The sequence below is a fragment of the Streptomyces sp. NPDC007264 genome (genome assembly GCF_042869095.1).
Lineage (GTDB): Bacteria > Actinomycetota > Actinomycetes > Streptomycetales > Streptomycetaceae > Streptomyces.
In genome coordinates this window covers 57,672-167,939 of the sequence record NZ_JBIAFD010000002.1, presented here as the reverse complement: position 1 = coordinate 167,939, position 110,268 = coordinate 57,672, and the positions used below count along the sequence as shown (strand labels likewise).

At 72.8% G+C, this 110,268-nt stretch carries 107 protein-coding genes and 3 pseudogenes (2 of these 110 running past the window's edge); 61 read left to right on the top strand and 49 right to left on the bottom strand.

Annotated features, from left to right (window positions below; translation table 11 throughout):
• Together ACFYMU_RS03485 and ACFYMU_RS03480 are read right to left on the bottom strand one after the other, a co-directional pair.
• Positions 1-60 carry the 5' portion of a globin family protein gene (locus tag ACFYMU_RS03485; protein WP_388367234.1) on the bottom strand. The gene continues 354 nt to the left of window position 1, outside the view, so only the first 60 of its 414 coding nucleotides appear in the window; it begins with the start codon at positions 58-60; its stop codon lies beyond the left edge, outside the window.
• Positions 61-289: 229 nt separating this feature from the next.
• Positions 290-1,087: an SAM-dependent methyltransferase gene (locus ACFYMU_RS03480; protein ID WP_388367232.1), complete on the bottom strand. Its 798-nt coding sequence runs from the start codon at positions 1,085-1,087 to the stop codon at positions 290-292.
• 176 nt (positions 1,088-1,263) lie between these two features.
• Here ACFYMU_RS03480 and ACFYMU_RS03475 point away from each other — a divergent pair, with 176 nt between their 5' ends.
• The 5 genes from ACFYMU_RS03475 (at position 1,264) to ACFYMU_RS03455 (ending at position 6,032) form a co-directional block, all read left to right on the top strand.
• Positions 1,264-2,448 (top strand): SMI1/KNR4 family protein, encoded by a 1,185-nt coding sequence (locus ACFYMU_RS03475; RefSeq protein WP_388367230.1) that lies wholly within the window; start codon positions 1,264-1,266, stop codon positions 2,446-2,448.
• 87 nt (positions 2,449-2,535) lie between these two features.
• Complete coding sequence (locus ACFYMU_RS03470; RefSeq protein ID WP_388367228.1) at positions 2,536-3,474, top strand: RimK family alpha-L-glutamate ligase; 939 nt, start codon at positions 2,536-2,538, stop codon at positions 3,472-3,474.
• On the top strand, positions 3,471-4,307 hold the full coding sequence (locus ACFYMU_RS03465; RefSeq protein ID WP_388367226.1) for a RimK family alpha-L-glutamate ligase: 837 nt from the start codon (positions 3,471-3,473) through the stop codon (positions 4,305-4,307). Before ACFYMU_RS03470 ends, ACFYMU_RS03465 begins: the two co-directional genes overlap by 4 nt.
• A gap of 172 nt (positions 4,308-4,479) precedes the next feature.
• Entirely contained in the window at positions 4,480-5,520 is a 1,041-nt protein-coding gene (locus tag ACFYMU_RS03460; protein ID WP_388367224.1) for an ArsR/SmtB family transcription factor, read from the top strand.
• A gap of 107 nt (positions 5,521-5,627) precedes the next feature.
• Complete coding sequence (locus ACFYMU_RS03455) at positions 5,628-6,032, top strand: hypothetical protein (protein ID WP_388367223.1); 405 nt, start codon at positions 5,628-5,630, stop codon at positions 6,030-6,032.
• Positions 6,033-6,154: 122 nt separating this feature from the next.
• Here ACFYMU_RS03455 and ACFYMU_RS03450 read toward each other — a convergent pair whose 3' ends face one another.
• The 5 genes from ACFYMU_RS03450 to ACFYMU_RS03430 all read right to left on the bottom strand — a co-directional run bounded on the left by ACFYMU_RS03450 (position 6,155) and on the right by ACFYMU_RS03430 (position 9,973).
• On the bottom strand, positions 6,155-6,805 hold the full coding sequence (locus ACFYMU_RS03450) for a TIGR04222 domain-containing membrane protein (protein WP_388367987.1): 651 nt from the start codon (positions 6,803-6,805) through the stop codon (positions 6,155-6,157).
• Between the two features lie 96 nt (positions 6,806-6,901).
• The gene (locus tag ACFYMU_RS03445; protein WP_388367221.1) at positions 6,902-7,150 is read right to left on the bottom strand and encodes a hypothetical protein; all 249 of its coding nucleotides are present in this window, start codon (positions 7,148-7,150) and stop codon (positions 6,902-6,904) included.
• A 183-nt stretch (positions 7,151-7,333) separates the two neighbouring features.
• The gene (locus tag ACFYMU_RS03440) at positions 7,334-8,257 is read right to left on the bottom strand and encodes a 2-hydroxy-3-oxopropionate reductase (protein ID WP_388367219.1); all 924 of its coding nucleotides are present in this window, start codon (positions 8,255-8,257) and stop codon (positions 7,334-7,336) included.
• A gap of 43 nt (positions 8,258-8,300) precedes the next feature.
• Positions 8,301-9,140 (bottom strand): TIM barrel protein, encoded by an 840-nt coding sequence (locus ACFYMU_RS03435; protein ID WP_388367217.1) that lies wholly within the window; start codon positions 9,138-9,140, stop codon positions 8,301-8,303.
• A 206-nt stretch (positions 9,141-9,346) separates the two neighbouring features.
• Positions 9,347-9,973, bottom strand: coding sequence for a copper resistance protein CopC (locus tag ACFYMU_RS03430; RefSeq protein WP_388367215.1), 627 nt, complete (start codon positions 9,971-9,973; stop codon positions 9,347-9,349).
• Between the two features lie 137 nt (positions 9,974-10,110).
• Here ACFYMU_RS03430 and ACFYMU_RS03425 point away from each other — a divergent pair, with 137 nt between their 5' ends.
• The 8 genes from ACFYMU_RS03425 to ACFYMU_RS03390 all read left to right on the top strand — a co-directional run bounded on the left by ACFYMU_RS03425 (position 10,111) and on the right by ACFYMU_RS03390 (position 16,338).
• Entirely contained in the window at positions 10,111-10,692 is a 582-nt protein-coding gene (locus ACFYMU_RS03425) for a copper chaperone PCu(A)C (protein WP_388367213.1), read from the top strand.
• Positions 10,692-11,978: a Dyp-type peroxidase gene (locus tag ACFYMU_RS03420; RefSeq protein ID WP_388367211.1), complete on the top strand. Its 1,287-nt coding sequence runs from the start codon at positions 10,692-10,694 to the stop codon at positions 11,976-11,978. Before ACFYMU_RS03425 ends, ACFYMU_RS03420 begins: the two co-directional genes overlap by 1 nt.
• A gap of 337 nt (positions 11,979-12,315) precedes the next feature.
• Positions 12,316-12,567 (top strand): hypothetical protein, encoded by a 252-nt coding sequence (locus ACFYMU_RS03415; protein WP_388367209.1) that lies wholly within the window; start codon positions 12,316-12,318, stop codon positions 12,565-12,567.
• Positions 12,564-12,932 carry a helix-turn-helix domain-containing protein gene (locus tag ACFYMU_RS03410; RefSeq protein ID WP_388367208.1) on the top strand — a complete coding sequence of 123 codons (369 nt, stop codon included), beginning with the start codon at positions 12,564-12,566 and terminating at the stop codon, positions 12,930-12,932. Before ACFYMU_RS03415 ends, ACFYMU_RS03410 begins: the two co-directional genes overlap by 4 nt.
• 104 nt (positions 12,933-13,036) lie before the next feature.
• On the top strand, positions 13,037-13,552 hold the full coding sequence (uraD, locus tag ACFYMU_RS03405) for a 2-oxo-4-hydroxy-4-carboxy-5-ureidoimidazoline decarboxylase (RefSeq protein ID WP_388367206.1): 516 nt from the start codon (positions 13,037-13,039) through the stop codon (positions 13,550-13,552).
• On the top strand, positions 13,549-13,950 hold the full coding sequence (uraH, locus tag ACFYMU_RS03400; protein WP_388367204.1) for a hydroxyisourate hydrolase: 402 nt from the start codon (positions 13,549-13,551) through the stop codon (positions 13,948-13,950). Before uraD ends, uraH begins: the two co-directional genes overlap by 4 nt.
• Before the next feature lie 8 nt (positions 13,951-13,958).
• On the top strand, positions 13,959-14,897 hold the full coding sequence (pucL, locus tag ACFYMU_RS03395) for a factor-independent urate hydroxylase (protein ID WP_388367202.1): 939 nt from the start codon (positions 13,959-13,961) through the stop codon (positions 14,895-14,897).
• A 61-nt stretch (positions 14,898-14,958) separates the two neighbouring features.
• On the top strand, positions 14,959-16,338 hold the full coding sequence (locus tag ACFYMU_RS03390; protein WP_388367200.1) for an 8-oxoguanine deaminase: 1,380 nt from the start codon (positions 14,959-14,961) through the stop codon (positions 16,336-16,338).
• Positions 16,339-16,377: 39 nt separating this feature from the next.
• Here ACFYMU_RS03390 and ACFYMU_RS03385 read toward each other — a convergent pair whose 3' ends face one another.
• Positions 16,378-16,986: an exonuclease gene (locus ACFYMU_RS03385; RefSeq protein WP_388367198.1), complete on the bottom strand. Its 609-nt coding sequence runs from the start codon at positions 16,984-16,986 to the stop codon at positions 16,378-16,380.
• Between the two features lie 45 nt (positions 16,987-17,031).
• The gene (locus tag ACFYMU_RS03380; protein WP_388367196.1) at positions 17,032-17,829 is read right to left on the bottom strand and encodes a helix-turn-helix domain-containing protein; all 798 of its coding nucleotides are present in this window, start codon (positions 17,827-17,829) and stop codon (positions 17,032-17,034) included.
• A 96-nt stretch (positions 17,830-17,925) separates the two neighbouring features.
• Here ACFYMU_RS03380 and ACFYMU_RS03375 point away from each other — a divergent pair, with 96 nt between their 5' ends.
• Entirely contained in the window at positions 17,926-18,780 is an 855-nt protein-coding gene (locus tag ACFYMU_RS03375; protein WP_388367194.1) for an SDR family oxidoreductase, read from the top strand.
• Between the two features lie 84 nt (positions 18,781-18,864).
• On the opposite strand, the gene ACFYMU_RS03370 is transcribed toward ACFYMU_RS03375, so the two are convergent.
• Positions 18,865-20,202, bottom strand: coding sequence for an MFS transporter (locus ACFYMU_RS03370; RefSeq protein ID WP_388367192.1), 1,338 nt, complete (start codon positions 20,200-20,202; stop codon positions 18,865-18,867).
• A gap of 206 nt (positions 20,203-20,408) precedes the next feature.
• Between ACFYMU_RS03370 and ACFYMU_RS03365 the strand changes: the two genes are divergently transcribed.
• Positions 20,409-20,810, top strand: a complete 402-nt coding sequence (locus ACFYMU_RS03365) for a winged helix-turn-helix transcriptional regulator (RefSeq protein WP_388367190.1) — start codon at positions 20,409-20,411, stop codon at positions 20,808-20,810.
• On the opposite strand, the gene ACFYMU_RS03360 is transcribed toward ACFYMU_RS03365, so the two are convergent.
• The 3 genes from ACFYMU_RS03360 to ACFYMU_RS03350 are packed head-to-tail and all read right to left on the bottom strand — an operon-like array spanning position 20,760 to position 22,132.
• Entirely contained in the window at positions 20,760-20,927 is a 168-nt protein-coding gene (locus ACFYMU_RS03360) for a hypothetical protein (protein WP_388367188.1), read from the bottom strand. The two genes, ACFYMU_RS03365 and ACFYMU_RS03360, sit on opposite strands and share 51 nt — an antisense overlap.
• A gap of 42 nt (positions 20,928-20,969) precedes the next feature.
• Positions 20,970-21,341 carry a MerR family transcriptional regulator gene (locus tag ACFYMU_RS03355; RefSeq protein WP_388367984.1) on the bottom strand — a complete coding sequence of 124 codons (372 nt, stop codon included), beginning with the start codon at positions 21,339-21,341 and terminating at the stop codon, positions 20,970-20,972.
• 29 nt (positions 21,342-21,370) lie between these two features.
• Complete coding sequence (locus tag ACFYMU_RS03350) at positions 21,371-22,132, bottom strand: SDR family NAD(P)-dependent oxidoreductase (protein ID WP_388367186.1); 762 nt, start codon at positions 22,130-22,132, stop codon at positions 21,371-21,373.
• Between the two features lie 407 nt (positions 22,133-22,539).
• Between ACFYMU_RS03350 and ACFYMU_RS03345 the strand changes: the two genes are divergently transcribed.
• The gene (locus ACFYMU_RS03345) at positions 22,540-23,250 is read left to right on the top strand and encodes a DUF4232 domain-containing protein (RefSeq protein ID WP_388367184.1); all 711 of its coding nucleotides are present in this window, start codon (positions 22,540-22,542) and stop codon (positions 23,248-23,250) included.
• A 401-nt stretch (positions 23,251-23,651) separates the two neighbouring features.
• On the opposite strand, the gene ACFYMU_RS03340 is transcribed toward ACFYMU_RS03345, so the two are convergent.
• The 4 genes from ACFYMU_RS03340 to ACFYMU_RS03325 are packed head-to-tail and all read right to left on the bottom strand — an operon-like array spanning position 23,652 to position 25,811.
• On the bottom strand, positions 23,652-24,074 hold the full coding sequence (locus ACFYMU_RS03340; RefSeq protein WP_388367182.1) for an acyl-CoA thioesterase: 423 nt from the start codon (positions 24,072-24,074) through the stop codon (positions 23,652-23,654).
• Between the two features lie 56 nt (positions 24,075-24,130).
• On the bottom strand, positions 24,131-24,757 hold the full coding sequence (locus ACFYMU_RS03335) for a hypothetical protein (RefSeq protein ID WP_388367180.1): 627 nt from the start codon (positions 24,755-24,757) through the stop codon (positions 24,131-24,133).
• A 26-nt stretch (positions 24,758-24,783) separates the two neighbouring features.
• The gene (locus ACFYMU_RS03330) at positions 24,784-24,990 is read right to left on the bottom strand and encodes a DUF397 domain-containing protein (protein WP_388367178.1); all 207 of its coding nucleotides are present in this window, start codon (positions 24,988-24,990) and stop codon (positions 24,784-24,786) included.
• On the bottom strand, positions 24,981-25,811 hold the full coding sequence (locus ACFYMU_RS03325) for a Scr1 family TA system antitoxin-like transcriptional regulator (RefSeq protein WP_388367982.1): 831 nt from the start codon (positions 25,809-25,811) through the stop codon (positions 24,981-24,983). The genes ACFYMU_RS03330 and ACFYMU_RS03325 overlap by 10 nt, the downstream gene beginning before the upstream one ends.
• Before the next feature lie 163 nt (positions 25,812-25,974).
• Here ACFYMU_RS03325 and ACFYMU_RS03320 point away from each other — a divergent pair, with 163 nt between their 5' ends.
• Entirely contained in the window at positions 25,975-26,430 is a 456-nt protein-coding gene (locus ACFYMU_RS03320) for an ATP-binding protein (RefSeq protein ID WP_388367176.1), read from the top strand.
• 59 nt (positions 26,431-26,489) lie between these two features.
• On the opposite strand, the gene ACFYMU_RS03315 is transcribed toward ACFYMU_RS03320, so the two are convergent.
• Together ACFYMU_RS03315 and ACFYMU_RS03310 are read right to left on the bottom strand one after the other, a co-directional pair.
• Complete coding sequence (locus ACFYMU_RS03315) at positions 26,490-27,368, bottom strand: aldo/keto reductase (protein WP_388367174.1); 879 nt, start codon at positions 27,366-27,368, stop codon at positions 26,490-26,492.
• A gap of 3 nt (positions 27,369-27,371) precedes the next feature.
• On the bottom strand, positions 27,372-27,929 hold the full coding sequence (locus ACFYMU_RS03310; protein ID WP_388367172.1) for a hypothetical protein: 558 nt from the start codon (positions 27,927-27,929) through the stop codon (positions 27,372-27,374).
• Between the two features lie 101 nt (positions 27,930-28,030).
• Between ACFYMU_RS03310 and ACFYMU_RS03305 the strand changes: the two genes are divergently transcribed.
• Positions 28,031-28,729 carry a TetR/AcrR family transcriptional regulator gene (locus tag ACFYMU_RS03305; RefSeq protein ID WP_388367170.1) on the top strand — a complete coding sequence of 233 codons (699 nt, stop codon included), beginning with the start codon at positions 28,031-28,033 and terminating at the stop codon, positions 28,727-28,729.
• Positions 28,730-28,945: 216 nt separating this feature from the next.
• On the opposite strand, the gene ACFYMU_RS03300 is transcribed toward ACFYMU_RS03305, so the two are convergent.
• Positions 28,946-30,154 carry a pyridoxal phosphate-dependent aminotransferase gene (locus tag ACFYMU_RS03300; RefSeq protein WP_388367168.1) on the bottom strand — a complete coding sequence of 403 codons (1,209 nt, stop codon included), beginning with the start codon at positions 30,152-30,154 and terminating at the stop codon, positions 28,946-28,948.
• Positions 30,155-30,241: 87 nt separating this feature from the next.
• Between ACFYMU_RS03300 and ACFYMU_RS03295 the strand changes: the two genes are divergently transcribed.
• Positions 30,242-30,868 (top strand): winged helix-turn-helix transcriptional regulator, encoded by a 627-nt coding sequence (locus ACFYMU_RS03295; protein ID WP_388367166.1) that lies wholly within the window; start codon positions 30,242-30,244, stop codon positions 30,866-30,868.
• 179 nt (positions 30,869-31,047) lie between these two features.
• On the opposite strand, the gene ACFYMU_RS03290 is transcribed toward ACFYMU_RS03295, so the two are convergent.
• Genes ACFYMU_RS03290 through ACFYMU_RS03280 form a run of 3 tightly spaced genes read right to left on the bottom strand, consistent with a single transcriptional unit; the run spans position 31,048 to position 34,674 of the window.
• On the bottom strand, positions 31,048-31,848 hold the full coding sequence (locus tag ACFYMU_RS03290) for a hypothetical protein (RefSeq protein WP_388367164.1): 801 nt from the start codon (positions 31,846-31,848) through the stop codon (positions 31,048-31,050).
• Positions 31,848-33,113 (bottom strand): VWA domain-containing protein, encoded by a 1,266-nt coding sequence (locus ACFYMU_RS03285; RefSeq protein WP_388367162.1) that lies wholly within the window; start codon positions 33,111-33,113, stop codon positions 31,848-31,850. The genes ACFYMU_RS03290 and ACFYMU_RS03285 overlap by 1 nt, the downstream gene beginning before the upstream one ends.
• Before the next feature lie 43 nt (positions 33,114-33,156).
• A complete protein-coding gene (locus ACFYMU_RS03280; protein WP_388367160.1) occupies positions 33,157-34,674 on the bottom strand; it encodes an IucA/IucC family protein in 1,518 nt (505 codons plus the stop codon).
• A 94-nt stretch (positions 34,675-34,768) separates the two neighbouring features.
• On the opposite strand from ACFYMU_RS03280, the gene ACFYMU_RS03275 reads away from it, so the two are divergent.
• Positions 34,769-36,265 carry an IucA/IucC family protein gene (locus ACFYMU_RS03275; RefSeq protein ID WP_388367158.1) on the top strand — a complete coding sequence of 499 codons (1,497 nt, stop codon included), beginning with the start codon at positions 34,769-34,771 and terminating at the stop codon, positions 36,263-36,265.
• A gap of 87 nt (positions 36,266-36,352) precedes the next feature.
• Here ACFYMU_RS03275 and ACFYMU_RS03270 read toward each other — a convergent pair whose 3' ends face one another.
• The 5 genes from ACFYMU_RS03270 to ACFYMU_RS03250 all read right to left on the bottom strand — a co-directional run bounded on the left by ACFYMU_RS03270 (position 36,353) and on the right by ACFYMU_RS03250 (position 40,560).
• Positions 36,353-37,006 (bottom strand): DUF4328 domain-containing protein, encoded by a 654-nt coding sequence (locus ACFYMU_RS03270; RefSeq protein WP_388367156.1) that lies wholly within the window; start codon positions 37,004-37,006, stop codon positions 36,353-36,355.
• Positions 37,003-38,220, bottom strand: coding sequence for an acyltransferase family protein (locus ACFYMU_RS03265; RefSeq protein WP_388367979.1), 1,218 nt, complete (start codon positions 38,218-38,220; stop codon positions 37,003-37,005). Before ACFYMU_RS03265 ends, ACFYMU_RS03270 begins: the two co-directional genes overlap by 4 nt.
• A gap of 144 nt (positions 38,221-38,364) precedes the next feature.
• Positions 38,365-38,985, bottom strand: coding sequence for a hypothetical protein (locus ACFYMU_RS03260; RefSeq protein WP_388367154.1), 621 nt, complete (start codon positions 38,983-38,985; stop codon positions 38,365-38,367).
• Complete coding sequence (locus ACFYMU_RS03255) at positions 38,982-39,626, bottom strand: RNA polymerase sigma factor (protein ID WP_388367152.1); 645 nt, start codon at positions 39,624-39,626, stop codon at positions 38,982-38,984. The genes ACFYMU_RS03260 and ACFYMU_RS03255 overlap by 4 nt, the downstream gene beginning before the upstream one ends.
• Positions 39,627-39,807: 181 nt before the next feature.
• The gene (locus tag ACFYMU_RS03250) at positions 39,808-40,560 is read right to left on the bottom strand and encodes a hypothetical protein (protein ID WP_388367150.1); all 753 of its coding nucleotides are present in this window, start codon (positions 40,558-40,560) and stop codon (positions 39,808-39,810) included.
• Positions 40,561-40,845: 285 nt separating this feature from the next.
• On the opposite strand from ACFYMU_RS03250, the gene ACFYMU_RS03245 reads away from it, so the two are divergent.
• The 3 genes from ACFYMU_RS03245 (at position 40,846) to ACFYMU_RS03235 (ending at position 48,151) form a co-directional block, all read left to right on the top strand.
• On the top strand, positions 40,846-41,376 hold the full coding sequence (locus ACFYMU_RS03245; RefSeq protein ID WP_388367148.1) for a hypothetical protein: 531 nt from the start codon (positions 40,846-40,848) through the stop codon (positions 41,374-41,376).
• Positions 41,377-41,534: 158 nt separating this feature from the next.
• Positions 41,535-44,657, top strand: coding sequence for a BTAD domain-containing putative transcriptional regulator (locus ACFYMU_RS03240; protein WP_388367146.1), 3,123 nt, complete (start codon positions 41,535-41,537; stop codon positions 44,655-44,657).
• A 314-nt stretch (positions 44,658-44,971) separates the two neighbouring features.
• The gene (locus tag ACFYMU_RS03235; RefSeq protein ID WP_388367144.1) at positions 44,972-48,151 is read left to right on the top strand and encodes a BTAD domain-containing putative transcriptional regulator; all 3,180 of its coding nucleotides are present in this window, start codon (positions 44,972-44,974) and stop codon (positions 48,149-48,151) included.
• On the opposite strand, the gene ACFYMU_RS03230 is transcribed toward ACFYMU_RS03235, so the two are convergent.
• Together ACFYMU_RS03230 and ACFYMU_RS03225 are read right to left on the bottom strand one after the other, a co-directional pair.
• Positions 48,079-48,765 (bottom strand): hypothetical protein, encoded by a 687-nt coding sequence (locus tag ACFYMU_RS03230; RefSeq protein ID WP_388367142.1) that lies wholly within the window; start codon positions 48,763-48,765, stop codon positions 48,079-48,081. The genes ACFYMU_RS03235 and ACFYMU_RS03230 overlap by 73 nt on opposite strands.
• Positions 48,766-48,830: 65 nt before the next feature.
• On the bottom strand, positions 48,831-49,010 hold the full coding sequence (locus ACFYMU_RS03225) for a hypothetical protein (RefSeq protein WP_388367140.1): 180 nt from the start codon (positions 49,008-49,010) through the stop codon (positions 48,831-48,833).
• A 224-nt stretch (positions 49,011-49,234) separates the two neighbouring features.
• Between ACFYMU_RS03225 and ACFYMU_RS03220 the strand changes: the two genes are divergently transcribed.
• Both ACFYMU_RS03220 and ACFYMU_RS03215 read left to right on the top strand, forming a co-directional pair.
• Positions 49,235-52,285: an NB-ARC domain-containing protein gene (locus tag ACFYMU_RS03220; RefSeq protein WP_388367138.1), complete on the top strand. Its 3,051-nt coding sequence runs from the start codon at positions 49,235-49,237 to the stop codon at positions 52,283-52,285.
• Between the two features lie 119 nt (positions 52,286-52,404).
• Complete coding sequence (locus ACFYMU_RS03215; RefSeq protein ID WP_388367136.1) at positions 52,405-53,358, top strand: HipA family kinase; 954 nt, start codon at positions 52,405-52,407, stop codon at positions 53,356-53,358.
• A gap of 69 nt (positions 53,359-53,427) precedes the next feature.
• Here the strand turns inward: ACFYMU_RS03215 and aceB are convergent, their stop codons facing one another.
• On the bottom strand, positions 53,428-55,050 hold the full coding sequence (gene aceB / locus ACFYMU_RS03210) for a malate synthase A (protein WP_388367134.1): 1,623 nt from the start codon (positions 55,048-55,050) through the stop codon (positions 53,428-53,430).
• Positions 55,051-55,244: 194 nt separating this feature from the next.
• Entirely contained in the window at positions 55,245-55,853 is a 609-nt protein-coding gene (locus tag ACFYMU_RS03205; protein WP_388367132.1) for an NTP transferase domain-containing protein, read from the bottom strand.
• Positions 55,854-56,065: 212 nt separating this feature from the next.
• Between ACFYMU_RS03205 and ACFYMU_RS03200 the strand changes: the two genes are divergently transcribed.
• Positions 56,066-56,353 (top strand): DUF5955 family protein, encoded by a 288-nt coding sequence (locus ACFYMU_RS03200; RefSeq protein ID WP_388367130.1) that lies wholly within the window; start codon positions 56,066-56,068, stop codon positions 56,351-56,353.
• A gap of 119 nt (positions 56,354-56,472) precedes the next feature.
• On the opposite strand, the gene ACFYMU_RS03195 is transcribed toward ACFYMU_RS03200, so the two are convergent.
• Positions 56,473-57,297 carry an IclR family transcriptional regulator gene (locus ACFYMU_RS03195; RefSeq protein WP_388367976.1) on the bottom strand — a complete coding sequence of 275 codons (825 nt, stop codon included), beginning with the start codon at positions 57,295-57,297 and terminating at the stop codon, positions 56,473-56,475.
• Between the two features lie 179 nt (positions 57,298-57,476).
• Between ACFYMU_RS03195 and allB the strand changes: the two genes are divergently transcribed.
• Together allB and alc are read left to right on the top strand one after the other, a co-directional pair.
• Positions 57,477-58,817, top strand: a complete 1,341-nt coding sequence (allB, locus tag ACFYMU_RS03190) for an allantoinase AllB (protein WP_388367128.1) — start codon at positions 57,477-57,479, stop codon at positions 58,815-58,817.
• A gap of 53 nt (positions 58,818-58,870) precedes the next feature.
• Positions 58,871-60,040 carry an allantoicase gene (gene alc, locus ACFYMU_RS03185; RefSeq protein WP_388367126.1) on the top strand — a complete coding sequence of 390 codons (1,170 nt, stop codon included), beginning with the start codon at positions 58,871-58,873 and terminating at the stop codon, positions 60,038-60,040.
• A 39-nt stretch (positions 60,041-60,079) separates the two neighbouring features.
• On the opposite strand, the gene ACFYMU_RS03180 is transcribed toward alc, so the two are convergent.
• A complete protein-coding gene (locus tag ACFYMU_RS03180; protein WP_388367124.1) occupies positions 60,080-60,286 on the bottom strand; it encodes a hypothetical protein in 207 nt (68 codons plus the stop codon).
• Positions 60,287-60,613: 327 nt separating this feature from the next.
• Between ACFYMU_RS03180 and ACFYMU_RS03175 the strand changes: the two genes are divergently transcribed.
• Positions 60,614-61,861, top strand: a complete 1,248-nt coding sequence (locus tag ACFYMU_RS03175) for a sensor histidine kinase (protein ID WP_388367973.1) — start codon at positions 60,614-60,616, stop codon at positions 61,859-61,861.
• A 226-nt stretch (positions 61,862-62,087) separates the two neighbouring features.
• On the opposite strand, the gene ACFYMU_RS03170 is transcribed toward ACFYMU_RS03175, so the two are convergent.
• On the bottom strand, positions 62,088-63,116 hold the full coding sequence (locus ACFYMU_RS03170; protein WP_388367122.1) for an aldo/keto reductase: 1,029 nt from the start codon (positions 63,114-63,116) through the stop codon (positions 62,088-62,090).
• Positions 63,117-63,324: 208 nt separating this feature from the next.
• Between ACFYMU_RS03170 and ACFYMU_RS03165 the strand changes: the two genes are divergently transcribed.
• Positions 63,325-63,996 (top strand): response regulator, encoded by a 672-nt coding sequence (locus ACFYMU_RS03165; protein ID WP_388367120.1) that lies wholly within the window; start codon positions 63,325-63,327, stop codon positions 63,994-63,996.
• Positions 63,997-64,170: 174 nt separating this feature from the next.
• On the opposite strand, the gene ACFYMU_RS03160 is transcribed toward ACFYMU_RS03165, so the two are convergent.
• Positions 64,171-65,181, bottom strand: a complete 1,011-nt coding sequence (locus tag ACFYMU_RS03160; RefSeq protein WP_388367118.1) for a Gfo/Idh/MocA family oxidoreductase — start codon at positions 65,179-65,181, stop codon at positions 64,171-64,173.
• A gap of 116 nt (positions 65,182-65,297) precedes the next feature.
• Here ACFYMU_RS03160 and ACFYMU_RS03155 point away from each other — a divergent pair, with 116 nt between their 5' ends.
• The 5 genes from ACFYMU_RS03155 (at position 65,298) to ACFYMU_RS03135 (ending at position 73,200) form a co-directional block, all read left to right on the top strand.
• On the top strand, positions 65,298-66,047 hold the full coding sequence (locus tag ACFYMU_RS03155; protein ID WP_388367971.1) for a GntR family transcriptional regulator: 750 nt from the start codon (positions 65,298-65,300) through the stop codon (positions 66,045-66,047).
• Positions 66,048-66,227: 180 nt separating this feature from the next.
• On the top strand, positions 66,228-67,373 hold the full coding sequence (locus ACFYMU_RS03150) for an ROK family glucokinase (protein WP_388367116.1): 1,146 nt from the start codon (positions 66,228-66,230) through the stop codon (positions 67,371-67,373).
• Positions 67,370-67,954 carry a sugar kinase gene (locus ACFYMU_RS03145; RefSeq protein ID WP_388367114.1) on the top strand — a complete coding sequence of 195 codons (585 nt, stop codon included), beginning with the start codon at positions 67,370-67,372 and terminating at the stop codon, positions 67,952-67,954. Before ACFYMU_RS03150 ends, ACFYMU_RS03145 begins: the two co-directional genes overlap by 4 nt.
• Positions 67,955-68,290: 336 nt before the next feature.
• Positions 68,291-71,095 (top strand): DEAD/DEAH box helicase, encoded by a 2,805-nt coding sequence (locus ACFYMU_RS03140; protein ID WP_388367112.1) that lies wholly within the window; start codon positions 68,291-68,293, stop codon positions 71,093-71,095.
• Positions 71,092-73,200: an SWIM zinc finger family protein gene (locus tag ACFYMU_RS03135; RefSeq protein WP_388367110.1), complete on the top strand. Its 2,109-nt coding sequence runs from the start codon at positions 71,092-71,094 to the stop codon at positions 73,198-73,200. The genes ACFYMU_RS03140 and ACFYMU_RS03135 overlap by 4 nt, the downstream gene beginning before the upstream one ends.
• Positions 73,201-73,648: 448 nt before the next feature.
• Here ACFYMU_RS03135 and ACFYMU_RS03130 read toward each other — a convergent pair whose 3' ends face one another.
• Positions 73,649-74,017, bottom strand: a complete 369-nt coding sequence (locus tag ACFYMU_RS03130) for a hypothetical protein (RefSeq protein WP_388367108.1) — start codon at positions 74,015-74,017, stop codon at positions 73,649-73,651.
• 143 nt (positions 74,018-74,160) lie between these two features.
• Here ACFYMU_RS03130 and ACFYMU_RS03125 point away from each other — a divergent pair, with 143 nt between their 5' ends.
• Together ACFYMU_RS03125 and ACFYMU_RS03120 are read left to right on the top strand one after the other, a co-directional pair.
• Complete coding sequence (locus tag ACFYMU_RS03125; RefSeq protein WP_388367106.1) at positions 74,161-74,691, top strand: DUF5819 family protein; 531 nt, start codon at positions 74,161-74,163, stop codon at positions 74,689-74,691.
• Positions 74,688-76,022 (top strand): HTTM domain-containing protein, encoded by a 1,335-nt coding sequence (locus ACFYMU_RS03120; RefSeq protein WP_388367105.1) that lies wholly within the window; start codon positions 74,688-74,690, stop codon positions 76,020-76,022. The genes ACFYMU_RS03125 and ACFYMU_RS03120 overlap by 4 nt, the downstream gene beginning before the upstream one ends.
• 218 nt (positions 76,023-76,240) lie before the next feature.
• Here the strand turns inward: ACFYMU_RS03120 and ACFYMU_RS03115 are convergent, their stop codons facing one another.
• Positions 76,241-76,648, bottom strand: a complete 408-nt coding sequence (locus tag ACFYMU_RS03115; protein WP_388367103.1) for a RidA family protein — start codon at positions 76,646-76,648, stop codon at positions 76,241-76,243.
• 139 nt (positions 76,649-76,787) lie between these two features.
• Here ACFYMU_RS03115 and ACFYMU_RS03110 point away from each other — a divergent pair, with 139 nt between their 5' ends.
• A complete protein-coding gene (locus ACFYMU_RS03110) occupies positions 76,788-77,168 on the top strand; it encodes a winged helix-turn-helix transcriptional regulator (RefSeq protein ID WP_388367101.1) in 381 nt (126 codons plus the stop codon).
• 14 nt (positions 77,169-77,182) lie between these two features.
• On the opposite strand, the gene ACFYMU_RS03105 is transcribed toward ACFYMU_RS03110, so the two are convergent.
• From ACFYMU_RS03105 to ACFYMU_RS03095, 3 genes and pseudogenes are all read right to left on the bottom strand, one after another.
• Positions 77,183-77,779, bottom strand: a complete 597-nt coding sequence (locus ACFYMU_RS03105; protein ID WP_388367099.1) for a GNAT family N-acetyltransferase — start codon at positions 77,777-77,779, stop codon at positions 77,183-77,185.
• A complete protein-coding gene (locus ACFYMU_RS03100) occupies positions 77,710-78,282 on the bottom strand; it encodes a hypothetical protein (RefSeq protein ID WP_388367097.1) in 573 nt (190 codons plus the stop codon). The genes ACFYMU_RS03105 and ACFYMU_RS03100 overlap by 70 nt, the downstream gene beginning before the upstream one ends.
• Positions 78,283-78,725: 443 nt before the next feature.
• Positions 78,726-79,117 (bottom strand): annotated as a pseudogene (locus ACFYMU_RS03095) (fatty acid desaturase family protein); the annotation flags it as partial.
• Between the two features lie 250 nt (positions 79,118-79,367).
• On the opposite strand from ACFYMU_RS03095, the gene ACFYMU_RS03090 reads away from it, so the two are divergent.
• The 5 genes from ACFYMU_RS03090 to ACFYMU_RS03070 all read left to right on the top strand — a co-directional run bounded on the left by ACFYMU_RS03090 (position 79,368) and on the right by ACFYMU_RS03070 (position 83,424).
• Positions 79,368-80,345: a magnesium transporter CorA family protein gene (locus ACFYMU_RS03090; RefSeq protein WP_388367095.1), complete on the top strand. Its 978-nt coding sequence runs from the start codon at positions 79,368-79,370 to the stop codon at positions 80,343-80,345.
• Between the two features lie 189 nt (positions 80,346-80,534).
• Positions 80,535-81,071 carry a DUF5994 family protein gene (locus ACFYMU_RS03085; protein WP_388367093.1) on the top strand — a complete coding sequence of 179 codons (537 nt, stop codon included), beginning with the start codon at positions 80,535-80,537 and terminating at the stop codon, positions 81,069-81,071.
• 6 nt (positions 81,072-81,077) lie between these two features.
• Positions 81,078-81,605 (top strand): hypothetical protein, encoded by a 528-nt coding sequence (locus tag ACFYMU_RS03080; protein ID WP_388367091.1) that lies wholly within the window; start codon positions 81,078-81,080, stop codon positions 81,603-81,605.
• A 423-nt stretch (positions 81,606-82,028) separates the two neighbouring features.
• A complete protein-coding gene (locus tag ACFYMU_RS03075; RefSeq protein WP_388367090.1) occupies positions 82,029-82,619 on the top strand; it encodes a DUF5994 family protein in 591 nt (196 codons plus the stop codon).
• Between the two features lie 385 nt (positions 82,620-83,004).
• Positions 83,005-83,424, top strand: a complete 420-nt coding sequence (locus tag ACFYMU_RS03070) for an STAS domain-containing protein (RefSeq protein WP_388367088.1) — start codon at positions 83,005-83,007, stop codon at positions 83,422-83,424.
• Positions 83,425-83,528: 104 nt separating this feature from the next.
• Here ACFYMU_RS03070 and ACFYMU_RS03065 read toward each other — a convergent pair.
• Positions 83,529-83,721, bottom strand: a pseudogene (locus tag ACFYMU_RS03065) (serine/threonine-protein phosphatase); the annotation flags it as partial.
• 687 nt (positions 83,722-84,408) lie between these two features.
• On the opposite strand from ACFYMU_RS03065, the gene ACFYMU_RS03060 reads away from it, so the two are divergent.
• Positions 84,409-84,897, top strand: a complete 489-nt coding sequence (locus ACFYMU_RS03060) for a GNAT family N-acetyltransferase (protein WP_388367086.1) — start codon at positions 84,409-84,411, stop codon at positions 84,895-84,897.
• Between the two features lie 144 nt (positions 84,898-85,041).
• On the opposite strand, the gene ACFYMU_RS03055 is transcribed toward ACFYMU_RS03060, so the two are convergent.
• Both ACFYMU_RS03055 and ACFYMU_RS03050 read right to left on the bottom strand, forming a co-directional pair.
• Positions 85,042-85,221 (bottom strand): hypothetical protein, encoded by a 180-nt coding sequence (locus tag ACFYMU_RS03055; protein ID WP_388368015.1) that lies wholly within the window; start codon positions 85,219-85,221, stop codon positions 85,042-85,044.
• A 35-nt stretch (positions 85,222-85,256) separates the two neighbouring features.
• Positions 85,257-85,475: pseudogene (locus ACFYMU_RS03050) on the bottom strand (ATP-binding protein); the annotation flags it as partial.
• Between the two features lie 192 nt (positions 85,476-85,667).
• Between ACFYMU_RS03050 and ACFYMU_RS03045 the strand changes: the two are divergent.
• The 3 genes from ACFYMU_RS03045 to ACFYMU_RS03035 all read left to right on the top strand — a co-directional run bounded on the left by ACFYMU_RS03045 (position 85,668) and on the right by ACFYMU_RS03035 (position 88,311).
• On the top strand, positions 85,668-86,219 hold the full coding sequence (locus ACFYMU_RS03045; protein ID WP_388367968.1) for a transposase: 552 nt from the start codon (positions 85,668-85,670) through the stop codon (positions 86,217-86,219).
• A gap of 89 nt (positions 86,220-86,308) precedes the next feature.
• The gene (gene pcaC, locus ACFYMU_RS03040) at positions 86,309-87,604 is read left to right on the top strand and encodes a 4-carboxymuconolactone decarboxylase (RefSeq protein ID WP_388367084.1); all 1,296 of its coding nucleotides are present in this window, start codon (positions 86,309-86,311) and stop codon (positions 87,602-87,604) included.
• 71 nt (positions 87,605-87,675) lie between these two features.
• Positions 87,676-88,311, top strand: coding sequence for an MBL fold metallo-hydrolase (locus tag ACFYMU_RS03035; RefSeq protein ID WP_388367082.1), 636 nt, complete (start codon positions 87,676-87,678; stop codon positions 88,309-88,311).
• 117 nt (positions 88,312-88,428) lie between these two features.
• Here ACFYMU_RS03035 and ACFYMU_RS03030 read toward each other — a convergent pair whose 3' ends face one another.
• Positions 88,429-89,304, bottom strand: a complete 876-nt coding sequence (locus tag ACFYMU_RS03030) for a LysR family transcriptional regulator (RefSeq protein WP_388367080.1) — start codon at positions 89,302-89,304, stop codon at positions 88,429-88,431.
• Positions 89,305-89,426: 122 nt separating this feature from the next.
• Between ACFYMU_RS03030 and ACFYMU_RS03025 the strand changes: the two genes are divergently transcribed.
• Positions 89,427-90,425, top strand: a complete 999-nt coding sequence (locus tag ACFYMU_RS03025) for an NADP-dependent oxidoreductase (protein WP_388367078.1) — start codon at positions 89,427-89,429, stop codon at positions 90,423-90,425.
• A gap of 11 nt (positions 90,426-90,436) precedes the next feature.
• On the opposite strand, the gene ACFYMU_RS03020 is transcribed toward ACFYMU_RS03025, so the two are convergent.
• Positions 90,437-92,479, bottom strand: coding sequence for an AAA family ATPase (locus ACFYMU_RS03020; RefSeq protein WP_388367965.1), 2,043 nt, complete (start codon positions 92,477-92,479; stop codon positions 90,437-90,439).
• A gap of 109 nt (positions 92,480-92,588) precedes the next feature.
• A complete protein-coding gene (locus ACFYMU_RS03015) occupies positions 92,589-93,266 on the bottom strand; it encodes a MarR family winged helix-turn-helix transcriptional regulator (protein ID WP_388367076.1) in 678 nt (225 codons plus the stop codon).
• A gap of 185 nt (positions 93,267-93,451) precedes the next feature.
• Here ACFYMU_RS03015 and ACFYMU_RS03010 point away from each other — a divergent pair, with 185 nt between their 5' ends.
• From ACFYMU_RS03010 to ACFYMU_RS02975, 8 genes are all read left to right on the top strand, one after another.
• On the top strand, positions 93,452-93,919 hold the full coding sequence (locus ACFYMU_RS03010) for a cupin domain-containing protein (protein WP_388367074.1): 468 nt from the start codon (positions 93,452-93,454) through the stop codon (positions 93,917-93,919).
• Positions 93,920-94,085: 166 nt separating this feature from the next.
• On the top strand, positions 94,086-95,030 hold the full coding sequence (locus tag ACFYMU_RS03005) for an NADP-dependent oxidoreductase (RefSeq protein ID WP_388367072.1): 945 nt from the start codon (positions 94,086-94,088) through the stop codon (positions 95,028-95,030).
• Positions 95,031-95,193: 163 nt separating this feature from the next.
• Positions 95,194-95,973, top strand: a complete 780-nt coding sequence (locus tag ACFYMU_RS03000) for an exodeoxyribonuclease III (protein ID WP_388367070.1) — start codon at positions 95,194-95,196, stop codon at positions 95,971-95,973.
• A gap of 60 nt (positions 95,974-96,033) precedes the next feature.
• Positions 96,034-96,474 (top strand): DUF6278 family protein, encoded by a 441-nt coding sequence (locus ACFYMU_RS02995; RefSeq protein ID WP_388367068.1) that lies wholly within the window; start codon positions 96,034-96,036, stop codon positions 96,472-96,474.
• 174 nt (positions 96,475-96,648) lie between these two features.
• A complete protein-coding gene (locus ACFYMU_RS02990) occupies positions 96,649-97,392 on the top strand; it encodes an amino acid ABC transporter ATP-binding protein (protein ID WP_388367066.1) in 744 nt (247 codons plus the stop codon).
• A 17-nt stretch (positions 97,393-97,409) separates the two neighbouring features.
• Entirely contained in the window at positions 97,410-98,318 is a 909-nt protein-coding gene (locus ACFYMU_RS02985; protein ID WP_388367064.1) for a glutamate ABC transporter substrate-binding protein, read from the top strand.
• Positions 98,319-98,329: 11 nt separating this feature from the next.
• Entirely contained in the window at positions 98,330-98,974 is a 645-nt protein-coding gene (locus tag ACFYMU_RS02980; RefSeq protein ID WP_388367062.1) for an amino acid ABC transporter permease, read from the top strand.
• Positions 98,971-99,861 (top strand): amino acid ABC transporter permease, encoded by an 891-nt coding sequence (locus ACFYMU_RS02975; protein WP_388367060.1) that lies wholly within the window; start codon positions 98,971-98,973, stop codon positions 99,859-99,861. Before ACFYMU_RS02980 ends, ACFYMU_RS02975 begins: the two co-directional genes overlap by 4 nt.
• Before the next feature lie 205 nt (positions 99,862-100,066).
• Here the strand turns inward: ACFYMU_RS02975 and ACFYMU_RS02970 are convergent, their stop codons facing one another.
• Positions 100,067-100,822, bottom strand: a complete 756-nt coding sequence (locus ACFYMU_RS02970) for a hypothetical protein (protein WP_388367058.1) — start codon at positions 100,820-100,822, stop codon at positions 100,067-100,069.
• A gap of 104 nt (positions 100,823-100,926) precedes the next feature.
• Here ACFYMU_RS02970 and ggt point away from each other — a divergent pair, with 104 nt between their 5' ends.
• Positions 100,927-102,723 carry a gamma-glutamyltransferase gene (ggt, locus tag ACFYMU_RS02965; protein ID WP_388367056.1) on the top strand — a complete coding sequence of 599 codons (1,797 nt, stop codon included), beginning with the start codon at positions 100,927-100,929 and terminating at the stop codon, positions 102,721-102,723.
• A 12-nt stretch (positions 102,724-102,735) separates the two neighbouring features.
• On the opposite strand, the gene ACFYMU_RS02960 is transcribed toward ggt, so the two are convergent.
• Positions 102,736-105,321 carry an ATP-dependent Clp protease ATP-binding subunit gene (locus ACFYMU_RS02960; protein WP_388367054.1) on the bottom strand — a complete coding sequence of 862 codons (2,586 nt, stop codon included), beginning with the start codon at positions 105,319-105,321 and terminating at the stop codon, positions 102,736-102,738.
• Positions 105,322-105,810: 489 nt separating this feature from the next.
• On the opposite strand from ACFYMU_RS02960, the gene ACFYMU_RS02955 reads away from it, so the two are divergent.
• The 4 genes from ACFYMU_RS02955 to ACFYMU_RS02940 all read left to right on the top strand — a co-directional run.
• A complete protein-coding gene (locus tag ACFYMU_RS02955; protein ID WP_388367052.1) occupies positions 105,811-107,442 on the top strand; it encodes a hypothetical protein in 1,632 nt (543 codons plus the stop codon).
• Positions 107,443-107,627: 185 nt separating this feature from the next.
• A complete protein-coding gene (locus ACFYMU_RS02950; protein WP_388367050.1) occupies positions 107,628-108,470 on the top strand; it encodes a nitrilase-related carbon-nitrogen hydrolase in 843 nt (280 codons plus the stop codon).
• The gene (locus ACFYMU_RS02945) at positions 108,467-109,753 is read left to right on the top strand and encodes an aspartate aminotransferase family protein (protein WP_388367048.1); all 1,287 of its coding nucleotides are present in this window, start codon (positions 108,467-108,469) and stop codon (positions 109,751-109,753) included. The genes ACFYMU_RS02950 and ACFYMU_RS02945 overlap by 4 nt, the downstream gene beginning before the upstream one ends.
• A 198-nt stretch (positions 109,754-109,951) precedes the next feature.
• A protein-coding gene (locus tag ACFYMU_RS02940) for a PucR family transcriptional regulator (RefSeq protein WP_388367046.1) crosses the window boundary here: on the top strand, positions 109,952-110,268 show its start. It continues 1,243 nt past the right edge of the window; the window shows 317 of its 1,560 coding nt (coding positions 1-317); the start codon lies at positions 109,952-109,954; the stop codon falls past the right edge of the window.

Sequence of the window (110,268 nt, the reverse complement as noted above, 5' to 3'; positions counted from 1 at the left end):
CGGCCCGTGGGGCTCGACGGCCGCGAAGCTGCTCCGGATGAGTGAGGGGTCTGCGGTCATGCGTGCCGACTGTAGCCAGACGCCCACGGGTCGAACAAGCTGGGTCCGAGAGGGCCGCACAGTGGTGCAGGCGGGGCCGGGCAGCGGCGGTAACCATGGCTGAAGCCACGACGAAGGCAATCCCAACCCGCCTGGAAGCGCACGCGAGTTGGGGAAAACCAGGGCGCTGTGACCTTTGCCATATAGGAATTGAGTGCGCCTCTTCGGCTACACTGCCGTGCCGACCGGGTCAGCCGGTCCTGCGCGCCACACCCCCGTAGAATCCGATCTCCTCGGATCCTGCGGGCGGCGGGCCGTCGGGGCGCCAGAACGGGACCTGGGCCAGGCCGGGTTCGACCAGCTGGAAGCCGGTGAAGAACCGCTCGATCTCGGCACGGGAGCGCAGGTTCAGGGTGGCGGTCGCCTTGTTGTAGACGGCCTGGGCGTCGCTGCGGTCGGCGAAGTCGTCCGTGGCGTGCGACAGCACCAGGAAGCTGCCGGCCGGCAGCGCGTCGCGCAGGGTGGCGACGATCCGGTCGGGGTTCTCCGCGTCGGTGAGGAAGTGGACGACGGCGACGAGGAGCAGGGCGACCGGCTCGTCGAAGTCGATGACCCGGCGGACGTCGGGGTGGTCCACGATGGACCGCGGGTCGCGCAGATCGGCGAGCACGATGCTGGTCGAGCCGGAGCGGCTGAGCAGCGCGTCGCCATGCACCTTCACGATCGGGTCGTTGTCGACGTACGCGACGCGCACGTCCGGCGCCACCTCGTGGGCGATCTCGTGCACGTTCGGCGAGGTGGGCAGCCCGGTGCCGATGTCGAGGATCTGGCGGACGCCACTGCCGACGACATGACGGACGGCACGCCGCAGGAAGGCGCGGTTGGCCCGCAGGCCCATCCGCACCTCGGGCGCGACGGCGGCGAGTTCGTCGCCCGCCCGCTGGTCCACCTCGTAGTTGTCCTTGCCGCCCAGCAGGTAGTCGTAGATCCGCGCGGGATGCGGCCTGCTGGTGTCGATGTCCTCGGCGCGAAAGCCGCCCTGTCTCACCCTGCGCTCCTCTCGGCACCCGCCACGGCCCACCGGCCCGCGAACGGCTGACGTCAGCTTCCCACATCAACTTCTGTACACGTGCCACCAGTTCCCGGCACCGGCACCGCGAGCGGCTCCCGCGCAGGCCGGCGGCGGTGGCAGCGCTGTCAGTGCCCGCGCCTAGGGTCCGGCGCATGACGACCGAACTGGTGGAGAGTTCCTGGGACCGCATCGACGGATGGCTGCGGGAGCACGCCCCGCGCACCCTCGCCTCGCTCGGGCCGCCCGCGGCGGACGAGGAGATACGGGCGGCGGAGCAGGAGCTGGACGTCGCCTTCCACCCCGACCTGGTCGCTTCGCTGCGCCGGCACAACGGTGCGCAGGACCGCCCGGAGGCATTCCGGTTCCCCACGTACGACCGACTGTCGGGTGTGCGGGAGATCGTCGAGGCGGCCCGGTTCCTGAGGGGCGTCGCCGCCGACCTGGACGAGGAGTGGGGCGAGGAGGACGAGGACGGCTCCGAACGCTACTGGCATCACGGCTACCTCAAGTTCGGCTCCTACGACGTCACCGCTGACGGCCTGACGATCGACTGCCGGCCAGGGAGCGGCTCGTACGGCGCGATCGGGCGGTTCTTCGACGAGAGCGGCACCAGCTTCGGACGCGCCGAGTCGCTGGGCGCCTGTCTGGCGGACGTGGCGGGCAGACTGGAGGGCGGCCCTGCGTTCCAGGGGCGCGGTGTGCGTCCGGTGACGTTCAACGGCCGGCTGATCTGGGCGGACGAGGGTGTCGCCCGTCCGGGATGGGGCAGCGCCGACGATCCGCTTCCCGCCGCCGGGGCGAAGATCCCCCGGCTGGATCTGCCCTCGGGCCCGCCTCAGCCGCTGAAAGCGGTCTACTTGCTCGGGCTGGAGGAACTCGGTGCGCTGGTCGCCACCCTGCCCCGGGAGCGGGTGGCCCGGGCGGCCCTGAGCCAGATGCGCAGGCTGGCCGTCGAGACCGGGCTGGCCAAGTACGCCGAGGTCACGCAGGCCCTGGATGCGGCGGAGCGGGGCGAGGCCGTCCCGATGGGCCAGGACGGTCCGCTGGGGCTGCGGTTGCGCGCGGTGATCGCTCAGGCGACGTCACTCCAGGACAGCCATCGGCGGTGGGCGGCCGAGGCCATGGTGGTCGCGATGTGGGGGTTGCCGCAGCGGGCGGTGGAGAAGATCGCGAGCTCACGCAGCGGTCTGAGCGCCGAGTGGCGCGACGAGCTGCTGGAGGACCTCGGCGGCCCACCCGTACCACCCGCGCCGGACGACCTGTTCTGGGCCGGGCTGCGCAACCCGGACATCGATGCCGGCTGGTACGCGGCGCGTCACCGCCCGGACGAGGACTGACGGGCGGTCCCTTTTTCCTTCGTGACATCCTGTGCTGTCACAGGATGCCGGACGGCGGGCAGAGTCCGGAGGTTACGGGGACGATGGATGAAGCTCTGCTTTCTGCTGGAGGAGCAGTACCGCCACGACGGCATGCCCGTCGAGGTGATCCGCCAACTGACCTCGTGGGGACACCAGGTGGACGTGCTGCGGCCGGGCGGTTCGCTGCTGCGCATGACGGAGGCGGTGCAGGCGAGCACCCATGACGCATGGGTCCTCAAGACGGTCTCCGGCGGCCCGGGGCTGACCCTGCTCGAAGCCGCGGCCTCGGCCGGGATGACGACGGTCAACGACGCCCGGTCCATCCGAGGCGTACGGGACAAGGCGCTGGCCGCCGCCATCGGCCGCAGCCGTGGGCTTCCGCTGCCGCAGACCTACGCGGCGGCACGGCCCGAACTGCTCGCCGAGATACCGGCGTCGGAGTACCCGCTGGTGGTCAAGCCCGCCGACGGCAGCGCGGGACGGGCCGTGCACCTGGTGTCGTCGCCCGACCGGCTCGCCACGATGGTCCCCGAACTGGGCGGGGAGGGCATGCTCATCGCCCAGCCGTACGTGGCCAACTCGGGTGTCGACGTCAAGGTGTACAGCGTGGGCGGCGAACTGTACGCGACCGAGCGCCGCTCACCGCTCCACCCGCACCGCGCGGTGCGGGAGCGCCGCGTGCCGCTGTCGGCGGAGGTGGCCGCGATGGTCGCCGAGGTCGGGGTGGTCTACGGTCTCGATCTGTACGGCGTCGACGTGGTGCTGGGACCGGACGGCCCCGTGGTCGTCGACGTGAACGACTTCCCCAGCTTCCGTCAGGTCCCCGACGCGGCGGCGCGCGTGGCACGAGCCGTGCTCGGGCTCGCCCGCCACGGCCGGCCGTCCGCCGCGGCCGAGGCGCCCTCCGCCCGCCCACCGCAACAGCGCGCCGCGGCCGGTGGTGCACCCCTGGCGCTCCGCCCGCACCCCGCGCAGCTCCCCGTGGCGATGGGCGAGAACGTATGAGGGTCGGCCTGATCACGCCGGATGCCGGCCATCCGCTGCTGGCCGCCACCGCGGCGCTGCTCACCCCCGGACATCACGTGGAGACCCTGGATCCGGGAACGGTGACGGAAGCCCCCGAGCCGCTCGCGGACGTCTACCTGCTGAAGTCCCGTACGCCGCGCGCCCTGTCCCTCGCCCGCGCCCTGGAGCGACGCGGCGCCCGGGTGGTCAACTCCGCGGCCGCCACCGCGCTGTGCCAGGACCGTGCGGCGATGGCGGAACACGCCCGGCGGGCCGGGCTCCCGTACGCCGCCACCCGCATGGTCACCACGCCCGCTCGACTGGCCTCCGGCCCACGGCTGTCCGGCCCCGTGGTGGTCAAGAGCCGCCACAGCCGACGGCACGACCTGGTGGCCCGCCTCGACGACGACACCCGGCTGCGGGAGATCGCCGCGACCTGGCCGCACGAGCCGGTCGTGGTCCAGGAGTTCGCGCCGAACAGCGGCTGGGACCACAAACTGTGGGCGATCGGGGACCGGTTGTTCGCCGCGCTGCGCCGCTCCGAACTCTCTCCCGGGGGACGGGGCCCCACCCTGCCGCTCGCCCTGGAGGGCCTGCCGCCCGGCTGGACCGCCCTGGTGCGCCGGGTCGGCGAGGTCTTCGCGCTGGACGTCTACGGCGTGGACGTCATCGACACGGGCGACGGCGCCCCGCTGATCGTGGACATCAACGCCTTCCCCGGAGTCCGGGGCCAGGCCGGCGCTCCGGAGGCCCTCGCGGCACTGGTCCTGTGCGGAGCCGGCCGGCCGTCCGCGGCCGACGGCCGGCCGGGCCACGAGAGCGAGGCGATCTGAGGGACGGTGGGGCGTCGGCCGTCCACCCCGGCCGATGCCGCCTCGGCCGTCCACCCCCGGCCGACGCCGCCGACCCCGGGCTCGGGCACGTCCTTCCCGGCGAACCGCCCCACCCTTCCCCGGCGTCCTCTCCCACGACGGCACGTCCATCTCGTCCACCGGGGGCGTACAGGTGCTGCGGATCCACTTCACCCGCGAGGACGTCGGACGTATCCGTATCGCCGCCGGTCCGGTGCCCGCCTGGGAGATGTTGCTGAGCCTGCACGCGCTGCGCGGGCCGGCCGGCCACGGCGTCTTCGGGCCGTGGCGCGCCAGGACGCTCGGCGCGCTGGACCCCTCCGCGCGCCTGCTCCTGCGGCTCGCCCCACCGCGGGGTTACTCCCCGGACTTCCTCACCCCCGCCGTCGGCGACGATGTCGAGAAGACCGTGGACGCGGTGCAGAGCACGGCCCGGGACAGGCTGCGCACGGATCTGGCACTGCTGGCGGGACAGCTCGGCACGGCGACCTCCTGGATGCGTCCGCTGGCCGACGGCGACCCGGAGGCGCTGCGCCGGGTGGGCGCCGCGATGCGCCGTTACCACCGACAGGCCCTGGACCCTGCCTGGGACGGCATCCGGGCCGTGGTCGCGGCCGAGCGGGCGGCCCGTGCGGCCGACCTGCTCCACGGGGGAGCGGAGCGCATGCTGAGCAGGCTGCACCCGCGGATCCGCTGGGAGCCGCCCGTCCTGTCGGTGGCCTATCCCGTCCCCAAGCAACTGCACCTGCGCGGCCGGGGACTGCTGCTCATCCCGTCCTACTTCTGCTGGGCCCGCCCCATCGCGCTGCGCGACACCCGGTTGGAGCCGGTGCTGGTCTATCCGGCCAACCGTGGCCTGCGGCGCCTGGGGGAGCCGGCGGACACGTCCGACGGCGAAGTCCTGGCCCGCCTGCTCGGGGCCACACGTGCCGCCGTGCTGGAGCAGATCGCCGCGGCCGAGGGGGCCACGGGCGCGGACCTCGTGCGGCGCCTGCGCATCTCGCCCGCCTCGGCGAGCGAACACGCCACCGTGCTGCGGGAGGCCGGCCTCGTCGTCAGCCACCGGATCGCCAACACGGTCGTCCACATGCCGACCCCTCTCGGCCGCGCGATCCTCGACGGCGGCGTCCGGACCCCTCCGTCCCACTCCGTGCTGTCAAGCTTCCCGCCCGCAACGGGGCGGTCTTTCGGCTGAGGCCGAACCCTGGTGCGGACGCGGAGCGCCCGGGGCAGGCTGGTCGGCGACCATCACGACGCCGGCGGCCCTGCACCGCGGCGTCACACCACCACAGGGGGAACACCATGAGGACATCGGCCCGCAGGTTCTCGGCCCGCAGGTTCTCGGCTCTCGTCACGGCCGGCATGTCACTGGCCGCGCTCGGCACCTTCTTCACCGGCACCGCGGAGGCGGCGAACCCCTGCTGGTGGAGCAGCGACGGCATGCACATGTACTGCAACAACGTCGTGGGGGCGAAGGTGTACGCCACCCCCGACACCAGCCACCCGGTGGGCATCATGTACTCGAATCCGAGCTGGTTCGAATGCCGCACCGACCACGGCGCCTACGTCGGCGGCCCGCACCCGTACCGATGGGAGTACACGGAGGCCGACAACGGCCAGTGGGGCTACATGAAGGACACCGACATCTACAGCGAGACCAACCCCCTGCCGGACACCATCGGCAACGGCATCCCCCAACCCTGCTGACACAGCGGCGGTGCGACCACCGACACCATTCACCACGGGGAAGGAACCATCGGCGTAGGCGACCTGCCGATCCCGGTTCCGCACGTCCGGGGCCGCGGACCCGTCCGGTCCGCGGCCCCGGATCACACCCCGGCGCAGCTGAGGCCGGCCCCGGCGCCGCCCTCGCCGCCTCCGCCCCAGGACTGCCGCTGGTCCCGCTCCGTGGTCCCGCCCCGCCCGACGAGCCCCGCCTCCCGGGTGAAGCGCGGTACGAGCGAGGTCAGGGCCCGGTCGCCGTACAGGGCGGCGGCGAGCAGGAGTTCGCCGTCCGGCAGGCCCTTCCCGGAGGCGGGCAGCGGGTGCCGGTCCCGCAGCGACCTCAGCGTGCGCCGGCCGGCCGCGGTGCGGCCCGGCGGGAAGCCGCGCAGCAGCCCCGCGGCCACGAGGTCACGGCGCAGCCCGGCCAGGGCGGCGCGCACGCCCCGCCGGTCGAGCAACTGCCGTATGCCCGCGGGGCGGTAGAGCGCGGAGTGCACCGCCTTCGGCAGGGCGGGCAGGGCCCGTCCCGCCCCGCTGGGCGCCCGCGTCGTCCGCAGCGTGCCCGCCCGGCCGGCTTCGACGGCTCCCCGCAGGTGCAGGGCGAGCACGGCGACCGTGACGGCGGCGCGGGGACCACCCCGCAGAAAGGCGATGTCGTGCGGCTCCAGCCGGTCCGTCGCCGTGTCGTCCATGAGGGCCCCCGAACGAGAAGGGGCCCGCCGCCCCCGTGCCGGCGGGCCCCGTGTGCCGAGGATGGGCCCGTGCCCGGGGGGAGTTGAAGCCCCTCGGCGGGTGTTCAGAGGTTGATTTGAGGGTTGCGTAGACGGCGTACGCCCGTCGGTGTAGCCGGCTCACCCGCTCTCGTGCCCGACACCGTGCTCCGATAGTCCGGGCCAGTCGTCGGGGCCGCCGCCCTGCCATTCGATGAGGTCGCTCTCCTCGACCTCGATCCGGTCGAGGTCGACCAGGCGCAGGATCTCGACGACATCGTCCAGGTGGCTGGCGATCCCGAGGGTCATGTCCCCCTCGGTGACGCGCCGCGATCCGTCCAGCGCGGGGGCGTGCACCACGATGTGCGGGTGTTCCGTTGGCTGCTCCATGTCTTCAGGCTGCTGCCGTGGGTCCGGATTCGCACCCGGGAACACCGAGAGCGCCGGATGCGGAACGGTCCGTGTCCGGGGTGTGCGGGTTCCGGGCGGGGCCGCCGCCCGGGCGCGACACGACGGGTGTCGGCGACGGCGCCGCCCGGAGGTCTCGGGCCCGGTTTCCGGCGGGGTCCGGGGTCAGACCCGCGCGCCGGACAGGCGTTCCACGCCCCGCAGCAGGGCCGAGTGGTCCAGGCCGCCGTCGCCCTGGGCGCGCAGGGCGGCGACCAGTTGGGCGACCACGGCGCCGACCGGCAGGGCCGCGCCGACCTCGCGGGCCGCCTCGGTCACGATGCCCATGTCCTTGTGGTGCAGGTCGATGCGGAAGCCCGGCGCGAAGTCACGGCGGAGGAAGTTGTCCCTCTTGCGGGCCAGGACGGTGGAGCCCGCCAGACCGCCGTCCAGCACGTCGAGGGCCGCCTCCAGGTCCACGCCCGACCTCTCGAGGAACACCACGGCCTCGGCGCACGCCTCGATGTTCACGGCGACGATCAACTGGTTGGCCGCCTTCACGGTCTGACCCGAGCCATGCGGTCCGCAGTGCACGACGGTCCGGCCGAGTGCCTCGAGGACCGGCCTCGCCGCGTCGAAGTCGGCCTGCTCACCGCCGACCATGATGGAGAGCACGGCCTCGACGGCCCCGGCCTCACCGCCGGACACCGGGGCGTCCAGTACCCGGATCCCCTTCTTGCGGGCATGGTGCGCCAGGTCGACGGAGGTCTGCGGGGTGATGGAGGACATGTCGACGAGCAGGGCGCCGGGCCCGGCGTTCTCCAGGATGCCGTCCGGACCGTAGGCGACCGCCTCGACCTGCGGGGAGGCGGGCACCATGGTGATGATCACGTCGGCGTTCCGTACGGCCTCGGCGATCGAGCCCGCGGCGGTGCCGCCGGCGGCGGCCAGCCGGTCCAGCTTCTCCCGCTCCAGGGTGTAGCCGGTGACGTCGTACCCCGCCTCGATCAGGTTCTCCGACATGGGGGAGCCCATGATGCCGAGGCCGATCCAGGCGATCGCCGGGCGGCTCGGGCGGGCCGGGCGGGAAGCGGTTGCGGGGCTGGTCATGAGGTGCCTCTCTCACTGCCGTGCTCCGTGTGGTGGTCGGCGCTCAGCGGGCCGCTCGGGCCTCGGCCGGCAGCCAGTCGAACGCCTCCGCGCCGGGACGGTCACCGGGCTTGTACTCCAGGCCGACCCAGCCCTCGTACCCGGCCGTGCGGAGGCGGTCGAGGAGGTCCTCCAGGGGCAGCGACCCGGTGCCGGGCGCGCCGCGGCCGGGATTGTCGGCGATCTGGACGTGGCCGGTCCTGCCGGCGTACCGCTCGACGGCCTGCGGCAGGTCCTCGCCGTTCATGGACAGGTGGTAGAGGTCCATCAGGAAGCGCGCGTTGCCGAGGCCCGTGGCCCGGTCGACCCGGTCGACGACGCCGATCGCGGCGGCGGCCGACACCAGCGGGTACCGCGGCGACTCCGGCTCGTTCAGCGCCTCGATCAGCAGGACCGCGCCGATCCGGTGGGCCGCCCGCGCCGCGAGCGCCAGGTTCTCCAGCGCCAGCGCGTCCTGCTCGCCGGGGTCGACGCCGTCGACGCGGTTGCCGTACAGGGCGTTGAGGGCCCGGCAGCCGAGTGCCTCCGCGAAGCCCGCCGCCACGTCGATGTTGGCGCGGAACCTCGCCGACTCCTCGCCCGGGACGGACAGGGCGCCGCGGTCCGGGCCCGGCAGCCGGCCGGCGTAGAAGTTCAGGCCCGTCAGCCGCACCCCCGCGTCCTGGATCGCCCGCCTCAGGGCGTCCAGTTCGGCACGCCCGGGGCTGGGGGAGCCGGTCCAGGGCCACCACAGCTCGACCGCGGTGAAGCCCGCGGCGGCCGCGGCCGCGGGGCGCTCCAGGAGCGGCAGCTCGGTGAAGAGGATCGAGAGGTTGACGGTGAAGCGCTGGTCCGCGAATCCCATCCGGGCTCGCTCCTTTCCGTCCGGACGTCCACCCGATCGAGCACTGTTCCGTATTGTGGAATTTGGTTTCTATTTCATGGAATCCTGCTCGCGGGGTGCACCGCTGTCAAGAGCGCGCACGGAAAAGGGCCCCGCGCCGTCGGTGCGGGGGCCGGCAGGGCCGGTGGGGCCGGCAGGGCTGCAGGGAGGCGGCGTCCGCGGCCGCGTCAGCGCGCCGAACGGCGGGAGCGGACGGTGCCGACGGCCAGGAGCGCCACCACGAACGCGACCAGCACGCCCGCTGCCGCCCACCAGGCCCAGTCGGCGGTGCCACCGGAACTCCCCGACCCCACCGGTCGCGAGGGCGAGGACGAGGGCGAGGAGGAGGCCCGCGCCGCGGGGGCGGACGGCGCCGTCGTCGGCGGGGGCGAGGGCCGGGCGGCCGCGGCCGCCGCCTTGTCCGTGCTGGTGAAGGTGAACCGGCCCTGGAGCGGGGCCCCGTCCGCTGCCACGGTCCGCCAGGTCACCTGGATCGTGCCGGTCGGCAGGGCCCGGACCCTCTGCCGTACGTCGCCGTTCACCGCGCTCGGCTCGCCGTCGCTGTAGTACGAGCCGTCCGGCCCGGTCACCGCGACCGTCGTGTACCGCTGGTTCACCGGGCCGTCGAACCGCAGTGTGACGGTCGTCGGTGCCTTGGCCACCACGGAGTCCGCGGCCGGGCTCGAGCCGAGCAGCTGGGCGTGCGCCGACGCCGGTGACGCCGGCAGGAGGACCGACAGGACGGCCAGCAGCAGGGCCGGCACGACCGGCAGGCGGACCGGACGGGGCGGGCGGGAGGGTGATCTGCGCTTCACATACCAGTACGTCGGCCCCGGCCCCCGGAAAGTTCCCCCGGATCGATCGGACGTCCGCGGGAACTTTCCGCCGGTGCGGCCCGACCTCTGGTGCAACTGCGGAGGCGATGCCGCAACCGAGCCGGAGGCCATTCCCCATGAGCACCACCACGACCAAGACCACGCCCGGACGTTCCACCCGCCGGAATGTCCTCGCCGCCGCCACGGCGGCCGCCGCCCTGTGCCTCGCCACCCTCGCCGGATGCGGCACGGACGGGTCGTCCTCCTCCGCGAAGGCCGACGCCACCGCGACGCCCGCCAAGGCCACGGCGGCCGCGGCGCCGGTGACGGTGAAGGACCCGTGGGTGAAGGCCGCCGACAGCAAGATGACGGGCGTGTTCGCCACCCTGGTCAACAACACCGACGCCAAGATCACGATCGTGTCCGGCGTCTCCACCGTCTCCCAGAAGACCGAGCTGCACGAGGTCGCCGACGTCAACGGCAAGTCGATGATGCGCCCGAAGAAGGGCGGCTTCGTCATCCCCGCCAAGGGCAGCCACATACTCCAGCCGGGCTCCGACCACGTGATGCTGATGGGCCTGACCAAGGCGGTGAAGCCCGGTGACGAGGTCACCGTGACCCTGACGCTGCAGGACGGCCGGACCGTGAAGTTCACCGCCGTCGCCAAGGCGTTCGCGGGCGGCAAGGAGAACTACATGCCCGGCATGAAGAAGGGCTGATGCCCGCCATGGACACGAGTCCCACACCCCCCGCCGCGTCCACCGGCGCGGCGGGCGGCACCGCGGCGGTCGGCCGCCGCCGGCTGCTGGCCGGCGGGGCGCTCACCCTCGGCGGAGCGCTGGCCGGGGCCGGAATCGTCGCCGCGGCCGACGGTGGTTCCGGCTCTGCCTCCGGCACCGGTGCGGCGCGGCCGCAGGACGTCGCGTACGGCGTGCAGAAGGTCCCCTTCCACGGCCGGAACCAGGCGGGGATCGCCACCCCGGCCCAGGCTCACGGTGTGTTCCTCGGCTTCGACCTGGCTCCCGGAGTGGACCGCGCGGGGCTCGGCCGGATGATGCGGCTGCTCACCGACGACGCCGCGCGCCTCACCCAGGGCGCGTCGGCCCTCGCCGACACCGAGGCGGACCTCGCGGAGCTGCCGGCCCGGCTGACCGTCACGTTCGGGTTCGGCCCCGGCCTCTTCGAGGCCGCCGGACTGGAGGACCAGCGGCCCGCGTCGCTCACGCCCCTGCCCCGCTTCCCCATCGACCGGCTCCAGGACCGTTGGAGCGGCGGCGACCTGCTGGTCCAGGTCTGCGCCGACGACCCCGTCACCGTCGCCCACGCGCAGCGGATGATCGTCAAGGACGCGCGCTCGTTCGCCCGGCTGCGCTGGACGCAGCGCGGGTTCCGTCGCGGGCGCGGCATCCAGGACGACGGCGTGACACAGCGCAACCTCATGGGCCAACTCGACGGCACCGCCAACCCGGTACCCGGCCAGGACGCCTTCGCCAAGGCGGTGTGGACCGACTCCGGGCCCGACTGGCTGCGGGGCGGCGGCACGACCTGCGTCGTACGACGGGTCCGCATCGAGCTGGAGACCTGGGACGCGGCCGACACCAAGGCCAAGGAGTTCACCATCGGCCGACGACTGCGCACCGGTGCCCCGCTCACCGGCACGCACGAGAAGGACGTTCCCGACTTCGAGGCCAGGAACGAGCTCGGCTTCCCGGTCATCTCCGAGTTCTCCCACATGCGGCGGGCCCGCGTGAACGAGGACCGGCTGAAGATCTTCCGCCGCCCCTTCAACTACGACGACGCGCCGGACTCGGGCGGACGCCCGGACACCGGTCTGCTCTTCGTGTCCTACCAGCGCGACATCGGCGAGCAGTTCCTGCCCATCCAGCGCAGGCTCGCCGAGTCCGACCTCCTCAACACGTGGACCACCCCCGTCGGGTCCGCCGTCTTCGCCGTCCCGCCCGGCTGCGCGCCCGGCGGCTGGATCGGCGAGACCCTGCTGGGGTAGACGGCAGGACGGCAGCGCCCCGGACGCGAGCGTGGAACACGCGACCGGGGCGCTGGGTCTTTCTCCCGGGGGTTCGTGTGCCCCGGGAGTTCGTGTTTTTTGCGTGCTTGTGTCCCCCGCGGGTTCGTGTCCCCCGCGTCTGGGTCCCGCGCATCCACCACTCACTCCGCCCCTGTCCATGGACTCCCGCTCCCCGCGCCCGCTCATGCGTTCCCTCCGGCCGCTGGGGCGTGGGCGACGCGTCCGTTAGGGTCGTCCCGGAGCGAGCCGTGGATGTGCCCTCTCGGCCGGAGGGCTGAGACAACGCGCAGGTCGAAGCCGATGCCATGGGGGCACAGTGCGATTGAGAGTGGAATTCACGACCGAGCCCTTCGATCTCGACGAGGCGCCCGCGCACGCGCTGGTCGCCCGTGAGGTCATCGAGGCGGTCGACCTGGACGCCGTCGACGTCGGCCCGTTCGGCAACACCGCCGTGGGAGGCGCCGACACGGTGCTGACCGCGGTCGACGCGCTGCTGCGCAAGACCCTGGAGGCCGGTGCCACCCGGATCTCGCTGCAGGTCAACGTGGTGGAGGAGGGCGGCAGATGACCGAGACCGGGGACGAGCCCTTCATCACGGCCGTGAAGCCGCTGGTCGACGCGATGGGGGGCGAGTTGCTGCCCCCGGACCAGGCCGGCCCCGACGACGTCGTGCTCGCCTGGAAGGGCGCCGACGTCGTCGCCGTACGGCTGCCGCGGTTCGCCGACTCGCTCGATCACGTCCTGGCCGCCATGGAGCGCAAGGGCGGCAAGCCGCTGGCGGAGCTGGACCGCAAGGCCAAGCAGGAGGTCGTGCGGACGCTGGAGGCGCGCGGCGCCTTTTCCGTGCGGCACGGGGTGGAGACCGTGGCGAGCGCGCTCGGGGTCAGCCGCTTCACCGTCTACAACTACCTCAACCGCGAGAAGCAGGGCTGAGCCCGCGTCCGTTGACCCAGAATTTTCAACAAAGTGTTGACGTCGTGACACGCGGGGCGTTAGCTGGTCCCAGCCCGTTCCGGACCAAGGCCCCGGAGGCCCTCGTGACCTCGACTTCCGCGCCGCCGGGTCTCGCCCGGTTCAACGCCCTGGAGGAGCAGGCGGCCCTCGCCGTCCTCCGCGAGGCGTGCGCGTGCACGGCGTGGGCCGGCCGGCTGGCCGCCGCACACCCCTACACCACTGCCGACGACCTCTACGCCGCGAGCGACGCCGCCCTGGCCGAACTGACCGCGGCGGACCTTCAGGAGGCGATGGCCGGGCACCCGCCGATCGGCCGCCCCCGGCCCGGGGACCCCGCCTCGGCCCGGGAACAGCGCGGCATGGCGGCCGCCTCCGAGGAGCTCAGGGAGGAGATGCTCGAACTCAACCTGGCGTACCAGGAGAAGTTCGGCCATGTCTTCCTGATCTGCGCCACCGGCAGGACCGGTGAGCAGATGCGTGACGCGCTCAGGGAACGGATCGGCAACGCGCCCGAGCGGGAGCGGGAGATCGTGCGCACCGAACTGGGCAGGATCAACCGCATCCGGCTCGCCCGGCTCCTCGACGGGGGCGGCGCATGAGCGACACCCGGACCACCGCCTCCGTGTCCACACACGTCCTGGACACCAGCGCGGGCCGCCCCGCCGCGGGCATCGCCGTCCGTGTCTTCGCCCGCCCGGGGCGAGACGCGGACTGGCGGGCGCTCGGCGGCGCCGTGACGGACGCGGACGGGCGGTGCGCGAACCTCCCGGCCCCACCGGAAGGGACCACCCATGTGCGGCTCGACTTCGCGGTCGGGGCGTACGTCGAGAAGATGCAAGCCGATGCGCAGCAGGACGCCCCCGCGAACCGGGACAGCGGTGCCGTAGGAGCCTTCTTCCCGGAGGTGGCGATCACGTTCGCCGTCGAGCCGGGCGAGCACTACCACGTGCCGCTGCTGCTCAGCCCGTTCGGCTACTCCGTATACCGAGGGAGCTAGCAGACACCATGGCAGTCCATTCCCAACCGGCCCGCCCCGCGGTACTGGGGCAGAACCAGTACGGCAAGGCGGAGACCCGAGTCGTCAGGATCACGCGGGACGGCGCCACCCACCACATCAGGGACCTGAACGTGTCGGTGTCGCTCTCCGGCGACATGGACGAGGTCCACTACTCCGGCTCGAACGCCACCGTCCTGCCCACCGACACCACCAAGAACACGGTGTTCGCCTTCGCCAAGGAGCACGGCGTCGAGTCCGCCGAGCAGTTCGCCGTCCACCTCGCCCGCCACTTCGTGACCTCCCAGGAGTCCATCCACCGCGCCCGTGTCCGCATCGAGGAGTACACCTGGGACCGGATCGCCGCGTCCGACGACGAAGCCGGAGCCGACGAGCCCCGGCACTCCTTCGTCCGCAGCGGCCGGGAGACCCGCCTGACGCAGATCACCTACGACGGCTCGTCGTGGGAGGTGGTCTCCGGTCTCAAGGACCTCGTCGTGATGAACACGACCGACTCCGAGTTCTGGGGCTACGTCAAGGACGCGTACACGACGCTGCCGGAGGCCCGCGACCGCATCCTGGCCACCGAGGTCTCCGGCCGCTGGCGGTTCAACTGGACCGACGACGGCCAGAAGGCACCCGACTGGGAGGAGTCCTACGAGCAGACCCGTACGCATCTGCTGCGGGCGTTCGCGGAAACCTACTCCCTCTCGCTGCAGCAGACCCTGTACCGGATGGGCGCGCGCATCATCGACCACCGCTCCGAGATCGACGAGGTCCGCTTCTCGCTGCCGAACAAGCACCACTTCCTGGTCGACCTGGAGCCGTTCGGGCTGACGAACGACAACGAGGTGTACTTCGCCGCCGACCGGCCGTACGGCCTGATCGAGGCCACCGTCCTGCGGGCCGGCTGCGAGGCGAGGATCCCCGCGGACCTCACCAACCTCTGACCTCTGACCCCTGACCTCTGACGCCTGCCCCCTGACCTCTGACGGACAAGGACGACGAACCATGGCAGCAGCCCGGCGCATCGTCATCGAGAACGGCGCGATCGCGACCGTGGACGCCGACGACACCGAATACGACGCGGGGTACGTCGTCGTCGCGGACGACCGCATCGAGGCGGTCGGCGCGGGCAACGCCCCCGAGGGGCTGGAGAACGTCGTACGCCGCATCGACGCGTCCGGCCACCTCGTGACCCCCGGCCTGGTCAACACCCACCACCACTTCTACCAGTGGCTCACCCGGGGCCTGGCCACGGACCACAACCTCTTCGACTGGCTCGTCGCTCTCTACCCGACCTGGGCGCGCATCGACGAGACCATGGTCCACGCGGCCGCGCAGGGCTCGCTCGCCATGATGGCCCGCGGCGGCGTGACCTGTGCCATGGACCACCACTACATCTACCCGAAGGGCTCCGGCGACCTGTCCGGCGCCATCGTCCGCGCCGCCCGCGAGACCGGCGTCCGCCTCACGCTGGCCCGCGGCTCCATGGACCGCGGCGAGACGGACGGCGGCCTGCCGCCGGACTTCGCCGTCGAGAGCCTGGAGGGCGCGCTCGCCGCGACCGAGGCGGCCGTCGACGAGCACCACGACGCCTCCTTCGGCGCCATGACCCAGGTGGCGGTCGCCCCCTGCTCGCCGTTCTCCGTCTCCACCGAACTCCTCAGGCAGGGCGCCGAGCTGGCCCGTCGCAAGGGGGTGCGCCTGCACACCCACGGCTCGGAGACGGTGGAGGAGGAGAAGTTCTGCCACGAGCTGTTCGGCATGGGCCCGACCGACTACCTCGCCTCGACGGGCTGGCTGGGCGAGGACGTGTGGATGGCGCACTGCGTCCACATGAACGACGCCGACATCGCCGCCTTCGCCCGGACCGGGACGGGCGTCGCCCACTGTCCGTCGTCCAACGCCCGCCTCGCGGCGGGCATCGCGCGCGTCCCCGGCATGCTCGCCGCCGGCGTCCCGGTCGGTCTCGGCGTCGACGGGACCGCCTCCAACGAGTCCGGCGAACTCCACACCGAACTGCGCAACGCGCTCCTCATCAACCGCCTGGGCCCGCACCGCGAATCCGCCCTCACCGCCCGTCAGGCGCTGCGCCTGGGCACCTACGGGGGCGCCCAGGTCCTGGGCCGCTCCCACGAGCTGGGCTCCCTGGAACCGGGCAAGCTCGCCGACCTGGTGCTGTGGCGGCTCGACACGCTGGCCCACGCGTCGATCGCCGACCCGGTGACCGCCCTGGTCCTCGGCGCGGCGGCGCCGGTGACCGCCTCGTTCGTCCACGGCCGGCAGATCGTGGAGAACGGCCGGCTGCTGCACGTCGACGAGGAGGCCGTCGCCCGCTCCACGCGGGAGCAGGCCCGCCGCCTGGCCCGGATCGCCGCGCGCGGCTGACCCGTTGCGGGGACCCCGGCCGGACGCGCGCTGCGAGCCCTACGCGCCCGGCGCCGGCTCGGGACCCGGCCACGCCATGAGGTTGGCGAGCAACTCCGCCTGCTCGACGGCGTCGTCGAGGGCATGATGCGTATGGCGGCGGCGGGACAGCAGATGGCGGGGCATCGTGCCCTTCACCACCGCCCGCAGCGGCAGCCGCGCCTTTGTCGCGTACAGCGTCTTCATGTCGAGGCACCCGGAGTGACCGAACGGGCTCGCACCGGTGAAGCGGATCAGGTACCAGTACAGGAACGTCCAGTCGTAGGAGGCCGGGTAGCCGCCCATCACGGGCTGCGCGCCCACGCTGACCTCCCTCACCCAGTCCGCGAACTCGGCGAGGGCGACTGCCGGTTCGGCGCCCTCGGTCGTCAGCCGCTCGCGGTCCAGGCCGCTCACCGCCAGCGCCTCGGGCACGAAGTCGTCGCTGATCGGGCGCAGTTCCCGGTAGAACGTGCGCTCCTCGGGGTCGGCCGGGGTGAATCCGCCGGCGTCCTGCACACCGGCCACGGCGGCGCCCAGGCTCAGCATGGAGTACGGCCCCGGAATCGGGCCGTCGGCCTCGATGTCGACGGAGATGTACAGGCTCGGCTTGATCTTTCGTGCTGCCATGGATGTGCAGCATGACAGCCCGGCACCGCGGCCCGCACCCGGATATCAGGCCCGCCGCGGCACCTGGCAGGGCTGGGCGGCGGGCAGCCGGCCGGTGAAGAACGAGCGGGGCGGCACGCCCATCAGGGTGCGGAAGTCGGACGTCATGTGCGACTGGTCGTAGTAGCCGGTCGAGGCCGCCAGGTCGGCCCAGGGGAGGGTGGTCGCACGGGCCAGAACGGCGCGCACCCGGTTGATGCGGGCGTAGTGCTTGGGGGAGAGGCCGACACCCTCGGCGAACAGGTTGCGCAGCTGGCGCTCGCTGACGGCGAGGTCCCGTGCCACCTCACGCACCGGGCCCGGAATGTGCCCGGCCCGGAGCGACATCGCGTCCACGCCGGCCCTCAGCAGCTCCGTGCGGGAGCGGTCGGCGACGGTGGCCAGCCGGTCGGGGAGCACCTCGGCGAGATGGCCCACCACCTGTTCGAGGGCCATGTCCGGCAGTTCGCGGGCCAGCCGCCGGGCCGTCGGGGACGGCAGCCCGGTCAGCGGCACCGCCCGCCCCACCAGCTCGGCCGCGGGTACGCCCAGCAGCGGGCGGGTGGTGCCCGGCGCCAGGCGCAGCTGCACACAGGAGACGAGGCGCTTGCCCACGCTGTAGGAGGCGCGGGCGCGGGGGCCGATGATCAGGGCGTCGCGTCGTCCGTTCTTCTCCACGCGCACGACCAGCTTCGTCGCCGGGTCCGGCGCCTGGGTGACCGTGGGGCGCGGTGCACGGTCGAAGGGCACGAGCCCGGCGTCGTCGATCCAGGGGCGCAGATCGTCGGGCAGGGGGAGGGTGCGCTCGGTGAGAACGATGGTCACCCTGCCCACGGTAAGGCCGTCGCACCCCCGCCGGGGCTGCTGGACCGTGCCGGAATTTCCTAGAGCCCAGAGCGGCAGCCCGCCACCGTGGTGGTCATGATCCTCGTTACCGGTGCCACGGGCACCATAGGCAGTGACGTCGTACGGCGGCTCGCGGCGCGCGGCGAGAAGGTGCGCGCCCTCACCCGGGACCCCGCGAAGGCCCAGGTGCCGGAGGGTGTGGAGACGGCTGTCGGCCACCACCGCGACCGTGTGTCCGTCGAGGCGGCGATGGCGGGCGTCCGGGCCGCCTTCCTGGTGGGGATGTTCGGGCCGGAGGACTCCGGGCACGACCGCGACCTGGTGGCGGCGGCGAAGGCTGCGGGCGTGCGCCGGATCGTGAAGCTCTCCTCCATAGCCACCGGCGACCCCGCGGTGGGCCCGTTCGGTACCTGGCACCTGCCCGGTGAGCGGGCCGCCCAGGACAGCGGCTTGGACTGGACGATCCTGCGGCCCTCGGCCTTCGCCTCGAACACCCTGGCGTGGGCGGAAGCGGTCCGCTCGGGCGAGCCGGTGCCGAACACGATGGGCGACGGCGGGCAGGGCGTCGTGGACCCGCGCGATGTGTCCGAGGTGGCCGTCCGGTCCCTGCTCGGCTCGGGGCACGAGGGCAGGACGTACACCCTGACCGGCCCCGAGGTGCTCAGCGCCGCGGACCAGGCGGCCGTGCTCGCCGAGGTCCTCGGCCGCCCGGTGGCGACGCGCGACCTCTCGTCGGCCGAGGCGGCGGAGCGGTTGCGCGCCATGGGGCTGAGCGACGGGTTCATCGCGGGGGCCGACCAGAGCAGGGAGTTCATCGCCAGGGGCGGCAACGCCGTGGTGACGGGGGAGGTGGCGGAGGTGCTCGGGCGGGAGCCCCGCACCTACCGGCAGTGGGTGCAGGACCACAGGCAGGCGTTCGAGCGGCCGTGACGCCGCGGCGGGCAGCGGGGCGGGCGGGTGCGGGAAGGGCCGCCCCGCTGCCCGCCCGCGGGAAGCCCCGTCCCGCCCGGCCGTTCACCGCGGTCCGGGCCGCAGCACGGCCGCCGTCAGCGCCAGGGCCGCCGCCGAGAGTGCCGCCGCCACCCCGAAGGCCGACCGGTATCCCGCCGCCGTGGCCGGGACCAGTTCCACCCCCCGGGCGAGCAGCCCGTCGGTCCGGCTCGCCGCGAGCGTCGACAGCACCGCGAGGCCCAGTGAACCGCCCACCACCTGCGTGGTGTTGAAGAGTCCGGACGCCAGCCCCGCGTCCTCCTCCCGGACCCCGGACATCGCGAGCCCGGTGAGCGCGGGCATCGCGGCCGCGAACCCGGTGGCCTCCAGCAGCAGCGTCGGCAGCACGTCGGTGACGTACGAGCCGTCGACCGGAGCCCGGGCGAGCAGCACCATCCCGGCGACGATCAGCACGAGCCCGGCCGACAGCACCCGGTGGGCGCCGAACCGGCCGACGGCGCGTGCGGACAGCCCGAGCATCAGCACGCCGATCACGACCGGCGTGGGCAGGAACGCCGTACCTGTGAGCAACTCGCCGTAGCCGAGGACGCGTTGCAGGTAGAGCGCGCCGATGAACTGGAAGCCGTACATGGTTCCGATCAGCAGGACCTGCACGGCGTTGGCGCCGGTCAGCAGCCGCGAGCGCAGCAGCCGCAGCCGCAGCAGCGGCCGCGGGGTCCGCGCCTGCCGGACCGTGAACGCCGCGAAGAGGGCGAGCGCGAGGGAGGCCAGGAGCAGGGTGACGGCAGAGCCGCGGTCGGCGGAGCCCACGATCACGTACACCGTGAGCGTGAGCGCGCCGGTGACCAGGGCCGCCCCCGGCCAGTCGGCCCCCTTTCCGAGCCCGGCACCGTTCTCCGGCGCCAGGACACGGACGGCGGCGACCCAGGATGCCACCCCGATCGGCAGGTTGATCAGGAAGATCCAGTGCCAGCCCAGAGCCTGTGTCAGTGCCCCGCCGAGGAAGGTGCCGAGCGCCCCGCCCGCCGCCCCGACCGCGCTGAACACCGCGACGGCGCGGGCCTGTTCACGCGGCTCGGGGAAGAGGGTCACCAGCATGCCGAGCACCACGGCCGACGCCATCGCCCCGCCGGCGCCCTGCACGGCCCGCGCCGCGATCAGCATGCCCGGGCCGGTGGCGACCCCGCACAGCACGGAGGCCGCGGTGAAGACGGCGAGTCCCGCCGCGAACATCCGCTTGCGGCCCACCAGGTCGCCGAGCCGTCCGGCCAGCAGGAGCAGCCCGCCGAAGGGGATCAGGTACGCGTTGACGACCCAGGCGAGCCCCGGCCCGCTGAAACCCAGATCGCCCTGGATCGCCGGCATGGCCACGGTGACGACGTTGCCGTCCAGGATCGTCATCAGCGTTCCCGCGCACAGGACGGCCAGGGAGGCCCAGCGGGAGTACGTCCGATGCGGCGACACCCTTACTGGTGATGGTCTGCGCGATGCGCTCCTGATCGACATGGCCTCGGGGCCTCCGCCTTCTCCATCGGAACCATAGGTGCACGACTTGTAACAGGGGACATCGTCGGTGACCATGGAGACCGGCGTAAGGAGGCAGTCCGATGTCCCGGAGGAACACCGGTGTTACCGCGCAGGTCGTGAACGCGCACGCCTGCCCGGTGCGCGAAGTTCTTGACAGGGTGGCGGGCAAGTGGAGCGTGCAGATCCTTGTCGCCGCCGCGCACGGGCCGATCCGCTTCACCGAGTTGGAGCGCGGCATCGAGGGCATCAGTCGGCGCATGCTCACCCTGACCCTGCGCAACCTGGAGCGCGACGGGCTCGTCACACGCACCGTCCATCCGACGGTGCCGCCGAAGGTCGAGTACGCGCTGACCCCGGTCGCCCGCGACCTGCACGAGACCCTGCAGCGGCTGACGGACTGGGCCGAACGCAACCGCGTCCACATCGCCGAGTCACGAGCGGCCTACGACGCCGAGCACCGGCCGGAGCCGCTCGACGCGTAGGCCGCGGCCGTCCACCGCCAGCGCCTCGGCCACGAAGTCGTCGCTGATCGGGCGCAGTTCACGGTAGAACATGCGCGGTTCGGGGTCGGCCGGGGTGAATCCCTCGGCGTCCTGCACACCCGCGACGGCGGCGCCGAGGCTCAGCGGTGAGGTGGCCGGTCAGGCCGCTGGCGGGATCCGGCCACTGCCTGCTCGGTGCAGTGCGGTCTCCAGGCGGTCCCGGACCGCAGTCTGGGCGGTGATGCGTTCGTTGAGGACCGCCAGCCGCTCCACTGCGACCCGGATACCGTTGTCGGACGGCGGGGCCGTGGTCACGTTGCCGTCCAGACACGGCAGGAAGACCCGCACGTCGTCCAGGGTGAGCCCGGCGGCCAGGAGGTTGCGGATGTTGCGGACCCGCACCGCCGCCCGCTCGTCATAGATGCGGTAACCGTTGGGGGCGCGCTCCGAGGAGATCAACCCCGCCTGCTCGTAGTGCCGCAGCGCACGGGCGGTCGCCCCTGTCGCCTTGGCCAGCTCACCGATCTGCACCCGCTCCACCCTCCCGGCTGCAACTCCTATCACGCCACGACCGCCCCGCCGTCGACCGGGAGTACCACCCCGGTGACGAACGACGCGGCTGGTGCGGCAAGCCGGGTGATCGCCCAGGCCACCTCCTCCGGTCGGCCGATCCGGCCCAGCGGGGTGTGTGCCGACTGCCACTCCCGTACTGCGGCCATCCGTTCGGGCGCCAGTCCCTGGTGCTCGCCGATCGGGGTGTCGATCGCGCCGGGCGCGACCGCCACCACCCGGACCCCGCGCGGTGCGAGCTCGACCGCCCAGCTGCGGGTCAGCAGCTCCAGCGCGGTCTTGGTCGCCGCGTAGACCGAGTTGCCCGGCCAGGCCCGCTGCCCCACGGACGTACTCACGTTGACGATCACTCCGCCGGACGCCTCCAGGGACGGCAGCGCGGCCTGGGCCAGCAGGAGGGGTGCGATCAGGTTGGTGGCGATCTGCGGCACGATCATCTCCGGCGTGAGCGTGCCGAGGGCACCGCTGCGCACGATGCCGGCATTGTTGACCAGCACGTCCAACCGGCCGTGCATCTCCAGCGCGGTCCGGACGATCAGCTCGTGCCCGCCGTCGGCGGTGATGTCGGCGGCCAGCGGGGTGATTCGGTCGTGCCCGGCGGCGGTCTCCTGGAGCGGTTCGGCCCGTCGGCCGACGGCGAGGACGTGGGCGCCCTCGGCGGCGAAGGCGCGGGCGGTTGCCCGGCCGATCCCGGTGCCGGCCCCGGTGACGGCGACGATCCTGCTGATCTGGGGTGCGGTGCTGCTGTCCATGCGGTCATCGTTCAACCCTGCCGCCAGCGGCAGGGTCAAGCGGCGCCCGGTGGGCCGGTGGCCGCCGGGTGAGCTACCGCCTTGCGGGGGAGCGAACGGCGCTGGTGGCGCCAGTGCGGTGTTCGGGGCCGGCCGGGAGCATGGAGTACGGCCCCGGGATCGGGCCGTTGTCGCCACCCGTCACGTTCGTACGCGGCGGGCGGTACGTAGCCGACGGCGGACTGGAGTCGTTCTCCCTGGGACAGGCCGCCGCTCCGGTTGACCGCTGCAGGTCACCGTCTTCCGACGGATAAGTGCTTGATCAGTAACAGAACTGTGGGGATGGCGAGTTGTGAGCGATTCCCGGTGCAGAATCGCTTGGCTGTCGAAGCGACACTGACCATGTAAGCCGAAAACGGGGAGACATCATGAACGCCACTGCCTGCACGAACGGCAAGAGCCCGAGGGGTTGGAGGGCCTGCGCCCTGGGCGCCGCAGCGGTTGCCGTGCTGCTGGCGACCACAGCGTGCGAGCCTGGTGGGGACGATGCCGCGGACGCATCCAAGTCACCGGCCCAGTCCAGCGCGACGACTTCGCCGACGGCGAAGACGACGCCGACGGCGACGGCGAAGACGACGGCGCCCGGTGACGGAAAGGGCGGAAGCCAAGAGAGCAAGGGCACCGGCGGCGAGGACAACTCCAGCATCCCCCTGTGCAGTCTGGGGGACCTGTCGATCTCGGCCATGAAGTTCGACGGGGACGAGCCGACTCGCCACATCCTTATCGTCGCCACCAACAAGAGCGGCAAGAAGTGCGACGTCCTGAACGCCCCCGAGGTCACGCTCGGCGACGCGAAGGGCCCGGCACCGAGGCTGGAGGGCAGCACTACCGACGACCCCGTCACCCTCGCTCCCGGCGAGAAGGCGTACGCCGGTCTGCTCGCCACCGGCGGCCACATGGACACCTACGACGTGACGTCCATGACCATCACTCTCGGCAGCCCCGGCGGCGAGACCGAGGCCGAGAAGCCGGTCGACCTGCCCATGCCCGTCGCGGCGTTCCCGGCCGACGACGGCCAGCGCGTCACGACCTGGGCGGGCACCGAGGGCCTCGCCATGCGTCCGGTCACCCTGCGCTGACGTACCACCTTCGCCCTGCCCGGTCCGTGAATGGCCCGAAACCGCCTGGATCGCATGTGTCGCCCCCGTTAGTTTCATCGGGCAACCATGGCCCTGCCGATGCCTTCCGGGCACGCGCAGCGTGCCGACGGCGCGCGGGGCCCAGCGATGTCACCGACCGGGGAATGCAGGAGCAACGGGGGACCGCCATGAGAAGTCATGTCCGTCATCCGGACGACCGTGGCCTGGAACATCGGCGGCAACAACTGCGCGGGCGGTCTCTGGACGAACCTCACGTCGACGTACTCCGTGAGGCTGTATCCCTGACGGGGGCGGTTCTCGACAGGGGCGGTGCCTGCCCGGCCGCCCCTCGCCGCACCCGGGAGCGCCGCCGCGGCCGTCGGCCGGGCACGGCCCGGCTCCTACAGCCCGAACAGGCCCGGATCCGTCGCCAGTTTCCTGAAGTGATCCTGCGGATTCGCCACCAGCCTGCGCTCCTTGAGGTCCAGCAGCCCGCCGACCCCCGTGAGCTCGGCGGCCACGGTGCCGTCCGTCTTCCGGATGGTCTGCTCGACCCGGAACGTCTTGCCCCCGTCCCAGGCGAAGGCGCACGTCACGTCGACCTCGTCACCGGCGAGGAGTTCCCGTCGGAAGCGGATGGTCGTCTCCAGGGCGACGGGTCCCACCCCCATGGCCACGAGCCCGGCCTGGCTGATGCCCGCCGCCTGCAGGAGCGACCAGCGGGCGTGTTCGGCGTAGTTGAGGTACACGCTCTGGTTGAGGTGGCCCTGCACGTCGGTCTCGTATCCGCGGACGGAGACCCGGACGGAAAACGGCTCGCTCACTGCTTCCCCTTTTCTCACGCTCGTTGCCCTCTGCCGCCGATCTTGGCATGCCTCCCTCAGGCCCGGCGCGGGGAAGCGAGGATGTACCGCTCTCTCGTCCGCGGCTCGGTGTGCTCGCTCACCTGCCAGCCCGCCCCCTCCAGCGTGGCCGCGCAGGCGCGCAGCGCCGTGAGGTCGGGCTCCCGCACGGCGACCGCCTCCGGCTGCGGGGTCGCGCGCACCCGGTAGCCCACGCCGTCGCCGGTCGCAGGCCGGTGCCCCGCCGCCTCCAGCGCCAGCGCGGCGGCCCGCACCAGATGCGCACGTTCCCAGCCGCACGGGCGGTCCGTGGCGCCGCCCGGGTTGGTCATCCGGCGCAACTCCAGCAGCCCCTGCCAGGCGCCGCGCACCTCCCGCAGGCGGGCGGGGGAGCGGTCCGCGGACTCCTCGCCGCCGACCCGCGCGGCGAACACGCCGGAGTCCGCCTCGGCCGGGGCGGTCGTCGCCGCCTCCTCGGCGGGTGCCTCGCGCAGGCGATGTCCGGCCGGGGTCAGGAAGTGGTCGTGCGGCGGCCGCGGATGCCGGAAGGCCAGCCCCCGCTTCACCAGCGCGGCGAGCTGGGCGTCCGTCCCCTTGAGCCGCCCGGTCACGGGGTCGGCGGCATCGATGACGCGTCGCTGCGCGGCGGTCGGCGGCCGGGGCACGACGTGCTCCTTCGGGTGCTCGTGGATCAGTGGTCGGCGGCGTACGAGACGAAGGCGGCCCACTCCGTGGGGCCAAAGGCGAGTCGGGGGCCCTGCCTGTTCTTCGAGTCCCGGACGCGAACGGTGCCCGAGGCGTCGGCGACCTCGACGCATGAGGGGCCGTCGTTGGTGCTGTAGCTGCTCTTGAACCACTCCAGCTCGGAGTCGATCCCGGCCGAGCGCTTTATGGACATGTCTCTCCCAGCACTTTCTCGATGAAGGCCAGCGACTCCCTGGGGGTGAGAGCCTGGGCCCGGATGATCCCATAGCGCATCTCAAGGATCTGGACCTGCCTGGGATCGGAGATCACATGGCTGATGAGTTGGACTTCATTGAGTCCCACCGTGATGCCTTCCTTGAGCCGCAGTAGTCGGAACGAACCGGCGAGACCAGCATGGTCTTCGCGGTCCAGTGGCAGCACCTGGATATCGACGTTCCGCAAGCCACCTGCCTCCAACAGGTGTTCGAGCTGCCGGCGCATCACCATTTTGCCCCCGACGGGCCGACGCAGCGTCGCCTCGTCCAGGACGAAGCCGAAGACGGGCATTGCTCTCGAACCATCGATGATCTCCTGCCGGGCCAGCCGTGCGGCGATCTGCTGTTCCAGCTCGTCCTCCGGCAACGGCGGACGTCGTACGCCGAACAGCGCTCGCGCGTACTCCGGGGTCTGTAGCAGCCCGTCGATGACGGACATCTCGTACGCCCCCATCTCAACGGCATCCGCCTCCAGCTTCGCTACGTCCCGCACCTTCTTCGGATACCGGGACTCTTCGACCTCCCGCTTCAGCCCGGTGATCAGGCCGCCCGCCTGGAGCACCCGATCCGCCGCCTCCAGGAAGGCGGCCCTCGGCGCCCGCCGCCCCCGCTCCACCGAGGACACCTGCTCCTCGCTGTATCCGATCGCCGCACCCAACTCGGCCTGGGTGAGTGCCGCCCGCTCCCGGCACATCTTGATGACCTTGCCGACGGTCCGCAGTACGGCCGCCGACTCCTCGTCCTCGCCCTGCCCGGTCATGTCCACGCCCCGACACCTCCCACGTGCTGCCCGAACCCAACTCCCCGCAGCCCGCCGCGTAACGCGTCGCCGCCCGGACACGCCCGGACGCGGGTCGGACAGTGACGCTGCGTACCGCCGGTGATGGTGTGCAGCGTAGGGATCCGGGACCACGCTGAGTGACATGAACGTCGAGACGTCACCCCCGGGAGAAACCTCCGCCTCCGCCCGCCCCTTCACCATGCGCCTCTCGGCCACTCGCAGAGGCGCGCGCCTCGCCCGCCGGCTGGCGTGCGGGCAACTCGAGGAGTGGGGCTGGCCCTACGACTCCGGGGTGAACCGCACCGTCGGGCTGCTCGTCGGCGAACTCGCCGCGAACGCGGTGCTGCACGGCCGGGTGAAGGGCCGTGACTTCCGTCTCCGCCTCACCCTCCACCCGGAGGACGCCACGCTCCGCATCGAAGTGACGGACCCGCGCCCCGGGTGCCGCCCACCCGGCCCCGGCACGCTGCGGCCGCCCTCGCCCGACGCCGAGTACGGCCGTGGCCTGCTGCTGGTCGAGGCCCTGGCCACGCACTGGGGGACGGCGTGCGGAGACCCGTACACGAAGACGGTGTGGTGCGAGGTCGCTCTCGCGTGACGGACCGCGCTTCCCGTTCCGCCGACCAGACATCGGGTCGCACGTTCGGAGTTGGCTTCCTAAGAAGTCAGCCTCGCGATCTGCTCATCGGTCAGGCGTACTGACGCCGCCGCGATGTTCTCTTCGAGGTGCGAGAGCGAGGACGTGCCGGGGATCGGGCAGAGGATGTCGGAAAGGGCGAGCAGCCAGGCCAGTGCGACCTGGGCCGGGGTGGATCCCGTCTCGGCCGCGACCTGGGTGGCGGCGCCGTCGGGCCGGGCGAGTGCGCCGTTCATGACGGGGAACCAGGCGACGAAGGGGATGCGCTCACGGGTGCAGTAGGCCAGGACGTCGTCCCAGATGCGCGTGGTCAGGTTGTAGATGTTCTGCACGGCGGCGACCTCGACGATCGCCCGAGCGACCTCGATCTGCTCCACCGCGACCTCGGAGAGGCCGACGTGCGCGATCTTGCCCTCGTCCCGCAGCTCCTTCAGCGTGCCGATCTGATCGGCGAAGGGCACGTCCGGGTCGACGCGGTGCAGGTAGAGGAGGTCGATGCGCTCCACGCCCAGCCGGCGCAGGCTCATCTCGCACTGGTGGCGCAGGAAAGCGGGACGGCCGACCGGCACCCATGCGCCGGGCCGCGGTTGCACCTGGCCCACCTTCGTGGCGATGAGCAGGTGGTCGGGGTATGGGTGCAAAGCCTTGCGCAGGATGTCCTCGACGACGCCGAAGCCGTAGGCATCGGCCGTGTCGATGTGATCGGCGCCGAGCTCCACCGCCCGCCGGGCGAGCCGGATCGAGTGGTCCTGGTCCGACGGCGGCCCCCAGATCCCCGGCCCGGCCAGCCTCATGGCGCCGAAGCCCATCCGCCGCACCGTCCCGTCGCCGAGCCGGACCCTGTCGGGCACGTCCCGGCTCGCGGACTGTGTCCGGTCGCCGCGATTTTCGGTCGCCATCGGTCAGCCCCTGCCGGTCGAGCGGGACAGGCGGATCGCCGAGACGAGGAAGAAGATCCCGCCGAGCGTGGCGTAGCCGGCGAGGGTGGTCAGCGAGGGGTCGTTCTGCGTGGCGCTTCGGATGAAGGTCGCGCCGGCCAGCACCGAGATGCCGCCGCTGAGGATCATGGCCCACTGGCCGCCCATCGGCCGGCGCGCGACGCCCACGAGGAGCTGGACGAGGCCGGAGACGACCGCCCACGTGCCCCAGACGCGCAGCACGTCGGCGATGCCCGAGGTGCCGGCGACGGCGATGCCGACGGCGGCCAGCGAGCTGACGGCGATGTTGGTGTACAGGCCCTTGACCGGTCCGTCGGCACGCGCCGACCTGGCGTCGACGACGGCCGCGACCACGTCGAAGGCCGGATAGAGGAACAGCAGCAGCCGGGTCCCGACGGTGAGCTCCGAGCCGGACACCAGCAGGAGTGCCGCCCATGCGGCGGCGAAGACGAAGCGGATGGTGTACAGCCGACGCAGGGCAGGCGTGGCGCCGACGGCCTCGGCGGAGGTGGCGGATGCCATGGAATTCTCCAGTGAGTGCGATGTAGAGAGAACGCTCTTTCTTGTTTGCAGCCTGGCACAGTCCTTCCCCAAAAACAAGAGAGATCGTTCTACCTGCTACAATGGGTGATATGACGCAGACGGAAGCCGGCGCAGGCGCCGGCAGGAGAGTCTCCGCGGCCCGGGAGCGGCTCCTGAAGACCGCCGGGCAGCTCTTCTACGCGGAGGGCATCCACACGGTGGGCGTCGACCGCCTGGTCGCCGAGTCGAAGGTCACCAACGCCACCTTCTACCGCCACTTCCGCAGCAAAGAAGACCTTGCCGTCGCCTACATCGGAAGCGTCGACCAGGCGATCCGCACCCAGATCGGGTCCCTGACGGCAGCGGACATGCCGGCCGACGACATCCTGCGGGGCATCGGTGCGTCCCTGGTCGAGCAGATCCGCTCGCCCGGCTACCGCGGATGCGCCTTCCTCAACGCGGCAGCGGAATTCCCTGATCCCGACCACCCGGTCCACCGTGCCGTCGTGCAACACCGCGAGTGGTTCCTGCAGACGATCACCGGACTGTTCGCCGGCATCACGGCCGCGCAGGCCGAGCACGCCGGGCGGCACTTCGTCATGCTCCGTGACGGCGCGATGAGCGCCGGCTACCTCGGCGATCCCGTCCTGGCCGGCGAGACTCTGCTGCGCGGCATCGAAGGACTGCTGCGGATCCACGCGGCCCGTGGGCTCGACGAGCGCGCGGCCTCCGCACCGGGCCGGCCGTCCTCGGTGGCCACGACGGTCTCCGGCGTCGAGTGCTCGCCGCCCGGCGCGTGACCGTGGTCGGGGCGCGACCGGCCGCGGTGCGTGCCGAACGGGCCGAGGTGCGGTCAACGCTTGCCGCCGCCCCGGGGCCGGGCCGCATCCACGTCCGTCCGATCCCGGGGAAACGGCCCGTCCGACTCGCCCGCATCGGCAGGAGGATCCGCCCGGACCTGTGAGACCGGCTCACTCCCGGACGTCCTGGGAACGCGGCCCGGAGCCGTGGCGCCGTTACTGGCGGTACCCGCTCAGGAAGCGTCCGATCCGGCCGATCGCCGTCTCCAGGACGTCCGCGTGCGGCAGGGTGAGGATGCGGAAGTGGTCGCGGGCGGGCCAGTTGAAGCCCGTGCCCTGGACCACCTGGATCTTCTCGCGCAGCAGCAGGTCCAGGACGAACTTCTCGTCGTCGTGGATCTTGTGCACGGCCGGGTCGAGGCGGGGGAACGCGTACAGCGCGCCCTTCGGCTTCACGCACGTCACCCCGGGGATCTCGTTGAGCTTCTGCCAGGCGCGGTCGCGCTGCTCGTGCAGCCGGCCGCCCGGTGCGGTCAGCTCGTCGATGGACTGGCGGCCGCCGAGCGCGGCCTGGATGGCGTACTGCGCGGGGGCGTTGGCGCACAGCCGCATGGAGGCCAGCATGGTGAGGCCCTCCAGGTAGTCGCGCGCGTGCTGCCTGGGGCCCGTCACCACCAGCCAGCCGGAGCGGAAGCCCGCCACCCGGTACGTCTTCGACAAGCCGCAGAAGGTGAGGACCACCAGGTCGGGGGCCAGGGCGGCGACCGAGTGGTGCACGGCGCCGTCGTACAGGATCTGGTCGTAGATCTCGTCCGCGAAGACCATCAGGCCGTGCCGGCGGGCGAGGTCCAGGATGCCCTCGATGATCTCCTTCGGGTAGACGGCGCCCGTGGGGTTGTTGGGATTGATGATCACGACGGCCCTGGTGCGGTCCGTGATCTTCGACGCCATGTCGTCCAGGTCCGGGTACCAGTCGGCCTGCTCGTCGCACAGGTAGTGGACCGCCTTGCCGCCCGCGAGGGTCGTCACCGCCGTCCAGAGGGGGAAGTCCGGCGCGGGGATGAGGATCTCGTCGCCGTCCTCCACGAGCGCCTGGACGGCCATCGACACCAGCTCCGAGACGCCGTTGCCGAGGAAGACGTCGTCGACGCCGACCTCCAGGCCCCGGGCCTGGTAGCGCTGGGCCACGGCGCGGCGGGCGGAGAGGATGCCGCGCGAGTCGGTGTACCCGTGCGCCCGCGGCAGCATCCGGATCATGTCCTGGAGGATCTCCTCCGGCGCCTCGAAGCCGAAGAGGGCGGGATTGCCGGTGTTCAGGCGCAGCACACTGTGGCCGGCCTCCTCCAACGCGTTGGCGTGCTCGATCACCGGGCCGCGGATCTCGTAACAGACCTCGCTGAGCTTGCTCGACTGCCGGAACTCCATGCGCCGCTTCCCCTCCGCTATCCGCTGTTGCTTGGTTTTACCAAGTGACGGCTTGGAAAGTCCAACGACATGTCTAGACTGCGTCGCATGTCACCTCGCCGAAGCTACGACCAGTACTGCTCCGCGGCCCGGGCCCTCGACGCCGTCGGGGACCGCTGGACCCTCCTGATCGTCCGCGAGCTCCTCGCCGGTCCGCGCCGCTACACCGACCTGCACGCGGACCTGCCGGGTGTGAGCACGGACGTCCTGGCCTCCCGGCTGAAGGACATGGAGCGCGACGGGCTGACCACGCGACGCCGGCTGCCGCCCCCAGGGGTCGCGTACGTGTACGAACTCACCGGGCGGGGACGGGAATTGCTGCCCGTGCTGCAGGCGCTCGACGCATGGGGCGCGCCCGCGCTGACGGAGCGCCGGCCGACGGACGCCGTGCGCGCGCACTGGTTCGCGCTGCCGCTGCTGCGCTCGCTGGAGGGGGAGGGACTGGTCGACGTCCGGCTCGACGAGGGGGCGTTCCACCTGTGGCTCGGCGCCGAGGACGGCCCGGTGTACGGCGACGGACCCGCGCCCGAGGAGCCCGACGCCCGGCTGACCCTCGACGCGGAGACCTGCACCGCCCTGGGCCGGGGCGCCTTGACGTTCCCCCAGGCCGTACGGGACGGACGTGTCGCGGTCACGGGGGACGGCACGCTGGCCAAGGTGCTGCGCGGGGACTGACCGCCACGCGCGACGTTTCCATCAGGTTCGAAATGATTGCGGCGGCCCGCCGAACCCCGCGAACCTATGCGCCTGATCCCACGTGCTGTCCATGCGTCAACCGGCGGCCCGAGGGGGGAGAGGAAGGGCCCGCCGCGCTGGAGGGGGCGCGGCGGGCCCTGTCCTGCCACCTTTCGGGGTCAGGCGCCCGGCGGCACCCGTGACGGCCGGCCCGAGCCGCGGGTCAGCGCGTACCCGCCGATGCCGGCCAGCGCCGCGAGGACGCCGCCGATCGCGGTCCACACCCACCGGTCGGACCACCAGCCGGAGGCCCAGCCGTCGCCGGACGTGAACGAGGACAGCGTGGCCGCGTCCGAGTCGGAGGACTCCTGCGACAGGGCGATCCCCGGCACCAGCGGCCGCCCCAGCGAACCGTCCACCGCGGCCGCGCCGCCGATGTCCTTGGAGTCCACCCGCACCTCGGCGTCCACCGGCGTTCCGAGGTCGGCCGCGCCCAGGCCCACGGCGGTCAGCCGGATGTAGTAGGTGCCCGGCAGCGGATCGTCGGCCCACGGCTCCGACCAGGCCCGGACCGTGCGCAGGGTGCAGGACAGGTCCACGGCGGCGGCGTCCTGGGCGGCGGTCCGCGTCTGGGCCCCGTACTGGCACGCCTGGCGGCGCCGCAGCCCGTCGTACACGTCGAGCTGCCACGTCTGCGTCCCGCTCCGGGACGACTCGGGCAGCTTCACGGTCGCCTTCACGGTGGGCCGCTGTCCGGTGTCCGCGGGGAACTGCCAGTACAGGTAGTCACCCGTCGAGGCGCTCGCCGTGGCCTGCCGGCCCTGCTGGATCTCCACCGCCGTGCGGAACGACGTGCCCGCCGAGGTGGGCGCGGCCGGGTCACCGGACGGGCTCGCGGAGGGCGAGGCGTCGGCGGCGGCCGGGGACACGGCCGCGGCCAGCAGCGCGGCGGCCGCGAGCAGTACTCGTGTGATACGCATCAGTTGGTCCTCCAGACAGCCACCCGCCAGCGCGACACCCAGCCCCACACCAGACCCGCGAGGAAGCCGGCCACCACGAGGGCGCCGAGCAGCCACCAGCCGCGGCCGAGGCCGAAGGACGCCACGTCGCTCGCCCGGTCGGGACCGTCGACGACGTCGACCGTCAGCTCCAGCGGCAGCCCCGGCGTGGTCTTCACACCGGCCGCCGGGGAGAAGGAGTTGGCGACCTGGAGGCACACCGTCTCCGCGGGCGCGTTCTCGTCGTCGCTCTCCGCCCTGGGATAGCGCAGGCCCGTCGACAGGACGTCCGTGCGGCCCGAGCCGGTCGCCTCGCCGCGCACGATCTCACGCCCGTGGACGGTGATCGCCCGCAGCGTCACCCCGTAGTCCAGGGCCACCTGCCGGTCGTCGGAGACGCTCACCGAGGCGCGCAACTCCTGGCCCGGCCGCACGTCCACGCGGTAGAAGCGGTGCTGACCGAACTCCTCGCGGTCCGTGTACAGACCCGACTTCACCACGGGTGCCGTCGCGCACCGGTCGGTGCCGTCCACGGCCACCGGCGTGACCGTCTTGTCCGCCGTCCGGTCCACCAACTGGTTGACCTTGTCGGAGAGCTGCTCCTTGTGCTGCACCGACGTGTACGTCCCGCCGGTCGCCTCGGCGATGCAGCTCAGCTGCCTGTTCAGCTTGGCGTTGGGCACGAGGCCGAGCGTGTCGATGGTCAGCCCGATCCCCTTGGCGGCTATCTCCCGGGCCACCTCGCAGGGGTCCAGCGGGGCGCAGGTGTCCTCGCCGTCGCTGATGAGGACGATGCGGCGCAACCCCTTGCCGCCGTCGAGGTCGTCCGCCGCCTTCAGCAGGGCGGGGCCGATCGGCGTCCAGCCCGTGGGCCGCAGCGTTGCCACGGCCGTCTTGGCCTCCGTCCGGTTCAGCGGGCCCACCGGGTAGAGCTGCGCGGTGTCCTTGCAGCCCGTCCTGCGGTCGTTGCCGGGGTAGTTGGCGCCCAGCGTCCGGATGCCGAGCTGCACCTCCTCCGGCGTCGCGTCCAGCACCTCGTTGAACGCCTGCTTCGCCGCGGCCATCCGCGAGTCGCCGTCGATGTCCCGCGCCCGCATCGAACCGCTGACGTCGAGGACGAGGTCCACCTTGGGCGCGTCCTGGGCTGTCGTCTCGTCGGCGACGGCGCCGGCCGGGACCGCGATCCCCGCCGCCAGGGCGGCGAGCAGGGCGCAGACGCCCGCCGCCAGCCGTTTTCTTGTGATCATCGGCGGATCTTATTGACCAGAGGGGGAGTGCTTCAAAACGATCTCATGGCTCGCCGGGGGAGAGCGCGGGAACGAGCGGGTTGGGCAGCCGTGCCCACAGGTCGCCGGGCCGCCGTGGGGAGAGCCGCATCAGCGACAACGCCTTTGCGGGCAACGCCTCTTGACGCAGCGCCACGACATCCGGTGTGCGGGGCAGATCCCGTACGGCCGTCTCCAGGGCCGCCCGCAGCGCCGGTCCCGAACCCGCCGCCGAGGCCAGCGCACCCGCCACCAGCGAGCCGAACAGCTTGCGGCGCAGAACCGTCTCGTCGTCCGTGACCATCCGGCCCGCCACATCCGGGGCCTTGATGCCGTGCCGGGCCAGCCGGGCCGGGCTCACCCGGATGTCCGCGAGGTCGCGGTAGACCAGCCGCAGGGGCTCACCCGACGACGACAGCACCACCAGGAGGTTCTGGCCGTGCGCCTCCAGCGCCACGCCCAGATCCAGCAGCCGCAGCCCGGTGATGAGGGCGAGACGTGCGAGGGAGCCGAGCCGGGCGGCGGACGCGGGCAGACCGGTGAGCGGCAGGGCGGCCACCGGAACCACCCGCTCGCCGGCCGCCGCGGCCGCGTACGCGTCGGGTGGCTCCCGCAGCACCGCGGCGAGATCGGGGGAGCGGGCACTGACGGCCCCCAGGGTGCGGGTGACGTGCAGCAGACCGCCGGTGCGCGCGGCGACCGACGTCAGGAAGCCGGACAGCTCGGCCGACGTCTCCACCGAGCCGACCGAGATGTCCCGCACGGAGGACGTCAGCCGGGCGCTGACCGCGGTCTTCACATGCGGACCGCCGGCGGCCAGGGCCAGCGTCCGCAGGGACATCAACGGGTGGGCGGGCGGGCCGTCCTGGGCCGGCACGGTGAGCACGTGCGCCCTCTGCCAGGGGTGGACCGGAATCAGCGGGCGCCCCCCGTCCCGCAGCCACGCCGGCCACTCGCCCCGCACCAGGCAGTCGTCCACGGCGACCAGGCCCAGGCGCACCAGCGGCCGGTGCTCGGGCCCGTACGCGAGCTGCTCGGCGACCGAGAAGCCGGGCCGCGAGCGGCAGTTGGGGTGGTACGGGTGCCCGTCCACCACCCGCTGCTCCCACTCCCAGCTCGCCACCGGCTCCCGCGCGGCCCCGGGCCGGCCGGCCCGGGACAGCGCCAACGAGGCCGTGCTGTGGTCGAGTTCCGCGGCGAACGCGTCACCGTGCGGGACGCCGAGAGCCGCCATCAGCGCGGCCGGACGGCGATGGGCCCGGCCGTCGAGCAGCACCTCGGTGACGTATGCGGCGGTCGCGTACGGGTCCGGGGGTGGACCGTGCAGCCGGCGCCCGTCGGCCAGGCGGACGACGAGCCCGCCGCTCGTCGGCTCCCGGCCCGCGACCCACGGCAGCGGCTCATGGGCCAACCCCCGCCACAGACGCGACAGGACGGCGGACCGGGCGGCGGGCAGCGCGGCCTCGTACGCCCCGGCCAGATCGGGCCGCACCACGGCGAGCTCGTCGGCGACGGTCGCCTCGGCGGAAGGGGAAAGGTGCACGGTCGGGCTCCTCGGGACGGGGTGGCGCCGGCGCGGTGGGGAACCACAGTGGACATACTGATCGCCAGTGCACCGTACGGAACGAATGGATCCCATGGAGCCCATGGAGCCCATGCCCCGGGACGGCGTCTCCGAGCGCGCCGACGCCTGCGCGGCGGCACCGCTGCTCAACTGCCTGCTCCGGGAGGTCGCGGAGCCGACCGGCGAGCCCGGCGTGCACCGCCTGCGGGCCGGCGGCCGGCTGCTGCGCGTGCGCGGCGCGCGCCGCCCCCGCGACCCCGAGCTGTACGCGGGCGGGGCCTGGCACCGGCTCAGCCACGCCGAACTGGTCAAGCTCACCGCCGAGGAACTGCGCCGCGCGACCGGAGTGTCCAACCCGGAACTGCCCGGCGAAATGATCGACAGCCGGGACGCGGTGGCCGCGATTCTGGCCGCCCGGGCCCGTGCGACGGCTCCCGACGACCCGTATCTGCGCTCGGAGCAGTCCCTCGTCACCGGGCACCCCCGCCATCCCGCGCCCAAGGCGCGCGGCGGCGGCCCCGTCACGAGCTGGCTGCCCTACGCACCCGAGGCGTACGCCCGCTTCCCGCTGACCCTGCTGGGGGTACGCGCGGACGCCGTCCTGGACGAGGGCGACACGGCGGCGCTGGACGCGCTCGGCACGGCGCCGCCCGGCTACCGGCTGCTGCCCGCGCACCCCTGGCAGCTCGACCTGGTCGGCTCCCGCCCCCACATCCGCGAGGCGTTCCAGGACGGGCGCCTGGTGCGGCTCGGCCACACCCCGCGGCCCGTCCGGCCCACGGCGGCGATCCGCACGGTGTACGCCCCCGACGACGACCTGTTCGTCAAGTTCAGCCTGGACGTGCGGATCACCAACGACATCCGCCGGCTGTGGCGCCACGACCTGCTGGCGCTGCGCCGCACGGACGCGGCCGCCGCGTCCGCGCTCGCGGCGCTGCCGGGACCGGCGGCCTGGCTCAGCGACCGCGGCTACCGCACGGCCGGCTTCGCCTTCGAGGAACTGGCCGTCCTGGTCCGCGACGGGGTGCGCGGGCATCTCCTGCCGGGCGCCACCCCGCTGCTGGCCGCCGCCCTCGTGGAGGGCTTCGAGGGCAGCCCCCTCGACACGCCCGCCGACCCGGGCCCCTGGTGGACGGCGTATCTGCGCCAGGTCGTCCCGCCGGTGCTGGAGGCGTTCGAGCGGCACGGCGTGGTGCTGGAGGCCCATCTGCAGAACACGCTGGTCGCGGTGGACGCCGCCGGCCTGCCGGTCCAGGCGCTGTTCCGGGACGCGGAGGGAGTGAAGCTGCTGACGGACGTGTCCCGCCCGGCGGGTTGGGAGCGGCTCGTGTACTGCCTCGTCGTCAACAACCTCACCGAGGTGGCCGCGCTGCTGTCGGAACGTCACCCCGGCTGGAACCCCTGGCCGGCCGCCCGCGCGGAACTGGCCCGCCATCCCGTCCCCGAGATCCCCGCCCTGCTCGCCTCGCCCACCCTGCCCGGCAAGACGAACCTCCTGCTGCGCTGGACGGGCGCGGACGGCGCCGACGCGCGCTATCTGCCGCTGCCCAATCCGCTGGCCCGCCGGTGAGTGCGCACCGCCGCGGCGCATCGTCCCGCAGAGCCACCGGCGAGGCCCCGCTCCGACGCGTGGCCCGGCTGTGCGCCGGGACAGCCGTCAGGTCTCGGACCCGCGTCTCTGCTGCGCCGCGGTGAGGGTCCGGACGACGAGGACGCCGGCCACGGCCGCACCGACGACGGCCGCGTCGGCCGTCAGCAGCAGAGGCGCCTCCGTGTAGACGCGGGCGATGACGGCGTCCGTGGTACCCGTGTACATCAGGCCCGTTCCGCTCAGGGCGCCGACCAGCCACAGGCCCCACCACCAGTTCACCGCGTGCGGCAGGCGCTCCTCGGGAGCGCCGGCGCGGTGGATGTCCGCGACGATCCCGCGCGGTATCCACAGGTTGGCGACCGGGACGATCCAACCGGCGTAGAGCCATGGCCAGGCGTGGCGCGGGGGCCGTCCGGAGAGCACGCGCGCGTTGTCCCGGGCACGCCACAGCCACGCCAGGAAGGCGATCGCGCACAGCGCGGTGGCCGCATCCCCCAGGGAACTGACGACGTGGTAGGCGTTCTCCAGCGTCGTCAGCGGGCGGTGCCGGCCGTCGCCCTGGTCGGGGGGCCCGGACGACGGCTGCCCCACCACGGCGAGCCGGATCTGCCATACCGCCCGGGCCGTCCAGGCGGCGCCGGCGAGGACGAGGGAGGCGACGGCGCAGCGTGCGGCTCCCGAGATCGGGCGTAAGGTCTGCGGTGCTGTGCGATCGTTCACGAGCGCATCCTCTCCTGCGGGGGAGGCGTCGCCGAAGCCCGGCTTCCGGGCGCTGGGACGGACGGCCGCACGCGGTGGGCCAGTTTCCGGCCCCACGCCTGGCACGGCGCTTCGACGGAACGGTGGGTCAGCACACTGAGCGGCAGCAGCACGGCGAAGAATGCCGCCTCGAGCACGACATGGTCCTGCCACCTTCTGCGGCTCGTGTGGTCGATCACCGCCAGCAGCACCGGATGTATCAGGTAGACCGAGTAGCTGACCGTTCCGAGTCCCCTCAGCGTGCGCGGGATCCGTCGGCGGCGCGAGGCCAGTCCGGCGCCGAAGGTGAGGACGGCCAGGAGGAACGCCGTGATCCACCCGCGCCGCGTGAAGTGGGAACCGTCGCCGTCCCCGTACGCACTGCCCACGGCGCAGACGACCACGACGACGCCCGCACGGGCCGCGCACCACCAGCTGCTCCGGCCGTTCTCCGCGCGGTGGACGGCGGTGCCGAGGAACATCACGGCGAGAATCACCAGGCCCTCCCACAGGGGGACCGTGCCGTTGAAGGCGACCAGAACCAGGGCCGGCACTCCCCCCAACACACCGCCGAACAACCGGAGTACGGGCGACGCGGCACTCGCGCAGCCGATGGCGACCACCACGGTGATCGACGCGAACGCGACGAGCGGGCCGTTGCCGACCGCGCCGGAGAGGGCGGATGCCGGCAGCACGACCCCGGCCGTCACGCTCATGGCGGCGAGCACGGCCAGGGTGACGGCCACGGCCGCGGACCGCTGGTGGAGACGGACGGTGAAGAGAGCGACGACCAGCAGGTAGAAGGCCATCTCGTACGAGAGCGTCCAGAGAACGAGCAGGAGATTGGGCGTTCCCAGCAGCTCCTGGAGCAGGAGGACATGGGCGGCGGCCGCCGCGACGGCGCCGTGGCCCGCGACGTCGCGCATCTCCACGACGCCCCACAGGTGGAGAGCGAGGGCCGCGGCGACGACGGCCGCCCACAGCGGGTAGATGCGGAAGATCCGTCCGATCCAGAACGTCCGGACGCAGCCCCGCCGTTCCAGCGACGCGGGGATGACGTAGCCGCTCACCAGGAAGAACACCATGATGCCGTAACGGCTGGTGTTGAACTCCGGCATCAGCTCCCGGCGGAACCCGGCCAGGAAGGTGGACGACGAGTGGTCGAACACCACGACGAGCGCGGCGATGCCGCGCAACGCGTCCAGCCAGCCCGACCGCGACGGACCCGCCGATGCGGTGACGTCAAGTGACGTTTTAGGCACGGAAAGTGACTCCATAGGGGAGTGGGGGACCCGGGCCCCGCCTTCCGGGTCGACGACGCGTTCGTGCGGGTTCCGCCGCTAGTGCCCCGGCAGGGTGACCTTCATCGGGACGCAGGGCTCGGCCTGGCTCTTGTTCGCGTAGAACTCCACCGCGCGCGGCCGGGAGTCGCCCCTGGTGTTCTCGAAGGCCAGTACGTTGCCCCGGCGCAGGGTGACGTCCCAGCCGGCCTTCAGGGGGATGAGGGGCACCCGGTTGCCGTGTGCGTCGATCGCCGCGAGCGGGGTGACTTTGCTGCGCTCGCAGACGTAGCCGGGAGCGAGCACGTCGACGGTCACCTCGATGCCCCACGAACTCACTTTCCTCGCGAGTTCGCGCTGGGCGGCGACATCGATGCTCTGCTCCCTGACGGTGAGCCTGACGCTGCCGTCTCCGACCGGCTCCACCGCGTACGCGCTCGACTCGGCCGACGAACCGGGCACGACCACGGCGGCGAGCCAGGCCGCGGCGCAGGCCACCGCGACGACCGCGATCCGTCGAGGGGCCGACCGGGCGAACGGACGGCCGACGGAGGCGTCCGTCGTGTGTCCGCCCCTCTCGGCCTCGGCCGGCCCGGTCCCGTCCGCCCCGGTCCCGCGCAGCCGGATCTCCCTCTTCAGCTCGTCCAGGAGCCGGTCCTCGAACGTCGTCCTCATGCTCATGCCTCTCCCCTGGTGACCCGCAACAGCGACGGGTCCGCCGCCCCCGCTCCCGTACGCCGTCCCTGCACCGCCGTGAGGTCGGTCTTCGGGGCCTCGACGTCCGTCTCCTCGCGAAGCGTCCTGCGCGCCCGGTGCAACCGGACACGGGCCGTGACCTGGCGTATGCCCAGCGCGGCCGCCGCCTCCGTGACCGTGAGCTGGTCCACGGCGATCAGCTCCATGACCGCCCGCTCCCCCTCGGGGAGCCGCGCGAGCGCGGCCAGCGCGCGCCGCCCCGGGCTCTCCGCGTCGAGCCTGTCCTCGATACGGGCGATGTCGTCGGCCTCCAGCAGCCGCCGTCCGGAGAGGCGCAGCGCGCGCGCCGTCTCCCGGGCGGCCCGGCGGCGCTCCGACGACACGGCGTTGCGCGCGATGCCGTAGAGCCAGGCCGTCTCGCTGCCGAGACCCGGCCGATAGGAGTGGGCCGAGTCGAGGACGGCGAGGAAGATCTCGGCCGTCAGGTCGGCCGCTGTGTGCGGATCGTCGACACGCCGGGCCACGAAGCGCATCACCGCGTCCACGTGACGCCGGTAGAACTCTTCGAAGAGCAGCGGGTCACGCAGTGCCGCGGCGGGCCCGTTCCGCAACCGTCCGCCATGCACAGGCGACTCCTTCTCGTCGGGGGCTCCCCGGTCGTCCTCGGAGGTTCACCGGAGTTCTTCAAGGGCACTTCACTTGTTCTTGGGCCGGGACGAGAAAAGCGTTACAGAGGGCCGCCGACAGGAACGGGTCAGGCCCCGCCGCGACTGGTCGCGACGGGGCCTGACATGAGGAGAGGGGGCACTAGGAGCAGAAGTACCCGCCCGGGTAGGAGTCCGTCCCGCCGCCGACGTTCAGCGACTTGACCTGGAACGCGAAGTTGCAGCCGTACAGCACGGGCGGCGTGAACGTGATCTCGTAGCCGTGGTAGGCGCCGTAACCCGGGTGCGCGGTCGCCACGTCGGGCCGTGAGACGTTCGCGGTGAACGGCCCGTAGTCCGTGCCGGCGTAGTTGACCGTCACCTGGATGGGGTCTGTCGTGTCCGGGTCGAGGGTCCAGCCCTTGAGGATGACCGACGTGCCGTTCCCCGTGTAGACGTCGAGGCCGCCGATCGGGTCATGGCCGACCGTCAGCGACGAGCAGCCGATTCCGGCGTCCACGCCCATTCCGATGTTGGTCGCGACGGCGCACACGGTGCCGGTGGCGGTGGGCACGCTCACGAAGCCGGAGAAGGCGCCGCTCTGGTCGGCGGTCAGCGAGCCCACCAGCGCGCCGCCCACGGTGATGCCGACCGTCACCGGGCCGCCGTCGGGGTCCACCGCGTGGCCCGACACCGTGACCCCGCCCGGTGAGCGGACCGCTGAACTCAGCGTCCCCGTCGGGTCGTACATCCAGTCGCCCGGCTCCTCGAAGCACCAGTCCGGCGGATTGTCGCTGGTGCAGGGTGAGGCCGCGTGCGCCGTCGTCGCCGTCGGCAGCACCAGCAGGGCGATGCTGGTGAGTGCGGCGGCGAGACAGCCCAGAGTCCGTCTGGCCAGCTCGCGATGAGCTTTCATTACCGATTCCCCCATGTGTACGAAGAGGCGCCGCCCGGTTCTCCGGACGGTCTCCAGGAGTGTCACCGGCCGTACTTGGCGGCCGCTTCGAAGCCGCTTGGAACGCCCGGGCCGCCGCCGGGGGTTCCCGCCGTGACGCCGGCCGCGCTCCGGGCGGACACCGAGGTGAGCACCGCCGTCCGCGGCGCCGGAAGCGGTGTCCAAGCCGATGCCAAGGGCGGTCGCGCAGCCTGGGAGTGCGCCGGGCGACCGCCCGGCCCGTCCGGAACATGGGGGAAATCAACGATGTCTGTGACCACGACACGCGTCCGCCGGCTCGGCCTCGTCTCGGCCGCGTCCGTGACCGCCGCCCTGGCCTTCGGGACCGCGCAGGCCCACGCCGACGAACCGGTCAGCCGCACCGTCGAGTTGAGCACGGCGACCACCGGCAAGGCGGCGGGCGGTTGCTCCAGCTTCGAGGTCTGGGGGGTGGCCGTCGGGGACGACCGGGGCAACTACGAGGTCTGCACCTACATCAGCAGCAAGGCCGACGTCCAGCTGGGCGACATCGACGACGCCACGCGTCAGGCCGTCGAGTCCAAGATCCGTACCACCGCCGGCGGGGAGACCGCCGCGCGGGACATGGTCGCCTACTGCCCGTACTGGCTCCCGAGCGGTCCCAACCGCACGCCGCAGGTCACCTACACGACCAAGAGCTACCAGGTCCAGGTCGTCGACCACTACGCGGACGGCAGCACGAACACCGTCTACAGCGGCAGCGGCGCCTACTGGGGCCCGGCCGCGGTCAGCTGGACCCCCGGCTGCTGGACCCGTTGATCCACAGGACCCGCCCCCGCCCGGCGGAGGGCGGGTCCCGGTGACGGGCCGGCACCACGAGCCCGGAGTACCCGCGCGGGGTGCCCGACTTGCGGCGCACCCCCTCGGTCCCGCGGCCGATCGGGGATACTCTCCCAGCCGATGGGCTGGGGGGTGCCGTGGATGGTGCAGGGAGCGTACGGCTGGGGGTGCTCGGGCCGCTGCGCGCCGAGGTGCACGGGCGGGAGGCGGCGCTGGGCGGGCCACGCCCGCGGTCCGTGCTGGCCGTGCTGCTGATCGCCCGGGGCACGGTGGTGACCGCCGAGCGGATCGTCTCCCAGGTGTGGGAGGGCGCCAGGACTCCCTCGCCCACCACCCTCCACGCGTACGTGTCGGAGCTGCGCAGGGCGCTGGAGCCGGAGCGGGCAGCACGCACACCGGCCCGGCTGCTGGTGCGCGAAGGCCCGGGGTACGCGCTCCGCGTGGGCCCCGCCGCGGTCGACGCCGAGCGGTTCTCCGAGCTGGCGGCGCGCGGCCGGCGGGCCCTGGAGGCGGGCCGGCCCGACCACGCGCAGGAGCTGCTGGGGCAGGCGCTGGCGCTGTGGCGCGGCCCGGCCTACGCGGACTTCGCCGATACCGGATTCGCCGCGCCGGAAGCCGTCCGGCTGGAGGAGCTGCGGGCCGCCGCGCGCGAGGACCGGCTGGCCGCCGTCGTCGAGTCGGGGCAGCACGGCGCGGCCGTGGCCGAGCTGGAGGCACTGGTCGCCGAGGAGCCACTGCGGGAACGGGGCTGGGAACTGCTCGCGCTGGCGCTGTACCGGTCCGGGCGGCAGGCCGACGCCCTGGCCGCGCTGCGCGCCCTGCGGGAGCGGCTCGTCGACGAACTGGGCGTCGAGCCCGGAGCGGGGCCGCGCGAGATGGAGGCGGCCATCCTCGCGCAGGACCCGGGACTGACCCCCGCGCCGGGCCCACGGCCACGGCCACACACCTCGTCAGGGTCCGCCGCCGGTGCGGGTGTGCGTGTGGCTGACGCCGGTGCCGGTGCGGGTGCGGGTGCCGGTGCGGGTGTGGCTGACGCCGGTGCCGTTCTGTCCACGGCCACGTCCGTGTCCGCCACCGTGTCGGCGTCCGCCGCCGGTGCCGTTCTGCCCGCGCCCGCGTCCGCGTCCGTCGGCGCGTCCGCGACCGGGGGTGCGGCCGCTGGCGCCGCGGCGGTCACCGTCCCACGGGTGCGGACCACCATCCGGGTCGCAGATCCCGCGAACGGCAATCTGCCGTTCGCCACGTCCAGTTTCGTCGGCCGGGGTGACGATCTCATCGCCGTGGACGGCCTGCTGGCCGAGCACCGGCTGGTCACCCTCACCGGCCCGGGCGGCGTCGGCAAGACCCGTCTGGCACTGGAGGCCGCCCGCGCCCGCACCGACAGCGACGGACCGTGGCTGGTGGAACTCGCAGGGCTGCACGCGCCCGAACTCCTCGCCGCCACCACCGCCGGCGCCCTGAACCTGCCGTCCGCGGCCTCCCCCGGACAACTGGCCGCCATGCTCAGCCGCCGCGCCACCCTGCTGGTCCTCGACAACTGCGAGCATCTGCTTCCCGGGGTCGCCGAACTCGTCCACACGCTGCTGACCCGCTGCGGCGGCCTGCGCATCCTGGCCACCAGCCGGGAACCGCTGGCGGTCGAGGGCGAGGCCGTCCACCAGGTGCCGCCGCTGCCCGCCGCCACCGACGCCGCCGAACTCTTCCGCCGCCGCGCGGCGGCCGCCCAGCCCGGCTGGGCACCCGGACCGCAGGACCACGCCCGGATCACCGCCCTGTGCGCGGGACTCGACGGGTTACCGCTGGCCATCGAGCTGGCCGCGGCCCAGTTCCGGACCCTGTCCGTCGACCAGATCGCCGACGCCCTCCAGGACCGTTTCACGCTCCTCGCCCAGGGCACGGCCGGGCGCCCCGCCCGCCACCGCGCCCTGCAGGACACCATCGCCTGGAGCGATCACCTGCTGCGGCCGGAGGAGCGCCGGCTCTTCCACCGGCTCGGCGTCCTGGTCGCCGGTTTCGACCTGGAGGCCGCCGCCGCGGTCGCCGGTGTCGCCCCGGTGCTCTCGCCGCTGTCGGCCCTGGTTCGCAAGTCGCTGGTGACCGTCGAGCCCGACAGCGAACCACGCCGCTACCGCATGCTCGACTCGCTGCGCCACTACGCCCGGGCCGCGCTCGCCCCCGACGAACTGGCGCGCGCCGAGCAGCGTCACCGCGCCTGGGCACTGGCCAGGGCCGAGCGGGACGAGCCGTGGCTGCGCGGTCCCAGGGGCGCGGGACTGCTGGACGGGCTCAGCCGGGACCAGGCGGAGTTCCGGGCGGCCTTCGCCTCCGCCCTGGCGGCCGGCGACGCCGGCTACGCGCTGCGGCTGGGCGGCGCGCTGTTCTGGTTCTGGTTCCGCCGGGGACACGTCGCCGAGGGCCTGGCCTGGCTGGGCAAGGCGTTCGCCGCCGCACCGGACGCCGACGCCGGCACCCGGGCACGCGCCCGGTTCGCCCTGGCGGCGCTGAGCTACCTGGCCGGGCAGCCGGCCCTGGCCTCCCGGACGGCCCTGACCGCCGCCGGGGAGGCGCACGAGGCCGGCGACCTGGTGACCGAGGCGAGCGCCCGTGCGTACGGGGCCTACTTCGGCGGGCTCGCCGCCGAGCCGGTCGACGCCGCCGCCCTGGCCCGCACGGGCGTCGAACTGGCCCGCCGCACCGACCGGACCTGGCTGGTGGCGGAGACCCTGATGGCCCAAGGCATGCTGAACCGTGTCCTGGGGGACCCACCGGGGGCCGACGCCGCGCTGCGCGAGGCGATCGCGGCCGCCCGGGCCAGCGGCCACGACTGGGCCGCCGACGGGGCCGCCTGGTGCGCCATGAAGATCGCTTCGGACCGTGGGGACGGGGCCGGGGCCCTGGAGATCGCCGGGAACATCCTGGCCGGCATGGACCGCTACGGCGATGTGTCCTTCTGGCTGGTGACCGTCCACAGTGCCGCCCGCGCCCTGGTCCTCACCGGCCGCGCCGAGCAGGCCGCGCTGCTGATGGGCGCGGTGGAGGCCATCGGCGGGCAGGCCGGTGTCTCCCCGGAGGCGATGGACCCGCTGGACGGGCCCCGGGAGGCCGTCGCCGTGCGTTCGGCCCTGCCCGCTCGGGAGTACGAGCGTCACGCGGCCCGTGGGCGTGCGCTGTCGCGGCAGGACGCGAGCGCGCTGCTGGCGGCCCTGATCGCCGAAGGCCGACCGGCCCGGCCGGTGTCCCCGGCCGGATTCGCCGGCTGACCGCCTCGTCCACCCACCCGGCTGCCCCGAACCTACGGCCTTCGTCCCGGAGCCGGTGGGTGGCCGGTGGTCCGTTTCCCGGGGCCCGGTGGGTGGCCGGGGGTCCGTTTCCCGGGGCCGGTGGGTGGCCGGTGGCCCGTGCGCCGGGGTCTGGTTCGTCGCCTGCAGCCCTCGCCCGCCGACGTTTCCGGCCGACCGTCTCCCGCCTCCCGTTCGCGAGGCCCGCGACGCGACGCGGTCGTGCCGCGCGCCGCCTGGGTTCCACCCGCGGGGTGCCCTACGCTCGGCGGGCATTTCGGCTCGGGGGGACGTCGATGGACGTGGACGGTGTGCGGTTCTCGGTGCTCGGTCCCACGCGGGCCGTGCGAGGTGGGCGCGAGATCCGCCTCGGGGGGATCCGGCAGCGGGCCGTGCTGGCCGCGCTGCTGGTCGCGAGGGGGCGCATGGTGCCCGCCGAGCGGATCATGGCGGACGTGTGGCAGGGAGCGACGCCCTCCGCGACCACGCTGCACGCCTACGTCTGCGAACTGCGCCGGGCGCTGGAGCCGGAACGGGCCGCACGTACTCCCTCCCGCCTCCTGGTCCGTGAGGGGCCCGGTTACGCGTTGCGGGCCGCTCCCGCCGCGGTGGACGCCGAGTGCTTCACCGAGTTGGCCGTCCGGGGGCGCAGGGCGCTGGACGCGGGCGACCCGGAGCTGGCCGACGAACTGCTCGGCCGGGCCCTGGACCTGTGGCGCGGCCCGGCCTACGCGGACCTGGCCGACGCCCGCTTCGCGGTGTCGGAAACCGCACGCCTGGAGGATCTGCGGGCCACCGCGCGCGAGGACCGGCTGGCCGCCGCCATCGGGTTGGGCCGCCACGCCGCAGTCGTCGGCGAACTACGGGCGTCGGTCGTGGAGCAGCCGCTGCGCGAGCGCGGCTGGGAACTGCTCGCGCTGGCGCTGTACCGGTCCGGGCGGCAGGCCGACGCCCTGGCCGCGCTGCGCACCGTGCGGCAGCGGCTCGCCGACGAACTGGGCATCGACCCCGGTCCGTCGCTGCGCGACCTGGAGTCGGCGGTCCTCGCCCAGGACCGCCGACTCGACCGGCCCGCCACCACGGCATCGGCGGGGTGCGATGCACGGCGGACCGCTCCGGTGCCGCCGGAGCGTGCCGCGCGGCCCCGGCAGACGGCGGAGCCGGGCGGCAACCTGCCGTTCGCGCTGTCCGGTCTCGTCGGACGCACCGCCGACATCGCCACCGTCGAGGGCCTGTTGGAGGAGTACCGCCTGGTGACCCTCGCCGGGCCGGGGGGAGTGGGCAAGACCCGTCTGGCCCTGGAGACGGCGCGGCGCCGCACCGACCACGACGGGCCGTGGCTGGTGGAGCTGGCCCCGCTCACCACCCCCGAGTTGCTGCCCGCCACCGTCGCCGCCGCCATGGGCATCCCCGGCGTCTCGTCCGTCGAGCAGCTGACGGCCGCGCTCGCGGGCTCCGAACTGCTGCTGGTGCTCGACAACTGCGAGCATCTGCGCGGGCCGGCCGCCGCTCTCGTCAGCGCGCTGCTGGCCCGCTGCGGCGGGGTGCGGGTGCTGGCCACCAGCCGGGAGACGCTGGACGCCGACGGCGAGGCGGTCTACGAGGTCCCGCCGCTGGACCCGGCAGGCGACGGCAGGGAACTGTTCCTGAGACGGGCCGCCACCACGCTGCCCGGCTGGTCGCCCGGCGCGGGGGACCTGGACCGGATCACCGGGGTGTGCGCCGCCCTCGACGGGATCCCGCTCGCCATCGAACTCGCGGCCGCCCAGTGCCGGATGCTGTCCGTCGGCCAGATCGCCGACGCTGTGCGGGACCACCACGACCGCCTTGACCACCAGGAGCGCCTGGACTGCCTGGACGGCCAGGCGCTCCTGGACTGCCAGGAGGGCCCTGACGGACTTGACGGCCGGGAGGGCCCTCACGGTCACGATGGCCGGGACAGCCGGGACAGCCGGGACTGCCGGGACTGTCGGGACATCCGGGACATTCGCCACGGTCCGGACCGATGGGACCGCTTCGAGGTCCTGGCGGGCGGTCCGGTCAGCGGACCCGAGCGGCACCGCACGATCGAGGGCGCCGTCGCCTGGAGCCACCGGCTGCTCGAGTCCCCGGAGCGGCGGCTGTTCCACCGGCTGGGGGTCTTCGCCGCGGGCTTCGACCTCGACGCGGCGGCTGCCGTCGGTGGCTTGGACCCGGTCCTGCCCTCGCTGTCGGCGCTGGTCCGCAAGTCGCTGGTGGCCGTCGAGCCGGGCACGGCACCGCGCCGCTACCGGATGCTGGAGACCCTGCGCCAGTACGCGCTGCGGACGGTCGACCCGGGTGAGCTGGCAGGCGCCAGGGGGCGTCACCGGGCGTGGGCACTGGCGCGGGCGGAGCGCTGCGAACGGCTGCTGCACGGTCCCCGGGCGGCCGAGGCGCTGGCCCGGCTGTCGCGGGACCAGCCGGAGTTCCGGGCCGCCTTCGCCTCCGCGTCGGTGGCCGGGGACGGCGCGTACGCGCTGCGGCTGGGCGGCGCCCTGTACCGGTTCTGGTACCGCACGGGCCAGGTCGCGCAGGGCCTGTCCTGGATGACCGGCGCCTTCGCGGCCGCCCCGGACGCCGACCCCGCCGTGCGGTGCCGGGCCCGGCTCGCCGTCAGCGGACTGAACCATCTGGCGGGACGGCCGGAGCAGGCGTACGCGGCCGCGTCGCTGGCCCGGCGGGAGGCCCGCCGGGCCGGCGACCAGGTGCTGCTGGCGTGGTCCGATATCCACCGGGCCCACTACGGCGTGCTCGCCGGGCGGCCCGTCGACGCCGCCGCGCTCGCCCGCCGCGCCGTCGCGTCGGCCCGCGCCACCGGGCAGGACTGGCTGGTGGCCGAGGCGTTGACGGTGCGGGGGATCGTGGCCAGGACCGTCGGAGACCTGCCGACCGCGGCCACCGTCCTGTCCGAGGCCGCCGCCGTCGCGGGCTCCTGCGGCCACGACTGGGCGGCCGACTGCGCGGCGTCGGCGGCCATGAGGATCGCGTGCGACCAGGGCGACGGGCACGGCGCGCTGGACATCGCCGCCGGTGTCCTGGCGGCGCCCGACCGCCACCACGACGTCACCGCCCGCCTGCTGCTGTGCCACACCGCCGCCCGCGCGCTCGCCCTGACGGGCCGGGCCGACCAGGGCGCGGTGGTGCTGGGGGCGGTGCGGGCCATCGGCCGCCGCGCCGGTTTCCTCCCGGAGTCGACGGACCCTCTGGACGGGCCCGAGGAGGCCGCCGCGGTACGCGACGCTCTGTCTCCCGACGCCCGCGCGCGTCGCGCGGAGGAGGGCGGCGGGCTGTCACTGCCGGAACTCACCGACCGGCTGCAGGACCTGCTCGCGACGTGCCGGGTCGGCGGTCTCCCGTCGAGCGGGTGCCGGGAACGGCAGGTTCACACCAGCAGGGCGAACCACACGCAGAAGAGGACGGCGGTGAGGAGCGTGCCGCTCAGCCCGCGGTGGTAGTGGTGCCACGGCCAGTCGGCTCCGGGGAACCGCTCGCGCAGGGCCGGCCCTTCCAGCGGACCCGCGTACCGGCGCGGAAGAGGCAGCCGGCGCCACAGCTCCTGCAGCCCCTCCTCGTCCCAGACCCGGAAATTGACCATGAAGGGTCGGCCGACGCTCGTCGTGACGACGACCTGAGTGTTGAACGGATTCTCCCTCGTGACCAGGCCGACCTCGTACAGCCCGGTGAGCGCGGAGACGGGGACGTTCAGCACCTTGAATCCCCACCGGTTGCGCACGGTCAGGACCCCGTCTGCCAGGAGGATGCCGGCGTTGGCCCAGCGCAGGGTGCACAGCAGGGCCACCCAGAGGAACGGAAGGATCACTCCCAGGACGCCGATCGTCCGACCGGGGCCGTCGGCCGTCTTGGCACCGACCCTCACGGCCGCGATGGCGATGACGGGCGAGAATGCCAGCAGCCGGCCCATGACGATCCTGACGTCCGGTTTGACGAAGACCCAGGTCTCCTCCACGTCCACCGGTACGTCCGCGCGCATCGGTACCGCGTCCACCGGCTCCCCGGTGTGCTCCGGCACGTCGGGGAGGGGGCCGTCGTCCGTCTGCCGCGTCGCCATGGAGTTCTCCTCGTTCCGCACCGCCCGGCCGCACCGCCCGGCCGCCCCGGTCGCCTTCGGCTCCGTCAGGACTGCTGTCTGCGACGCGTTGCCGTCAGCCCGATCAACCCGATGATCGTGAGCGGGGCGGCCGCCAGGGTGATGACGGGCACTCCGCCGATGAGCCCTATGGCATTGCCGATGAGCCCGATGAGAACCAGTACGCTCCACGCGGCGGCCGCGCTTCCCGCTCGTTCCTGCGCCATGCCAGAACCTCCTTGCCCCGGCCCACAGGGCCGGAAACCTCCGTGCCGTACCCAATGGGACCGGACCGTATGCGACACCCCGCCGTCCCGGCGGGCGCCGACGCGGCCGAACGGCATCGGCGCAGGTCGGGCCGGGCCGGGCGGAGCGAGGGAAGCCCCCGGACCGGCCCGGACCGGGGCACCGGCAAGCCCCAATGTCCTTGAGCCGGACTAGAGTTGGCAAGGTGGAGGAGCCGGAGCCCGCAGCGCCGCCGCCGAGAGCGGCGTTCAGTGCCGAGTTGAGGCGGCTGCGGCGTCAACTGCCTGACTGCTCCGACGAGATGCTGGCCAGGCGGGCGAGCCGTACGGCACTGCCGTCCGGGCGCCGGGTCAGCGTGAACGCCCGCCGTCTGGGCGAGTGGCTGAACGGACGGTCGGTCCCGCGTGACGTCCATGCCGTACTGGCGGTCGTGCGCGCCGTGGAGTCGGCCGCCGGCGCCCCCGACAGCCGGCTGTCCCTTGCGGACTGGGAGCGGTTGTGGCGGGCGGCGTACGAGGACCGTGCCGCCGCGGCCCCCGGTCCTGCCCCGGCCGTCGAAGGCACCCCGCGGGACGTGGTCGTCGGCCGGCCGCCGAGCGACGCGGCCTCGCTGCGGGAGCGCGCGCCCCTGTCCCGTGCCATCGACGCGGCGCTGAGCGACGAGGCGGTACGGGAGGTCGTCCTCACCGGGGCCGGCGGCGTGGGCAAGTCGCAGCTCGCCGCCGCCGCCTTCCACCGGTTCCGGCGGCCGGGCGGGGTACGGGTGTGGGTGCCCGCGGCCTCCCGCCAGTCCGTGCTCACCGCGTACGCGCGCGCGTGGCGCGTCGTCTCCGGTGAGGACGGCGGGCGCGGCTGGGACGACGAGGCCCAGGCCGACCTGTTCGTCGCGTGGCTGCGCACGACGGCGCGGACCTGGCTCGTTGTCCTGGACGACGTGGTCGATCCGGCCGACCTCGGGGGTCTGCGGCCGGCCGGGGAGCACGGCAGGAGCCTGCTGACCACGCGTCGGCGGGACGCGGCGGTGATCCGGCCGTCCTCCCGGCTGGTACAGGTGGGGACGTTCACCCCGGGGGAGTCGGTCGACTACCTGCGCGCCCGGCTCCCGCAGGGGCAGGGCGGGGACCGGGAACTCGGCGCCCTGGCGCAGGCGCTCGGTCACTTCCCGCTCGCGCTCTCCCAGGCCGCGGCGTTCCTCATCGACACCGGCATGAGCCTCGCCTCGTACCGCCGGCTGCTGGAGGACCAGCGGGAGACGCTGTCCGACCTGCTGCCGGCGACGTCCCCGGCCGACGAGCACGGCGGCACCGTGGCGAACGCCTTCCAACTCGCCCTGGAGCGGGCGGAGGTCCTCGCTCCCGCCGGGAGCGCCAGGGCGGTCCTCGAACTGCTGTCGATGCTCGCGCCGGACGGTGTCCCGGAGGCGGTGCTGCACACCACGGCGGCCCGCCGCTGGATCAACGGGCGGGCGGCCACCCGGGCCGCCCGGGACGCCGTGGACGGCCGCGTCGCCGTGGACGGCCGCGTCGCCGTGGACGGCCGCGTCGCCGTGGACGGCCGCGTCGCCGTGGACCGCCGGGGCGACGGGGACCGCGGGGGCGCCGTGGGCGGCCGCGACGCCCCGGACCACCGGGACGCCGTGGACCGCCGCGACGCCCTGGACCGCCGGGGCGACGGGGACTGCGGGGACGCAGTGGACGGCGACGCCCCGGACCACCGCGACGCCCCGGACCACCGGGACGCCGTGGACCGCCGCGACGCCCTGGACCGCCGGGGCGACGGGGACCGTCGGGGCGCCCCGGACCGTCGGGACGCGGCGGGCGGCCGCGTCGCCCCGGACCACCGGGACGACGCTGATCGCCGGAACGCCCCGGACGGCGCCCCCGACCGGCTCGCCGAGCGGGCCGTCCTCCTGTCGTTGCGCGCGCTGCACCGGCTCAGTCTCGTCACGCACGACGTCGTCCCGGCCCCCGCCTCGGTCGAGGTGCACGCACTGGTGCAGCGCGCGGCTCGCGAGACCGTGCCGCAGCAGGCCCGCCCCCTCCTCGCCACGGCCGCCGCCGACGCCCTGGAGGAGCTCTGGTCGTCCACGGCGGAGTCCGAGCACCGGCCGGAGACCGAGGCGGCCCTGTACCGCAGCGTCGAAGTCCTGCGCCGGACGGCGGCCGCCGACCTGCTCCGGGACGGGCGCATGCATCCCGTCCTGCGCCGCATCGGGCCCTATCTGGCCGGACTCGGCCGCGACGGTGCCGCGCGGGACATCGGCCGGGAGCTGCTGGGGCAGGTGCGGGCCCGGCTCGGGGACGGGCATCGCGACGTGCTGATGCTGCGGTGCCAGATCGCCCTGGCCGTCGGTGAGTTGGGGGAGGCGGTCGCGGCGCACGCGTCCCTGCGGGACATCCGGCGGGAAGCCGAGCGGATCCTGGGTGCCACGGACCCCGACACCCTGGCGATCCGGATCCAGGAGGCGCGCTTCCAGATGGAAGCGGGCGCCGTGGCGGCCGCTCTGGCCCCCCTCACCGAACTCGTCGGGCAGACGTCCGAAGTGCTCGGCACGGACCATGCCCTGGTGACCGAGGCACAGGGCTACGCGGCTCTCTCCCGCGGCCTGACGGGGGACCCCGCCGGCGCCCGGGACGCCTGCGCCGCGCTCGTCGCCGCCCTGGAGCGGCGCCTGGGCCCCGGGCACGCCCTCACTCTGAGGACCCTTGCCGACCTGGGCCGGTGGTCCGGTGAGGCGGGCGACCCGGCCGCGGCGGTCGAGATGCACGTCCGGGCCGTGTCGGGGCTGGAGGCCGTCCTGGGCCGGCTCCACCGGGACACCCTGATCGTCCGGCACAATCTCGCGTACTGGCGGGGACTCGCGGGCGATCGCGACCACGCGGTCGAGGAGTTCGCCATCGCGGCGCAGGACGCGGAGCGCGCACTCGGCTCCGACCATCCCACGACCGTGACGTACCGCGTCAACCTGGCCTTCTGGCGCGGACTGGCCGGTGATCCGGCCGCCGCCGTGGCCGACCTGGCCCGCCTGCAGCCCCTGGTGGACCGGGTGCTGGGCGCCGAGCATCCGCGCGCCCTGCGGACCCGGCAGCAGCGGGCGGAGCTTCTGGAGCTCTCCGGCGACCGTGAGGGAGCGACCGCCCTGCTCACCGCCCTGCTGGCCGACATGATCCGCGTCCAGGGCGGCGACCACTCCCGCACCCGCGAGGTGGCGCAGGCGCTGGCGCGCTGCCGCGACCGGGCGTCCTCCCCACGATGACCGCCGAGCCCGCCCGAGGCGCCGCCGTCGCCCGGCCGCGCCTCCCGCCGACTGTTACGCTCGGTCACCCATCGCACGGCACACGAATCGCACGGCACACGACTTGCGGAGCCTGGACAATGCTGAGGAAGGTCACTGCGACCCGCTACCTCGAACCCCTGCGGTCGGGCGGCTCCGTCCCCGGAGTCGTCGAGGCCGACGACCTGGGCACGTACGTGGTGAAGTTCACCGGCTCGGCGCAGGGTCTGAAGGCGCTGGTCGCCGAGGTGATCGTGGGGGAGCTGGCGCGCCGGCTCGGGCTGCGCGTGCCCGAGCTGGTCCTCGTCCATTTCGATCCGGCGATCGGCGCGCACGAACCGCACCAGGAGGTGCGCGACCTCCTGGCCGCCAGCCCCGGCCTCAACCTCGGCATGGACTACCTGCCGGGCGCGCGGGACTTCACCCCCGAGGTCGCCCGGGACTTCCCCGTCGATCCGCTGGAGGCGGGCAGGATCGTGTGGCTCGACGCCCTGACCGTGAACGTCGACCGCACGGTCCACAGCTCGAACCTCATGGTCTGGCCCACCTTCGGCACGGCACCCCCACGGCTGTGGCTGATCGACCACGGCGCCGCCCTGGTCTTCCATCACCGCTGGGACGCCTCCGCACCGGACAAGGCGTACGACTTCCGCCACCACGCCCTGGGCCGCCCCCAAGCTCTCGGCTCCGCTCGAGCAGGGGATACCCCGCTCACCCCCGACACCCGGGCCGCCGACGCCGAGCTCGCGCCGAGGGTGACCGAGGAACTGCTGCGCGAGGTCACCGGGCTGGTACCGGACGCCTGGCTGACCGGGACGTCCGATGCCGCGACGCCGGGTCAGGTGCGCGACGCGTACGTGAGCTACCTCCTGGCCCGGGTGAAGGCGTCCGGGGCATGGCTGCCCACCGGTTTCCCCACCCGGGAGGAACTCGCCGCCGAGCAGGCCCTGCGCACGGTGAGGACCCGGCAGGGCAGGCCGGACTGGCTCAAACAGGTCCCGGACCTGCAGGGCAGGCCGGCGGCGGAACAAGACTGGTCGGCGCACCTGGGATGACGGCGGACGCCGGCGGCCCCGGGTGCGCCCCGGGGCCGCCGGCAGAGGGCGGCGCGGTGCGGCCGGGGGTCAGCCGGTCAGCTGCTCGTAGGCGGGCAGCGTCAGGAAGTCGGCGTAGTCCTCGTCCAGGGCGACCTTCAGCAGCAGGTCGTGGGCCTGCTGCCAGTGGCCGGCCGCGAAGGCGTCCTCGCCGGTCTCGGACCTGATGGCGCTCAGCTCCTCGGCGGCGATCCTGCGGGCCAGCTCGGGGGTGGCCTTCTCGCCGTTCTCGAACTCGACACCCGCGTTGATCCACTGCCAGATCTGCGAGCGGGAGATCTCCGCGGTGGCGGCGTCCTCCATGAGGTCGAAGATGGCGACCGCGCCGAGGCCGCGCAACCACGCCTCGATGTAACGGATGCCGACCTGGACGGCGTTGACCAGGCCCGCGTACGTCGGCCGGGCGTCGAGGGAGTCGACGGCGATCAGGTCGGCCGCCTCGACGTGGACGTCCTCGCGCAGCCGGTCCTTCTGGTTCGGCCGGTCGCCGAGGACCCGGTCGAAGGACTCCGTCGCGAGGGGCACCAGGTCGGGATGGGCGACCCAGGAGCCGTCGAAGCCGTCGTTCGCCTCCCGGTCCTTGTCGGCGCGGACCTTCTCGAACGCGACCCGGTTGACCTCCGGGTTCCTGCGCGACGGGATGAACGCCGCCATGCCGCCGATCGCGTGGGCGCCGCGCTTGTGGCAGGTGCGGACCAGGAGTTCGGTGTACGCCCGCATGAACGGGGCCGTCATCGTGACCGCGTTGCGGTCGGGCAGTACGAACCTGGGCCCGCCGTCACGGAAGTTCTTCACGATGGAGAACAGGTAGTCCCACCGGCCCGCGTTCAACCCCGAGGCGTGGTCGCGGAGTTCGTAGAGGATCTCCTCCATCTCGTAGGCGGCGGTGATCGTCTCGATGAGGACGGTGGCGCGGACGGTGCCCTGCGGGATGCCGACGTGGTTCTGGGCGAAGACGAACACGTCGTTCCAGAGCCGGGCCTCCAGGTGCGACTCCGTCTTCGGGAGGTAGAAGTACGGGCCCTTGCCGGCGTCGAGCAGGCGCCGGGCGTTGTGGAGGAAGTACAGGCCGAAGTCCACGAGGGCGCCCGGCACCTGCTCTCCGTCCACCCGGAGATGACGCTCGTTCAGGTGCCAGCCGCGCGGCCGCATGACGACCGTCGCCAGTTCCGCGTCCGGGCGCAGGGCGTACGACTTGCCGCTCGCGGGGTCGGTGAAGTCGATGTTCCGGGTATAGGCGTCGATCAGGTTGAGCTGGCCGAGGACCACGTTCTCCCAGGTGGGCGACGAGGCGTCCTCGAAGTCCGCGAGCCACACCCGGGCGCCGGAGTTGAGGGCGTTGACGGTCATCTTGCGGTCGGTGGGGCCGGTGATCTCGACGCGCCGGTCGTCCAGGGCCCGAGGTGCCGGGGCCACGCGCCAGGAGTCGTCCTCGCGGATCGCGGCGGTCCCGGGAAGGAAGTCGAGCGTGGCGGTACGGGCGATCTCGGCGCGGCGCTCGGCCCGCCGGGCGAGGAGTTCGTCGCGCCGGGGCGTGAACCTGCGGTGCAGCTCGGCGACGAAGGCGAGGGCCGCGTCGGTGAGGACCTCGTCCTGCCGGGGCAGGGGCCCGGCGTCGACGACGACCGCCGGGGACGGCGCTGGTGCGGACATGAACGGTCCCTTCCTTCGACGAGCTGACGTGGGGACGCCGCGGCACGGGGCGGCGCCCCGGACGCGGCTTCCTGCCGCGGTACGAGTCCGGTGCTTCTGATCAATGGATACTAGTTTCCTCATGGTGGAAGCTCAATGATGTGTTGACATCGAGATGCTTCCCGTCGAGACACGGGGTCGCCCGGCCGTCCCGCTCACTCGAGGTGGATCAGGTCGGCCGCCGTGTCGATGTCGTACGCCCGCGCCACATCCCCGCACTCGACGAGCGTGATGGCGTTCTCGTGCGCCGCCAGATAGGCCCGCGCCCCGCGGTCCCCGGTGGCGGTCGCCGCGATGCCGGCCCAGTGGGCGGCGCCGAACAGGACCGGATGCCCGCGCACGCCCTCGTACGCGGCCGACACCACAGACCCTTCGCCCCGGTACGCGGCCAGCACCCGGGCCACCGCCTCCGGGCCGATGCCGGGCTGGTCGACGAGCGAGACCAGGGCCCCTCGCGCCCCCGTCCCGGCGAGCGAGTCGAGACCGGCCCGCAGCGAGGAGCCCATGCCCTGCCGCCAGTCCGGGTTGTCCACGACGACGCAGCCGGAAAGGTCCGCCCGCTCCCGGATCTCGGCCGCCGCCGCCCCCAGCACCACATGGACGCGACCGCACCCGCCCGCCCGCAGGACCCCCACCGCGTGCTCCACGAGCGGTCGTCCCCGATGCCGCAGCAGCGCCTTGGGCCGTCCGCCGAGCCGTCGCCCCGCGCCGGCCGCGAGGAGCAGTCCGGCGACCTCGCCTCCGTTGCTTCCCTTGCCAGTCATACGTTCTGCATACCTGACTCCGAGTCGCCCGCACGGTACCCATGGACTGAATTTCGGTCCGCGCGCTGGCGTCCGGCGCTCCCGGTGGCGTTTACTGACCCGCGTCCCCGGCGCCCGATCAGTGCCGGCGGACACGGCGACATGCCGACGCCATGCGCACCAAGGGGGTGCGAGGGGGGAGAGCTGTGTTGCGGAGCTTGGGGCAGAGGCCGGTGACCGGCAGTGACGAGGATCCGAGGGTGACGGGGCTGCGGACCGCGGTGTCCCGCCTGCGTCGTGAACTGGCCGCGCATCCCGCGGAGTTCCCGGACCGGGCGGTCGCCGAGGACGAACTCGCCACGCTCGCCGCGATGGCCGCGGGCGGTGCTCCCGAGATCCCGCGCCTGCGTCGTTCCCTGCTGCTGATCGCGGGCGCGATCGGCTCGGTCAGCGCGCTGGCCGGGAGCCTGGCGGACGTTCGCAGCGCGGTGGAGCTGTTCGGAGAGCCGCGGCGGGGCTGAGCACGCGGACCGTCGGCGGCGCGGGGCACGGGCGTGTCACCCGGCCACCGGGGTCGCCGGCCACCCGTCCCGGCTTCCGGGGCGGGCCCGGGTTGCCCCGGGCCCCGGTCGCCCCGGGGTCAGGCCGCCGGTCCGGCGCTGGCCAGTGCCTGCGACAGCTGTGCCGCCACTTCCTGGAGCACCGGCACGATCCGCTCCGTGGCCGCGTCCGTGACCCGGCCCGCCGGGCCCGAGATGGAGATCGCCGCGGCCGTCGGGGAGTCCGGCACGGAGACCGCGAGGCAGCGGACCCCGATCTCCTGCTCGTTGTCGTCGACCGCGTACCCGAGCCGGCGCACCTCCTCCAGGGCGGCGAGGAACGCCTCGGGAGTCGTGATCGTCTTGTCGGTCGCGGCGGGCATGCCCGTACGGGCGAGCAGCGCGCGGACCTGCTCCGGCGACTCGTTCGCGAGCAGCGCCTTGCCCACGCCCGTCGAGTGCGGCAGCACCCGCCGGCCCACCTCGGTGAACATCCGCATCGAGTGCTTGGACGGCACCTGCGCCACGTACACGACCTCGTCGCCGTCGAGCAGCGCCATGTTGGCGGTCTCGCCGGTCTCCTCGACCAACCGGGCCAGGCAGGGGCGGGCCCAGGTGCCGAGCAGTCGGGACGCGGACTCCCCGAGCCGGATCAGCCGGGGGCCGAGCGCGTAGCGGCGATTGGGCTGCTGGCGGACGTAACCGCAGAGTACGAGCGTGCGCATGAGACGGTGGATCGTGGGCAGGGGCAGCCCGCTGCTCACGGACAGCTCACTGAGACCGACCTCCCCGCCCGCGTCCGCCATCCGCTCCAGCAGGTCGAAGGCGCGCGCGAGGGACTGCACGCCACCGCCCGCGGCGGACTTGGCGGTGGCCTCGCTGGCACTGGACGTCGACGGTGGCACGGTGTGTTCCTTCCGGGACATGGCGGCTTTCGAGCGCATTTCGGAATGCTAATTCCGTAGAGCGGAAAAATCCAGGGTGTTTGCCGTATCAAGGCTCGGCCCCCGGGGAGAAGTGTGCCCTTGACGGCGCCGGGCCGGGGAGTGAAGACTCCTTCAACAGAACGTTGAATTCTGTTGCCCGGCGGTAGAGAGGGGTCCGGGTGCCCGACGTCGAACTGGTGCTGCGCTCGACACACGTCATCACACCCCGGGGGATGCACCCGGCGTCGGTCGCCGTCGCCGGGGGCGCCATCACGGCCGTCCTGCCCCACGACGCGGGCGTACCCGCCGGAGCCCGCCTGGAGGACCTCGGCGACGACGTCCTGCTGCCCGGACTGGTCGACACCCACGTGCACGTCAACGATCCGGGCCGCACCGAGTGGGAGGGCTTCTCGACCGCCACCCGCGCGGCGGCGGCCGGCGGCATCACCACCCTGATCGACATGCCGCTCAACTCCCTCCCGCCGACCACGACGGTGGCCCACCTCCGTACGAAGAGGGAGACGGCGGCCGGCCGGGCGCACATCGACGTCGGCTTCTGGGGCGGCGCGCTGCCGGACAACCTCGCGGACCTGAGGCCCCTGCACGAGGCGGGCGTCTTCGGCTTCAAGGCGTTCCTGTCGCCGTCGGGCGTCGACGAGTTCCCCCACCTGGAGCGGGCGCACCTCGCCCGCTCCCTGGCGGAGATCTCCGGTTTCGGCGGGCTGCTCGTCGTGCACGCCGAGGACCCCCACCGCCTCGCCGCCGCCCCGCAGCGGGGCGGCCCGAAGTACGCCGACTTCCTCGCCTCACGGCCCCGCGACGCCGAGGACACCGCCATAGCGCACCTCGTCGAGCAGGCGGAACGCCTGCACGCGCGCGTGCACGTACTGCACCTGTCCTCGAGTGACGCGCTGCCCCGGATCGCGGCCGCCAAGGCCCGGGGCGTGCCGGTCACGGTGGAGACCTGCCCGCACTACCTGACCCTGACGGCCGAGGAAGTCCCGGACGGGGCGAGCGAGTTCAAATGCTGTCCGCCGATCCGTGAGGCCGCCAACCAGGACCTGTTGTGGCAGGCGCTGGCGGACGGCACGATCGACTGCGTGGTCACCGACCACTCCCCGTCGACGGCCGACCTGAAGACCGACGACTTCGCGACGGCCTGGGGCGGCATCTCGGGTCTGCAGCTGAGCCTGCCGGCGGTCTGGAGCGAGGCCCGCACCCGCGGCCACGGCCTGGTGGACGTGGTCCGCTGGATGTCGGCGCGCACGGCACGGCTCGTGGGGCTCGGCAGCCGCAAGGGCGCCATCGAGGCGGGCCGCGACGCCGACTTCGCCGTGCTCGCCCCGGACGACGCCTTCACCGTCGACCCGGCCGCCCTCCAGCACCGCAACCACGTCACGGCCTACGCGGGCAGGACCCTCCACGGCATCGTCAAGTCCACCTGGCTGCGCGGCGAACGCATTCTGGCGGACGGCGAGTTCAGCGAGCCGAGGGGGCGTCTGCTCAGCCGCACCGACTGATCGTCCCCTCCCGCATCCCGGCGGCCGACTCGCGAAAGGCAGACCTGATCACCGTGACGGCGATTCCCCGCTTCACCGGCGCCGCCGACCCGTACGCGGGCGGCGACCCCTACGCGGACTACCGCACCGCCGACTTCCCCTTCGGCGGGTACGCCGACCTCGCCGACCGTCGGCTCGGCGCCGGGGTCGTCGCCGCCGACGACGAGTTCTTCGCGGAGCGCGAGAACCTCCTCGTGCCCGGGCGCGCCGAGTTCGATCCCGAGCGCTTCGGGCACAAGGGCAAGATCATGGACGGCTGGGAGACCCGGCGCCGCCGCGGCACCTCGGCCGAGCACCCCTGGCCCACGGCCGACGACCACGACCGGGCGCTGGTACGCCTCGGCGTGCCGGGCGTGATCCGGGGCATCGTTGTCGACACGGCCCACTTCCGGGGCAACCACCCGCAGGCGGTGTCCGTGGAAGGCACGTCGCTGCCCGGCTTCCCGTCACCGCGGGAACTGCTGTCGGACGGCACACGCTGGACGACCCTGGTCCCGCGCACGCCCGTGGGCGGTCACGCGGCGAACGGCTTCGCCGTGTCCGTGCAGCGGCGCTTCACCCACCTGCGCGTCAACCAGCACCCCGACGGTGGCATTGCGCGGCTGCGCGTGCACGGCGAGGTGGCCCCCGAACCGGCATGGCTGGAGGCGCTGGGCACCTTCGACGTCGTCGCCCTGGAGCACGGCGGCCAGGTCGAGGACGCCTCGGACCTCTTCTACTCGCCCGCCGTCAACACCATCCTGCCGGGCCGCTCCCGCACCATGGACGAAGGCTGGGAGACACGCCGCCGCCGCGACCGGGGCAACGACTGGATCCGCTACCGACTGGTGGCCCAGGCGCGGATCAGGGCCGTCGAGATCGACACGGCGTGCCTGAAGGGGAACGCGGCCGGCTGGGCGGCGGTCTCCGTCAAGGACGGCGCGGACGGCGCGGAGGGCGTCGGCGGCGGGGGTGGCGCGGAGGGCGCGGGCGGCGGGGGCGGCGAGTGGCGCGAGATCCTGCCGCGCACCCGTCTCCAGCCCGACACCAACCACCGCTTCGTCCTCCCGGCCCCGGCCGTCGGCACGCACGCGCGCGTGGACATCTTCCCGGACGGCGGGATCTCCCGGCTGCGCCTGTACGGTTCCCTGACGCCGGAGGGCGCCTCGGGCCTGCGGGCACGCCATCGGGCGCTGGGCGGCTGACGGCCGCACGCACCGCCCCTTCCGCCGGCCGGGCCCGGGTCATCCGGATCCCCGGCCCCTCAGGGCGGCCATGGCCGTGACGGCCAGCAGAAGCAGGCCGAGGCTCACGCTCAGCTCGTCGGTGCCCCGGAAACCGATCCGCTGCACGACGCCGAACCCGTCCGCCCACCCGGCCAGCACGTGCACCAGACCGACGGCGCCCTGCGCCAGCGCGATCACGCAGGCCCACCCAAGGATCTTCCTCATGCCGGACACCCTCGCAACCAGGCACCCCCGCAGCCATCGGCCGTGAGGCGACCCGTGCGCGACGGAAGTTTCGTCCGCCCGGGGCCGTCGCGCCGAAAGTCGGCGGTGCCGCGACTTTGGTCCCGGATCGCGGCCGCGGGGTGGGTGCCGCGGCCGTTCCCGCATAGATTGCGCACCGTGAGCGGAGACGAGCCGGCGCGTCCGGCGACACCCCCCGGGAGGGCCGGGGAGAGCGTCCGGCGTGGCCTGCGCCTGTTCCGGGCGGAGTGGTCGAGACGCACCGCGGTCCCCGCGCCCGCGGCCCCCGCGGCGGCGGTGCATCTGCCCCTGGCTCCCGCGCAACAGGCGGCGTTGGCCCACGGCCTGCCCCGGCGACGCTGGTTCCTGCCCTCCGCCGTGATCGCCGAGCTGGATCCGGAGGCCGCCGGGCGGCGGCCCCGCCGTACCGTGCGGGACTGGGTCGTCGACATCGGCTGCTTCCTGCTGGCCGTGATCGCCGCGTTCGCCGCCGGGGCCTCGGTGACGAGCGACCCCCGCACCCCCCACGCCCTCGTGGTCGTCGACCTGGGCCTCGGCGTGCTGGCCTGCGCGGCGGTCTGGCTGCGCCGTCGGCGGCCCCTCGGACTCGCGCTGGCGATGATCCCGGTCGGCCTGGTCTCCAACACCGCGGGCGGCGTGTGCATGATCGCCCTGTTCAGCGTCGCCGTGCACCGGCCGTTCAAGTACGCGGCCTGGCTCGGCGGTGCCCAGCTTGCGCTCCAGCCGGTGGTCTTCTGGCTGCGCCCGGATCCGGACCTGATGTATCCCGCCGCCATCGCCGTCACCGGGCTGATCATGGCCACGGTCGTCGGCTGGGGCCTGTTCGTACGATCCAAGCGGCAGCTCATGCTGAGCCTGCGGGACCGGGCACGCCGGGCCGAGACCGAGGCGGCACTGCGGGCCGAGCAGGCCCAGCGGCTCGCCCGGGAGGCCATCGCGCGCGAGATGCACGACGTCCTGGCGCACCGGCTGACCCTGCTGAGCGTGCACGCGGGCGCCCTGGAGTTCCGCCCGGACGCGCCCCGGGAGGAGATTGCGCGCGCGGCCGGCGTGATCAGGGAGAGCGCCCACGAGGCGCTGCAGGACCTCAGGGAGATCATCGGCGTGCTGCGGGCCGGCGACTCGGACGACACGGGCCGTCCCCAGCCGACGCTGGCCGCGCTCGACTCCCTGGTAGCCGAGTCGCGGGAGGCCGGCATGAAGGTGCTCCTGGACCACCGCGTCGCCGACACCGCTTCCGTGACCGCCTCCGTGGGCCGCACCGCCTACCGCATCGCCCAGGAGGGCCTGACCAACGCCCGTAAGCACGCGCCCGGCGCCGAGGTCACGGTGACGGTCGCGGGCGCGCCCGGCGACGGCCTCACCGTGACCGTGCGCAACCCGGCACCGCCCGGGGAGGTCCCGCACGTACCGGGCTCGGGCCAGGGCCTGATCGGCCTCACCGAACGCGCGAACCTCGCCGGCGGCAGCCTCGACCACGGCGCCGAGGCCGACGGCGGCTTCCTGGTGCGGGCATGGCTGCCGTGGCCGGCCTGAGCGCCTGGGGGCCTCCGACCGTCACCGGCTGACGTCGCCCGCTTCCCCGCACCATGGGCCCGGGCACCCCGGCGTCCCGTCCGTGGCCCACTGTCCACGCGCCGCGCGGACGGCGCCCGAGCGGGCGCTGAGCGGGGGAGCGTCGGCACCGCCGCGGAAACCGGGATGCCTCGTCCGCCGCGGACCGGAGATCCCCGGCCGGGCAAGGGCTCTCGGGGGCCGTCGCTCAGGCCGTGCGCGGCACCACGCGCTGCCCGGCCGTCCCGTACACCCACGTGGAGGTGTCGTCGATGAACTCCGTGGGGAAGCCGGGCCGGAAGTCCGTCGCCGCCTCCAGCCGGCCCACCAGCTCGGCGGGCAGCGTCAGTCCGGCCGCACCCAGGTTGTCGGTGAGCTGGTCCAGGCGGCGGGCGCCGAGGACGGGGTGCACGGCGGGGGAGCGGGCCATGGTCCAGGCGATGGCCACCTGCGCGCAGGTCGCGCCGAGTTCGTCGGCCACCGACTGCACCGCCTCGGCCACGGCCCGCTCGCGCTCGCCGATCGCCTCCGCCGGCAGTCGGGTCGCGGTGCCGGGCTCCACCCCGCCGGGCCGGGTGTACTTGCCGGAGAGGATGCCGTTCTGCAGCGGGCTCCAGGCGGCCAGGCTCATCCCGAACGCCTCGGCCATCGGCAGCAGTTCGCGCTCGATGTCCCGGTTGAGCAGGCTGTAGGGCACCTGGAGCGCCGAGAACGGCGTCCAGCCCCGCCACTCCGCAAGGGTGTTGGCCCGCGACACCACCCATGCCGGGGCGTCCGAGATGCCGGTGTACAGCACCTTCCCGGACCGCACGGCGTCGTCGAGCGCGCGCAGGGTCTCCTCCACCGGGGTGTTGCGGTCCCAGATGTGCACCCAGTAGACGTCGACGTAGTCGGTCCGGAGCCGGCGCAGGCTCGTCTCCAGCGACAGCGTCAGGTTCTTGCGGTGGTTGCCCGCGGCGTTCGGATCGCTGCCGTCGCGCGAGACGGTGTACTTCGTGGAGAGGACGAACCGGTCGCGCCGCCCCGCGAGCAGATCCCCGACGATCGTCTCGCTCTCCCCGCCCCGGTAGTTGATGGCGGTGTCGATCACATTGCCGCCGGCCTCCTCGTACGCGTCGAGGATCCGCGCGCACTCGTCCCTGGGCGCCCCGACCCCGCCCTGCTCACCGAAGGTCATGGCCCCGAGGAACAGTTCGGAGACGCGCAGTCCGGTCCGTCCTAACAGCTTGTAGCGCACGGCATCCTCCATGGGTCGTGTGAGCGCGTGGAGCCGGCCGGCGCGAACCGCCGGCACGGACCGCCGGCACGGACCGCCGGCACGGACCGCCGGCACGGACCGCCGGCACGGACCGCCGGCACCCGCCGGCACCCGCCGGCACCCGCCGGCACCCGCCGGCGCCCGTCCGCGTCCCCGGCCCGGCGGACCGATCATTACCGTAGGGCCCATGACCGCGATCCGACTGCTGCTCGTCGACGACGACCCCCTGGTGCGGGCCGGCCTCTCCTTCATGATGGGCGGTGCCGAGGACATCGAGATCGTCGGCGAGGCCGCCGACGGCAGCGAGGTGGAGCGGCTCGTCGACCGCACCCGCCCGGACGTCGTCCTCATGGACATCCGGATGCCCACCGTCGACGGGCTCGCGGCCACCGAACTGCTCCGCCGCCGCGCGGACGCCCCCCAGGTCGTGCTGCTGACGACCTTTCACGCCGACGAGCAGGTGCTGCGGGCGCTGCGCGCGGGCGCCGCCGGATTCGTGCTCAAGGACACCCCGCCCACCGAGATCCTGGACGCGGTGCGGCGCGTCGCGGCCGGGGACCCGGTCCTGTCGCCCGCCGTCACCCGCCAGTTGATGGCGCACGCGGCGGGCGCCGGGCCCGACACCCGGCGCGGCACCGCCCGCGACCGGGTCGCCGCCCTCAACGACCGCGAACGCGAGGTCGCCGTCGCCGTCGGCCGGGGTGCCTCGAACGCGGAGATCGCCGCGCAGTTGTTCATGAGCGTCCCGACGGTCAAGACCCACGTCTCCCGCATCCTCGCCAAGCTGCGGCTCAACAACCGCGTGCAGATCGCGCTGCTGGTGTACGACGCGGGTCTGGTGGAGGGGGACGGCCGCTGATCGCGCGCACCGTCCGTCGAGTCGGCGCCGTGACGGCCACCGGGGAGGAGCGGCCCGTCCGGCCCGTCCGGCCCGTCCGGCCCGTCCGGCCCGGTGCCGCGGTCGCGGTACGACCACCGGGGAGGGCCGGGACGGGCCCGGTCAGTGCGGGCTTCGGTCAGGCACGGGCTTCGGTCAGGCGCGGGCCCCGGCGATCTCCCCGATGTTGACCGGGCGGCGCTCGCGGCGGGACCGTTCGGCGGCCTCCGCGACACGCAGGGCCTGGAGGGCCTCGTGGCCGTCGCAGGGATTGGGGCGCTCACCGCACACCACCTCGACGAAGGCCGTCACCTCGGCCTCGTACGCGGGCCCGAAACGCTCCAGGAAGCCGGTCCACGGCTTGGTCGCGGGCGGGGGGCCGGCGGGCTCGGTGGAGGTGATCGGCGTGCGGTCGTCCAGGCCGACCGCCACCGTGTCCAGTTCGCCCGCCAGCTCCATGCGGACGTCGTACCCCGCGCCGTTGGTGCGGGTCGCGGTCGCCGTGGCCAGGGTGCCGTTCTCCAGCGTGAGCACGGCCGCCGCCGTGTCGACGTCGTTCGCCTCGCGGTACATCGCCCCGCCGGCGTCGGACCCGGTCGCGTACACCTCGACGACCTCACGGCCGGTGACCCAGCGCAGGATGTCGAAGTCGTGGATGAGGCAGTCGCGGTAGATCCCCCCGGAGACCGGGAGGTACGCGGCCGGCGGCGGCGCCTGGTCGGCCGTCATCGCCCGGACCGTGTGCAGCCGCCCCAGCCGGCCGGAGCGCACGGCCTCCCGCGCGGCCGTGTACCCCCTGTCGAAGCGGCGCTGGAAGCCCATCTGCAGCACGGTCCCGGCGGCGTCGACCTCGGCCAGTGCGGCCAGCGTGGCCGGCAGATCGACCGCGACGGGCTTCTCGCAGAACACCGGGAGCCCGGAACGTGCCGCCCGGCCGATCAGCTCGCCGTGGGCCGAGGTGGCCGCCGTGACGACCACGGCGTCCACGCCCCAGGTGAAGACCTCGTCCACGCCGGGCGCCGCGGTCGCGCCGAGACGGTCCGCGAGGGCGTGGGCCCGGGGCGTGTCGACATCCGTGATGATGAGGGAGCCGACCTCACGGTGGCGGCTGAGCGTGGTCGCGTGGAAGGTGCCGATACGACCCGCTCCGATGAGTCCGATGCGCATGGGAACAACCTGGAGGCGCACCCCCCACCCTGTCAATGATTTGTCCGGACAACCGGACTACACGACTTCCCGTCATCAGGCACCGGAGCTACGCTCGGGCCGTGCCCAAACCAGATGTGGATCCGACCGTCGCCCTCCGGCTCAGCGTCGACCGGAGCAGTCCGGTGCCGCTGTACTTCCAGCTGTCGCAGCAGCTGGAGGCCGCGATCGAGCACGGGGAACTGACGCCGGGCAGCCTGCTGGGCAACGAGATCGAGCTGGCCGGGCGGCTCGGCCTGTCCCGGCCCACCGTCCGCCAGGCCATCCAGTCCCTCGTCGACAAGGGCCTGCTGGTGCGCCGCCGCGGCGTCGGCACCCAGGTCGTGCACAGCCAGGTCAAGCGCCCGCTGGAGCTCAGCAGCCTCTACGACGATCTGGAGGCGGCCGGGCAGCGACCCGCGACCCGCGTGCTCGTCAACACCGTCGAGTCCGCCTCGGCCGAGGTCGCCGCCGCGCTCGGCGTTCCCGAGGCGGCGGAGGTGCACCGCATCGAGCGGCTGCGCCTCGCGCACGGCGAGCCGATGGCCTACCTGTGCAACCACCTGCCGGCCGGCCTGCTCGACCTGGCGAGCGAGCAATTGGAGGCGACCGGCCTCTACCGTCTGATGCGCGCCGCCGGCATCACGCTGCACAGCGCCCGGCAGTCCATCGGGGCCCGCGCCGCCACCCGGGCCGAGGGCGAACGCCTCGGCGAGCCCGAGGGCGCCCCGCTGCTCACCATGCAGCGCACCACGTTCGACGACACGGGGCGGGCCGTGGAGTTCGGCACCCACACCTATCGCGCCTCCCGCTACTCGTTCGAGTTCCAGCTGCTCGTCCGCTCCTGACGCGCCGGGGCCGGGACGCGCACGTTCCGCGCCGCCCACGGGGGCGTCACGCCCCGCGCCGTCAGCGGGCGCCGGTGATGTGCGCCACCCCCCGCATACCCGCGGCCCGCGCGGTATCGTGTCCCTTTCCTCGTTCCCCTGCGGCCCACCGGGCTCCCGCGTGAGGCAGAATCGGCCCCGATGAGCACCTACCGCGACTTGACCCACCGCGGCTCCGCCCGGGCCACCGTCCTGCGGACCGTCGGCACGCGCGAGCGCCGTTCCCATCTGACCGCGCCGCGCGTTCCCACGGTCGGCATCGACATCGGCGGCACGAAGGTGATGGCGGGTGTCGTCGACGCCGACGGCAACATCCTGGAGAAGGTCCGCACCGAGACGCCCGACAAGTCCAAGAGCCCCAAGGTCGTCGAGGACACCATCGTCGAGCTGGTCCTGGACCTCTCCGACCGGCACGACGTGCACGCCGTCGGCATCGGCGCGGCCGGCTGGGTGGACGCGGACCGCAACCGCGTCCTGTTCGCCCCCCACCTGTCCTGGCGCAACGAGCCGCTCCGCGACCGCCTCGCCGGGCGGCTCGCCGTCCCCGTGCTGGTCGACAACGACGCCAACGCCGCCGCCTGGGCCGAGTGGCGCTTCGGCGCCGGCCGTGGCGAGGACCACCTCGTCATGATCACGCTCGGCACGGGCATCGGCGGCGCCATCCTCGAAGACGGCCAGGTCAAACGCGGCAAGTTCGGGGTCGCCGGCGAGTTCGGCCATATGCAGGTCGTGCCCGGCGGTCACCGCTGCCCCTGCGGCAACCGCGGCTGCTGGGAGCAGTACAGCTCCGGCAACGCCCTGGTCCGCGAGGCCAGGGAGCTGGCTGCCGCCGACTCCCCGGTGGCGTACGGGATCATCGAGCACGTCAAGGGGAACATCTCCGACATCACCGGGCCGATGATCACGGAGCTGGCCCGCGAGGGCGACGCGATGTGTGTGGAACTGCTCCAGGACATCGGCCAGTGGCTGGGTGTCGGCATCGCCAACCTGGCGGCAGCCCTGGACCCCTCCTGCTTCGTGATCGGCGGCGGGGTCAGCGCGGCGGACGACCTGCTGATCGGGCCCGCCCGGGACGCCTTCCGGCGCCACCTCACCGGCCGCGGCTACCGCCCCGAGGCCCGTATCGCGCGCGCCCAGCTCGGCCCGGAGGCCGGCATGGTCGGCGCGGCCGACCTGGCCCGGCTCGTCGCCCGCCGTTTCCGGCGCGCCAACCGGCGCCGCGTGGAGCGCCATGAGCGCTACGAGCGGTACGCGCAGGCCCGCCGCACCCTGAAGGGGTCACTGTGACCGCCACCTCGATACCGCGTCCGGCGTCCACGGCCGACGGGTCCTCGCCGCCCCCGGAGGACCGCAGGCACATGATCCGCCGCAGGGCGCTGACCCTGCTGATCATCGTGCTGCTCATCGGTGTGCCGGCCGGCTACCTGATGATCTCCGCCGACCAGAGCCGCAACAGTGGCAAGGACAAGGAGGCGAAGTACTCGGCGACCGGCCTCAGCTGGGGCTGGCCCTCGCGCGTGCAGCGCCGCCTCTACCAGGTGACCATCCCCATGGACGGCCGGCTGGTCGCGTCCTACGAGACGAACAACTGGAAGACCAGCCGTCTTTACGTGCAGTTCAGGACGAGCGAGGACGGCCTCTCCGAGTTCCTCGGCGGCCTGGACACCACCTCGGCCGCCCTCAAGAAGGGGGACATCGCCATCGGCACGCGCGACCGGGACATCGCCGACTGGACGTTCACGGGTCCCGGCCCCTGGTTCGGCCTGACACACCGGCAGAAGAACCCGGCGCCCACCCTGGACGTCGTGGTGAACCGGGCCGAGCCCGGGCGGCCGATGGTGTACGTCGTGTCGCGCACCGTCCCCTGATCCCCGAGGACGCGGCGGCCCGCGCGGGGCCGGCCGGCCCAGACCGGCCCGCTCGGCGCGACCGGCCCGCTCGGCGCGACCGGCCCGCCCGGCCTGGGCGGCGCGACTGGTCCGCCCGGCCTGGGCGGCGCGACTGGTCCGCCCGGCCTGTCCGGCCCGTCCGGCCTGTCCGGCCCGTCCGGCCTGTCCGGCCCGTCCGGCCCGTCCGGCCTGTCCGGCCTGTCCGGCCTGTCCGGCCCGTCCGGCCCGTCCGGTCGCACCGGAGCCGGTTGTCAGACCCCGCCCGTACAGTCGAAGACATCTGGTGCGACGAAGCGGCGGGAGGTGACCGGACGTATGGGAGACCTGGCGGTGGACGAGGCCGTGCCGGTGCGTCTGGCGGCCGTGTTCCTGCCCGCGCCGCTGCCCCGCCGGGGCCGGGTCGTCTTCTGGGACCCGGAGGGCGGGCCACTGCCGTCCGGCGGCGCCGAGGAGCTGACGGTCGTGCGACGGCACGGCACCGGCGTGCGCAGGAGCACGGTGCCCGCCGTGTCACTGTCGGTGGGCGAGGCCCTGCCGCTGCTCGCCCGGGCCCGGCGGGATCCCGCCGCGCATCCCGCCACCGCCTGCTGGGGCGCGGCCTCGCTGCACGCCCTGCGGCTCGTGGCGCGGGGGCGGCTGCTGCCGGGGCTCACCCCCGAAGGGTTCGACGCCTGGCGGGCCGGGCCGCTGGAGCCCGACGACATCGCCCACCTCCGGGCGGTCGCCGCGGCCCTGCCGTACGAGGGCCATGCCGTCCCGATCCCGGGCACGGGCCCCCTGATGCTCCCGGAGCCAGAGGCCCTCGTACGGTCCTTCCTGGACGCCGTCGCGGACACCCTGCCGCGCACTCCGGCCGCCGCGCACACCGGGGGCAGGCCGTTCGCCGCGCACGAGCCGCAGCACCTGCCGCAGGCGTACGGATGGGCCGCCGAGGTCGCGGCGGGCATGGACGCGGGGGTGCGCATCTCGCTGCGGCTGGATCTGGCGGCCCACCAGCTGTTCGACGACGGCGACGGCGTCCGCCGTGCCGGAGCGGCGATCGTGCAGGTCCACAGCCTCGCCGACCCGACCCTCGTCGTCGACGCAGCGGCGCTGTGGGCCGGCGAGGCGGAGATGTCGTTCGGCCCCCGCGCCCGGGTGGACGCGGCCCTCGCCGTGCGGCGCGCCGCACGGGTCTGGCCGCCGCTCGACCGGCTCTCCGAGCAGCCCGTGCCGGACGTACTGGCCCTGTCCGACGAGGAGCTGGGCGAGCTGCTGGGCGTCGCGGCCACCCGGCTGGGCGCGGCCGGGGTCGCGGTCCACTGGCCCCGCGACCTGGCGCACGACCTGACCGCGGCGGCGGTCGTACGGCCCGCACCGGGCTCGGCGACCGACGGCACGGGCTTCTTCGAGAGCGAGGAACTGCTCCAGTTCCGCTGGCAGTTGGCACTCGGTGGTGATCCGCTCACCGAGGCGGAGATGGACGCCCTGGCGGAGGCTCACCGCCCGGTCGTGCGGCTGCGCGACCGGTGGGTGCTGGTCGACCCGGCACTCGTCCGCAAGGCCCGCAAGCGCGAGTTGGGACTGCTCGACCCGGTCGACGCGCTGTCTGTCGCGCTCACCGGCAGCGCGGAGGTCGACGGGGAGACGGTGCCGGCGGTGCCGGTGGGCGCGCTGGCCGCGCTGCGGGACCGGCTGACGGAGGGCGTCGGCCCGGTGCAGCCGCCCCCCGGTCTGGCCGCCCGGTTGCGGGACTACCAACTGCGGGGCCTGGCCTGGCTGGACCTGATGACCTCCCTCGGCCTCGGCGGCTGCCTCGCCGACGACATGGGGCTCGGCAAGACGGTCACCGTCATCGCCCTGCATCTGCGCCGGGCACGCCGGGAGCCGACCCTGGTGGTCTGCCCGGCCTCGCTCCTGGGCAACTGGCAGCGGGAGATCACCCGGTTCGCCCCCGGCGTCCCGGTCCGCCGCTTCCACGGCCCGGACCGCGTCCTGGACGGCCTGGACGGGGGCTTCGTGCTCACCACCTACGGGACGATGCGGACGGCGGCCCCGCACCTGGCCGAACAGCCGTGGGGCATGGTCGTCGCGGACGAGGCACAGCACGTCAAGAACCCGTACTCGGCGACGGCGAAGGCCCTGCGCGCCATCCCGTCCCCCGCGCGCGTGGCCCTCACCGGCACCCCCGTGGAGAACAACCTCTCCGAGCTGTGGGCGCTGCTGGACTGGACGACCCCGGGCCTGCTCGGCCCCCTGAAGTCCTTCCGCGCCCGTCACGCCCGCGACGTGGAGAACGGCGAGGACGCGGAGGCGGTGGACCGGCTCGCCCGCCTGGTCCGCCCCTTCCTGCTGCGCCGCAAGAAGTCGGACCCGGGCATCGTCCCCGAGCTCCCGCCGAAGACGGAGACGGACCACCCGGTGCCGCTCACCCGTGAGCAGGCCGCGCTCTACGAGGCGGTCGTACGGGAGTCGATGCTGGCGATCGAGACGGCGGAGGGCATCGCCCGCCGGGGCCTGGTCCTCAAACTCCTCGGCTCGCTCAAGCAGATCTGCGACCACCCCGCGCTCTTCCTGAAGGAGGAGACGCCGACGGCCGCGGGCCTGATCGCCCGGTCCGGCAAACTCGCGCTGCTGGACGAGCTGGTGGACACGCTGCTGTCCGAGGACGGCTCGGCACTCGTCTTCACGCAGTACGTCGGCATGGCCCGGCTGATCACCACCCACCTGGCCTCCCGCGCGGTGCCCGTCGAGCTCCTGCACGGGGGCACGCCGGTGCCCGACCGCGAGCGGATGGTGGACCGCTTCCAGAGCGGGACGACCCCGGTACTGGTCCTCTCCCTGAAGGCCGCGGGCACGGGTCTGAACCTGACGCGCGCGGGCCATGTCATCCACTTCGACCGCTGGTGGAACCCGGCGGTGGAGGAACAGGCCACGGACCGCGCGTACCGCATCGGCCAGACCCAACCGGTCCAGGTCCACCGGCTGATCACCGAAGGCACGGTGGAGGACCGCATCGCCGAGATGCTGGAGTCCAAGCGCGCCCTGGCCGACGCGATCCTCGGCTCCGGCGAGGCGTCCCTGACAGAGCTGACCGACCGGGAGCTGTCGGACCTGGTGTCCCTGAGGAGGCGGGGATGAACGGGCCGGACGAGGCCCGGCCCGAGACGGGCGGCGGGACGCGCCCCGGTGGCGGGACGCGCCCCCGTGGTGAGACGCCGCCGGAGGGCGACGGGCGACCTGCCGACGAGGTGCGTCGCGCGCTGAGGGCCGCGCGGGAGCGGGCCGACGACGAGGCCCGGGGAGGACGTGGAGGACGGCCCGCCGCCGTGGACGTGGACGCCGTGCGGGCCGCCTCGCCCGGAGGAGACGCGGGGCCGGCGTCCCGGCCGGGGGACGCCGCGCGTGCGGCCCTGCGGCGGGCGAACGCGGAACGCGGCGGTGGCCGGGGCGCCGGAGCGGAAGCCGTCCGCGCACCGGAGGCCGGCGACGAGTCTCCGGCGAGCGCGCCCGAGGTCCGTCGTGAGACCCCGGGTGCCGGCCGCCCCGGCGACGCCGCCCGGGAGGCCCTGCGGGCCGCGCGGCACGAGGCCGGACGCGAGCGGGCGGAGGCCCGGACGACGGAAGCCGGGGCAACGGAAGCCGGGGCACGGGACGCATCCGGCACTGCGGGGTCGTCCGGCACGCCGAGAGGTGCCCGCGGGCGCGGGGACGCCCCCACGCCTGCGGGCGGCGAGCGGGCGGGGGACGTACGGGAGCTCCTCGCCGGTGCCTTCCGGCTGCGGTCCGTCCCCGGCGGCCGGGACGACCGCGCCGAGCGGCGCGAGAACGTGCCCGGGCGTCCGTCGCACGAGACACCCAGCCGGTCCCCGCGCCCCCGGCACGACCCGCCGCCTCCGGCCCCGGCCCCGGAGCCGCGGCCCGCACCGTCCGGCCCGGCCACGGCCGCCCGCCGTCCGCGGTCGATGGCGGCACCCGGCCGTGACGGCGAGCTTCGGCGCACCTTCGCGGCCCTCCCGGAGCGGCCGGTGAAGGAAGCCGGCCGGTTCGCCGGGACGTGGTGGGGCGACGCCTGGGTCGCCGCCCTCGAGGAAGGCGCTCTGGACGCGGCGCGGCTGGCACGGGGGAGGGCGTACGCGGGGCGGGGCAACGTCGACGCCGTCACCGTCACGCCGGGGCTCGTGCTGGCGTACGTACAGGGGAGCCGTCCCCGCCCCTACCGCGTCCAGGTGCGGCTGCGGACGTTCTCGGACGACGAGTGGGACCGCTTCCTGGACGCGGCCGCCGAACGGCCGGGGAACATCGCGGCGCTGCTGGACAGACAGCTGCCGCGGTCCCTGGCCGAGTGCGGGGTGCGGCTGCTCCCCGGACCCGGCGACCTCGAACCGCACTGCGGCTGCCCCGACTTCGGGCATCCCTGCAAGCACGCCGCCGCCGTCTGCTACCAGACCGCGCACCTGCTCGACCAGGACCCCTTCGTGCTCCTCCTGCTGCGCGGCCGGGGCGAGCGCGAGCTGCTCGACGCGCTGTCCCGGCGCAACGCGGCCCGCGCGGCCGAGGCCGCACGGCAGCGGAAGCCCGCGCCCCTCCCCGGCGTGCGCGCCCGTGACGCCGTGTCCCGGCGCGCGCTGCCTCCCCTTCCCGCCCCGCTGCCGCCGCCCGCCCACCCCGAACAGCCGCCGGTCTGTCCCGGGGTGCCGGGCGGTCCGGATCCGTTCGCCCTGGACCAGCTGGCCACGGACGCCGCGGCCCGTGCGCACGCGCTGCTGACCACCGGGCACGATCCGGTCGCGGGGCTGACGCTCTGGCAGGACGCGGTACGGCTCGCCGCCGCCCGCCCCGGTTCGGGCCTCACCGCGGGAACCCGGGAGCTCTATTCCTCGCTGGCCGCCGCCACCGCGCGCACCCCGGCCGACCTGGCGCGAGCGGTCGCCGCATGGCGGCAGGGCGGGCGGGAGGCACTGGCCGTCCTCGAAGAGCCCTGGGATCCGCCGGCGGGCCGCTTCGACCGTGCCCGCCCCCAGCTGCTCGCCGCCGGCGTCCCCGCGTTCCGCCCGTGGCGCAACCGCCTCACCCACCCGGACGGCCGCGCCCAGCTCCGCCTCGGACGGAACGGCCTCTGGTACGCGTACGAATCGGAGCCGGCCCGCGAGGACTGGTGGCCCCGGGGCACCCCGGACCCGGATCCGGTCGGCGCGCTGACCGGCCTGGGAGTGCCGGGAGGTATGGCCACCGGCCCTATATGACCGGCTCAATGTCGGCGCTGAGAGAAGAAGTCGGCGACCTCTCGGGTAATGGGTAATCCTGCCCACGCCAGTCGACTCTTCTGCCCCTTGATGCCCCTGGTCCGCAGTCCCAGCATTGCTTAGGTCGGATGCGGGACGATCCACCGTCTCGCTTGACGGGCTACGAGGTGATGAGGCATGAAGAGAAAGAAACTGTCGCTGGGCATTGGTGTCGCCGCAGCCGCCGGCTTGGTGGCGGGAGTGTGCACTTTCTCGGTGACCGAAGCAAGTGCCGTGCAGAGCCCGCACGGCAGGACTGCAGCGATCGCCAACTCTGCACCGCAGCAGAAGCTCGTGTGCTACAAGCGAAGTCATCACTCAAGAGTGATCGTCTGTTATCGCCCGGTGGTAAGGAATGGCACGGTCGTATACGTCGTGGTTCCTACGCCGTCGAATCCCCCGGTAGTGATCATCGGGCCGCCCCCGCCTCAGCCTCCGCCTCCGGCTGCTCCGGCGCCTGCTGCTCCGGCTCCGGCTGCTCCGGCGCCTGCTGCTCCGGCTCCGGCTGCTCCGGCGCCTGCTGCTCCGGCGCCTGCTGCTCCGGCTCCGGCTGCCCCGGCGCCTGCTGCTCCGGCTCCGGCTGCCCCAGCGCCTGCCGCTCCGGCGCCTGCCGCTCCGGCTCCGGCTGCCCCAGCGCCTGCCGCTCCGGCGCCTGCCGCTCCGGCTCCGGCTGCCCCAGCTCCTGCCGCTCCGGCTCCTGCTGCGGGGTGACCGAACAGGGAACGACCTCGCGTCGCCAGGACGGACGGCGAGGGCGTACAGGCAGGGCCTGCGCCATCCGGCGCAGGCCCGGGAAGGGGCACGATGGTGCTGTACGGTCGATCGAAGAGTTCGGGTGGACTCGGTCTCTCCCTGGTGTCAAGGACAATCATCGCGGTCACGATGCTGGGGGTCGCTGTGGGGGCCACTGTGCACCTGGGGATGACCTTCTTCGCGGTCGCGCCCTTGAACACCGTCTCCCAAAAAAACGCTGAAGCCATCAGTGGCTATCTCTCTCCTGAGTTCAACCAGAATTGGCGCCTTTTCGCACCTGAACCGCCGCTGGCCAACCGCCACGTTCAGGCACGGACGAACATCCGCATGCCTGATGGTTCATCATTGACTACTGACTGGGTGGATCTGTCTGCGAGAGACGAGGCGCGGATCCTCCACAACCCCCTTCCCAGCCGCGCGCACCAGACCGAACTTTCAGCCGCATGGTTCTACTTCGCCAATTCGAATGGCGTGGGGCGCCGGGTCGGTCTGTACGGCAATACCCCACAGCAGTACTTGCTGCGAGTCGTAGCCCACCGAATCGGGCCGCACGTCAATGGGGGCACCGTTCGAAGCATCCAGGTGCGCATGGCGAACATGCCGCTTTCCGCGGCGAGTTGGAGCGGCCAGCAGATGGACACGACCACGAGCTATCAGCTTGCGCCGTGGTGGACCGTCAAGGCGGAGGACTTCGAATGACCGACCAGTTGGCTGTCAAGCGTGCTGCAGAACCACCCGAGTATGCAGGTGACGCACCTGTGCCGTGCCCGTTCACCGGGGTGTGGGGTGATGTCGCGGAAGCAGTCCGCCGAGGGTTGAAGCGTATAGCCGACGGTCCGGTCGCGCCGTACCAGTCGGCTGTCGTCCGGATCACATTGTCGTTCGCCTGGCTCGCGTCTCTCTTGGGTGAATGGAACCGCAGAGACGAACTCTACGGGCCTGGCAGCCCGTTCAGCCTGAACCTGTCGCGCCGCCTGATCGCCGCGAATCATGCTTTCACCGTGCTCACATGGTCCGACAGCAGGCTGTGGTTCGAGGCCGTCTACGCAGCGGCGATCGTCGCGTCCGTGATGCTGCTGTTGGGCTGGCGGACCCGTACCGCCTCGCTGCTCTTCATGCTCGGCGTCCTGACGTTCCAGAATCGCAACATGCTTGTGGGTAACGGCGGCGATGTCGTCATCCATGTCATGGCGATCTACCTGGTGTTCGTCCGCTGCGGTGAGGTCTGGTCCCTGGACGCGCGCAAGGCAAAGCGAGTCCGACAGCGTGATCGGTGTGGCGACGGAACCGCCGGTCATCTCGGTGACGCCGTCGGAACGGTGATGTGGATCTTCTTGGTCACCGTCCTCGCGGCCTTCACCGTGCTGGGCGATCTGGGCGTGGGCTGGGGACTGATCCTGTGGGGTGTTGCGGTGGGCCAGGCGGCGTGGTGGCTGGTGCGGCGCTGTGCTCCCGACGAGCCCCGCACTGTGATGACGACGGTCGGTAACGTGCTGCACGCGGGCGCGTTGCTGGTGATCGTCGGCCAGGTGTGCCTGATCTACGTGATCTCCGGCCTGTACAAGATCCAGGGCCCCCACTGGGAGGACGGGACGGGGATGTACTACGTGTTCCACGTGGCGCCCTACACCCCGTGGCCCGCACTGTCCCACGCCCTGGCGAGCAACTGGCCCATCGTCATGCTGATCACGTACGGCACGGTGATCATCGAAGTCGCCTTTCCCTTCACCCTCCTCAACAAGCGCGTCAAGAACGTGGCGATCGCGCTGCTGGTCGGCATGCACATCGGAATTGCGGTCCTTCTCGGTCTGCCTTTCTTCGCACTCGCCATGATCGCTGCGGACTCGGTCTTCTTCCCGACCGCGTTCCTACGATGGATCGGCGATCGCACAGTGCGCGCGATGCCGTGGCGGCGTGCTGCCGCTCCCGCTCCCCTGCGTGCTGTCGCCGCAGACATCTGCCCGACACCGTCTCGGGCGAGCAACCCGGAGCCCGAAGGAACCCGCATGCGTCGCGCTGAAGAACGTTAGCCTCGATCGCTCTTGACGGTCTGCCGACTCCGTCGGCAGACCGTTTCGCGTTCCGGGGCTGAGGGCGGGCAGGGCGGCGGCCCGAGTGTCACCTCGGGTGGGCACCGGGGTTCCACTACCGGCAAGCCGCGAACCAGACCTGATGTGACGAGCACGCCGGTTGGCAACTGCGCACGGCAGTTGGCCACTTGGGTGCTCAGCGGGCGAAGGGCATCTGCTCAGCCGAGGACCGCGGTGGCTTCGATCTCGACCAGATGGTCGGGAACGTCCAGTGCCGCAACGCCCAGCAGCGTGGCCGGCGGGACCGGGGCGGATCCCAGCTTTGCGGCCGCCCGGGAGATCCCCTCCAGGAGCGGGGGCATCTTGTCGGGAGTCCAGTCGACGACGTAGAAGGTGAGTTTTGCCACGTCGTCGAAGGAGCCGCCGGCCTCGGCCAGGGCGGTGCCTATGTTGAGGTAGCACTGCTCGACCTGCGCGGCGAGGTCGCCTTCGCCGACCGTGATCCCCTCGGCGTCCCAGGCGACCTGCCCGGCGATGAAGACCAGCTTCGACCCGGTTGCGATCGAGACCTGCCGGTAGACATCGATCTTGGGCAATCCGCTGGGGTTCACCAGGGTGATGGCCATGCCGTCCGCCTCCTTGTCCGGGCATCGTGGGCCCGTGCTCGTCACTCCAGACCCTCGTGGTCTCTTGTGGTTACTCAGGAACCGTAAGAGAGTGATCGCTGACATGGAAGAACGCACTTTTTGGTGACTGGGGAACCTGATGGTGACCAAACAGGTCAAGGGTCGATCCGAGGAAGCGGACCTCAGGCGCGCGGACTCATTGGCGCGAGAGATCTTCTCCGACGTCGCCAACAAGTGGGCGTTCCTGATCATCGAGACTCTCGGTGAACGCACCCTGAGGTTCAGCGAGCTGCGGAACGAGATCGAGGGCATCAGCCACAAGATGCTCACTCAGAACCTGCGCATGCTGGAGCGCAACGGCCTGGTCGGGCGCAGCGTGCACCCCACCGTCCCGCCGCGTGTCGAATACACCCTCACCGAGCCGGGCCAGGGCCTACGCGCAACCGTCGACGGAATGTGTGACTGGACCCACCGGTACATCGGTCACATCGAGGCCGCCCGCCACCGCTTCGACGCCTGACGCCTGACGGCTGATCACGATGCAGCCGGAGTACTCCTGGCCGGGCCTCGGTTCTTGAAGCGGGTCGGGTCGGCTTGCCTTTGACCCCGGGAAGCCGGAGCCGGGTGTTCCCAGGTGAGCAAGTCGTAGGTCCGTCCCTTGTCGGTGACTGTCTCGGGTTTGACGTCGGTCAGGCGGAAGCCTGCGGATCGGGCGACGGCGACACTGGGATGGTTGTCGGGCTCGATCTCGAGGATCACCCGGGTCAGGCCCGCGGTGTGGTGCGCGTACTCGGTCATGGTTCGAAGTGCTCGCGCTGCGAGGTGCTGACCTCGGTGGGCGGCGCCCACGACGTAGCCGATGCTGCCAGTGGTCAGGTTGAGCAGGACCTCTCCCATGGCCTGTTGCCCGTCGGTCGTGATGGCCAGGTGGATGCGTTTGTGTTCGCGCCGTGCCTGGTGCGCGCTGTACAAGTAGCGTCGTGCGGCGGTCTGGTCGAACGGCGACTCCAAGGGGGTCCGGTAGGCGACGTCGGGGTCGTCGAACAGTTCTTGCAGGGCGGTTAGGTCGTCGCTCGTCCATTCCCGAAGCAACAGGCTGTGAGCGGTGAGCCGGAGGGGATGCGTGTCCATGGGCCCGTCATTCTGCCCTGTCGTCGATTGCTCGTTCGGGTGATCACGGGGTAGCCGACGCCTTGTCGGCGCGTTTCGCCTCGGTGTCGGCCGAGGAGCGTGCCCGGGGTGCGGAGCTGGCCCGCCAGGCGGTCGCTGACTTCACCGGGCCGATTCATCACGGGGATGCACCTCGTCACGACCTTGTCGTCACCCTTGTGGATCTCGGTGTGGTGGGTGACCGGGTCCTCGTAGACGTTCTTGGTGACGGCGGAACGCGCCTTGCCGATCAGGCCGCCGATGGCGGTGGCTGCCATGGCCAGGCCCGCGAACGGCAGGGTGATCATCAGGACGCCGTTCAACGTGAAGGAGGCCGAACCCTGGAGCACGAGCCGATGCCGATGCCGATGCCGATGCCGATGGCGGTGACGCAATGCGCCGACGCCGGTCGAGGCGACGGGCGCGCTCCCACAGCACCCGCGCACATGGGGAAAGCGTTGCTCGTAGCGACTGAAGGAGGGCATGTGTCCGGAGGGCGCACTGCGGACACGGCCACGAGTACATGCCGGAGAACGTATACCTGGCCTCTCGTCGGCAGACCGCCGGCGAAGGACCGAGGTCAGGTTGGGACCGGCCATGTGAGACCTCGTGAGAGATGAGAGAGTCTGACGGGTGAGCGAGACACCACCGAACACCCTGCAATACCGCTTTGACGGGCCAGAAGACGCACCTGTCCTGATCCTGGGGCCCTCACTGGGCACCACCTGGCACAGGTCGTAACGATCGTCCATGGGTGTCCAGCCGCTCCGGGGCGCGTGCAAAATTGCAGGTCAGGTCCCTGTGGTTCGCGGGTGTCCGCTCAGTTCGTGATAGCGGTGTGAGAGGGCGAAGCAATGACGCCCTTCCGGGAACCAGCAGGCGACGACGCCGTCGCCGCCTCCGACGACCCGCAGCGGAGCCGGTGCGCCTCGTGGTTGGAGTTGGCGTGGTGGCGGGTGTGTTTGTCCTGCCACCATCCGTAGCCCATCCCGATCGCGGCCCGGCGACGCGGCCGGCCGTCTCGCTGGGCCGGCGTCGGCGGAAGACCTGGCGGTGCGCGACGTCGTGGGCGAGCAGAGCCACCTGCCCGAACATCACGGCGCGGAACGCGGCGAGCACCAGGGTCCACCGGCCGGCGCCGATGACGACGAACGCGCTCCAGCACCCGGCGTAGGCGACGGCCACGGCGATGGACCGGACGGTGTAGTAGCCGGGGCGCCGGTTCATCAGGCCGACCTCGGCGATCTTCTTGGACAGGCGGGCGAAATCACTGCCGCCTGCGGGGGGAGGCGGGTGACGGGGCGGGGTATGCGTGGCCATGCTGTCGGCGTGTCCTTCCCGCTGACGAGCCGCATCCGGTCGGGCGGTGTACGCCGGATGCGATGCGGCAGCCGGGTACCCACATGCCGGCCTTCGGACCGGCACCCCGGTGCTCGTCGGTCGGAGTCTGCGGATGTCGCGGGGCTTTGACGTAAGGTCCCCCCGGAGGGTGGCCGCTGTCGATGAACCTGCCGCGCTGGCAATCGAGGCGAAGCGGCATGATATGGGTGCAAGACACTAGCCTCGGGCCATGGTGACGCGTACCCGGCTGTATCACGACGGCACTCTGGTCCTGGAGGACTTTCCCGTCAGTGATGTCCCTGCGCATCTCGCTGATCCGGCGTCGGTCCTGTGGCTGGACCTGTGCCGGCCCGGAGCCGCTGAATTCACCATGCTCGGTCAGGAGTTCGGCATCCACGAACTTGCTCTGGAGGATGCCGCTCAGCGTGGACAGCGGCCGAAAGTCGACCGCTATCGGACCCACGAGTTCCTCAGCGCCTACGCCGTGACCGCCGGCCCGGACGGTGCGGAACTGACGTACAGCGAGATCGCCGTCTTCCTCACCAGTCAGGCCATGATCACCGTCCGCAAGGACGACGGCCTCGACATCGAGGGCGTCGTCGCCCGCTGGGACGAGAGCCCGGACCTGGCCGGCCACGGCGTCGGATTCCTGCTGCACGGCCTGCTCGATCATCTCGTGGATGGGCACTTCGCCGCGGTCCAGCAACTGGACGACGGCATCGAGGAGCTGGAGGGTCTGCTCTTCGCGGCCGGGCGCCGTGAGATCGAAGCCGTGCAGCGCCGGGTTTTCGCACTGCGTAAGTCGCTCGTCCAACTGCGCCGCGTCGTGCTCCCGATGCGTGAGGTGGTCAACACCTTCATGCGCCCCGGCCTGCACCTGATCACCGACCCTCTCGTCCCGTACTACCAGGACGTCTACGACCACGTACTGCGCGCCACCGAGTGGACGGAATCACTGCGGGACCTGGTGGCCTCGGTCATGGAGACGAACCTCTCGGTCCAGGCCAACAGCATGAACCTGATCATGAAGAAGGTGACGAGCTGGGCCGCGATCATCGCCGTACCCACCGCGATCACGGGCTACTACGGCCAGAACCTCCCCTACCCCGGTTTCGGCCGCGAGTCGGGATTCATCACCTCCGCCGCCGTCATCGTGGTCCTGTCCGCACTGCTGTATGTGACGTTCAAGCGCAAGGACTGGCTCTGACCGGCATCGGCACCGGCGACCAGGTCCCGAAGGCAGGAAACCACTAGGTCATCCCAGGCTTTTCGGGCCGGTGAGCGGAGTAGTGTGAAGACACCGGGAGTTCTTCGCGCACCGGCTCCGCTGCGGGTGCCGTTTCCGGTGATCGACAGCGCCGGGCCGCACCCACGAGCCCGGGGACAGGTCCGCGCCATGGCCGTGACCATTGACCGTACGACATCGAGCAGACGCACGCCGCCGCCAGCGGCCCGGCTGTCCCTGACGCCCGCGCCGGGCGGGCTGGATGGCATGTGGTGGCCCCGCTCCCGTGCCCTCACCCGTGAGCTGCCGTCCTTGACGGCCGCATTGGGCGATCTCTGGGGTCGTATCACGGGTGTCACCGTGCACCCGGCCTACTGGCCCGTCCTGCCGCATTGGGTGTCCGACGCCGGGCGTACCGTGCAGGTGGGCTGGTCCACCGAGGAGCAGGATCCGCACAGACTCACTCTTTTCTCCGCTGACGGCCGCCGGGACGTGCTGGTGATTCCGCCGGAAACCGGTGCGGATGCCGCCGCGCAGCTGATGGCCGGCGACGGCGTCGATGTCCCGGCCCGGGAGGAAGCAGCAGACAGGATCGATGCCCGAAACAGGGAAGAAGCGTGGGAGGCCGACGGCGGAGCAGGTCGACCGTCGTCCCTGTCCCGGCCCATCGGCTCGGCAGGGCCTTCGCCCGCCGGTCGGCGGAGGTGAGATCGCATGCTCGTCATCGCCGTGGCCGTGCTGCTCGTCCTGATCGCCGTCGGAGTCGTTCTGAGCCACCAGCTCAATGGTCAGCACGACGAACGGATCGCTGCCTTCCACTACGGCGATGTTCTGCCGGGGATCGGGCGTCGGCCCCGGAGGCACCGTCGGTCGGCGGTGGACGCGAGCGTTCCGACGCGCCCCACCGCGATGGCGGCCGCGGAGGACATCGACTTCGGTCCGACCGTGGGCAGTAGAGGAAAGCGCGTCATGGCGATATTGCGAGACCGGAAGACGTACCGCGAGAGGATCATGCAGGCTCTGTACCAAGCCGCCGAGGGCAATCGCCTCCTGGGCGTCGATGGGGCGAAGCTCCGCACCGACCTCGGCATCCCTGAGCAGGACATGGCCGCTGCCTGTATGCACCTGGCGGGCGAAGGCTGGGTCGTCGTGCACTGGGGGAGGGGCAACAGGCCCGCGATGATCACGCTGACGCACCAGGGGATCCGGCGGATGGAGACGGAAGAGGAAGGGCGTGGCTGAGCCACCGCGTCGGCTTCTCGGACCGAAGCGAACCTTCACAAGAACTGTTCATGTCGGATTAATCCCTTTGGCGTAAAGTGGAAGGCGGGTCGGCGCACTCTCACGTGCAATGACCCGGAAGGGCGGCTCCGGCGGGTATACGCCGGAGCCGTTGCCCGTTTCCATAACCGCGTTCAGCGGCGAGACGCTCGCGCGACCGACCCGCGGTGTCGCGGAGCCGGTCACCGTCGCGGTCACGGTGACCGGTATCGCCGCATGGTGCTCCGTTCAGCCCGTAGCCGCAACGCGGTTTGTCGGCCCCCGACGAGGAGTACCCTGGTGATTACCGAGAGCATTCCGTACACCAGCTTCCACGCTGACGTCGTTCTCGGCGATTCACGACAACCGGGTCGGCCACGTCCGGCCCGGGGTTGGGTCCGTGGCATGACCGCGACCATTCTGTTGACGCCCGCGGACGAGGACCGGACTCCTTCCTCGTCGCCCTTCCGACTCGTCCTGGCACCCTTCGGAACCGCTCCGGCACTGATTGACGGTGCCTGGTGGCCCCGCTCCCGCGACCTGACGGCGGAGCTTCCGGCACTCATCGAGGTCCTCGACCCGCTGTGGGGGCGGATCACCCGGGTGACGGTGAATCCCACGTTCTGGCCCGTCATCCCGCGAAAGGTGCCCGCTCACGGGCACGTGGTGCACGTCGGCTGGTTCGAGGCCGAGCAAGACCCGCACAAGCTGCTGCTGCTCTCCTACACCGTCGGCCGCTGGGACCTGCTGGTCATCCCACCGGAGACAGAACCGGCCACCGCGGCTCGGCTCATGGCCACGGCCACCGACCCGTCGCGGACCCTCACGGCGACCGGCCTGATCCATGACGCCGAACGTTTCCGGACCGCGGCAGAGGAAGCGGCCGACCGGGGCTCGCTCCGGGAGGCGGTCTGGGACTCCGAAGGCGGACACGCCGCACGTACCCCTGCCGCAGAGGTCATCGGCCACGTGCCCACCCCGGCAGTAGGAATGTGACAGGCATGGAGACGTCACCACGGTGGGCGTGCTCCTGATGTGGCTGCTCACCACACGCCACGGTGATCGCATGGCGGCCTTGCCCGACGGCCGTTCCCGGCGGCGGCTCTGGCCGTGGCACCGCACCGAGACGTGAACCCCCTGCACAACGGCTCTGTCCCAGATCCCGATGCGTGTTGCTGTTGGCACAGCTGTCCGCCGTAGTGGACACCGTCCGATTGCCGGCGCATCCCCCGAGGTGACCAGCCGACCCTGCGCCTGGAACACAGGCTGCTGAACCGGCCGTTCGTCTCTCCGCACGCGAGCACGACCGCGTACCGAGCGCAGGATGAGCCGCGTGTCCGGTCCTTCGCGCTGCCAGGCCCGTCTTCTGAACCGAGGTGCCATGCCCATTCCCCAGCTGACCATCTACCGGCACGACAGGAACAGCCGGGCGCTGATCACCCTGGCCGGTGAGATCGATCTGACGACGGAGCACGTCGTGCGCGAGTCATTGGGGCAATGCCTGCGCGACGGCATCCGCACCATCGACGTCGACCTGACCACGGTCACCTTCTGCGACGTAACCGGCCTCAACGCCTTCCTCCACGCGTCGCAGGCCACCACCGTGGCCGGCGGATCCCTGCGCTTGCACCACCCGCCCCCGGTGCTGGCACGAATCATCGCCCTCACAGGTAACAGCACCCTGCTCCACGGCTACCCGGGCGACCTCCCACTGCGGCCTTCTGCACCGCCCTTGACGCCCGGAGCACCAAGTCGGGGGCTCACCCGCGCACCCAGGATGATCCCTACGACCGGGAGCTGACTGCCGGCTTACTCCAGGAGGGCGAGGTGGTCCGCGGGGCCACCGCGCCATTCGATCAGGAAGGGCGTCGCGTCATCACTGGTGCGGCCGCCCCGTTGCTGCTTCAGTTCGCCGTAGTCCTGCAGCAGGATCGAGACGTTGCGGCCGCCGACCCTGGCCACCTCTTCCGCGATCAGCGGGGCGATCCGCTTGGGCGGCATCTCGTGCGCCCTGTCCAGAAGCACCCCCAGCAGCCGCTCACGAACCCTTCTGAACGGTCCGTCATGCCGTGTCCGGCCGCCGCCCGCCCTGTGCCATCGCCGCGCCCTTGCGGTGTCCTCAAAGCCCCGGTCACCGTGTTCGTGCGCCCTCGTGCCGCGGATCCAGCACCCGCCCGACACGCTCGGGGCCATCCGGTAGTCATGGCTATCCGCTCGACCCTCTCACGCGATCCGTACACAAGGCTCCTGACACGCCCGTGATCAAGCCTTCCAGAGTGGCGCGGCCGACCGACCCGAAGTGCCCCTCACGCCAAACGCGGCATGTCATACGGGCTGCTGCCAGAGCAGCGGTGGACGTGGTGGTCAACCCCTCGCACGGCGGCGGAGGCGGTGTCCGGGAGTGCCGCTGCAGACGGCGCGGGCGTGTCGGCGCGGCTGTGGTGTGAGGGTGTGGCGGGTGATCGGCACGGGTCATCGAGCGCCCTGGTGAAGGAGCGCGGCCAGGGCGAGAACGATCATCGTGTTGACTGTCCTGATGAACAGGAACGCTCTGCCAGCGCCGGCTTCGCCACGGCAGGCCCGGGGGAAGCAGCCGTCGCCCCCCGTTCTCCAGCTCCTCCGCAGCGGTTCGGGCTCCAGTTTGCTGCCGGCGGGCGGCCGATTCGGCGGCTGTGACGTGGCCGATCGGGGCCTGGTGAGCGGTTCCCCGGGGCGGTGCAGGAACATCTGCCCGAGCAGTCGACCCGCCGCAAGAAGGCACTCCCCGGTGCGAAATACTCTCCCGATGAGTTCACGCACTTCTCCGATCAGCCAGCCGATCACGATACGGAGGGCCGTCGCGCGGGATGCCAAACGGCTCACGCGGCTCGTGCGTGGCTCAGGCGCCTATGAGGGTAAGTACGCAGCCGCAGTCGCGGGTTACCGGGTCGGTCCTGATTACATCGAGGCCCACCGCGCCTTTGTGGCCGTCGGCGCCGACGAGCATGGAGGCCGGGTCCTCGGATTCTACTCGCTCGTCCTCGCGCCACCGGAGCTCGACCTGCTGTTCGTCGCCGACGAGGTGCAGGGACGGGGCATTGGACGACTGCTCGTGGCGCACATGCAGTCCGAGGCCCGTGCCGCCGGGCTCGACCGTATCAAGGTCGTGTCGCATCTTCCCGCCCAGGACTTCTACCACCGCGTGGGTGCGGTGCGGACCGGGACCGCGTTCGCGAACCCGCCCGCCGTGCCGTGGGACCGTCCCGAATTCGAGTTTCGCATTCCTTCGGACTGACGCGGTGTGCCGGCTGCCGGGTCACTGGCTTCGCCTGCACGGGGCAGCCGGTGATCGTGCCAGTCACCAACCGTGCGTTCGGCTCCTCATGCAGTCCGTGCTCCTCCGATGCTGTTGGGGACACTGGATTCAGGGCCTACTGCCTCAGGCGCGCCGGCTGGCGAGGCCGGGGACACGGCCGTCGGTGAAGCTGGCAGGGGGCTTGGCTGCGACCGCTGCGCCGGTGTCGGGGCAGTCGCGTGTCGGCAGCACGAACGAGACGACCTTGCCCCGGCTGTGGCGGCGGACGCCCCGTGCCCCGGCGACTGCGTCCAGCAGGGGCATCCGCGCCCGGTGCGAATCGGCCCCCAGCTCGGGTCCTGGTCCTCGACCTCGCACTCCGGCAGGCCCCACCGCAGCAGGGCTGTGACCAGCACCCGGCAGCTGCCCCGGGCGTGCAGAACGGCATTGCTGACCAGTTCGCTCAGCAGCAGGACCGCCGACTCCGCACTGTCCTCGGACACTGCCCACGCCTGCATTGCGGCCCGCAGCCAGCAGCGGGTACCACGGACGTTCTCCGGGTGGCCGGCGAGCAGCATGCGCGCCTGCTGAGTGTCAATAGGGGCCTTGCCGAGTTTCGGGCGCCATCACGGTTCAGACCGCCCAAGCGGGCCGGTGCCATCCACCCAGCACGTCACGCGCGGGAGAGGCGAACCACCATGACGACCAGACAGCGCAGCACCTCCTCCACCAGCACGGATCCACCTGTTCCCGGCGAGGTCGTCCTGGGCGTGGACACGCATGGCGAGGTTCATGTTGCCGCCGTGGTCTCCCCGCTGGGGAAGGTCCTGGTACCGAGTCCTTTCCGGCCATGGCGGCCGGCTATCGTCGGCTGCTCCTCTGGGCCCGCAAGCTGGGGACGGTGCGCCGGGCCGGTGTGGAAGGCCCCGGCACTTCGGCGCGGGCCTGTCCCGCTACCTGCTGGCTCAGCACGTCCGGGTATACGAAGTGAATCGGCCCGACCGCTCAGCCCGTCGCCTGCTCGGGAAGTCGGACCCGCTCGATGCGCAGGCTGCCGCGCGAGCCGTGCCCATGCCCCGCAGCTGCTGACACCGGTGGGTATCGGCCCGGACAGCGCCGCCACGCTCCTGACCACCATGGGAGACAACCCCGAGCGGCTGAACACCGAGGCGTCCTTCGCCGCTCTGTGCGCGGCCAGCCCGATCGGGTACTCCTTGGGCCGCCGGACCTCGCGTCGCCTCAACCATGGCGGCGACCGGCACGAACGCCGCACCCAGGAGGGCAAGACCCGTCGTGAGATCATCCGATGCCTGAAGCGATAGGCTGCCCGCGAGGTCTTCAACCTGGTCAGGACGGTATCTACCGATCCCCCGCTATAGGGGCGTCCGTGAGACGTGAGAGGGTCTGGGGCGTGAGTGAGACACCACCGAACACCCTGCAATACCGCTTTGACGGGCCAGAAGACGCTCCGGTCCTGATCTTGGGTCCCTCACTGGGTACCACATGGCACATGTGGGACCGCCAGGTTCCCGAACTGGCCGAGCAGTGGCGGGTCTTCCGGTTCGACCTGCCCGGTCACGGCGGCGCCCCCGCGCATCCGGCCGGTTCCGTCACCGACCTCACCGCCCGACTGCTGGCGACCCTCGACGCACTCGGTGTCCAGCGCTTCGGCTACGCGGGCTGCGCCCTCGGGGGCGCCGTCGGAGCCGAGTTGGCGCTGCGCCACCCCGAACGCCTCGCGTCGCTCGCCCTGATCGCCGCGTCGCCCCGTTTCGGCACGGCCGACGAGTTCCGCCAGCGCGGCGTGATCGTACGGACGAACGGGCTCGACCCGATCGCCCGGTCCGCCCCGGAGCGCTGGTTCACCGGCGGGTTCGCGGCCGGGCAGCCCGCGATCACCGAGTGGGCGGTGCAGATGGTGCGCACCACCGACCCCGGCTGCTACATCGCGGCCTGCGAGGCGCTCGCGGCTTTCGACGTACGAGCCGAACTCGGGCGCATCGGCGTGCCGACGCTGGTGCTCGTCGGTTCCGAGGACCAGGTCACCGGGCCGGCCGAGGCGCGCACCCTGGTCGCCGGGATACCGGACGCCCGGCTCGCCGTCGTCCCGGGCGCCTCCCACCTGGTGCCGGTCGAGCAGCCCGCCGCGGTCACCGACCTGCTGGTCCGTCACTTCTCCACCGCGTGGCAGCCCGCGTTCGACGCGACCGGCCAGATGGCGGCGATCATGGCGGCTCCGGTGAAGCCGGTGCTGGCCGCACCGCCGCCGGTGGCACCCGTGGCGGAGATCGCACCGCCCGCCGCCCAGCCCGAGCCCGTCGGCAGGCCCGACCTCTACGACACGGGGATCAAGATCCGCCGTGAGGTGCTCGGCGACGCGCACGTCGACCAGGCGCTGTCCTCGGCGGACGACTTCTCCGGGGACTTCCAGGAGTTCGTCACCCGGTACGCGTGGGGTGAGATCTGGGACCGGCCGGGTCTGGACCGGCGCACCCGCAGTTGTGTCACGCTCGCCGCGCTGGTCGCGGGGGGTCATATGGAGGAACTCGCGGCCCACACGCGGGCGGCCCTGCGCAACGGACTCACCCCGGGCGAGATCGGGGAGGTGCTGCTGCAGACGGCGGTCTACTGCGGTGTGCCGGCCGCGAACAGCGCGTTCACGGTGGCCCAGCAGGTCGTCCGGGAGGAGACCACGCCGCAGGAGTGAGCGTCAGCCTGGCAGCGGGAGCACCCCCCTGGGAGCGTCCCGGCCGCCCCGGCGGGAGGCAGGATGGACCCATGAAGCTCACGAAGAAGTCGCACGCCTGCATCCGACTGGAGAAGGACGGGCGCACCCTCGTCATCGACCCGGGCACCTTCAGCGAGGAGGACGCCGCGGTCGGCGCGGACGCCATCCTGGTCACGCACGAGCACCTCGACCACTTCAACGAGGAGCGGCTGCGGGCCGGGATGGAGTCCAGTCCGGGCGCCGAGATCTGGACCCTCGCCTCCGTCGCGGAGAAGCTCTCGGCGGCGTTCCCGGGGCGGGTGCACACCGTGGGCCACGGCGACGCCTTCACCGCCGCGGGCTTCGAGGTCCAGGTGCACGGCGAACTGCACGCCGTGATCCACCCGGACATCCCCCGCATCACGAACGTGGGCTACCTCATCGACGGCGGCAAGGTCTTCCACCCGGGCGACGCGCTCACCGTCCCCGACGGGCCGGTGGAGACGCTGATGCTGCCCGTGATGGCTCCCTGGAACAAGATCGCCGAGGTCATCGACTACGTCCGCGAGGTCCGGCCGCAGCGCGCCTACGACATCCACGACGCCCTCCTGACGGACCTCGCCCGCCCGATCTACGACCACCAGATCGGCGCGCTGGGCGGCGCCGAGCACCTCAGGCTGACTCCGGGGGCGTCCGCGGAGGTCTGAGCCCGTCTTCCGGCCTCCGTCCACTCTTCCGGCAGGGTGCGGTCGAAGCGTTCGAACACGGCGCGCGTGAGCACCGCTCGGTGCAGTTCGGCGCCGAGCGGGTCGCTGGTGTCGCGGTCAGGCTGCCGGGGCGGTCAGGACGGCCTTGGCCGCCAGCCGGAGATTCCCGATCATCGGATTCGGGTCGCCCTTGCGGCTGACCAGGACGACCTGGCTGGGGGGAGCGCCCTCGATCGGGACGGTGACGAGGCCGGGACGCAGTGAGCTGCGCCGATCGCCGACCGGTAGCACGGCGATCGCCCCGCCGCTCGCGACGAGTTCGAGCTTGTCCTCGTAGCTCTCGATCGGCGGCACGCCGGCCCCGAGGATCCGGTAGGAAGTCCAGTCCGCGGTCTCGAACGCGCACGGTGCCGCCTCTTCGCCGGCCAGTTCTTCCGCGGTCACCGACGCGCGGTCGGCCAAGGGGTGGCCGCGCGGCACGACGAGCATCCGGGGCTCCTCGTACAGCGGGGTGGTGAACACGCCGTCGGGGGCGAGCGGCAGCGGGGCCCGCGCGATCAGGGCGTCGACGCGCCTGTCGGACAGCGCACCGACGTCGCGGCAGCTCAGGTACCGGGTGGCGATCTCGGCATCAGGGTGACGGCGGCGCAGTTCCCGTACGGCGGCAGTGATCACCAGGTCTTCGACGTAGCCGATGGCGATTCGTTCGCTCTCGGCTTGTCCACGCGCGGCCAACTCGGCCTGGCGGGCGGCCCGCAGCAGGGCGTGGGCCCGGGGGAGGAACCTCTGGCCGGCCGGAGTGAGCCGGGTGCCCTGGGGCACGCGGTCCAGCAGTCGTGCGCCGAGGTGCTTCTCGAGCCGTTGGATCTGGCGGCTCAGCGCCGGCTGGGCCACGTGCAGGTCGGCGGCGGCCCGGCCGAAGTGCTGGTGCGCCGCCACCACGGTGAAGTAGCGCACCAGCCGCAGTTCCAGATCCCGTCCGAGATCGTTCACCCTTCCAGCGTACGCGTCATGCCGTTTCGGAATGACCGGGTTGCCGAACCGGTCTTGGACGGCCGTACCGTGCCGGGCCTTGACTGAAGGGGCAACGTCTCCCCAGGAAAGCGACAGGCGCGATGAAGGCGATCCAGATCCACGAAGCGGGCGGGCCGGAAGTCCTGCGGTACGACGAGGTGCCGGTTCCCGAGATCGGTCCGGGCGAGGTGCTCGTCCGGGTGCACGCGGCGGGCGTCAACCCGCCGGACTGGTACCTGCGTGAGGGGATGAAGGTCATGCCGGCCGAGATGAGGCCGACGCTGGAGTTCCCCCTCGTCCCCGGAACGGACATGTCGGGCGTGGTCCAGGCGGTCGCTCCGGACGTGCGGGGGTTCGCCGTGGGCGACGAGGTCTTCGGCATGCTGCGGTTCCCCGGATTCGACGGCCGGACGTACGCGGAGTACGTGGCCGCGCCGGCTTCGGACCTGGCTCACAAGCCGTCGGGTATCGACCATGTGCAGGCGGCCGGGGCGCCGATGGCCGTGCTCACGGCCTGGCAGTACCTGGTCGACCTCGGCCACGACGTGCCGTCTCCTTTCACCGGCCGGGTGCACCGGCCGGTGCCGATCACGCCGGGGACGACCGTGCTGGTCAACGGGGCCGCCGGGGGAGTGGGCCACTTCGCGGTGCAGCTGGCGAAAGGGAAGGGGGCACACGTCGTCGCGGTGGCCTCGGGCCGGCACGAGCAGTTCCTGCGCAGGCTCGGCGCCGACGAGTTCATCGACTACACCAGGACGCAGGCCGCCGACGTGGTCAGCGGTGTCGACCTGGTGATCGACACCGTCGGCGGCCCGGACAGCTCACGCTTCCTGACCGTGCTCAAGCGCGGCGGCACCATGCTTCCGGTGTTCTTCGCCCAGTACGACCCGGCAGAGACGGCGAGTCTGGGCCTCACGGTCTCGAACATTCAGGTGCGTTCCAGCGGCCCCCAACTCGCCGAGATCGGGCGCCTGTTCGACGAGGGCGGGCTCCGGGTCGGGGTGGACAGCACCTACCCGCTGCGCGAGGCGGGCCGCGCACACGCGCGAGCCGCGCAGGGCCACATCCAAGGCAAGATCGTGCTGACGGTGGTCTCGTGATCGCCTGCGTATCACCTGCGTGAGGTCGGGCGGCTGCCGGCCGGTGCAGCTCCAGCACCTCCGGACGTGTCGGGCCGGGTCGGTACGGAGGTCATGGCCGGTTGTCGCAGAAGTCGTTCGGTGAGGCGTTCCCTGGCCAGGGCGAGGTGGCGCCGATAGGTGCCGTAGGGCACCCCGAGTCGTCGGGCGGCGGCCTTGTGGGGTCGGGAGGCCGCGATGTAGGTGGCGGTGAGAGCTTCGTGGGCCTTGACGCCCGCGGGGTCGGTCTGTATCGCGTCGAGGGCGGTGATGATGGCGCCGCGCAGGTCGGCGGCCGGGTCGGGAGAGCCCGGCGGCACGAGGTGCGAGCGCAGCAGGACGCTGGTCGCGAATTCGCGTGGGGTGTGCCAGGTACGCAGCGCCTCGCGCACACCTTCCTCGAACGCGGCGCGCGGCAGCCGGTCGCCCGGGCCACTCGCGGAGGCGGTTGCCGGCCACGTCGCCACGGGCGTGACCGCGGTGCGAGCCCGGTGTTGCACCCACTGTTCGACTGTTTGCCGTCGCCAGTCCCGGCCGAAGACGTGCTGCTGCCGCCCGCCGACGTCCACGGCCGCGAGCTCCGGCAGTCCGGCCTCGGCGAGGTAGCGCCCCCACCGGTCGGCGTCCTCGAAGACGGCGAAGGTCACCGCGCGTCCGTGGGTCCTCATCTCCTCGGCGACGGTGCGCCGGGCGATGAGCTCCATCAGAGGTGAGGGCCGCTGGCGCCCGCCGGGTTGCACCGCGAAGCGGCGGATGCCCAGGTGCTCGCCCGGCCCCAGGGGAGCGGACGCCTCCACGAGGTCCCAGACCGCAGCGATCACCGGGTCCTCGGCGCGGTCCTCGGGCAGCGGTGCGTCCAGCCGCAGGATGGCCATGAACGAAACGGGTGCGGAGGAGCCCGAGCAGCGGTGGACACGGAAGGCCTCCGGCTGGCGGCGCAGCCAGTGCGCGACCGCGGCCGCCGATGCCGGGCCCTCGGCCTCCTCGGCCATGCGCAGCACGCCGGGTACGTCTTCGGGCCGGAGGGGGGTGTCCTCGACGTGGGGGTGCGTGCGCCAGTCGTACAGATCGTCCGGACCGCCCTGGTTGCGGAAGAGGAACATCCACTCGGCGACCCGCAGGAGCACGTCGTCCTCGACAGCGGAGCGTACGGCCTGCAGACCCGCGAGCGAGATGCGGACGCGTACGTGGTCGTAGCGCGCGGGGTCCCGCCAGCGCAGGTCGGCCTCGAGGGTCGCCCGCACCGCGTCGTGCGGGTGCAGCCCTTCGGGGGTGGCCTCGATGTAGGGCAGCTGCCGCAACCAGGAGAACACCGCCGTGGTGTCCTCGTCGCCCAGCACCGCGCGCAGCAGGGGCTCACGGGTGACGTAGGCCTGCGCGACGACCTCGAGGGCGCGTCGGTGGACGGCGCTGGGCAGGTCTCCCACGAGCCGCTCGACCAGGGTCGTCAGGACGTCGCCGGTGGGCTCCCACGGCGCGCCGGGTGCCGCGGCCGGCACGGAGGCCGCCAGCGAGAGGGCGAGCGGGCTGCCTCCGGCGAAGGCGACGAGGGCGCCGCGCTGCTCGGCGGGAACACCCCGGGCGGCGAGCAGGGCGTCGGACTGGGCGGGATCGAGCGGCCGCACGGCCAGTGCGGTGAACACCTGCGCCCAGCCGGGGTCGAGCGACCACTCGGCGTCGGGGGCGACCCTGCCGGCCAGGATCACGATCGCACGGTCGGCGAGCCGCAGCAGGAAGGTCTCGCGCAGCCACGCCTCGAGTGGCTGACACCGCTCGAAGGTGTCGATGAGCAGCACCGTGCCGGGTTCGGCGCACGCCGGGGCTGCGGCCTCCTCCAGACGGCGCGGGTCGGCGTCGAGGAACCGGGCGTCCACGCGTACCACGCGTCGGCCGGTGAGCTCGGCCTGTCGGGCGGCGTAGCGCACCAGGGAGGACTTGCCGATGCCACCGGGCCCGTGGAGGTAGGCCACGAGCGGAGCGTCCGCCGCGCCCGACAGCATCCGGTCGAGCACCGCCCGCTCCGGCTCCCGGCCCACCAGCGCACCGGCCCGTGCCTCGGCCAGCCGGTCCGCCAGGCCCCTCGCACCCACTCCGGCTCCTCTCGCCCGGGCCCACCTTGCCGTCGGAGATCCGATGGTCGAGTCCTTATGCTCCGCCTCCGCCTCCGCCTCCGCCTCCGCCTCCGCCTCCGCCTCGGCCTCCGCCTCGGCCTCCGCCTCGGCCTCCGCCTCGGCCTCCGCCTCGGCCTCCGCCTCCGCCTCGGCCTCCGCCTCCGCCTCGGCCTCCGCCTCCGCCTCGGCCTCCGCCTCGGCCTCCGCCTCCGCCTCCGCGTCGGCGAGGCGCGGCCGAGCGAGGCGGCGTCGAGCGCATGTGGTCGCGCACCGGCGCCAGCAGGCCGGCGAGGGTCTCGACGTCGTCACGCGAGAGCGGCTCGAACAGCAGGCTGCTGACCACCTCGATGTGGCCGGGCAGCACGTGCGCGAGCAGCGCGCGCCCGGCATCGGTGATGGTGACGGTGACGCTCCGCTCATCGTCCGGAGAGGGGGCGCGCACGACCAGGCCCGCCTTCTCCAGCGAACCAGCCTGGTAGGTCAGGCCGCTGCGGCTGTAGACGACGCCGTCGGCCAGGTCGGTCATGCGGTGACTGCCCGTCGGTGAGTCACCGAGCCTGGCCAGCAGCTGGAACTGCACGTAGGTGAGATCGCCGGCCTCGCGCAGCTGCCGTTCGACCGCGTGCCGGAGCAGGCTGGTCACCTCGATGAGGTCGAAATAGGCGCCGAGCTGCACGGGGTCGAGCGACGGCGGCGCATCGGGCTCAGGCATGCCCGAAGCCTACTGCTTCGAATTCGAAGAGTGTGGTGTGCCGCCGTTCCAGCCGCCACCGGCGCACGGTGTGGGCAGTGTTGGGCCTGGCTGGGCACCGGAGAACCTGGAGACCGGGCAGCGGTGTGGCGCAGGGTCGCGGGCAGGAGGACGGCGCCGCCGCCCACGGACCCCGAGGACCGGTCATGACCATCCCCTACCTCGCCCAGCGGGAGGATCACCAGCAGCTCGAGTGGATCGGCGGGAGTGTCTTCAGCGTCCTGCTCGACGCCGAGGCGACCGGTGGGCGGCTGACCGTCGGACGCTTCGACGTCGGTGAGGGCGAGGCGCCGCCGTTCCACCTGCACAACAACGAGGACGAAGTCTTCCTGCTCCTGTCCGGCTCGGCGCTGGTGTGGGCCGGTGACGAGGAGCACGAGTTGCGGGAGGGCGGCATCGTCTTCCTGCCCCGGGGCATCCCGCACAGCTACCGCATCACCTCCGGGAAGGCCGACCTGCTGCTCATCGCGACCCCCGGCGGGCTGGAGAAGGCATTCCGCCACGCGGGCCGTGACCTGCGCGAGCCACGCCCGGAGGGCTTCGAGATCCCGGCGCGGCTGCTGGTCGAGGCCGCCGAGCTGTCCGGCAACGTCGTTCTCGGCCCTCCCCGGTGACGGCACCACGGCCCGGCCGCAGGAAGAAGCCGGGAACACGGTCCCGGGACGAGCCCGTGCGGGGCGGCCGGCCGAGCATTATTGCTTCGAATTCGAAGCAGTAGTAGCGTGCCTCGTAGTTGCTTCGAGTTCGAAGCAACTGACTCGAAGTGAAAGCGGGACTCTGATGAAGGCAGTGCGTTTCCACGAGTACGGCGACCCCGACGTCCTGCGCTACCAGGACGTGGAGCAGCCCGTCCCCGGAGTCGGCGAGGTCCGGATCCGCGTCGCCGGGACGTCGTTCAACTCCGTGGACGGCAACATCCGCGGTGGCTTCATGCGCGGCCCCATCCCGGTGGTGCTGCCCCACACCCCCGGTATCGACGTCGCCGGCACGGTCGACGCGCTCGGTGAGGGCGTGACCGGCATCGAGGTCGGTGCCGACGTCGTCGGCTTCCTGCCGATGGACGGCGACGGAGCCGCCGCGGAGTACGTTCTCGCGCCGGCCGGGATCCTGGCCCCGGCGCCCGAGAGCGTCCCCTTGGCCGACGCCGCCGCGCTGCCGGTGGTGGGCCTGACCGCGTACCAGGCGCTGTTCGACCACGGCAAACTGAGGGCAGGGCAACGCGTGCTGATCAACGGTGCCGGCGGCGCCGTCGGCGGCTACGCCGTGCAGTTGGCCAAGAACGCCGGCGCCCACGTCATCGCCACAGCCGGCCACCGCAGCAGCGGGGCGGTCAGGTCCGCCGGCGCCGACGAGGTCATCGACCACACCACCACCAGTGTGACCGCGGCAGTGACCGAACCGGTCGACATCGCACTCAACCTCGCACCGGTCGACCCGGCCGAGCTGGCCGCGCTGGTCACCCTGGTCCGCCCCGGCGGGGTCGTCGTGAACACCACGGTGTGGATGCCCGCCCCCAGCGACGAAGAGCGCGGCGTTCGGGGCATCGACCTGTTCGTCCGCAGCGACGCCGAGCAGCTGGCGCAACTGGTGGCGTCGATCGACCGCGGCGAGCTGCGCGTCGACGTCGCCGAGCGGGTGCCGCTGGCCGAGCTGCCGGCGCTGCACGCACGAGCCGCCGAGGGCGCGGTGCACGGCAAGGTCGTCGTCGTCCCGCCCGCCGGCTGATGCCGATGCCGCTCCGCCGCCCGGCATGCCGATCGAGGAACACCGGGCCGCCGAGGACGAACGTCGAGCTGAGGGCGGTGCGGCGGGCGGGCGGAGGGTTGCCGGAGGGCCGCCCGTCTCGTGCGAGGCCGCGTTGTCGTACCCGCCCGGTAGGTTGTGAGGCATGCGCATCGCGACCTGGAACGTGAACTCGATCACCGCCCGTCTCCCCAGGCTCCTGGCCTGGCTGGAGAGCAGCGGCACGGATGTGCTGTGCCTCCAGGAAGCCAAGATCGCGGAGGAGCAGTTCCCGTACGACGAGCTGCGCGACCTGGGGTACGAGGCGGCGGTCCACGCCACCGGCCGGTGGAACGGCGTCGCGGTGCTCTCGCGGGTCGGCCTCAAGGACGTGGTCAAGGGCCTGCCCGGCGGTCCCGGCTACGAGGGCGTCGAGGAGCCCCGCGCCGTCTCCGCGACCTGCGGCCCGGTCCGCGTCTGGTCGGTGTACGTGCCGAACGGCCGCGAGGTGGACCACCCGCACTACGCGTACAAGCTCCAGTGGTTCGAGGCGCTCAGGGCGGCGGTCGCCGGCGACGCGGCGGGCAGCAGACCGTTCGCGGTGCTGGGGGACTACAACGTGGCGCCGACGGACGACGACGTCTACGACGTGACGGTCTTCGAGGGACTCACCCACGTCACCCCGGCCGAGCGGGCCGCCCTGACCGCGCTGCGGGAGACGGGCCTGACGGACGTCGTTCCCCGCCCCCTCAAGTACGACCACCCGTACACGTACTGGGACTACCGCCAGCTGTGCTTCCCCAAGAACCGCGGCATGCGCATCGACCTGGTCTACGGCAACCAGCCGTTCGCGAAGGCGGTCGAGGACGCGTACGTGGACCGCGAGGAGCGCAAGGGCAAGGGCGCCTCCGACCACGCGCCGGTGGTGGTGGATCTGGAGGTGTAGGGCACATCGACCCCGGTGTCACGGTGGTGCCGACCGCCGGGACGGTGTCAGGCTGGGCGCATGGACCTCCCCTTCCTGGGCAAGTGGCGCAAGAAGCACGGCCCCGCCTTCGGCGTCGCGGTGTTCTCCGAGGGCGACGACGACACGAGCGGCGTCACCGAACTCCTCTCCGAGTGCGAGCTGCTGCGCTCCCACGCCGGCCGGGCGGGCGTGGAACTCGACGACTCCGCGGCGTCCCTGGAGGCGCTCGACCAGCTCCTGCCGCGCTGGCGCGACGACGAGGAGATCCTGCCCTGGCTCGGGAACGACGCGGGTCTTTACCTGGGCACGGTGATCGTGCGCACCGTCCCGGGCGCCGCCTGGGAGATCTGGCCGAGCGGCCACCCCGTGGTGCGGCTGCCCTCAGGCCGTGAGATCGACGTGGTCGTGGACGGCCACACCTGGGCGGCCACCGGCGCCCCCGAACTCTCGCAGGTGTACGCCGAGGTCGCGGAGAACTGATCCGGCCCGCCCCCACACCCGCCCGTCCCGCCCCCGGCAGGGGCCCGCCCCAGGCGTCCGCGCGCCGTAAATACGGCTAATGCCGGACCGTGCGTGTCGCGCATCACGGCCGTGCCCGTCTGGATAGTTTGCGGCACCTGCGACACGGCTGAGAGCGACTAGGGCGGGCTGGGCATGGCGGTCGATCCGCTGATCGAACTGGACGGCGTGAACAAGTGGTACCACGACCTGCACGTTCTCCGGGACATCGATCTCACGGTCGGCAGGGGGGAGGTGATCGTGGTCATCGGCCCGTCGGGATCGGGCAAGTCCACGCTGTGCAGAACGATCAACCGGCTGGAGACCGTCCAGTCCGGCACCATCAGGCTCGACGGGCAGCCGCTCCCCGAGGAGGGCAGGGCGCTCGCCCGCCTGCGTGCCGACGTCGGCATGGTCTTCCAGTCCTTCAACCTCTTCGCGCACAAGACGGTCCTGGAGAACGTCGCGCTCGCCCCGGTCAAGGTCCGCCGCCGCGGGAGGGAGGACGCCGAGCGGCGCGCCCTCGCGCTGCTCGACCGCGTCGGCCTCGCCTCCCAGGCCCCGAAGTACCCGGCGCAGCTCTCCGGGGGCCAGCAGCAGCGGGTCGCCATCGCCCGCGCCCTCGCCATGGATCCCAAGGTGCTGCTCTTCGACGAGCCCACCTCCGCCCTCGACCCCGAGATGATCAACGAGGTTCTGGAGGTCATGCGGCAACTCGCCCGGGACGGCATGACGATGGTCGTGGTCACCCATGAGATGGGGTTCGCGCGTGCCTCGGCCGACCGGGTCGTCTTCATGGCCGACGGCCGCATCGTCGAGGACCGCACCCCCGAGGAGTTCTTCACCAACCCGCGCAGCGACCGCGCCAGGGACTTCCTCTCCAAGATCCTCGAGCACTGACCGGGGGAGTGCGATCCATGACCCGTACGGCACGCGTGTGCCTCGCCCTGGCGACGCTCACGCTTCTCCCCGCCGCCTGCGGCAAGGAGGGGAGCCCGCCCACGAAGGGACCGGCCGCCGACAAGCTCCCCGCCTACCGGGTGGCGCGGGACGTGCGGCTGCCGGACTCGCCCACCTGGCAGCGGGCGAGAAGACGCGGCCACCTGGTCGTCGGCGCGAAGGAGGACCAGCCCTACCTCGGTGAGCGGGACCCCGCGACCGGCAGATACGCGGGATTCGACATCGAGATCGCGAAGATGATGTCGGCCTCGCTCGGCTTCGCCCCGCGGACCGTCCGCTTCAAGACGATCGCCTCGGCCAACCGGGAAACCGCCCTGCAGAACGGCCAGGTCGACTACTACGTCGGCACCTACACCATGAACGCCCTGCGCAGGAAGCTGGTCGGCTTCGCCGGCCCGTACTACATGGCCGGGCAGTCCCTCCTGGTGCGCCGGGACGCACACGGCATCGACGGCCCGGGGGACCTCGGCGGCAAGCGCGTCTGCTCGGCCGCCGGTTCGACGCCCTACCAGCGCATCCGGAAGGAGCACCCCGAGGCGGTCCTCGTCGCGTACGACACGTACTCCGTCTGTGTCGACAACCTGCTCACCTACCAGGTCGACGCCGTCACCACCGACGACGCCATCCTCATCGGCTACGCGGCGAAGGTCCCCGACGAACTCGAGGTCGTCGGCAAGCCCTTCTCCAAGGAGCCGTACGGCATCGGCGTCCCGCGCGGCGACACCGCACTCCGCTTCGCCCTGGACGACGCACTGCGGGCCCGTCAGAAGAACGGGGACTGGACGAAGGCGTACGAGGCGACGCTCGGTCTCTCCGGCGTGCCCGCGCCCGCCCCGCCCCCGATCGACCGCTATCCGGCGAGCTGAGCGAGGCACCCGTGAACGTGCTGACGGACAACTTCCCCACCTTCGCCGAGGGATTCCTCGGCACCCTCGAACTCACCGTCTACTCGTCCCTGCTGGCACTCGCGCTCGGCTTCGTGACGGCCTCCTTCCGGGTCGCCCCCGTCCGGTCCCTCCGGGCGTTCGGCACCGCGTGGGTGACGGTCCTGCGCAACACCCCCCTCACCCTGCTGTTCTTCGCGGTGCTGCTCGGACTGCCGCGCTTCGGCCTCGTACTGCCCTTCCAGGTGTTCGCGGTGCTCGCGCTCGGCTGCTACACCTCGGCGTTCATCTGCGAGGCGCTGCGCTCCGGCATCAACACCGTCCCCGCGGGGCAGGGGGAGGCGGCCCGCAGTCTCGGCATGACCTTCGGGCAGACCCTCACGCTGGTCGTGCTGCCGCAGGCGTTCCGCACGGTCCTCCCGCCGGTCGGTTCGATCCTGATCGCGCTGGTGAAGAACTCCGCGATCGCGGGGGCGTTCAGCGTCACGGAACTGCTCGGCACGTACCGGACCCTGAGCGAGCTGGGCTACAACATCATCTGGACGTTCGTCTGGATCGCCGTCGGCTACCTGATCATCACCCTCGCCATCAGCGCGGTGTTCAACCTGATGGAACGTCACTGGGGAGTCGCCCGATGACCGCCTCCGGCACCGAGGCCACGGCCCTGTACGACATCCCGGGCCCCCGCGCCCGGCGACGGCACCGCGTCTACGGCGTCCTGGCCACCGCCGTCCTCGCCGGGGTGGCGGCCTGGGCCGGGTACCTGCTGTTCGTCACCGGCCAGTTCACGTACACGAAGTGGATGCCCTTCGAGTACCGGGGCATCCAGGAGCTGCTGCTGCGGGGCCTCGGCAACACGCTCAAGGCGTTCGCGACGGCCGCGGTGCTGGCGCTGGCGCTCGGCGGGATCCTCGCCGCCGGACGGCTCTCCGACCATGCCCCGCTGCGGTGGCTGTCGACGCTCGTCGTCGAGTTCTTCCGCGCCATGCCGCTGCTGGTGATGATCTTCTTCATCTTCGTGGCGCTCAAGGTACAGCCCCTGCCCGCGCTGGTCGCCGGGCTCACCCTCTACAACGGCTCGGTGCTCGCGGAGGTCTTCCGCTCCGGCGTCGACTCCGTGGACCGCGGCCAGCGGGAGGCCGCGTACGCGCTCGGCATGCGCAAGACCCAGGTCATGTCGTACGTCCTCGTGCCCCAGGCCGTCCGGGCGATGCTGCCCGCCATCATCAGCCAGTTGGTGGTCGCTCTGAAGGACACCTCGCTCGGCTATCTGATCACGTACGAGGAGTTCCTCCATGCGGGGAAGCTCATCGCGTCGAACCTCGACTACGATTTGCCGTTCATCCCCGTGGTGATGGTGATCTCGCCGATCTACATCGGGATGTGCATGCTGCTCTCCTGGTTCGCCCGGTGGGTGTCCCGGTGGGAGCGGCGCAGTCCCAAGACCGGGGCCGTGGACGTCGCGGCGGCGGAGCCGGGGACACTGCTGCCGGGCGAGGCTCCCCCCACGGGCCCAAGACCGTAGGGGGACGAGAGCGGCGGCTCACAGGGCCAGGCCCGGCCGGCCGCAGCCGGAGATCACTGCTCGCGCAGCGGAACGGACACGCAGTACGGGTCGCCCGCCGCTGAGGAGGAGGTCAGCTGCGCGCCGGACGGGTTGTGCTCGACGGCGAGCGGGTCGACCGCGCCGACGACCGGAGTCGCGTGGACGCGACGGTTGTCGAACAGCCCTACGACGCGCGGTGGGAGGTGCGGGCGGCCGGCGCCGGGGCGGGGGCCTGCGCGGCCCGGGTCACGTCCCCCACCAGCTCGACCACGTCCGGGCCGTACGCCTGCGAGTTGACGACCTTCAGCAGCAGGACGAAGGAGCCCGAGCCGTACTTGCGGTGCAGACGCTCGTGGTGGCGGGCGAGGTAGCGGGTCGCCGCCTGGTTGGTGATCGCGCGCTGGCCGCAGAAGAGGAAGACCGGCCGCGCACCGCGCCCCTGGTCCGCGGTGAGCCGGGCGAGGAGCACGTACTCGGCCGTTCCGGGCGCCAGCAGGTAGCGCTCGCCACCGATCTGGAACGCGGCGCGGTCCGGGCCGGGTTCGCTGTCGGTGTTGACCTGGACGCCGGGCAGCAGGGACTGCAGATGGGCTGCCATGCGGCGGTTGGAGGAGGGGCCGCCCAGGCAGAACTCCGTGCGCTCGCCGAAACCCTGCTGGGCCCCGTCGTGCGGCACGACCTGGGCCTTCGCGCCGCAGTCCTTGATGAGGGCGGACAACTCCAGCAGGGCGAACACGTCGTGGCGGTGGACCGCCAGCTCCACGCCGGCCGTCTCGCGGTTGACCACCAGCAGCGACTCGGCGTTGTCGGGCAGGCCGAAGAACGCCTGCTGGCGGCGGAGTTTCCGCTTCCACAGATACGTACGGGCGAGCCAGCCGAGCGCGGCGCTGATACCGGCGGCGATCAGCCCGAGGACGAGGTTGCGCACGTCGTCGTTCATGGGGGCGCATGGTAGCGGGCCGCTGCGGAACGATGTTCGATGGGACTGACGGGATCAAGCCCCTGCGGTTACGCTGCGCGGACTGTCGTTGACTGGAGGTACGAATGCGTCGCCCTGTCACGCGGAATCTGGCGGTGCTTGCGGTGTCGGCCGCCGTGGTGTCGGTGGGAGCGGCGGCGCCGCCCCGGGCCGCCTCCGCACCCGAGAAGGTGCCCGTCGCCGTGGGGTACGGCGGCGCCGTGGCGAGCGTCGACGCGGACGCGTCGGCCGCCGGCATCGAGGTCCTCAGAAAGGGCGGCAACGCGGTGGACGCGGCCGTCGCCACGGCCGCCGCGCTCGGCGTCACCGAGCCCTACTCGGCGGGCATCGGCGGAGGCGGTTACTTCGTCTACTACGACGCCAAGTCGCGCACCGTGCACACGATCGACGGCCGCGAGACGGCCCCGCTGACCGCGGACACGCAGCTCTTCGTGGAGAACGGCAAGCCGCTCGCCTTCGCCGACGCCGTCAGCAGCGGACTGGGCGTCGGTACCCCGGGCACGCCCGCCACCTGGCAGAAGGCGCTGGACACCTGGGGCACCGAGCGGCTCGGCACGGTCCTGAAACCGGCCGAGCGGATAGCGCGCGACGGCTTCACCGTCGACGGCACCTTCCGTTCGCAGACCGCGGCGAACGAGACCCGCTTCCGCTACTTCCCCGCCACGGCACGGTTGTTCCTGCCGGGCGGCGCGCTCCCCGCCGTCGGCTCCACCTTCAAGAACCCCGACCTCGCCCGCACCTACCGGGAGCTGGGCAGCAAGGGCGTCGACGCCCTCTACCACGGCGACCTCGGCAAGGACATCGTCGCCACCGTCGACAAGCCGCCCGTGGACGCGGCTTCGGGCTGGACCGCCCGCCCGGGCAAGCTGACGGCGCGGGACCTCGCCGCGTACCGGGCGAAGCTCCAGGCGCCCACCAAGACCTCCTACCGCGGTCTCGACGTGTACTCGATCGCGCCCTCGTCCTCCGGTGGCACCACCGTCGGTGAGGCGCTCAACATCATGGAGAAGACGGATCTCTCCAAGGCGAGCGAGACGCAGTACCTGCACCACTTCATCGAGGCGAGCCGCATCGCGTTCGCGGACCGCGGGCGCTGGGTCGGCGACCCCGCCTTCGAGGACGTGCCGACGAAGGAGCTGCTGTCGCAGCCCTACGCCGACTCCCGTGCCTGTCTGATCAAGGACGACGCGGTGCTCACCAGCCCCCTGGCGCCCGGCGACCCGCGCCACCCGGCGGCGTGCGCGGGCGGGGGCACGGCGGCCCCGACGACGTACGAGGGCGAGAACACCACCCACCTCACCGTGGCCGACCGGTGGGGCAACGTGGTCTCCTACACGCTCACCATCGAGCAGACCGGCGGCAGCGGCATCACCGTCCCCGGTCGTGGTTTCCTCCTCAACAACGAGCTGACCGACTTCTCCTTCGCGCCCGCCAACCCGGCCGTGCACGACCCGAACCTGCCCGGCCCGGGCAAGCGCCCGCGCTCCTCCATCTCCCCGACGATCGTGCTCGACCGGCAGGGCAGGCCCGTCGTCGCCCTCGGCTCGCCCGGCGGCGCCACCATCATCACGACCGTGCTGCAGACGCTGACCGAGTTCCTCGACCGGCGGCTGCCGCTCGTCGACGCGATCGCCGCGCCGCGCGCCAGCCAGCGCAACGCGGCGCAGACGGAGCTCGAACCGGGCCTGTACGACAGCGTCCTGCGCGCTCGGCTGGAGGCGATCGGGCACTCCTTCAAGACGAACCCGGAGATCGGCGCGGCCACCGGCGTGCAGCGGCTGCCCGGCGGCAAGTGGCTGGCCGCCGCCGAGACGGTGCGCCGCGGCGGCGGCTCCGCGATGGTGGTGCGGCCGGCGCCGTAGCGGCCGGGCCGCTCACTCGGGGCGGGCGGCCTCGTCCCCGGCCGTCCCGCCACCCGGCTCCGCCGGCGCGGGCGGCTCGGCGCGGACGACGAGTTCGCCGCCCTCGGCGTCCACCACGGCCCGGCCGCCGCGCCCGATCCGGCCGTCGAGCAGCAGCCGGGAGAGCCGGTTGTCGACCTCCCGCTGGATGGTGCGGCGCAGCGGCCGGGCGCCGTACTCCGGCTGGTAGCCGTGCTGCGCCAGCCAGTCGACGGCCTGCTCGGTGAACGTGACCGAGACCTCCTGGGCCTGCAGCCGGCGCCGGGTCTTGTCCAGCAGCAGGTCGGTGATGCGCCGCAGCTGGTCCGACGTCAGCTGCCGGAAGACGACGATCTCATCGATGCGGTTGAGGAACTCGGGCCGGAAGTGCTGGCGCAGCGGACGCAGGATCTGCTCGCGCCGCGCCTCCTCGTCCGCCTCGGTGCCGCCGGCCCCGAACCCGATGCCGGCACCGCGCCGGGTGATGGCCTCGGAGCCGAGGTTGCTGGTCATCACCACGACGGTGTTGGCGAAGTCGACGGTGCGGCCCTGGGCGTCGGTGAGCCGGCCGTCGTCGAGCACCTGGAGCAGGATGTTGAAGACGTCCGGGTGCGCCTTCTCCACCTCGTCGAGCAGCAGCAGCGAGTACGGGTGGCGCCGCACGGCCTCGGTGAGCTGGCCCGCCTCCTCGTGACCGACGTACCCGGGCGGGGCGCCCACGAGCCGGCTGACGGTGTGCCGCTCCTGGTACTCGCTCATGTCGAGCCGGACCATGCGCTCCTCGCTGCCGAACAGCGCCTCCGCGAGCGCACGCGCCAGCTCCGTCTTGCCGACGCCGGTCGGGCCGAGGAAGAGGAAGCTGCCGATCGGCCGGTCGGGACTGGACAGCCCGGCACGCGAGCGCAGCACCGCGTCGGCGACCGCGCTCACCGCCTCCTCCTGCCCGACGACCCGCTGATGCAGATGTTCCTCGAGGCCGAGCAGCCGTTCCTTCTCCTCCTCGGTGAGCCGGCTGACCGGGATGCCGGTGAGCCGGGAGATGACCTCGGCGACGGCCTCGGCGGTGACCTCCAGGTTCTGCCCCTCGTCGGCCTCCGTCTCGCCGCTGGCCTGCTCGATCCGCTGTTTCAGATCGGTGATGCGGTCGCGCAGCTGGGTGGCCTGCTCGTACTGCTCGTCGGCCACCGCCTGGTCCTTGTCCCGGGTCAGCCGCTCCATCTCGCGCTCCAGCGCCCGCACGTCCGTGCCCTTCGTCCGGGCGCGCAGCCGCACCCGGGCGCCGGCCTGGTCGATCAGATCGATCGCCTTGTCGGGCAGATGGCGGTCGGTGAGATAGCGGTCGGAGAGTTCCACGGCGGCCATCAGCGCCTCGTCGCTGTAGCGCACCTGGTGGTGGGCCTCGTAGCGGTCGCGCAGCCCGCGCAGGATCTCCACCGCGTCCGCGACGGACGGCTCGGGCACCAGGATCGGCTGGAAGCGGCGGGCCAGGGCCGCGTCCTTCTCGATCCGGCGGTACTCCTCCAGTGTGGTGGCGCCCACGACGTGCAGCTCGCCGCGGGCCAGGGCGGGCTTGAGGATGTTCCCCGCGTCCATGGACCCGCCCTCCGCGCCGCTGCCGCCGGCGCCCACGACGGTGTGCAGTTCGTCGATGAAGACGATGAGTTCGTCCGAGTGCGACCGGATCTCGCTCACGATCGTGGTGAGCCGCTCCTCGAAGTCGCCGCGGTAGCGGGTGCCGGCCACCACGCCGGCCATGTCCAGGGCGAACACCCTGCGGCCGAGGAGCACGTCGGGCACGTCGCCGTCGGCGATGCGCTGGGCGAGCCCCTCGACGATGGCGGTCTTGCCGACGCCCGCGTCGCCGATGAGGACCGGATTGTTCTTGCCGCGGCGGGAGAGCACCTCGATGGTCTGCTCGATCTCCTCGTCCCGCCCGATCACCGGGTCGATACGGCCCTGGCGCGCCATGTCGGTCAGGTCCCGGCCGTACTTGTCCAGGGTGGGGGTGGAGGTGGGGCGATGCCGTTCCGGGCGTGTCTGCGTCGTGTCCCCGGGCTCCGAGGGCAGGGAGGCGCGGGTGAAGCGGGAGGAGTGGAGGATGTGCCCGGCGGCAGAGTCGGGGTTCGCGGCGAGGGCGCTGAGCACGTGCTCGGGGCCGATGTAGCCGGTGCCGCTCGCCCGGGCCAGCTCGTGGGCGTCCAGCAGGGCGCGCTTGACGGCGGGCGTCAGGGAGAGCGAGGTCGGCGGCTGCCCGGCTGCGGCTCCCTGCTGGGCCGGTCCGGAGCGCTCGTCGATCTCCGTCGCCAGCGAGTCGGGGTCCGCGCCGGCGCGGCTCAGCAGGCTTCTGGTCGGCTCGGCGGCGACCGCGGCGCGCAGCAGGTGCTGGGTGTCCAGGTCGCGGCTGCCGTGCTCCACGGCGTACCGCGCGGCACCGGCGACCAATTGCCGCGCCGGCTCGCTCATCAGCCGTCCGAGGTCGATCTGCCGGGGACCGCGACGCTGTCCGCCGAAGATGCGTGCGAAGAACTCTGCGAAGGGGTCCGAGCCGTAGCCCTGCGGACCCGTGAACCCGCTGGTCATGGCCATCCGTTCCGGCGTCCCGATGGGGGTCCCTGATCGAGCGAAGCTGAGAGCTCGGGGGAGGCCCGGGACACGCTCGCTGGGTCGACGTGCCGGTGCCGGGTGCCCGGCGCGGGCCCGGTCACACCTCCTTCGGGGCGCTCCCGGCGCTGCACGTATCACGATGGCACGATCGCTCCCGACGGGCACCTTCAGGAGGGCCGGCCGGGCCGCCCGGCGTTGTTCACGCTCGCGGCGCCGGCGCGCGTGCTCGGGCCGTCCCCCGCGCGTGCTCGGGCTGTCCCCGGACGTACGCCGGGCTCCGGGTGCCGGGCGTGGGCCGCGCCCAGGAGGGTGCCGGGCGCGGGCCGCGCCCAGGAGGGCGCGCACGGCCCGCGGATGCTCCGGCGGAGCGCTCCGCGTCCGGTCTGAAAACTCGCTGTAGCCCTTCCGTAACACATCTGGTGTTTTCTACGGAACGGAGAACTCCAGTCGGGCGGGAGCTGGGCGATGGCTGTTGATCAACTTCCGGGTCAGGTGAGGGAGTTCGCGGGCTACCTGAACGGGCTGCTGACGCAGCTCGACCAAGGCGGCGGGTGGTGCGGGGTGTTCTGGCAGCGCGACCCCGACGGGATGCGGGCCTGCCTCGAGGGGCGGGAGGTGCCGCCCTGGGACGTCGTGGAGGCGCTCCTGCAGGACCTCGCCGCGGCATACGGCACCGCGGCGGCCGTACCGGAGGCCGAGCGGGCGAGGGCGCTGCACACTGCCTCGCTCGCCGCGTACGACGCCAGGACCGGCGGCCGGGACGCCCTCGGCGACCGGCTCGACGTGATGCTGCGCGAGCAGCGCTACGCGGCCGAGCGCCGGGCGGACCTCGGCCTTCGGCTCCGGTCCGCGGCCGACCAGGTCGAGGCCGAGTCGCTCCGCCTCGACCTGGCCTGGGCCGAGGACGACCACCGGCGCGCCACGGCCCGGTGCGCGGAACTCCGGCGCCGCATGGCAGCCCTCGACGGCCACGCCCTGCACACCCGGGCGCCGGGCGCGCCCGGCGTCGGGGACGGCCCGGCCGGGGACACGTTCGGGGGCGAGGCCCCGGGGGGCGCCCGGGCCGCCGTGTCGGACGCACGGAGCGGCCCCGGTGCGCCACAGCCGGCGGACGGGGACGCCGGGTGGCCGCGGGACCGTGCGGCAGCGGCGGGGCCCTCCGCCGACGGCGCCGAGTGGCGGGAGGAGGCGCCGCGGGGCGGGCCCGCGGCACGCCGCGGCGAGGCACAGGCCGGTACTCCGGCCGACGGCGGTTTCTCCCGGGCGCACTCCGCGCCCCGGGCCGCCCGACCCGCGCCCGACGCCCTCGCCGCCGAAGGATCCGCCCCCGCCGCCGAAGAACCGGCCGTGGCCCCGGAACCCCCCGCCGGAAAACGCAGGCGCCGCCCCCGGGGCAGTGCCCGGTTCGCCGGGGTGATGGATGTGCAGGAGGCGCCCGCGAAGGGCCCGGCCGCCGCTGCCGCTGCCGCCGCCCCGGCGGGCCGCGGCCCCCGCGGCGCGCGGTTCGCCGGGGCCGCCGCCGAGGAGGCGGACCCGGCGAACCGGCCGCGCGGGGCGGCCCCCGGTGACGAGGACCGGCGGATCACCGCCGAGACCGTCGCGGCCCTCACCCGGCTGCGCGCCCTGGGCCGCAGCGGCGAGGCGCACGCCCTGCTCGTCGAGGCCGCGCACTGGCCGGCCGCCCGCTACCCGCTGCTGGCCGCCGAACTGCACCGCGCCGGTCTCGGCGCCGACTGGGCCACCCTCCTGTGGGAGGCCGCCTCGCTGCCCGCCGAGCGCCTGGTCGCCGCCGCGGACGCGCTGACCGCCGCAGGGCGCACCGAGGACGGCGAGCAGATGCTGCGGCAGGGCGTCGTACGGCCCGCGGGCGAGATCGGGGAAGCCGTGCTCGGCCTCGGCGCCGACGGCCGTCACCGCGAGGCCCGCGCCCTCCTCGACGCGTACGTCCGCATCCGCGCGCCCGAGGAGGCGGCCCGTAGTGTCGCCGCGGACCCGCAGCGCCTCGTACCACTGCTGCTGCGGGCCGCCCGCGGCGTCTCCGAGGAGCGGCACTGGGACCTCGTCCACGCGCTGCGGGTCGCCGGATTCACCACGTGAGCGACCCGCCGACAATCCGACCACTCACCCGCAGGGGTGCGAAACGTGATCGACTCCGCGGGTTGGTGACGATGGTCTTGGCAAGGCCGTCCCCGAGGCTTACGTTCAAGCGTCTGCACCCCATGTCTACAGGCGTAGAGGCCCTCTGACGTCCCCACGGGACAACAGGCTGAAGGAGCTGCACCATGGCCCACGTCGTACGCGCCGCGCTGGTCCAGGCCACCTGGACCGGTGACACCGAATCCATGATCGCCAAGCATGTGGAGCACGCCCGCGCGGCGGCCCGGCGGGGCGCGCAGGTCATCGGCTTCCAGGAAGTCTTCAACGCCCCCTACTTCTGCCAGGTCCAGGAGCCCGAGCACTACCGCTGGGCCGAGCCGGTGCCCGACGGCCCCACCATCACCCGGATGCGCGAACTGGCCCGCGAGACCGGCATGGTGGTCGTCGCCCCCGTCTTCGAGATCGAGCAGTCCGGCTTCTACTACAACACCGCCGCCGTGATCGACGCCGACGGCACCGTCCTCGGCAAGTACCGCAAGCACCACATCCCGCAGGTCAAGGGCTTCTGGGAGAAGTACTACTTCAAACCGGGCAACCTCGGCTGGCCCGTCTTCGACACCGCGGTCGGCAAGGTCGCCGTGTACATCTGCTACGACCGCCACTTCCCGGAAGGCTGGCGGCAACTCGGCCTGGGCGGTGCGCAGCTGGTCTACAACCCGTCCGCCACCTCGCGCGGCCTGTCCGCCCACCTCTGGCAACTGGAGCAGCCCGCCGCCGCCGTCGCCAACGAGTACTTCGTCGCCGCGATCAACCGCGTCGGCCGGGAGGAGTACGGCGACAACGACTTCTACGGCACGAGCTACTTCGTCGACCCGCGCGGGCAGTTCGTGGGGGACGTCGCGAGCGACAAGGAGGAGGAACTCGTGGTGCGCGACCTCGACTTCGACCTCATGGAAGAAGTGCGGCGGCAGTGGGCGTTCTACCGCGACCGCCGCCCCGACGCCTACGAAGGACTGGTGACGCCGTGAGCGACCTGTACGCCCGCCACAAGGCCGTCCTGCCCGACTGGCTCGCCCTGTACTACGAGGAGCCCCTGGAGATCACGCACGGCGAGGGCCGCCACGTCTGGGACGCCGACGGGAAGAGGTACCTGGACTTCTTCGGCGGCATCCTGACCACGATGACCGCGCACGCGCTGCCGGAGGTCACCAAGGCGGTGACCGAGCAGGCCGGGCGGATCCTGCACTCCTCGACCCTCTACCTCAACCGGCCGATGGTCGACCTCGCCGAGCAGATCGCCCGGTTGAGCGGCATCCCGGACGCCCGCGTGTTCTTCACGACCTCCGGCACCGAGGCCAACGACACCGCGCTGCTGCTGGCCACGACGTACCGCCGCAGCAACCAGATCCTGGCGATGCGCAACAGCTACCACGGCCGCTCGTTCAGCGCGATCGGCATCACCGGCAACCGCGGCTGGTCGCCGACGTCCCTGTCACCGCTGCAGACGCAGTACGTCCACGGCGGCGTCCGCACCCGCGGACCGTTCGCCCGTCTGGGCGACGCCGACTTCATCGCGGCCTGCGTCGAGGACCTCAAGGACCTGCTCGGGCACACCCGCCCCCCGGCCGCCCTGATCGCCGAGCCCGTCCAGGGTGTCGGCGGCTTCACCTCGCCGCCCGACGGGCTGTACGCCGCCTTCCGCGAGGTGCTCGAGGAGCACGGCATCCTGTGGATCACGGACGAGGTGCAGACCGGCTGGGGCCGCACCGGCGACCACTTCTGGGGCTGGCAGGCACACGGCGCCGGCGGCCCTCCCGACATCCTCACCTTCGCCAAGGGCATCGGCAACGGCATGTCCATCGGCGGTGTCGTCGCCCGCGCCGAGATCATGAACTGCCTGGACGCCAACTCCATCTCGACGTTCGGCGGCACCCAGATCACCATGGCCGCGGGCCTCGCCAACCTCACCTACCTGCTGGAGCACGACCTCCAGGGCAACGCCCGACGCGTCGGCGGGCTGCTCGGCGAACGGCTCCGGACCGCCGCCGCGCGGCTTCCGGGGGTGCGGGAGGTGCGCGGGCGCGGTCTGATGATCGGCGTCGAACTGGTGCAACCCGGCACGGACGAGGCCGACCCGCAGGCGGCGGCGGCCGTGCTCGAGACCGCCCGTGCGGACGGCCTGCTGATCGGCAAGGGCGGCGGGCACAGCACCAGCGTGCTGCGCATCGCCCCGCCGCTCACGCTCACCGTCCCGGAGGCCGAGGAGGGCGCCGCGATCCTTGAGCGCGCCCTCCGGGCCGTCCACGAATGACCCGCCTCGTCGACCCCCTCGGCCCCCTCGCCCTTCCTCGACCCCGTCGCCCTCCTTCGGCCCCCTCACCCCCCTCACCCCTCTCGCCCCCGCGACCTCTCAACTCTCCCGACCGGTCGGTCCGTCGACCGGTCCGATCATCGACAGCGCCGTCCATGAGGTGTCGTCCGTAAGAAACTGAGCAAGGGAACGTTCGCCATGAGCACCGCCTTGGAACCCGCCCTGTCGGTACGCCAGGTCCTCACGCTGGACCGGGTGCTCGCCGGAGAGCCCGAGGTGGTGGCCGGTGCCGGCCACCTCGACCGCCCGGTGCGCTGGGTGCACGTCGCCGAGGCCGCCGACGTCGGCGTGATGCTCAGCGGCGGCGAGATGGTCCTCACCACCGGCGTGCTGCTCGCCGGCGACGAGGACAAGCAGGCCGAGTACATCCGGTCCCTGCACCGCGCGGAGGCCGCGGCCGTCGTCCTCGGACTCGGCCGCGCCTTCCCCACGCCCCCCGACGTGATGCGCCGGGC

What these genes read in the sequence shown, in the direction of transcription:
- ACFYMU_RS03055 (WP_388368015.1), bottom strand. Translation starts at nt 85,221, where the DNA reads ATGCCCCTGCTGGACGCAGTCGCCGGGGCACGGGGCGTCCGCCGCCAC.
- ACFYMU_RS03010 (WP_388367074.1), top strand. Translation starts at nt 93,452, where the DNA reads ATGACCATCCCCTACCTCGCCCAGCGGGAGGATCACCAGCAGCTCGAG.
- ACFYMU_RS03225 (WP_388367140.1), bottom strand. Translation starts at nt 49,010, where the DNA reads ATGGCGCAGGAACGAGCGGGAAGCGCGGCCGCCGCGTGGAGCGTACTG.
- ACFYMU_RS03315 (WP_388367174.1), bottom strand. Translation starts at nt 27,368, where the DNA reads ATGGCGACCGAAAATCGCGGCGACCGGACACAGTCCGCGAGCCGGGAC.
- ACFYMU_RS03165 (WP_388367120.1), top strand. Translation starts at nt 63,325, where the DNA reads ATGACCGCGATCCGACTGCTGCTCGTCGACGACGACCCCCTGGTGCGG.
- ACFYMU_RS03005 (WP_388367072.1), top strand. Translation starts at nt 94,086, where the DNA reads ATGAAGGCAGTGCGTTTCCACGAGTACGGCGACCCCGACGTCCTGCGC.
- ACFYMU_RS02960 (WP_388367054.1), bottom strand. Translation starts at nt 105,321, where the DNA reads ATGACCAGCGGGTTCACGGGTCCGCAGGGCTACGGCTCGGACCCCTTC.
- ACFYMU_RS03425 (WP_388367213.1), top strand. Translation starts at nt 10,111, where the DNA reads ATGAGCACCACCACGACCAAGACCACGCCCGGACGTTCCACCCGCCGG.
- ACFYMU_RS03310 (WP_388367172.1), bottom strand. Translation starts at nt 27,929, where the DNA reads ATGGCATCCGCCACCTCCGCCGAGGCCGTCGGCGCCACGCCTGCCCTG.
- ACFYMU_RS03295 (WP_388367166.1), top strand. Translation starts at nt 30,242, where the DNA reads ATGTCACCTCGCCGAAGCTACGACCAGTACTGCTCCGCGGCCCGGGCC.
- ACFYMU_RS03420 (WP_388367211.1), top strand. Translation starts at nt 10,692, where the DNA reads ATGCCCGCCATGGACACGAGTCCCACACCCCCCGCCGCGTCCACCGGC.
- ACFYMU_RS03085 (WP_388367093.1), top strand. Translation starts at nt 80,535, where the DNA reads ATGGCCGTGACCATTGACCGTACGACATCGAGCAGACGCACGCCGCCG.
- ACFYMU_RS03390 (WP_388367200.1), top strand. Translation starts at nt 14,959, where the DNA reads ATGGCAGCAGCCCGGCGCATCGTCATCGAGAACGGCGCGATCGCGACC.
- ACFYMU_RS03445 (WP_388367221.1), bottom strand. Translation starts at nt 7,150, where the DNA reads ATGGAGCAGCCAACGGAACACCCGCACATCGTGGTGCACGCCCCCGCG.
- ACFYMU_RS03180 (WP_388367124.1), bottom strand. Translation starts at nt 60,286, where the DNA reads ATGAGGAAGATCCTTGGGTGGGCCTGCGTGATCGCGCTGGCGCAGGGC.
- ACFYMU_RS02975 (WP_388367060.1), top strand. Translation starts at nt 98,971, where the DNA reads ATGACCGCCTCCGGCACCGAGGCCACGGCCCTGTACGACATCCCGGGC.
- ACFYMU_RS02995 (WP_388367068.1), top strand. Translation starts at nt 96,034, where the DNA reads ATGGACCTCCCCTTCCTGGGCAAGTGGCGCAAGAAGCACGGCCCCGCC.
- ACFYMU_RS02955 (WP_388367052.1), top strand. Translation starts at nt 105,811, where the DNA reads ATGGCTGTTGATCAACTTCCGGGTCAGGTGAGGGAGTTCGCGGGCTAC.
- ACFYMU_RS03195 (WP_388367976.1), bottom strand. Translation starts at nt 57,297, where the DNA reads ATGTCCCGGAAGGAACACACCGTGCCACCGTCGACGTCCAGTGCCAGC.
- ACFYMU_RS03290 (WP_388367164.1), bottom strand. Translation starts at nt 31,848, where the DNA reads ATGCGTATCACACGAGTACTGCTCGCGGCCGCCGCGCTGCTGGCCGCG.
- ACFYMU_RS03135 (WP_388367110.1), top strand. Translation starts at nt 71,092, where the DNA reads ATGAACGGGCCGGACGAGGCCCGGCCCGAGACGGGCGGCGGGACGCGC.
- ACFYMU_RS03025 (WP_388367078.1), top strand. Translation starts at nt 89,427, where the DNA reads ATGAAGGCGATCCAGATCCACGAAGCGGGCGGGCCGGAAGTCCTGCGG.
- ACFYMU_RS03230 (WP_388367142.1), bottom strand. Translation starts at nt 48,765, where the DNA reads ATGGCGACGCGGCAGACGGACGACGGCCCCCTCCCCGACGTGCCGGAG.
- ACFYMU_RS03435 (WP_388367217.1), bottom strand. Translation starts at nt 9,140, where the DNA reads ATGGGATTCGCGGACCAGCGCTTCACCGTCAACCTCTCGATCCTCTTC.
- ACFYMU_RS02990 (WP_388367066.1), top strand. Translation starts at nt 96,649, where the DNA reads ATGGCGGTCGATCCGCTGATCGAACTGGACGGCGTGAACAAGTGGTAC.
- ACFYMU_RS03235 (WP_388367144.1), top strand. Translation starts at nt 44,972, where the DNA reads ATGGACGTGGACGGTGTGCGGTTCTCGGTGCTCGGTCCCACGCGGGCC.
- ACFYMU_RS03215 (WP_388367136.1), top strand. Translation starts at nt 52,405, where the DNA reads ATGCTGAGGAAGGTCACTGCGACCCGCTACCTCGAACCCCTGCGGTCG.
- ACFYMU_RS03260 (WP_388367154.1), bottom strand. Translation starts at nt 38,985, where the DNA reads ATGAGCATGAGGACGACGTTCGAGGACCGGCTCCTGGACGAGCTGAAG.
- ACFYMU_RS03000 (WP_388367070.1), top strand. Translation starts at nt 95,194, where the DNA reads ATGCGCATCGCGACCTGGAACGTGAACTCGATCACCGCCCGTCTCCCC.
- ACFYMU_RS03300 (WP_388367168.1), bottom strand. Translation starts at nt 30,154, where the DNA reads ATGGAGTTCCGGCAGTCGAGCAAGCTCAGCGAGGTCTGTTACGAGATC.
- aceB (WP_388367134.1), bottom strand. Translation starts at nt 55,050, where the DNA reads ATGTCCGCACCAGCGCCGTCCCCGGCGGTCGTCGTCGACGCCGGGCCC.
- ACFYMU_RS03070 (WP_388367088.1), top strand. Translation starts at nt 83,005, where the DNA reads ATGCCCATTCCCCAGCTGACCATCTACCGGCACGACAGGAACAGCCGG.
- ACFYMU_RS03035 (WP_388367082.1), top strand. Translation starts at nt 87,676, where the DNA reads ATGAAGCTCACGAAGAAGTCGCACGCCTGCATCCGACTGGAGAAGGAC.
- ACFYMU_RS03465 (WP_388367226.1), top strand. Translation starts at nt 3,471, where the DNA reads ATGAGGGTCGGCCTGATCACGCCGGATGCCGGCCATCCGCTGCTGGCC.
- ACFYMU_RS03250 (WP_388367150.1), bottom strand. Translation starts at nt 40,560, where the DNA reads ATGAAAGCTCATCGCGAGCTGGCCAGACGGACTCTGGGCTGTCTCGCC.
- ACFYMU_RS03410 (WP_388367208.1), top strand. Translation starts at nt 12,564, where the DNA reads ATGACCGAGACCGGGGACGAGCCCTTCATCACGGCCGTGAAGCCGCTG.
- ACFYMU_RS03475 (WP_388367230.1), top strand. Translation starts at nt 1,264, where the DNA reads ATGACGACCGAACTGGTGGAGAGTTCCTGGGACCGCATCGACGGATGG.
- ACFYMU_RS03455 (WP_388367223.1), top strand. Translation starts at nt 5,628, where the DNA reads ATGAGGACATCGGCCCGCAGGTTCTCGGCCCGCAGGTTCTCGGCTCTC.
- ACFYMU_RS03470 (WP_388367228.1), top strand. Translation starts at nt 2,536, where the DNA reads ATGAAGCTCTGCTTTCTGCTGGAGGAGCAGTACCGCCACGACGGCATG.
- ACFYMU_RS03125 (WP_388367106.1), top strand. Translation starts at nt 74,161, where the DNA reads ATGACCTTCTTCGCGGTCGCGCCCTTGAACACCGTCTCCCAAAAAAAC.
- ACFYMU_RS02970 (WP_388367058.1), bottom strand. Translation starts at nt 100,822, where the DNA reads ATGAACGACGACGTGCGCAACCTCGTCCTCGGGCTGATCGCCGCCGGT.
- ACFYMU_RS03350 (WP_388367186.1), bottom strand. Translation starts at nt 22,132, where the DNA reads ATGGACAGCAGCACCGCACCCCAGATCAGCAGGATCGTCGCCGTCACC.
- ACFYMU_RS03205 (WP_388367132.1), bottom strand. Translation starts at nt 55,853, where the DNA reads ATGACTGGCAAGGGAAGCAACGGAGGCGAGGTCGCCGGACTGCTCCTC.
- ACFYMU_RS03150 (WP_388367116.1), top strand. Translation starts at nt 66,228, where the DNA reads ATGAGCACCTACCGCGACTTGACCCACCGCGGCTCCGCCCGGGCCACC.
- ACFYMU_RS03365 (WP_388367190.1), top strand. Translation starts at nt 20,409, where the DNA reads ATGTCCCGGAGGAACACCGGTGTTACCGCGCAGGTCGTGAACGCGCAC.
- ACFYMU_RS03130 (WP_388367108.1), bottom strand. Translation starts at nt 74,017, where the DNA reads ATGGCGCAGGCCCTGCCTGTACGCCCTCGCCGTCCGTCCTGGCGACGC.
- ACFYMU_RS03305 (WP_388367170.1), top strand. Translation starts at nt 28,031, where the DNA reads ATGGGTGATATGACGCAGACGGAAGCCGGCGCAGGCGCCGGCAGGAGA.
- ACFYMU_RS03325 (WP_388367982.1), bottom strand. Translation starts at nt 25,811, where the DNA reads ATGACCGGGCAGGGCGAGGACGAGGAGTCGGCGGCCGTACTGCGGACC.
- ACFYMU_RS03440 (WP_388367219.1), bottom strand. Translation starts at nt 8,257, where the DNA reads ATGACCAGCCCCGCAACCGCTTCCCGCCCGGCCCGCCCGAGCCGCCCG.
- ACFYMU_RS03320 (WP_388367176.1), top strand. Translation starts at nt 25,975, where the DNA reads ATGAACGTCGAGACGTCACCCCCGGGAGAAACCTCCGCCTCCGCCCGC.
- ACFYMU_RS03015 (WP_388367076.1), bottom strand. Translation starts at nt 93,266, where the DNA reads ATGCCTGAGCCCGATGCGCCGCCGTCGCTCGACCCCGTGCAGCTCGGC.
- pucL (WP_388367202.1), top strand. Translation starts at nt 13,959, where the DNA reads ATGGCAGTCCATTCCCAACCGGCCCGCCCCGCGGTACTGGGGCAGAAC.
- ACFYMU_RS03370 (WP_388367192.1), bottom strand. Translation starts at nt 20,202, where the DNA reads ATGACGATCCTGGACGGCAACGTCGTCACCGTGGCCATGCCGGCGATC.
- ACFYMU_RS03060 (WP_388367086.1), top strand. Translation starts at nt 84,409, where the DNA reads ATGAGTTCACGCACTTCTCCGATCAGCCAGCCGATCACGATACGGAGG.
- ACFYMU_RS02985 (WP_388367064.1), top strand. Translation starts at nt 97,410, where the DNA reads ATGACCCGTACGGCACGCGTGTGCCTCGCCCTGGCGACGCTCACGCTT.
- ACFYMU_RS03120 (WP_388367105.1), top strand. Translation starts at nt 74,688, where the DNA reads ATGACCGACCAGTTGGCTGTCAAGCGTGCTGCAGAACCACCCGAGTAT.
- ACFYMU_RS03275 (WP_388367158.1), top strand. Translation starts at nt 34,769, where the DNA reads ATGGAGCCCATGGAGCCCATGCCCCGGGACGGCGTCTCCGAGCGCGCC.
- ACFYMU_RS03140 (WP_388367112.1), top strand. Translation starts at nt 68,291, where the DNA reads ATGGGAGACCTGGCGGTGGACGAGGCCGTGCCGGTGCGTCTGGCGGCC.
- ACFYMU_RS03075 (WP_388367090.1), top strand. Translation starts at nt 82,029, where the DNA reads ATGACCGCGACCATTCTGTTGACGCCCGCGGACGAGGACCGGACTCCT.
- ACFYMU_RS03115 (WP_388367103.1), bottom strand. Translation starts at nt 76,648, where the DNA reads ATGGCCATCACCCTGGTGAACCCCAGCGGATTGCCCAAGATCGATGTC.
- ACFYMU_RS03345 (WP_388367184.1), top strand. Translation starts at nt 22,540, where the DNA reads ATGAACGCCACTGCCTGCACGAACGGCAAGAGCCCGAGGGGTTGGAGG.
- ACFYMU_RS03385 (WP_388367198.1), bottom strand. Translation starts at nt 16,986, where the DNA reads ATGGCAGCACGAAAGATCAAGCCGAGCCTGTACATCTCCGTCGACATC.
- ACFYMU_RS03080 (WP_388367091.1), top strand. Translation starts at nt 81,078, where the DNA reads ATGCTCGTCATCGCCGTGGCCGTGCTGCTCGTCCTGATCGCCGTCGGA.
- ACFYMU_RS03330 (WP_388367178.1), bottom strand. Translation starts at nt 24,990, where the DNA reads ATGTCCATAAAGCGCTCGGCCGGGATCGACTCCGAGCTGGAGTGGTTC.
- uraH (WP_388367204.1), top strand. Translation starts at nt 13,549, where the DNA reads ATGAGCGACACCCGGACCACCGCCTCCGTGTCCACACACGTCCTGGAC.
- ggt (WP_388367056.1), top strand. Translation starts at nt 100,927, where the DNA reads ATGCGTCGCCCTGTCACGCGGAATCTGGCGGTGCTTGCGGTGTCGGCC.
- ACFYMU_RS03105 (WP_388367099.1), bottom strand. Translation starts at nt 77,779, where the DNA reads ATGGACACGCATCCCCTCCGGCTCACCGCTCACAGCCTGTTGCTTCGG.
- ACFYMU_RS03375 (WP_388367194.1), top strand. Translation starts at nt 17,926, where the DNA reads ATGATCCTCGTTACCGGTGCCACGGGCACCATAGGCAGTGACGTCGTA.
- ACFYMU_RS03090 (WP_388367095.1), top strand. Translation starts at nt 79,368, where the DNA reads ATGGTGACGCGTACCCGGCTGTATCACGACGGCACTCTGGTCCTGGAG.
- ACFYMU_RS03160 (WP_388367118.1), bottom strand. Translation starts at nt 65,181, where the DNA reads ATGCGCATCGGACTCATCGGAGCGGGTCGTATCGGCACCTTCCACGCG.
- ACFYMU_RS03245 (WP_388367148.1), top strand. Translation starts at nt 40,846, where the DNA reads ATGTCTGTGACCACGACACGCGTCCGCCGGCTCGGCCTCGTCTCGGCC.
- ACFYMU_RS03110 (WP_388367101.1), top strand. Translation starts at nt 76,788, where the DNA reads ATGGTGACCAAACAGGTCAAGGGTCGATCCGAGGAAGCGGACCTCAGG.
- ACFYMU_RS03100 (WP_388367097.1), bottom strand. Translation starts at nt 78,282, where the DNA reads ATGCCCTCCTTCAGTCGCTACGAGCAACGCTTTCCCCATGTGCGCGGG.
- ACFYMU_RS02950 (WP_388367050.1), top strand. Translation starts at nt 107,628, where the DNA reads ATGGCCCACGTCGTACGCGCCGCGCTGGTCCAGGCCACCTGGACCGGT.
- ACFYMU_RS03285 (WP_388367162.1), bottom strand. Translation starts at nt 33,113, where the DNA reads ATGATCACAAGAAAACGGCTGGCGGCGGGCGTCTGCGCCCTGCTCGCC.